The sequence below is a fragment of the Rahnella victoriana genome, from assembly GCF_004330295.1.
Classification (GTDB): Bacteria; Pseudomonadota; Gammaproteobacteria; order Enterobacterales; family Enterobacteriaceae; genus Rahnella; species Rahnella victoriana.
The window spans coordinates 1-103,081 of sequence record NZ_SJOJ01000020.1; the positions used below are offsets into that span (position 1 = coordinate 1).

The following is a 103,081-nucleotide window of genomic DNA, read 5'->3' on the forward strand; positions in this document are numbered from 1 at the left end:
GCTCCCTCCCCTGCGAAGGGGAGGGCTGGGGTGGGGTATTAAGGTAAAAGTGAGTGCTGAAGTGTGCGCGGGTTGGGGTATTGGAGTGGTCTGCTAAACCCCCTCCCTGCCACCCGCTTCGCAGGGGGAGGAGCTGAAAACCCTAAGCTGACTCCCGAATCACCAGCCGGTAACCCATATCGACAATCGGTTCTTCAACCGCGATGCCTTCAATTTTATCCGCCAGCATATCCGCTGCACGGATGCCTAAATCCCATTTTTCGACGCTGACGGTGGTTATCGCCGGGCGGTTATGGGCGGCAAAGTTCAGGTCCGCGAAACCGATCACCGAGAAATCCTCCGGTACGCGCAAACCCTGTGCCTCTGCCTCCATGATCGCGCCCTGTGCCAGCGTGTCGGAACTGCAAATGATGGCGTCGAAAGGTGCGCCGGTGGCAAGCAGTTGCCTGAGGGCGTGGCGTCCGACTTCCATGTTCGCCGGACGGGAGACGATCACTTCTTTAATGTCGTGTCCGGAGATCGTCCGCAATACGCTGATGGCGCCGTTTTTCCGCACCATGGCGCGGCGGTCCGATGCACAGATGAAACCAAAACGCGTAAAGCCTTTATCGCGAAAATAGTCACCGATGGCATTGCCGACTTTTTCGTGTGAGAAACCAATCAGCATATCAATCGGCGTGGGCGTTAAATCCCAGATCTCCACCACCGGAATATTGGCGTTGAGGATGATGCGTTTCAGTTCCGAGGTGTGATGAATCCCGGTCAGCACAATGCCATCGGGGCGGCGGGAAAGCAGGGTGGAGACGATGTCGGTTTCATCTTCCGGCTCATAGCCGACAATGCATAACAGCATGTGATAGCCGCGGGCGGCGAGCTGGTCGCTGATGGCCTGCACGGTATCGACAAACATGTTGTTGTTGATCTGCGGGACCACCACGGCGATGAGTTTGGTGCGGCTGGTTGCCAGTCCGCCTGCCAGCATATTCGGGATATAACCGGTGCTGCTGACCGCTTCCATCACGCGGGCAATGGTGGCCGGACGCACGACTTTGGGATTGTTCAGCGCACGGCTGACGGTCATCGGGGAGAGACCGGCGGCCTGTGCGACATCTTCGAGCGTGGCCGTACGGGAACGGCCTTTATGATTTTTTATTTTAGTATTCAAAACGTTAACCACGGCATTCTGGCGTCATAAGGGGAATGTTTGCGCAAACATTGTTAGTTTCTCATATTGTCCCCTGTCTGGGTAAGTGTAAATGTTAACTTCTTGTTGCGGGGCTCACCTTCGCCACTTATTTATTCGCGCGAATTATTTGCCCAAAACGTGAAGGGAGTCATAGCCAATGGTCAAGGAGAGACGATTTCTATAAGTTCGAAATTATCCTGTCCAAAAGTGTTGCCGTATACTCCTCTCAGGCAGAGACAATGGGTCATCTTCATGTATTTGCTCTGAGCACATTCTCACAGGTGAAGGAACAACCGTTGCCTGAGCTGCAATTTATCGGGATATGAGGGTTTCAACATGGAAAAGAAAGTCATCTATTTGTTTTGTTCCGCCGGAATGTCCACCTCCCTGCTGGTTTCTAAAATGAAAGTGCAGGCTGAGAAATATGAAGTGCCGGTCATTATTGAAGCATTTCCTGAAACACTGGCCGCTGAAAAAGGCGCGGCTGCCGATGTGATCCTGCTGGGGCCGCAAATTGCCTACATGCTGGATGAAATTAAAAAAGTGTTACCGGGCAAACCGGTAGAAGTGATTGATTCTGGCCTGTACGGCAAAATTGATGGACTTGGTGTATTGAAAGCGGCAGTCGCGGCGATCAAAAAAGCAGCAGCGCAGTGAATTAACGTTTAGCGTCAACTTTTGCATTACCCATTTTTTGTATTTTTATGTCAAAGAGAAATCCAGTCAAAGAGCGAATTTCATCCCTGGCCGCCGGAAGGCGGCATTAAAGGAAAATGCCCATGAGCAAAGCTATTGATTCACTTGAAAAGATACTTCTTCCTTTTGCTGTCAGAATAGGCAAACAGCCTCATATTAATGCCATCAAAAATGGCTTTATTAAATTAATGCCGCTGACCCTTGCGGGCGCCATGTTCGTTTTAATTAATAACGTATTCCTGAACTTTGGTGCCGGTTCTTTCTTTTATTCCTTAGGCGTGCGTTTAGATCCGTCTACCATCGAAACCCTCGCGGGTTTAAAAACCATCGGCATCAATGTTTATAACGGTACGCTGGGGATTATGTCGCTGATGGCACCGTTCTTTATCGGCATGGCATTAGCGGAAGAACGTAAAGTCGATTCGCTTTCCGCCGGTTTATTAGCCGTGGCGGCCTTTATGACCGTGACACCATACAGCGTCGGTGAAGCTTATGCGGTTGGCGCAAACTGGCTGGGCGGAGCGAATATTATTTCCGGTATGGTCATCGGTCTGGTGGTCGCGGAGATGTTCACCTTTGTTATCCGCCGGAACTGGGTAATTACCTTGCCCGCCAGCGTGCCTTCTTCTGTTTCCCGTTCCTTCTCGGCATTAATTCCCGGCTTTATTATTCTGTTTATCTTCGGGGTTATTTCCTGGTTACTCGGATTATATGGCCACAACTTCCACCAGATTATTATGGATTCTATTTCCAAACCTCTGGCGGCCATGGGCAGCGTCGTCGGCTGGGCGTATGTGATTTTCAACTCCCTGCTGTGGTTCTTCGGTGTGCACGGTTCTCTGGCGCTGACGGCGCTCGATAACGGCATCATGACGCCGTGGGCGCTGGAAAATATCGCGCTGTATACCGAATACGGTTCAGTCAGTGCAGCGATTGATGCGGGGAAAACCTTCCACTTCTGGGCCAAACCGATGCTGGATTCCTATATCCTGCTGGGCGGTTCCGGTGCGACCCTCGGGCTTATCATCGCCATCTTTATCGCCTCACGCCGTGCCGATCACCGTCAGGTGGCGAAGCTGGCACTGCCGTCTGGCATCTTCCAGATTAACGAACCGATCCTGTTTGGTCTGCCGATTATCATGAACCCGGTGATGTTTATCCCGTTTGTGCTGGTTCAGCCGATTCTGGCGGCGATCACCCTGGCGGCTTACAGCATGGGCATCATCCCGCCGGTCACCAACCTGGCACCCTGGACCATGCCGACCGGCCTCGGTGCGTTCTTTAACAGTAACGGCAGTATTGCGGCACTGCTGGTCGCGTTGTTCAACCTCGGCATCGCCACGCTGGTCTATATGCCATTCGTCATCTTGTCTAACAAGGCGCAGGCGATTATTGAGGAAGAAGAAAGCGAAGAAGATATTGCGGCTGCACTGAAATTCTAATCTGAAATCCGCTGTGGGAAGGGCGAACCTTCCCACGCTGAGCGGCTCATCATGGAGAGATAAAGATGTTTGATTTAGAGAACATTGTTGCGACGGAAGAAGAACTGCAGGGGCTGGAAGAAGTGGTGATGGGGTTAATCATTAACTCCGGCGAAGCCCGCAGCCTGGCGTATGTCGCGCTGAAAAAAGCCAAAGAGGGCGATTTTGAGCAGGCGCGCGCGGTGATGGCGCAGTCCAAAATGGCGCTGAATGAGGCGCATCTGATCCAGACTCAGCTGATCGAAGGCGACGCAGGCGAAGGGAAAACCAAAGTCAGTCTGGTGCTGGTGCACGCGCAGGATCATCTAATGACGTCGATGCTGGCCCGTGAACTGATAGCGGAACTCATTGAGCTTCATGAAAAAATAAAATAACGTAGGAAGCCATGATGCAGCCACCGGTACTGAGTATGGAAATTAAGACAGCGCGCGAAAATCAACTCTTCGACGGTCAGAATTTCCATATGTTTATCTACAACAAGGTAGAGAGCATTTCGGGACTGCATGAACATGATTACTACGAATTTACTGTCGTACTGACGGGCCGGTATTACCAGAGCGTGAACGGTAAACGGGTATTGCTTGAACGCGGCGATTTTGTGTTTATTCCGTTAGGGTCAAACCATCAAAGTTTTTATGAGTTTGGTCCGACGCGCATATTAAATGTCGGGATCAGCAAAGCGTTTTTCGAACAGCATTATTTATCGTTATTGCCTTCACGGTTTGTGGCGTCGCAGGTTTATCAGGTCAAAACGGAATTTCTGACTTATATCGAGTCGGTGATTGCCTCGCTTAATTTCCGCAACGGGGAATTTAACGAGTTTCTGGAAGTGGTGACGTTTTATATTGTGAACCGTCTGCGTCATCACCGCGAAACTGAAGTGACCACTGATATTCCGGGCTGGCTTAAAACCACCGTGGAGAAGATGCACGATAAGGCGCAGTTTGGTGATAAAGCCTTGTCGAATATGGTGGCGCTTTCCGGTAAATCGCAGGAATATCTGACCCGCGCCACGCAACGTCATTACGGCAAAACACCGATGCAAATCATCAATGAAATTCGCATTGATTTTGCCCGCAAACAGCTGGAGATCACCAATTACTCGGTCACGGATATTGCGTTTGATTCCGGATACAGCAGCCCGAGTATGTTTATTAAAAACTTTAAGAAGCTGACTTCTTTTACCCCGAATCATTACCGGAAGAAGTTGTGCAGCATTAATTAACCCGATTTATTCAATTATCTGTTTTTAATTTACAGTGCATTATTATTGCACGGGAGTTCCTATGTCTCAGAAACTGAAAGTCGTTACTATTGGTGGCGGAAGCAGCTACACCCCGGAATTACTTGAAGGCTTTATTAAGCGTTATAACGAATTACCCATCACGGAATTATGGCTGGTGGATGTTGAAGCCGGGAAAGAGAAACAGGACATCATTTTCAATCTTTGCCAGCGCATGGTGGAACGTGCAGGCGTGCCGATTGTGATGCATAAAACGCTGGATCGCCGTGAAGCACTGGCCGGTGCCGATTTTGTCACCACCCAGTTGCGTGTCGGTCAGCTGAAAGCGCGTGAACTGGACGAACGTATTCCGCTCAGCCACGGTTATCTCGGGCAGGAAACCAACGGTGCAGGCGGCCTGTTCAAGGGGCTGCGGACGATCCCGGTGATTTTTGACATCATCAAAGACGTCGAAGAAATCTGCCCGGACGCCTGGGTGATTAACTTCACCAACCCGGCCGGAATGGTGACGGAAGCGGTGTTCCGCCACACCAAATTCAAGAAATTCATCGGCGTGTGCAATATTCCTGTCGGCATGAAAATGTTTATTCAGGATGTGCTGAAACTGACGCCGCAGGACGACTTGTCCATCGACCTGTTTGGTCTGAACCACATGGTCTTCATCAAAGATGTGCTGGTCAACGGTGAATCTCGCTTTGCTGAGCTGCTCGACGGCGTTGCGTCCGGCACCCTGACCGCCGGTTCGGTGAAAAATATCTTTGATCTGCCGTTCAGCGAAGGCCTGATCCGCTCCCTGAATCTGCTGCCGTGCTCCTATCTGCTGTACTACTTTAAGCAGAAAGAGATGCTGGCGATTGAAATGGGTGAGTTCTATAAAGGCGGCGCGCGTGCCACCGTGGTACAGAAAGTCGAAAAACAGCTGTTCGATCTGTATAAAAACCCTGATCTGAACGTCAAACCGAAAGAGCTGGAACTGCGCGGCGGGGCGTATTATTCCGACGCGGCCTGCGAAGTGATCAGCGCGATTTATAACGACAAACAAACCGAGCAGTACGTCAACTTCCCGCACAACGGCCATATTGATAACATTCCGGCGGACTGGGCGGTGGAAATGACCTGTACCATCGGGCGCGACGGCGCGAAACCGCATCCGCGCATCACGCATTTTGACGAAAAAGTGCTGGGCCTGATTTACACCATCAAAGGCTTCGAAGTCGCCGCCAGCGAGGCGGCACTGAGCGGCAAGCTGAATGACGTGCTGCTGGCCATGAATCTCAGCCCGCTGATCCATTCCGATAAAGATGCTGAAATTCTGGCGCGTGAAATGCTGCTGGCGCATGAAAAGTTGCTGCCGAATTTTGCAGAAACCATCGCCACACTGAAATAACCTGATGGCCTTCCCGGTGACGGGAAGGTTTTCACAGGGAGGCTTATGGATAAATTACTGATCGTGAACGCCGATGATTTCGGGCTGTGCAAGGCGCAGAACTACGGGATTATCGAGGCGTTTAACCACGGTGTCGTGACTTCCACCACCGCGATGGTCAACATGGCCGCCGTGGAGCACGCGGCGCTGCTCAGCGCGGCGGCGCCTGAACTGGCGGTGGGCATGCATTTTGTTCTGACGCTCGGTCGCCCGCTGTCGCCGATGCCGGGACTGGTCCGGGACGGTGAACTGGGCAAATGGATCTGGGAAATGGCGGAGCAGGGCACGCTGCTGCTGGATGAAATCGCCCGGGAGCTGCAATGCCAGTTTGACCGTTTCGTGGCGGTGTTTGGCCGCCCGCCGACGCATCTCGACAGCCATCATCACGTGCATATGTTCCCGCAGATTTTCCCCATCGTCGAGGCGTTCGCGAAACAGAAAGGCATCCCGGTGCGTATCGATCGCGATGAAATTCGCAGGGGCGAAATCACGCTGTGCGGCGCGAAAAGTACCGAGGGTTTTGACAGCACGTTTTATGGCGAGGCGATTTCAGAGCAACTGTTTCTGCACACCCTCGACCACGCCACACAGCGCGGTGACCGGACGCTTGAAATCATGACCCATCCGGCGTTTATCGATAACACCCTGCTGGCGAGCAAATACTGCTATCCGCGACTGGCGGAACTGGATGTCCTGACCTCGGCTTCGCTCAAAACGGCGATAGCTGAACGGGGTTTCCGGCTGGGATCGTTTCAGGATTTATAAGTGCCCTAACGTGTGACGGTCTATGCTGCCAATAAAAACAGCGCCGGAATGGCGCTGTTTTGCGTTAACTCGCGTAAACAGGGGGAGAATTTACGACGGTTTCTTTTTCGCTTTAGGCTTCGCCGCCGCCACAACCTTCACGGCTTTGGCCGCAGGGGCTGGCTCTTTGGCACTGGTGGCCTCGATGAATTTATCGTAATACTCACGGGACAACCTGCGGATCGCGCTACCGATGTTGGCATAGTCATATTCATTGAGGTTAGCCAGCGACACGCGCCATGACGGATGCGGTGTACCAAACCCTTTGCCCGGCAGCAGAATAACGCCGGTTTCCTGCGCCAGACGGAACAGCACCTGATTCGGTTTTATTCTTGGCAGCATCCACTTCACGAAGTCGGCACCGTACATCTGGGCCGACAGTTCTTCCATGTCCAGCAGATGGTAGTAGCGTACCGAGTTGTTATCCACGGGCATCGGCAATCCGAGTTCGCGGTACAACGCCTCTTTGCGGCGCAGCACGATGCGCTTCATTTCAGCTTTGTAGGCACCCGGTTCATCCATCAGGCAGAAGAGGGAGAACAGCGTCATCTGCGCCTGCACCGGCGTGGAAAGCCCGGCGGTATGGTTCAGCGCCACGGTACGGCTGTCGGCGACCAGACGGTCAATAAACTTCAGTTTGCGCGGTTCGGTCGTAATCGATGCGTAACGATGGTCCAGCTGTTTTTTCTTGGCTGCAGGCAACGTAGAGATAATTTCATCAATAATATTGTCTTCATGCGTCGCCACCACGCCCATACGCCAGCCCGTTGCACCAAAGTATTTGGAGAACGAATACACCAGAATGGTGTTGTACGGACAGATGGCAAACAGTGACACGAAGTTGTCGGCAAACGTGGCGTAAACGTCATCGGTAAGGATGATCAGATCCGGGCGTTTTTTCACGATTTCTGCAATATAACGCAGGCTCTCGTCATCAATTTTCACCGACGGCGGGTTGCTCGGGTTCACCAGGAAGAACGCTTTCACCTTCGGATCCAGCAGCTTGTCCAGTTCGGCCTTGGTGTACTGCCATTTATTGGATTGCGGCGCATCGATGTGAATGGTCTTCAGGTTGTAATCGCTGAGCTCAGGGATTTCGATATACGGCGTGAAGATCGGCATCCCGAGGGCAATGGTGTCGCCTTCATTGATGACGTGGTTGGCTTTCAGGCTGGCGAACAGATAGGTCATGGCCGCTGTGCCGCCTTCCAGCGCATACATATCGAACTTGCCGACGAACGGATAGTTACCGACCATTTCATTGTGGATGTACTTACCGACAATGACTTCGGTCATCTTCAGCATGCGGTCCGGTACCGGATAGTTACAGCCTAAAATGGCTTCACACATCTCGTAGATGAAATCGCCCGCATCAAGCCCCATCTGGTCGCGTACGTAGGAAACGGCGGCTTCGATAAAGCGCACGCCGGGGACCGTTTCGTGCTGTTTGGCAAATAATTCGAATCTTGCCTCAATGCCTTCGCGTTTCGGGAAGCCGCCGACATGATCCATATACATGTACGAGCGTTCGGCTTCGGTCATCGCGAATAAGCCAAACTGAAAAAAGCCGTGGCGTGGGGTGGTTGCAAGGAAATTGGGATTACCGCGGCCAGCATTCAACATCAACTGATTACTTTGGGCAGCCTGATGCATCAGTGCATCTTTCAGTTCAAACGGGCTTAACAGCGCAAGCTTTTCGGGGTCGTCAAAATTCATGTCACTACTCCTTGCTGTATCATTAAGAATGCAATTTGCCCGCCCGGTTTGCCCGGGACCGGCGATTCACAGGACAGTACTTCGCTATACAAATGCCACGACCAGCGGCCCCAGCAAGGTTAAAAATACGTTGGCCAGTGCATAGGTGATGGCAAACGGAACGGTGGGAATGGTGTTCTCGGCTTTATCCAGCACTTCACCAAATGCCGGGTTGGCGCTGCGTGTCCCGCTGAGCGCACCGGCAAAAATCGCGGTGTTGTTGTAGCGCAGCACATAGCGACCAAACAGCATGGTCAGCACTAACGGCAGGATGGTGACGACGACGCCGATGATCAGGATTTTCAGCCCCTGACTTTCGACGGTTTGCACCGCCTGCAGCCCGGAGGAAATACCGACGACCACCACAAACGCCGCCAGACCTAAGTCTTTCAGGATCTGCACTGCGCCGGATGGCATGTAGCCGAAGGACTGACGACGGGAACGGAACCAGCCAAACAGCAGGCCGGATAACAACGCACCGCCGCCGCTGCCCAGAGTCAGCGGAATGGAGCCGATTTTTGCGGTAAGCATGCCGACCAGTAAGCCGACGACCAGACCCGCGCCCATATACACAAAGTCTGTTTTTGCGCTCGGGACAATGGCGTGACCGGCTTTATCCACGACGCGTTTTACATCATTTTCAGCACCAAACACCGTGACCACGTCTCCCAGCATGATCAGGGTTTCCGCTTCCAGTGGCAGCGCTTTGCCCTGACGGGAAATCTGCGACACGTAAACACCGTGACGCACATCTTTCGCCATAGCCTCACGGATATCACCAAAGGTGCGTTTGTCGAGCGCCTTATTGGTGATGACCACTTCCCGTTTCTGCATGGTGAGTTCCATGCCTTCTTCGTCCTGCAACTCTTTGCCCAGATGCCCGGAAATCGCGACGATGGCAGAGCGACGTCCCACCACCAGCACGATATCGTCGGCCTGCAACGGCATATCCGGCGTGGGTTCCATGATTTGCTTGCCACGTTTCACACGCTCAATAGTGACCGGGATATCGGTAGATTGTTCAAGGGTTTGTATGGTGTCTGCGGTAGTGGACGGCAGTTTAAAAATACGACCCACCAGATCAGGTGCCGCCGCTTCCTGACCCACTCCATAAACGCGAACCCCGGTTTGCAGGGCATTTTCTGCCTTCAGCGCATCTTCTTTGATCGTGCGGCCCATGAATTTCGGCAGCAGGTTCACACACACCAGGATCGCGCCGAACGACCCGAATACATAAGTCACGGCATAACCAATGGCGACGTTGCCTTGCAAACGGGTGACCTCAGCAGGTGCCAGCCCGAGTTTGGCAATGGCATCACCCGCAGTACCGATGATGGCGGATTGTGTCAGCGCACCAGCGGCAACGCCTGCGGCCAGACCTTTGTCCAGATCAAACCATTTCGCTAGCACCACCACGGTGAGCAAACCGGTGATGGCCAGCACTGCCGCCAGAATGATCTCTTTGATGGATTGTTTGCCTAAAGAACGGAAGAAATCCGGTCCGCTCTCATAACCTACGGCGTAGATAAACAGGGCGAACATCACTGATTTCACCCCGTTATCGATTTCGACGCCGACCTGACTGACTAATACCGCCACCAGCAGCGAGCCCGCGACGCCACCCAGCTGAAACTTACCAAACTTGATTTTGCCAATGTAATAGCCCGCCGCGATTGAGAAGAACAACGCTATCTCGGGGGATTTTTGGAACAATTCGTGTAACCAGTTCATGTGCGTACCTCAGTTACAGGGATGAAAAAATGAACGACTAAAGAGGCTGAAGTGAACTGGCCAGCCCGACAATTAACGGCCCCATCAGGGGCAGAACAACGTTGGAAATCGCGTAAGTAATGGTGTAACCCAGCAACGGTGTAGAATTTCCACACGCATTCTGTATGGCGCTCAGTGCGGGCGTGCTGCACTGTTGTCCGGCAATCGCACCCAGTAACACCGGCGCGCGGAGCTTAAGCCAAAAATGACCGACGACCAGCGAGACAGACGCCGGAATAATCGCGATAGCCACGCCGAGCAGGGGCAGCGTGATGCCATATTGCATGATGAGGGAGAGCGCCTGCGGGCCGGATGACAGCCCGACACCGGCGATAAATCCGGCCAGCCCGAGGTCTTTGAGCAACGTCAGGGCATCGGCATTGACCGAATGCAAATCAGCGCGGCGGGCGTGATACCAGCCCATCACCAGTCCGACGATCAGCACACCGCCGCCGGTCCCTGCGGAGAAATCAATGCCGCCAATGTTCAGCTTGAAGCTGCCCAGCCAGGTGCCGAGTGCAATCACCAGACCGACGATGGCCAGATTACTGGCCAGCTTATCGGGCATCATTTTGCCGATTTTGCTCAGAGCCGGCGCCGCAATCGGGGCACGGCCAGGGTTGGCATCATAAATTTGCAGCACGTCATGAACTTGCAGCCGGGTGGCGGGGAGCGCCGGTAACATGGCGTCTCCGCGCAGAACGGCAGCCACATGTACCCCGGTGGGCAATTCCAGTTCGCGCAGTTCACGGTTGGACATCGCGGGTTCGAGCACGATGACATGGTAAGTGTCGAGTGCGGCGGCGATGTTGGTATCGGCGACTTCGGTGCCTAAAATGGCCGCCATTTCAATGACCGTTCCGCGATATCCCACCAGCAGAACCTGATCGCCTCTGCGGAGCCGTAGGGAAGGAGAGAGCGTCAGCGTGCGGCCATGACGCTGAACGCGCACGATGCTGCTTTCCTGCCCCAGCCGTTGCTGGAGTTCTGCGACAGTGTGACCCGCTCCTGCATCAAGCCGGTAGACGCGCCCCACCACGGTAGGTACGGCGGAGATGCCTTCTGTATCGACCTGTCCGCCCATTTCTACCCACAATTTTTCAGCGTCCACGCGCAGATTGGTGCGTAAAAGCAGCGGGAAAATCTGGCTGGTAACGATAACAATGGTGATCAGACCGCAGATATAGGTGATGGAGTAGGCGGTGACCACGTTGCCTTGCAGACGAATAATCTCGCTGGCAGGAAGGTCAAGGCGCGAAATCGCATCGGTTGCGGTACCGACGACCGCAGATTCCGTCGCTGCGCCGGCCATCATGCCCGCTGCCGTGCCCGGGTCCAGATGCATAACGACGGTGGCGGTTAAAACCAGACCGAGCACCACCACCACCTCAATCAGACAAAACAGGCCTAACTGGATATTTTTGGCATTCAGGTTGGCAAAGAATTGCGGACCGCCGCTGTAACCCAGCGCAAAGATGAACAGCATGAAAAATACGTTTTTGATGTCAGTATCGACGGGGATATTGAGCTGACCAATGACTAATGCGGCAATCAATGTTCCGCACACGCCGCCGAGCTGGATCGGCCCCAGACGAATTTGACCAATGGCATAACCCAATGTTAATGCCAGAAAAATCGCCAGGCCGGGCACGGTTTGTAACGTCTGTGTGATGAAACTGATCAGGTTGCCAGACATTGAAAATCCCTGGGTGATGAGTTGATCCAGACTGAAGAAGGCGGTTGAACCTTCCGGTGAAAAAATTGTTAATGAAATGTATTTTCGTTGCCTTAACGAAATATAGCAGAGGTCTGAGTAATAGAAAGAAAGTCGTTAAATCAAATCAGAAGGATGAAATAGGGTTAACTAATGAGAGGGACTTTGAGGGAATTTGCAGTAATTTTTAAAACGCCCGACGTCATATCGGGCGCTAATTTTTAGTCAGTCACTCAGGATCAGAACGAGAAACACGAACACCCTAATGCGCCCCAGAAGGCATTGTCATCGGACACCGGGACATCGGAGCCGCGGGCAATATCATGGCTGTGTTTGTGCACGCCACACGGGCCGACGCACTGATGTCCCTGACGCACTAACCCGACGCGGGCGGCACCCTGTGGCGGCGCGGAGCGGTAATGCCCCGGCACGGTGGTGACCGGCGACCAGTCCGGCAGCACCGGAATAGCAGGCGGTGCCAGCGGCGAGAAACTGCCTGCGGCGTAGACCACTTTGCCATCCACCACGGTCATTACCGATTCGATACCCTTGATCCGTTCTTCCTGCACGCTGAAGAAATCTTCGGACAGCACCGCCAGATCCGCCAGCTGACCGGCTTTGATTTGCCCCTTTTTGCCCTGCTCGCTGGAGAACCAGGAGCTGCCCTGCGTCCACAACATCAGCGCCGTTTCGCGGTCGATACGGGCGTCATCATCGTACATTGCCATACCGCCGACCGTACGGCCGGAAACCAGCCAGTACAGCGCGGTCCACGGGTTGTAACTGGCGACGCGGGTGGCATCCGTACCCAGACCAACCGGCACACCGGCGGACAACATTTTCGCCACCGGCGGCGTATGTTTGGTGGCTTCGATGCCGTAGCGGTCAGCGAAATATTCCCCCTGAAACGCCATGCGATGCTGCACCGCGATACCGCCGCCCAGCGCTTTCACGCGCTCGATATTGCGTTCGGTGATGGTTTCCGCATGGTCAAAGAACCAGTGCAACCCGTTGAACGGAATATCCTGATTCACTTTCTCAAAGACATCCAGCATGCGGCTGATCGACTCGTCATAGGTGGCATGCAGGCGGAACGGCCAGCGGTGTTCCACCAGATGTCGCACCACGCGCTCGAGTTCGACTTCCGTTCCCGGCGGTAAATCCGGACGCGGTTGCAGGAAGTCTTCAAAGTCAGCGGCAGAAAACACCAGCATTTCGCCTGCGCCGTTGTGACGATAAAAATCGGTGCCCTGACCGGGTTTCAGCATGTCGGTCCACAGTTCGAAATCTTCCAGTTCATGCTGCGGACGCTGGGTAAACAGGTTGTAGGCGATACGCACGGTCAGCTGATTTTTCTGATGAAGTTCATCGATGATCTGATAATCCTCAGGATAGTTCTGGAAGCCGCCGCCCGCGTCGATGGCGCTGGTCAGGCCGAGACGGTTCAGTTCGCGCATAAACTGGCGGGTGGAGTTCACCTGCTGTTCCAGCGGCAGTTTCGGGCCTTTCGCCAGCGTGGAGTAGAGAATCATCGCGTTAGGTTTGGCGATCAGCATGCCGGTCGGATTGCCGTTGCTGTCGCGCTGAATTTCACCGCCCGGCGGATTCGGCGTGTCTTTGGTGTAACCGACCACTTTCAGCGCCGCGCGGTTGAGCAGGGCACGATCGTATAAGTGCAGGATAAATACCGGCGTGTCCGGCGCGGCCTGATTAATTTCATCCAGCGTCGGCATACGGCGTTCGGCAAACTGAAACTCTGTCCAGCCCCCCACCACGCGCACCCACTGCGGGCTTGGCGTGCGCAGCGCCTGTTCTTTCAGCATCCGTAAGGCATCGGCCAGCGAAGGGACGCCTTCCCAGCGCAGTTCCAGATTGTAATTCAGACCGCCACGGATCAGATGCAGGTGCGAGTCGTTCAGGCCGGGAATGGCCGTATGACCCTGTAAATCCACCACCTGCGTCTGCGCATCGGCAAACTGCATCACTTCATTTTCAGTACCGACTGCCAGAAATTTGCCGTCTTTGATGGCGACGGCATTGGCCAGTGGTTTTTCTCTGTCAACGGTATGAAATTTACCATTAAGCAGGATCAGGGAAGCAAAACTTGTCATCGGAAAAGCTCCTGTTATTGCGCTGAAACGCGCGTAAGCCATGAATGGAAAACTCGTGTAACGACCGGCATCCAGAGGAAAACCACCAGCCCGACCACGGAGGCGTCATTGAGTAAATGACCGCCTTCGGTGCCTCTGAGCTGTGGCAAAATCTGCCCCCAAAACCAGGGCACAATATGGGTAGAGGGATAAATGACGCCCAATGTCAGCAGATACTGTTTCCAGCGGGCTGGCGGACGGACACTGGCATTGGGCGGGGTGAACCAGAATTCGGCACCGGGGCGCACTTCGGTGTTGTCGTTTTGCAGCAGCAGCGGGCTGACTTCCGCCACCAGCTGTTTGCGCAGGTCCGAGTTATGCCAGGCGTTAAGATTTTCCAGCGTGTCGAAACGCACCAGAATGGTATAGGGATCGCCGCTGCGGCTCGGGCGGATGACGTTGACGCCCAGATGTCCCGGAAACGTACCGGCCTGCGGCATAATTTTATTCAGCCAGGCTTCGTACTCCGCCTCGCTCGCAGGCGCAATTTTATGCGTAATCACAAGCGTGACATGTTGATTGTGGGTCTGGGACGCGGACATACATCACCTCAGCTGATTTAAGAGAAAGATTTATCGAATCAATGAAATGATGTTAGTCGGCGGGTTGAATCAATGATAGGTGAGAATTTTGGCGTTCTTGTTAAGATTTTTTGTTAATCACTCGCCGCCCACGACGCGCAGGCTGCGCTGCTTCAATACGCGGTGCAGATTCGACTCCAGCCAGTCTGCCAGCCCGGCGACCTGATCTTTCACTTCGATGCCCAGCGGCGTCAGGCAGTATTCCACATGCGGTGGCACAACCGGATAAGAACGGCGGTCAATAAACCCGTCTTCTTCCAGTGACTGTAACGTCTGCGCCAGCATCTTTTCACTGACGCCGCCGACCTTACGGCGTAACTCACTGAAACGCAGGGTATCGTCACTGAGGGCGATCAGGATCAGCAAACCCCAGCGGCTGGTGATATGGCGCAGGATCTCACGCGACGGGCAGTTGGGATCCAGCACTTCGCCGCGACGGATTTGCTCGGAAAGGGGTAAACGTCCGGTGGAGGATTCAGCGGGAATTATTTTCATACTAACCTTTTGGTGCGTACTTACGAAAAGTAAGTATATCGCATAGGATGTGTTCACGGCGACGCATTTTGCGCCATTCTGAACATAAACTTTGTATGACAATAAACGTTGTGTTGAACACTTTTGGAGAAATCATATGATCGCCATTACCGGTGCTACCGGCCAGTTAGGCCGCCTTGTTATTGCCGCACTTCTGAAAAAAGTGCCTGCTCATCAGATTATTGCGGCGGTGCGTAATCCGCAAAAAGCGCAGGATCTGGCCGATCTGGGTGTGGATGTGCGTCAGGCCGATTACAGCCAGCCTGCGACGCTGGAAGCCGCCTTCAACGGCGTGGAGAAACTGCTGCTGATTTCTTCCAGTGAAGTGGGGCAGCGTGAAGCGCAGCACAACGCGGTCATTGCGGCGGCGAAACGTGCAGGCGTAACACTTCTGGCGTACACCAGCCTGCTGCATGCAGATAAAAGTCCGCTGGGTCTGGGTGTTGAACACCGCGCGACGGAAAAAGCGTTAAGTGAATCCGGCATTCCTTTTGTGCTGCTGCGTAACGGCTGGTACACCGAAAACTATGCGGCGAGCATCGCCCCTGCCCTGGCGCATAACGCCTTTATCGGTGCGGTCGGCGAAGGAAAAATCTCTTCCGCCGCGCGTCAGGATTACGCTGAGGCAGCCGCGGCGGTGCTGACACAACATGATCAGGCCGGGAAAATTTACGAGCTGGCGGGTGACGAGGCTTATACGCTGACGGAGTTCACGGCGGAAATTGCACGTCAGTCAGGTAAGAAAGTGGATTACATCAATCTGCCGGAAGCGGAGTTCGCTAAAGCGTTGCTCGGTGCCGGTTTACCGGAAGGGCTGGCGACTATGCTGGCGGATTCTGATGCGGGTGCAGAGAAAGGCGGTCTGTTTGATGATTCTCATACATTGAGCAAACTGATTGGTCGCCCGACCACGCCGTTCAAAGACGTGATTGCCGCGACGCTGAAATCGCTTTAACCGCAAGGTGATTGTGCTCCGGCCTGTTAACAATATGATTAACAGGCCGGTAACCTATTTAAATCACATCATCCTGCGTGGAAAGCAACACCAGTTCCAGCAAGTTACGGCAACCCTGCTGATTACTGACATTGGTGTCCTGTTCAAGCTGTCTTACCAGACCTTCAATAATGGCCTTATTGCTCACCGGATAACGGCTGTGTAAAAGCCCTGAGACAAGGGTCCCGAGGATTTCAACTTCACTTAGCGTGGGCGTCTCACGGACTTTGAGATAATCACTGATTTCTGTAACTGTTTGTTCTGCTTCGAGTTGCATGTAGACCTCCTTAAACTGTTCAGCGGTTTTTTTTACCGGCTGAAAAGTGCCTATTGCCAGTCAGAAAAGAGAGTATTGTGAAGTTTTTCTTCACAATGTCCGCCCCGGACTCATCAGATCGTTTCGCGATAAAACCTGAAAACGCCAGCCATGAAAAAAACCTTTGGAAGAAGGGAAATCTACTTTCCTTCCAAAGGTCAGGCTGAATATGCCCGTAAAAGACGGACTAATGATGAAGCAGGGGTCACAGAAAGTTATACAAAGATTGCGAGTATGTACAGGTATGGCAACGAAAAATCTGCATTTCTGTTGCTAGCAATAAGGTGTATAGCACAAAATGTTCATTCTGCGAGCTTCTGATACATTCACGTCATGATTTAGTTCCGCCGGTAATGGTTGCGGAAAGGGCGTTAACGTTCTGTACAAGACCGATCCCGTACGGCAGAATAACCGCCCTTTTTTTGCGTAAACCGGTGCGGATAAGGAGTCTGGCAGTGAAAATCAATGTCATAGGAACCAGCGGGAGCGGGAAATCGACGCTGGCGCGGGCGATTTCTCAGCAGCTGAACATTCCTTATATCGAACTGGATGCGTTGTTCTGGCAACCGGACTGGCAGGGGACGCCGGATGATCAGTTTTTTGCCCGCCTGGAAGCGCGGCTGGCGGGCAGTGAAGGTTGGGTGATTGACGGCAATTACAAACGCACGCAGGCCGTGAAATGGCGCGACATCGACATGATCGTGTGGGTGGATTATTCCTTCGGACGCACGCTGTATCAGGCGGTGAAACGTGCCGCGACGCGGGCGTGGGGGAAACAAGAGATCTGGGCGGGCACCGGAAACCGGGAGACGTTTCGGAAAAGTTTTTTCAGCCGGGAGTCGATCATCCTGTGGACGCTGAAGACATATACGAAGAACCGCTGCCAGTATCAGGCATTGCTTAACGATCCCGCCTGGCAGCATGTGCGTTTTATCCGTCTGCGATCACCCCAGCAGACTCAACTTTTTCTCCGTGACCTGACCCAGCTGTAACACCATCCACGGGCTGAAGGCCCACGGCGTAGCGCGCACACTGCTCAGCAGGTCATCCGGTTTTACCCACTGATAATCCATCACTTCTGTGTCGCGTGGCGCAGGCGTCTGGCGGCTGAAAGCGGCAAAAATCGGGCAAAACTCATTCTCGACAATCCCCGACGCATCGGTCGCACGGTACTGGAATTCGCCAATAAGCGACGTGATCTTTTCTACCGACAGGCCGATTTCATACTGACAGCGGCGGTAGACGGCAGATTGCAGGGATTCGCCGGGCAGCGGATGGCCGCACACGGAGTTGGTCCACACGCCCGGCCAGGCGACTTTGCTCAGGGCGCGGCGTGTGAGCAGGATCTCGCCGCGATCGTTGTGGATATAGCAGGAAAATGCCAGATGCAACGGCGTTTGTGCAGTGTGCACCAGCGCTTTGTCCATGGTACCCGCCGGTTGATTTTTAACATCAAGCAACACGACTTCTTCAATCATAAAAACTCCCGTTAGTCCTCCGTCATTGATTTCAACAGACGCACCAGATGCTGTTGATCGTCAGGAGAAAGTCTTGCCAAAAACTCAGTATCCACCTGCTGCCCGACCGGCTGGGTTTTCGCCACCACGGCTTTACCCTCCGGCGTCAGCGTAATAAAACGGCGGCGTTTATCCGCCGGGTCCGCCTCACGGTTCAACAGCCCGCGCGCTTCCAGACGCGACAGCATTTCTGCCAGCGTCGCTTTGCTGCTGACGGCGACATCCGTGAGTTGTACCTGTTCAATGCCCGGGTTTTCAGCAATTGAGCGCAACACCGCATATTGCGGCTTCGTCAGATCCGGGATGCATTGCTGCCAACGCGCGGTGTGTTGCTGGAATACCTTACGCATTAAGTGAAAGGCTTCCTGTCTCAATTGTGTGCTCATCATCATTTCCCGATTTTCTTATTGGTCTGCCTCTATCTTAGCAATCTCTGAAGCGCGAAGGCGACAAGCCATTGCGGGGTTTTCAAAAGGAGTATAAGGTAAAAGTCATTCGTATACGAACAAACTAAATGAACTGGGAAGGAGAATCGAGATGGCTTTTGATGATCTGCGCAGCTTTATGCGCGCACTGGATGAAAACGGACAACTGCTGAAAATTACCGAACAGGTGAAGGCAGAGCCGGATCTGGCCGCGGCGGCGAACGCCACCGGCCGTATCGGCGAGGGCGCCCCCGCGCTGTATTTCGATAATGTGGAAGGATTTACTGATGCCCGCATTGCGCTTAATACACTGGGTTCGTGGCCCAACCACGCCATTGCAATGGGGCTGCCGCCTTCCACATCGACCAACGAACAGATTGCCGAATATATCCGCCGCTGGGATACCTTTCCGGTGAAACCGGAGCGTCGCGAAAATCCGGGTTGGGCGGAAAATACGGTCGATGGCGAAGACATCAACCTGTTCGACATCCTGCCATTGTTCCGGCTGAACGACGGTGACGGCGGTTTTTATCTCGATAAAGCCTGCGTGGTGTCGCGCGATCCGACCGATCCTGACAGTTTCGATAAGCAGAACGTCGGCATTTACCGCATGGAAGTGAAGGGCAAACGTAAGCTCGGGCTGCAACCGGTGCCAATGCACGACATTGCGCTGCACTTACATAAAGCGGAAGAACGCGGCGAAGATTTGCCGATTGTCATTACGCTCGGCAACGATCCGATCATTACGCTGATGGGCGCAACGCCGCTGAAATATGACCAGTCGGAATATGAAATGGCGGGCGCGCTGCGTCAGGCACCATACCCGATTGCCACTTCGCCGCTGACCGGATTCGACGTGCCGTGGGGCTCAGAAGTGATCCTCGAAGGGGTGATTGAAGGGCGTAAACGTGAAATCGAAGGGCCGTTCGGCGAATTCACCGGACACTATTCCGGTGGCCGTAACATGACGGTGGTGCGCATCGATAAAGTCTCGTACCGCACGAAACCCATCTTTGAATCCCTGTATCTCGGGATGCCGTGGACAGAAATCGATTATCTGATGGGACCGGCCACCTGCGTGCCGCTGTATCAGCAACTGAAGGCGGAATTCCCGGAAGTGCAAGCGGTGAACGCGATGTATACCCACGGCCTGCTGGCGATCATTTCCACTAAAAAACGTTACGGTGGCTTTGCCCGCGCTGTCGGCTTACGGGCCATGACCACGCCGCACGGTCTGGGCTACGTGAAGATGGTGATTATGGTGGATGAGGATGTGGATCCGTTCAATTTGCCGCAGGTGATGTGGGCGCTTTCCGCCAAGGTCAATCCGGCGGGCGACCTGGTCCAGCTGCCGAATATGTCCGTGCTGGAACTGGATCCCGGTTCATCCCCGGCGGGCATCACCGATAAACTGATCATTGACGCCACCACGCCGGTCGCGCCGGATAACCGCGGTCACTACAGCCAGCCGGTACGCGATCTACCGGAAACCAAAGACTGGATCGTGAAACTGAATACCCTGCTGGCAGATCGCAAGATCTGAGCATTCACCGATTGCATTAAGGAGTGATTATGATTTGTCCACGTTGTGCCGATGAGCATATCGAACTGATGGCCGTGTCCCCGGTAAAAGGCGTCTGGACTGTGCATCAGTGCCAGCGTTGTTTATACACCTGGCGTTCCACTGAACCTTTGCGACGCACCAGCCGGGAACATTACCCGGAAGCATTCCGCATGACCCAGGCCGATATTGATAATGCGCCGATGGTACCGTCGATTCCGCTATTACTTAATGATTTATAAGATTTTCTCCTCCCCGCGTGACGTGAAGGGAGATGATCTGGCGGTTTTGTCCTGGACCTCCCCTGCGAAGGAGGCGGGGAGGAGGTTTAACAGACCACACCCACCCTGCGTACACGCTGACTTTTGTTTTTGACCTTAATACCCCACCCCAACCCTCCCCTTCGCAGGGGAGGGCGCGTTTAATTCCCCTCCCCATGTTACCGGTATCACATTAATCAAAAATCATAAGAAATTTATAACATCTCGCAATTGTGACTGCCTTTTAACCATTCTATAACAAGTCCTCGGGCCACGGACGGACTGACTTTTTTGTGTTTAACCCTACAAAAGGCAGGACGAAAAATGACTGCGAAATTATCCGTAAAAGAAAAAATCAGTTACGGTCTGGGGGATATGGCGAGCCATATTGGCCTGGACAATGTGATTATATTTTTGACGTTTTACTACACCGATGTTGTGGGATTACCGGCAGTCTTTGTCGGGACAATGTTTCTTGTTGCACGTGTCGCGGACGCGATTGTTGACCCGGCGATGGGGCTGATCGCTGACCGCACGCAAACGCGGTTTGGTAAATTCCGGCCGTATATTCTCTGGCTTGCATTGCCATTCGGCGCTAGCTGTCTGCTGGTTTACGCGGTGCCGGAATCCCTGACGCTCGGCGGGAAAATGGTGTACGCCAGCGTCACGTATTGCGTGATGATGCTGATGTATACCGCCATCAACATTCCTTATTGCTCGATGGGCGCGATCATCACGCCGGATAATTCACAGCGTATTTCCCTGCAATCCTATCGCTTTTTCCTCGCGACATTGGGCGGCGCGATGTCCACGTTCCTGATGATGCCGCTGGCGGAAATGATGGGCGGCGGAAATAAGCTCGACGGCTATTTTGGCGCGATGGCGATCATGGCGTCGATTGCGGTGGTGATGTTCCTGCTGTGTTTCTTCAACACCAAAGAACGTATCAGCGCGCCGCCGACGCACGAGAATTTCCTCTCCGATCTGCGCGATTTAGTGCGCAACGATCAGTGGCGCGTCGTCGCGGCTCTGATCTTCTTCAACATCTCGTTTGGTGTCGTGCGGCTCGGCGCGATGATGTATTACGTCACCTATTACCTCGGTAACGCCAGCTACTTTATGTGGCTGCTGGCGGCACACATTATCGGTAAAAGCCTCGGCAGTTTGCTGGTCAAACCGCTGACCCGCAACCGCAGCAAGCTGGCGGCGTTCACGCTTTGCGCCATCTTAACCGGTGCGCTGAGCGCAGCGATCTTCTTTGTCCCGGCATGGATTTCCCTGCTGGTCGGCATGACATTGCTGGTCTCTACTTTCTATCAGGTCACCACCACGCTGATGTGGGTGATGATGTCCGACGTGGTGGATTACGGCGAATACAAACAGGGCAAGCGTATGGACGGCACGGTGTTCTCGACCTTGCTGGCGATCCTCAAAATGGGGATGGCGGTGAGCGGGGCGGTGGTCGGCTGGACGCTGGGCATGAGCGGTTATGTGCCGCATGCCGCACAGCAAAATACTGCCGCGATGATGTCAATTATCGCGCTGTTCTCGCTGGTGCCGGGTGTGTTGTCGATGTGCAGCGCGCTGTCGATGCGCTGGTACAAACTGAACGATGCCACCATGGAACAGATCAACCAGTCCAAAATTTCTCAGGATCATGAGCCTGTCCCTCAGGCCACTTTGCATACACAGGAGTCCGCATGAGCGAATTAATCGCCGAAAAAAACCGTATCCTCTGGCATTTCGATCAGCAAACGCTGGTGATCGAACCCTGGGGTGAAAACAGCCTGCGCGTGCGTGCTACCTGCCGGCCGGCGCTGAATGATCATCTGTGGGCGCTGCTGCCTGCGGGCGATCAACCGCAGAGCGACATCAGCCGCGGCACCGAAACACTGAGCATCCGCAACGGCAACATTACGGCGACGGTGAACATCAAAGGCCAACTGGCGTTTTATAACCAGCGCGGTGAGCTGATCCTCGAGGAGTTCTGGCGTCAGCGTTCGACGGTCGGTATCGGCGCGACCGAGAAAAGTCAGGATAAATACATCAGTGCGCTGAAAATGGATGCCCGCGAATTTAAAGCCATTCCCGGTGGTAAACATCAGCTGACGGTGCGGTTTGAATCGCGGCCGGATGAGAAAATCTATGGCATGGGGCAGTACCAGCAAAGCTGTCTGGATCTGAAAGGCTGCACGCTGGAACTGGCGCAGCGTAACTCACAGGCCAGCGTGCCCTTTATGCTTTCAAGCCTCGGTTACGGCATGTTGTGGAACAATCCGGCCATTGGCGAGGCGACCTTCGGCAAGAACATCACCCGCTGGGAAGCGCAGGTCACGGAGCAGATGGATTACTGGATCACCGCCGGAGACACGCCCGCAGACATCATGCATCAGTATGGCCGTGCGACCGGCACCGCGCCGCAAATGCCGGAATACGCCACCGGTTTCTGGCAATGCAAACTCCGTTACCGCACGCAGCAGGAAGTGCTCGAGGTCGCGCGCGAATACAAACGCCGCAATCTGCCGATATCGGTCATTGTCATCGACTTCTTCCACTGGCCGAATCAGGGGACATGGTGTTTTGATCCGGTGGACTGGCCGGATCCGAAAGCCATGGTGGCAGAGCTGAAATCCCTCGGCATCGAAACCATGGTGTCCGTCTGGCCGACGGTAGACAGCCGCACTGACAATTATAAGGAGATGAAATCCAAAGGTTATCTGGTGAATACCGACCGTGGTGTGTCGGTGAATCTGGATTTCCTCGGCAACTGCACCTTCTTTGATGCCACACATCCCGGCGCGCGTCAGTTTGTCTGGGAGAAAGTGAAGCAAAACTATTACGATCTGGGTATCCGTACCTTCTGGCTTGACGAAGCGGAACCGGAATACCGCGCCTATGATTTTGATAATTATCGCTATCACCTCGGGCCGGTGCTGGAAGTCGGCAACATTTATCCGCAGAAATTTGCGCAGGGTTTTTACGACGGTTTACAGCAGCAAGGCGAAAACGAGATCGTGAATCTGGTTCGCTGCGCCTGGGCGGGAAGCCAGCGATATGGTGTGCTGGCCTGGTCGGGCGACATTCACTCTTCCTTCCACGCCCTGCGCAATCAGATTGCTGCGGGTCTGAACATGGGACTGGCGGGCATTCCGTGGTGGACGACGGACATCGGCGGGTTCCAGGGCGGCAATGTTAACGATCCGGCGTTTCAGGAGTTGCTGATCCGCTGGTTCCAGTGGGGCGTATTCTGTCCGGTCATGCGGTTACACGGCTACCGTGAGCCACAGATCCAGCCGCCGGAACCGTGGCGCGATGGCATCGCCCAGTGCAACAGCGGCGCACCGAATGAAGTCTGGAGTTATGGCGAAGAAAATTACCAACTGATGAAAAGCGGATTATTCCTGCGCGAAAAACTGCGTCCGTACATCAGCCGCATCATGCAGGAAGCCCACGAAAAGGGCGATCCGGCCATGCGCACCCTGTTCTATCAATACCCGCAACAGCCGGAAAGCTGGCAGGTGGAAGATCAGTACCTGCTCGGCGCAGATATTCTGGTCGCGCCGGTGCTGCATGCGGGTCAGCGCGAGCGGAAAGTGTGGCTACCGGCAGGAGAAACCTGGGTGGCACTGAATGGCGAACGGTATGAAGGCGGAAGGGCGATTACGGTCGCCGCACCGATGAGTGAAATCCCGGTGTTTGTGCGGGAAGGGGCAGACGTGAAAGGAGAACTTGGTATTTGACGCCCTTCTGAGGTTTCGCTTTTAGCTCCTCCCCTGCGAAGGGGGCTAATCGGGTAGGTTGGTTCTGCTCCTCCCCCTGCGAAGGGGGAGGCGGGGAGGGGGTTTAGCAGACCACTCCCATACTCAAACCCGCGCACACTTCAGCACTCACTTTTGACCTTAATACCCCACCCCAACCCTCCCCTTCGCAGGGGAGGGAGTTAACCCAATCTCCCAGTTTCCAGCCTGTCACTGTGGTTGCTGGAACATAGCCTGCGAGCGGAGCGCGCAGTTTAAGACGTGGAGATTCCAAAGAGGGCTCGTCATAGCCCTCTTTGGTCGGTTTCGGCGGCAATTGCTGAGCAGTCACCGCACGTGAGAAACCGAAACTTCCTCATTCCAGCCTTTACTCCAGCCCCTCCGTGCAACCGCAAATCCAGTTATCACAAAACCGTTATCTCTCCGCGAGGATTCCGTAATCCTTCCTCTTGTAATCTGATGCCATCGACAGCAACCGGAACGGTGGCAATCATGATTAACAGACGTAATTTCCTGCTGGGCAGCGGAGCGGTATCCGCCGTAGCCGTGATGGGGCTGGTTCCGTCACTGTTTTCCCGCCGGGCGGGCGCACAGACGACATCCGAAAAATTTGAAATCACGCTGACTGATGCTCAGTGGCATCAGCGCCTGAGCGAGGATCAGTACCGTATTTTGCGTGAAGCGGGAACGGAGCGGCCTTATTCCAGCCCGCTGAATGCGGAACATCGCCAAGGGGAGTTCGCCTGCGCGGGCTGCAACCTTCCCCTTTTTTCCTCGGCGACCAAATTCGACAGCCATACCGGCTGGCCGAGTTTCTGGCAGCCCTTGGCGGATGCGGCGCTGACCAGCCGGGACACCACGCTTGGGATGGTGCGGGACGAAGTGCATTGCCGTCGCTGCGGGGGGCATCTCGGGCATGTGTTTGATGACGGGCCGAAACCGACCGGTCTGCGCTATTGCATGAACGGGCTGGCGATGACGTTCACTCCGAAAGCTTAATCAGTCAGGACATTCATAATGAAAAATGCATCCAAAAAAGTGCGCAGCTTGCGTAATTACAGCCTGATCGCCGGACTGGTACTGGCTTCGGCCTTTGCCTTTCAAAATAACGCCTGGTCGTGGGGCGGTGGCGCAGAACCCGCGGTGGTGATCGCCGCACCGGCAAAAGATGAACCGGCAGGCACGTCACACAGCGAAACGGCGCTGTTTGCAGGAGGCTGTTTCTGGGGAATTCAGGGCGTGTTCCAGCATGTGAAAGGCGTGACCAGCGCGGTGTCGGGTTATGCAGGCGGGGACGCGCAAACAGCCCGCTACGAGCAGGTCAGCACCGGCGAGACCGGTCATGCAGAATCAGTGAAAGTGACGTTTGACCCGACGCAGGTGACTTACGGCGAGCTGTTGCATATTTTCTTCTCGGTGGGACACAATCCGACGGAGCTGAACCGGCAGGGGCCGGACAGCGGCACGCAATACCGTTCCGCCGTTTTCCCGCTCAGCAGCGCGCAGGCGGAAGTGGCGAAAGCGTACATTGCCCAGCTCAATGCCAGCCACAGCTTCAGTGAGCCGATGGTGACGAAGGTGGAAAACAATGCACACTTTTATCCGGCGGAAGCCTATCACCAGAACTTTTTAAACGATAACCCGGACTATCCGTACATTGTGGTGAACGATCTGCCGAAAATTAACGATCTGAAGCAGCACTTTCCGGCGAATTACCGCGAACAGCCTGTGCTGGTGAAGGAATAACGCACTCAGGATTTCATGCCGTGATGATGTTCATGATGGCTGTCATTGTGCGGCATCGGGTGATGAGGGTGCGGCTGTTCATGACGGGAAGCGTGATGATGATCGTGCGGGCCTGCGATCACACAACCGGTCAGGGAAAATAATAAAGTCGCAGAAAGCATCAGACGTAATAAAGATTTCATGGGTGCAATCCTGAAAAAAGAATAAGGGAGTGCGCATTTCGGAAAGTGAAATGTGCACTCTTGGCAGAACGGAAAAGAATAAATCAGAAGTCCATCTCAGCGCCTAAATAGGCCCCATCGATAATACGTTCGTCAGGATTGCCCGCCGTGCCGTCAAGACCGACATAACGGTAACCCGCTTTCAGTTTTAACGGTTCAACAGGCACCCAGCTAAAACCGGCATCGGCTTCGGTATAAGATTTCACCCGATTGCTTAACGCGTCAGGGGCGGAATAACCTTCTGCATAAAATGCCAGGCTGTCCGTAAATGACACGGTAATACCGCCACCTATCGGGAACGCCACGCCTTCGTTATCAGAGGTGGAGCCTTGCATATACAGCGCTTTTGCGCCGAGATTAATCATCGCCGGTCCCAGCGGAATATTAAAACCGCTGCTGATGCCGCCGATCTGACGACCATTTTGGGTATTCTTCGCCCAGTTGCCCTCAATATATAAACCGGATGTCTGACGGCCCATTCCGACATTCAGTTCGGTGAAATCCGTACCCGCTTTTGCACCGAGTTCCATGGCCTGAGACGGGGCAGAAAACGCCATGAATACCGCGATTGCGCTGCCAGCGACAGCAAGTTTGATTGTGTTTGTCCGCATTGGATTACCTGTTTATGTGTTTAGCCGGGGGCAACCATTACCGGAATTTTCACCAGACCGGCGACCCCTTTTGTCCGGCGTTATAAAACACCCGGACGGCCTTACGCATCAATTTATATGTCAGATGACGCCATAAATAGGTTTTAATTCTGCCATTTAGAATAATAACTGCATGAATGTTTTGATGGCGGCGAAACCATTCAGTACGCCACGCAGACGAATTGCGGCGAATAGGTACTGCTGATCACATAAGTCTGGTCGCGGATCGACTTCACGCCGATGTTTAATGACGCATTATCCCCGGTGGTTTCCAGCCACATCTGATCGAAGTCAGCGTCAGGCGTGGTATCCAGAGGTGACGGTGTCACTTTATCAATGTCGAAATGGAACGTTTTATTATCGACTTTGACACCATGACTGAGATAAACCGTACGTTCCAGATAGGTGTTTCCTTTATCGGATTTCACATAGCCTTCGTACTGAATAATCCCTTTGTCTTTATCGTAAAATTGCAGGCTTTCGATGATGGAAAATACCAGTTGTCCATTTTCAACGTCCATTTTGACGTTGGCGAAGGCTTTGCATTTCAGCGTAGGAATGGCTTTACCTGACGGCAGGAAAATAAAGGCGGCAACAATGACGCCAGCAACAATGACAGCGAGAGCGAGGTGTTTATTCATCTTCATGGCTTAACCCACTTATAGTGGTAAAAATTATCACAGGAAAGAACCTCTTTCTTTTTGCCGACAGAACACAGAGACAATAAGGTTCTGGCATTGTTTTTTGATGAATAAGACCCTTCATTGTTATAAATAATCATGTTGTTTTTTTTACACTGCAGGTTATTCGCTTTAAGGATAAGACCGACCCGCTCCAGCACGGCGGGTTTGTCCTCATCCGGAATATCTTTCAGGTATATCACCTCACACCCGGTATCCGGTTGCTGAATTTCAGTGATGCCGTTATTAGCGTCATAAAATCTCCAGATACCCCAGACCATTCCTGCCAGGATTGCCACGCTCAGTAACAGGAAGGCAATGTGCCGGAAGTAAGAGGCAGCCTGCACGGGGTGATCCGTGACCCCAGGCGTGACCGGTGGCGGTATTTTCTCCGGCGGCGTGTCCGCCAGCGGTTCCACACTGACGGCGGTATTCAGCTTAAAGCCGACTTTGGGCAAGGTGACGATCAGTTCGTGACATTCGAGAAGTGCCAGATTACGCCGCAAAATGCTGACGTACTGGTTAAGGTTGTTGCCGGACGCCTGCAAACCATGCTTATCCCAGACCGTTTCCAGCAGGTATTCCCGCGTCAGGTCACGGCCGCCGGAGGCCAGAAACTCTTCCAGCAGACGTGCCGCCGGAAGGGTCAGTTTTATGACGTCCTGACTGGCAGGATAATGCAGCGTGCCATCATCGGTATTAAATTCTATCGCTTTATCAATAAGATATTTCATCGTGCCCTGATTGAAATGAGTAAAGCCAACCAAAATCCCGTCGGATTTAAAAAAACGCCTCGGATTAATAGTATACAGGCTAAATTCTGCCAACCGAGTCCGCGCCGGGGATAAGTAAAACTCTTAGCCGCACCGGGCAAAAAGCAAATTATTATGTTGTCGAAACGCGCTATTGATAAATAAAAACCTATATATCCCCCCATCGGGTAATTAAATTGTCTGCCACGCGAAAACGCGGTTTCCTGCATGCCTTACTGACTGAGCGGGAGCGGCTTCGTGGACATCACCTTTACTGACTTTCTCATCGGATTTTCCTCTGCCCTGGACTTGTTAAGCCCTGAAAACGGACACCGTGGCGTGCGGCGTGCCTACATCGTGATGAACATTGCCCGTCAGCGTGGCTTCAGCCAGCCTGCGCAACAGCGCCTGTTTATTGCGGCGTTATTGCGCGACCTGGGCCGGGGTGCGCATGCGCCCGCGGATTGCGCGCAACGGCTGGCCGGGATCCCGCTGCTGGCTGACAGCGCCGGGCTGATCGCCGGGAGAGGGCAGCAGCATCCGGAAAGCCGCTTGCTGGATCTGGCGGATAATCTGGATTTGCTCGCCCTGCATGAATTTCCGCGCGGACATTATCCGTCGCAGGCGATCGAAACCCTGTGTGATTCCATCGGCTCACGCTATCTGCTCGACGATGTGCTGGCGTTACGCGAAATCGGGCTGGATCGCGAGTTCTGGACTGAACTGGCCTCCGCCACGCTGATCGACAATCCCTGCGCCTTTGCGCCGTTTCCTCCGCGCGTACTCAGCGATGATGAACTGACACAACTCTCCGCGCTGCTGGCCTGTGTGATTGACCGGCATTGCCGCTCCGCTGAGCAACATTCCGTCATGGTGTCGGCAATCAGCGCCCGGCTGGCGCAACTGTACGGATTTTCCAAAAAAGGCATCGCGCATGTCCGTGTCGCAGGGCTGCTGCATGACTTAGGCAAGCTGGTGGTGCCCGCCGCGCTGCTCACCAAAGCCGAACCGCTGAGCGATTTTGAACGGCGGCAGATCCATATTCACCCGCAGTTCACCTGGAAAATTCTGTCCCGCATCGCCGGTCTGCATGACATCGCGCGGATGGCCAGTTTTCATCATGAACGGCCGGACGGTAAGGGCTATCCTTTCCGTCTGCGCGGAACGCAGCTGGATCTGGGGCCGCGCATTATCTCGGTCGCCGATTGTTACGCGGCGCTGCGGGAATCCCGTTCTTACAAACCGGCCTTCCCGCCGGAAAAATGCCTGAGCATGATGCAGGAGACCGCCGCGCGCGGTGGCCTCGATGCTGACGTGGTCGGCGCGCTGTTCTCGCACCTCATGGCCGAAGCGGACAGTGTCAGCGCATCTCCACTTCCGCAGTAATACTGACCTCAAACTCCCCGGCCTGCGCCTGTTCGCGGGCATCGCGGGTCAGCTCTGCCACATAACCGGTATCATGAAAGCGGGCGTTCGGATCCGCTGCCGACGCACTGAAATCCACATATCTGCCCGCTTCATTTTTCACACTCAGGGCAATGCCCGGCAGACTGGTTTTAATGTGCTGCGCATCCACCCGCTGTCCGCTGAAACTGAAATGGATCGCAATGTTGTCGTAATCTGCGGGATGTTTGCACACCACCGGCAGCTGAAAACCCGCCGCTGAAAGCACCCTGCGTTTACCCAGCGTCGCCTCCGGCAATGTCACCCGCAGATTTTCACGGGTCAGGCTGCACTGACTGACATTAATTTTCAGCGCATTCAGTCCGATCATCAGCGCCGGAGTGCCCTGTCTGCTCAGCGTCAGCAGGGTCGGCAAGGTGTAATCCCCCGCGGCAACCTCGCCGGTTTTATACAGTCTGATGGCGAAATTCCCCCTCTCACTGGCCAGCCTCTCAGCGGAAAGGCTTTTGCCGTTTTGCAGGCAGGTCGCGCCATCTGCGGTACAAAAACTAAAGCCAATGCCCGGAATGCCGGTCTGGTAGATCCCGCGCGGGTTGTCCCATTCAGGCCGGATGACTGACACCTGCAGGTCACCGCCGGAAAGACGGGTCGCGCTGAAGGCGCTGGCGGGCCATGTGGCCAGCAGTGTGCCGTCGGCCTGCATTTGTTTCACCGACAGAGTGCCGCCTTTGAGGAGCAGCAGGTTTCCCGTTGCGGCGTGGGCGACGGAAAGCCCCGTGGTCAGGCAGTAAAAGGGCAGGAAGAACAGGGCGGTACGGCGGGTTATACACATGATAATTTCCACAACGTTGAAGACTCTGAGGGCGGCGAAGGCACCGGGTTTTCCGGTGAGGCAATGTGGCAAAGTACCTGGCCGTGCAGGCGGGCGGTGAGCGGCCAGTGACGGTGAGTGAAATCCGCCAGCAATATCCCGGCAGCGCCGCCGATGCCCATTTCGGTATGGCTGGCGTCCAGAATTTCTGTGCCAAACGGCAAAGGTTTCCGCCGGCTGTCCAGAATTCTGGCGAAGCGGCGGTCATGACGGCTGGCGTTAAATTCCGCCTCGATAATCGCGCCCTGCGTCGGCACGACTTTTTTCACGGTGGCAGGCACATCAATCTGTTTATTGAGGGAATCCGGATCCAGCCCGATATCGTTCGCACGGTAAGGCACGGCATAAGGAATGACGGCATTTCCCCAGCGGTCGGTATACAGATTCTGATTATTTTCAATTTTCAGACCGCCGGTTTGCGGGGTATGGACCAGCACCACGGTATCCCCCAGCGGCTGGCTGAGCGTGATGCCATGATGATGCGCAATCACGCCGCCCTGTAGCCCCAGCATGGTCTGCTGATAGCCCTGACCCTGAGAAAAACCGGCGCTGACGATCCCCGCAGACCCGCTGTAAGCACCGGACATATTTGATGATGTGCTGCCCGCCTGTGACGACATATTGACGTCGTAACTCAGCTGATTGTCGTCAAGAAAGGTGCCGTTCAGGGAGGCCGTTTGCTGGCTGCTGCCGTGCGAACCGGTCAGCGTATTCAGCCCGGCGCGATGATTCTGCGTGGCACCGAGCGGGATCTGCACATTGAAGGTCAGGCTGTTATCGACAATGCCATGCAGGTCCCGCTGGCGGGTGTAGTAAACCTGAAACTGGGATTGCCAGTGGCTCATGCTCAGCCCGGCGCGGGCGCTGTGCTGGTGATTTCCGCTCCAGGTCCGGTCCTGTGTATAACGCAACATCAGGGTCAGCGCGTCAAAACTCTGGTCGAACTGCACGTTGTACTGATCATGATAACGCTGGCCGGTGGCCTGATGTTGCGCCGTGCTGATGGCGTCGCTCACTTCCTGATAATCCGGGCTGTACTTGTGTTTCCAGCTCAGGTTCAGCGTGCTTTGCGTCTGATTAAGCGTACGGACAAACAGCGTTTCCAGCTGCTTTCCCTGCCACGACGCGCTTTCCGGCGCGGTGCGTGCTTCGCTGCGTTTAAGCAATACCGACATGCCGCCAAGCAGTGGCATGTTCGCCGCCAGTCCGCCGCCGCTGTTCTGATAGTGAAATCCGCTACGGGTGGCGAATTGTTGTCCGGCCAGCAACGTGAAGGTGTTACTGAGGCCATAAAAAGCGCTGGCCTGATAGATTTCCGGCATCAGGGATCCGCTGCTGCCGCTGCGATAATGTCCGCCTGAAAGTTCGTAATTAAATACGCCCGGCGGCAACAGTGCGGCGATGGCATTGAACGGCTGCGTGAAATGCTGCGTGCTGCCATCGGTTTCGCTGACCGTGATATCCAGATCGCCGGAACTGCTGGCGCTGTGCAAATCCCGGATCACAAAGGGGCCGGGCGTCACGCGGCGCTGATCGATAACAAAACCGTTCTGGCGGATCACCACCGTGGCGTTGGTTCGTGCGGTGCCGCTGATCGCAGGCATGAAAAAGCGCTGGTTATCAGGACGCATCTCGTCGCTGGAATACAGCGTCATGCCGCGCAGGGAAACCGATGAAAAAATTTTTCCCTGGGTGAAGAAATCCCCCGCGCGGAAGGTACTTTTTAGTCTCGCAATATCGCGGGTGAGATAGCTGGCGCTGCTCTGGTAATGGCCGCTTTCGCCACGCTGATAACGGAAATAACCGTCATTGCGCAGCCGCCAGTCCCCCAGATTCAGGCCATTGCTGAGGGTGGAACTGACGCTGTTTTGCTGGCCCTGACTGCCGGTATTACGTTGCACATTCAGGTTGTAATTGACGCGGGCGGCAGTCAGCCCGGCACGCCAGTTTTCCTGCGGCGCAATGTCACCGGCGTCCTGATTCAGCCGCGCCTGCGGCACGGTCAGGGAAAGCGTTTCGCTGCCGGCGTCGTAACTCACCCCTGCGTGATCGACAAAGGCGCTCAGCGGCTGTAGCCCGTCAGGGGAGTGATCCAGTGTCATGCCCAGACTTTTTAGCGTGGCGGCAGTGAACACCGGCTGCACGGTGCCTTGCACCAGACGGAAAGGTCGGGTGACCTGTCCCACGGTGTCTGCATTGATGCGCAGGGTGACCGGATAATCCCCCGCCAGCATCTGGCTGCCTTTCAGCAAAACCGAGGTGTCGATCCCGCGCAGATTATCCATTTTTTCCATCAGCGACAGATCAAAGTCCTCGCCGGATGCCAGCCCGCAACGGCCTGCGGAAATCAGGAAAAGGATGAGATAACGCGGGGTGAGTTTCATGATAAATGGCGAAAGCCGGGCCTGATGGCCCGGTCACGTCTGACGGTGAAGGGTGAGGTGCGCCAGACGCTATTTCCGCAAGTCTCTTTATATCCGCAGCGGTTATTTATACGTGAAGGCGAAGGTGGCGCTGGACGTGACATTTCCGGCCGTCACGTGGTCTGCCTGTTTCGCGTATTCCACGATAAAATTGATGTTGTCTTCGCCCGCATTGAGACGCGACATGTAATCATCCGCCGGGACTTCAGCGCCGTTAAGCGCCAAAGGCGTCGACTTATTCGCTTCCGTGAACAGCTCGAATCCGACACCTTTTGCACTGTCTTCATCGGTGCTGGTGTTGGACAGCACGGCAGGGCTGGCACCCTCGCTCTGGCCTTCAATGGTTAATCCGATATCGGACGCCGTGGCTTGTGCGGCGCAGTTAACACTGAGCTGGAAGGTTTTCTGCTGATCTGCCGTGGCCTCACCCGTGCCGAGTGCCGAAATTTTTTGCAGATTAATGTCCGGTAATTCAACCGAGTGAGACGTATTGTCGTTGATGGTACAGGTCGGTGCTTTGACCTGCCCGCCGAACTGGATCTCAACGGAGGAGCCTGTGGTATCGGCCATTGCCGTATTCATAAAAGGTAACAACGACAACGCAACCGCACACACGAGCTTATTTTTAGTAAACATCATTTCCTTGCCTTTATTATTTATTCAAACGTTGAGTTAAAACAGGAATAGCCACTTCCCGGAAAAAGAAGTGCTCACTTTAATAACAGCGATGACGTAACACGACGGGCTGTTATAAAGAGACGTGTTGTATTTCTGAGAATCCGCCAAAATCATTAATAATATCGTAATAGACGGTGCGGACTGTTTTTCCGCCGGGGACAGAAATCGTTAAGGTGGAGAAAGGCGCGACCATATTGGCCTTCAGTTCATTGTCGGGATTATTCACCGGACCGTCCCAGACTTTATCGAAGGTAATATGGTAAGGCGTTGGATTGGTGACAATCAGTTTGCCCGGCGTGGCGCGCCACGTCATTTGAGTGAAGCTTTCATGCAGCTCGGGATCAATGCTTTTCGGGCGGTAGAAAATCTTGATGCGGGTTTTAAAAGCCACCACCAGTTGCGGGCCTGTGGCCTTTTGCCGCTGCGGGATCTCCTTGATATTCAGCCACATCATGGTTTCCCGGTCAGCGGGCAGTTTCTCACTGTCGATTTTCTCGATACGTACCGTACTGGTGCTGTTGGCATTCACTTTCGATAATGGCGGATAAACCGTGAAATGTTCTTCCTCCTGCGCGTGCTCATCTTCAATCCATGCCTGCGCCAGAAAATTAAGATTGGTAGGGTTATCCACTTTAACCGATTCCTGTGGATCCGCCTCCGGATATATCACCCGTGTCTCATCAAGAATCAATGACGCCAGACAATAAAAAGGCACCAGATATATCAGGGCGGCAATCGAAATCCTCACAGGCATATTGACGTTCATTATTTTTCCGCTATTCAAAGAAATTTCTTTAAGGAGATTTACATTCTGTTGTGATGATTATAGGTTTCTAACTTAAACGAAATATAAACGGCGAAAAGCGATATTTTGATGTGTTACAGAGATGAAAATAAACGGCAGAGGATGTAAAACGGAGAGGGATATTTTGCAGTCCGGAGGTAAATAATGATGCCGGAGGGTGAAAGGCTGGCGACCGATCCGATCGCCAGCTCAGCGTGCATTTTCAGGTCAACGCAGAGGCGGCGATGTTATTTCGCCAGAAGTTCTTTGCGGACGATTTCTGCGCCGGCACTTAACGCGTCCAGTTTGCCCCTTGCGACGCCACGCGGTAACGGGATCATGCCGCAGTTGGTGCAGGGATAAAGTTTGTCGGCATCGACAAATTGCAGCGCTTTACGCAAAGTCGCGGCCACTTCTTCCGGGGTTTCAATGGTGTTGGTGGCCACGTCAATCGCGCCCACCATCACTTTTTTACCGCGGATCAGTTCCATCAGTTCCATCGGAACATGCGAGTGGTGGCATTCCAGTGAGATGATATCGATATTGGATTTTTGCAGTTTCGGGAAAATCTCTTCGTATTGCCGCCACTCCGTCCCCAGCGTTTTTTTCCAGTCTGTGTTGGCTTTGATGCCATAGCCGTAACAGATATGGACAGCCGTTTCACATTTCAGCCCTTCGATGGCGCGTTCTAAGGTGGCAATGCCCCAGTCGTTCACTTCATCGAAGAACACATTAAAGGCCGGCTCATCAAACTGGATAATATCGACGCCCACCGCCTCTAATTCTCTGGCTTCTTCATTGAGAATTTTAGCGAATTCCCAGGCCAGCTTTTCGCGACTTTTATAGTGGTTATCATAAAGCGTATCGATCATGGTCATTGGCCCCGGCAGAGCCCATTTGATCGGTTGTGTGGTTTGCTGGCGTAAAAATTTAGCATCTTCCACAAACACGGACTTTTTACGACTGACCGGGCCGACGACGGTCGGCACACTGGCGTCGTAGCGATTACGGATCTTCACCGTCTCACGTTTCTCGAAATCAACGCCTTCAAGATGTTCAATAAAGGTGGTGACAAAATGCTGACGCGTTTGCTCGCCGTCACTGACAATATCGATCCCCGCCTGCTGCTGATCTTCCAGACACAAACGCAGGGCGTCCTTTTTACCGTCGATTAATTCCTGATCCTGCAATTTCCACGGCGACCACAGCACCTCTGGTTGTGCCAGCCACGACGGTTTAGGCAGACTGCCCGCCGTTGATGTCGGTAATAACTTTTTCATACACAGGTGACCTTATCTTTTTTATGGTTAATCAGAGAACGGAATGAGCAGACCACTGTTCAAGCACAGTCTGGTAGGGTTTGATGAAGTTTTCTTCCGTAAATTTCCCCTGCTCAATCGCCAGATGACTGCGTTCTTCCCGGTCATAAACAATGCGGGTTAACGAATAATCCTGATAATTCAGGCTCGGCTGATACTGTATTCCGGCGGCGGAATTCGCATTATAAATTTCAGGCCGGTAAATCTTCTGAAACGTCTCCATCGTGCTGATGGTGCTGATTAACTCGAGATTAGTGTAATCGCCGAGTAAATCGCCGGAAAAATAAAACGCCAGAGGCGCAACGCTATTTTCAGGCATGAAATAGCGCGCGCGTAATCCCATTTTCGCGAAATATTCATCCGTCAGGGAGAGTTCATCCTGCTGATATTCAACGCCCAGTACGGGATGTTTATTGCCTGTGCGGTAATAAGTGCTTTTGCTGGAAACACTCAGGCAGATAACAGGAGCCTTCGTAAACTGCTCTTTGTAAATGTATGATTTAACGAAGCATTTGAAGATGTTGCCATGCAGTTCGCCAAAGTTATCCGGCAGGCTGAATTCGGGTTGTTGTTTATTGTGCGCTGGCAGTAAAACGCTGAAGTCATAATCACGCACATAAGAGGAAAAGTTATTTCCCAAAATCCCTTCAAAGCGTTCGTTGGTTTTTTTATCCACGACGGTGGTTTTCAGTATTTCAATCACCGGGAAGCTGTCGGCCTGACCTTCAACATCAATATTCAGCTGAGCAGTAATAATGTCGAGTTCGACAGAATACCGGTCTTTTTTAGGGTTATCCCAATGGGCCAGAGAATTGAAACGATTGTCAATCATCACTAAGGTGTTGCGCAGATTGTCCTGACGTTTTTCACCCCTTGCCAGATTGGCAAAGTTAGTCGTAATACGCGTATTTTCCGAAGGGTTATAATTTTCGTCAAAACGAATGCTCTTAATAGTGAATGTAATTTCTTTTTTCATTTTTATCAGGTGTCCCGGCTGCTGAAAAACCTACATTATTTCAGTAGTCTTCATATTTAAGAGTGAATCGCGATGACTCTTTTATGCCTGAGTCATTGAGTGAAAAAAAGTGATATAAATTCACTGAACATGAACAAAGTTCATGATCCTGTCTGCACGTCACCGGCACACTTCGGCGCTGACCGAAGCTTCCGTTTTTTACCGGTAATAAGCTGAGTGAAATTCATGACGGAGCAGAAAAATGATTGCAGTCCTTTTTGAGGCAGATGCGGTACCCGAAGCGCGTGAGCGGTATCTTGAACTGGCGGCCGAACTGAAGCCGTTGCTGGCGGACACGCCGGGGTTTATTGATATAGAGCGTTTCCAGAGCCTGAGCACGCCCGGAAAAATCCTGTCTTTATCCTGGTGGCAGGATGAGGAGTCGGTGGCTGGCTGGAAACAGAATCTGACGCATCTGGCAGCCCAGAAAGAGGGAAAACAGTCGATTTTTTCCTTCTACAGAATCCGCGTTGCCCGGGTATTTCGGGAATATTCCTCCGACACGTCTTCAGCGAAAGGAGCGCATCAGCATGTATGACATTCACGTTATCCTCGGCAATTGTCCGGGTGCGCTTGGCTCACTGGGACGCGTGCTCGGCCTCAACGGCGTGGGTCTGGAAGGCGGTGGCGTATTTTCCACACCGGAAGCGGCACACGCACATTTTCTGGTGGAAGAGGGCGAGACAGCCCGTCAGGTTCTGACGGAGGCTGGCTTTGAGGTCAGAAAGGTGGCCCGCCCGCTGATAAGAAAATTGCCGCAGAAACGTCCGGGAGAACTCGGTGAAATCGCCCAGACACTCGCCCGGCATGGCATTAATATTCTGGTACAGTACAGCGATCACAGTAACCGTCTCATCCTGCTGACGGATGATGATCTGCGGGCGGCGGAAGTCACTCAACAATGGGCCATACACTCTGAATGAATTTTCTTCAAACCGAATACGACAGTGAGCCGGACGATTCCCTCGAAAAATCCATGTCACTGGTGGCTTCCGCGATATCTGACCCGTCAAGGGTCAGTATTTTGTGTGCTTTGATGGACGGACGTGCGTGGACTGCGACTGAACTCAGTGCGGTGGCAGGCATTGCCGCCTCCACCACCAGCGGTCATCTTACCCGGCTGCTCAGCAACGGGCTGGTGATTTGCCTGACGCAGGGACGCCACCGGTATTACAGCCTGGCTGGCCATCATATCGCCGGACTGCTGGAAAACCTGATGGGCGTTTCCATGCATAATCATGCGGCTTTTGTATCCCGGACGCCGGTGATTCTGCGATATGCGCGGACCTGTTATGACCATCTGGCCGGAGAACTGGCGGTAAAAATCTACGATTTCCTGCTGCATGAAAACTGGCTTGAAGCTGACGGGAATGCGCTGACACCGGCCGGGAAAGAACATTTTCAGCGTCTAGGTGCCGTGCTTGATCCGCGCCCGCGCCGCAAGGCGTGTTGTCCTTGCCTCGACTGGAGCGAAAGGCGTTTCCATTTGGGAGGGGATGCGGGGCAGGCATTAATGACGCTGTTGCTGCAAAAAGAGTGGATATCCCGCACGCCGGGCTTTCGCGAAGTCAGCGTCACCGACAGCGGCAGAGTGGCCATGCGGCGGTTGTTCGGCCTCGATCTGGCCTGATCCCCCTCCTTAACACCCTGTCAGGGATGGGGGATTGTGACGAACTCTACCTTCCTTAAATCGCGGTTTTGGCCCGCTGTTTCACGGCATAAACCAGCACCACGGCGAAACACACCATCGGCAGGGCGTAGGACACGGCGGTGTTGTAGTGATCGGCGATGGCACCCATCAGGTACGGCATCACCGCACCGCCGACGATCGCCATGATCATCACCGAGCTGGCGCGTTTGGTTTGTTTGCCCATGTTCTTGACGCCCATCGCGAAAATGGTCGGGAACATGATCGACATAAAGAAGAAAATCGCCACCAGCGCAATCACCGACACATTGTCGATCCCGGCCACCACCACGCCGCATAGCACGATATTGATGATGGCATAAGCCACCAGCAGCGTCGCGGGGCGGACAAAGCCCATCAGCCAGGTGCTGAAGAAGCGCCCGACCATAAAGCTGATCATGCCGACAGACAGCAGGTACGACGCATTCTGGTTCGACAGCGTATGCCAGTGTTCCGTGGTGTAGTTAATGAAGAATGCGCCGACACCCACCTGCGCCGCCACATAGAAGAACTGCGCGATCACGCCGCCGGTGAAATGACCGTGCTGCCACAATCCTTTCTCCACGCCGCGATCTTCTGCGGTACTTTGCTCACGAATGTCCGGCAGTTTGGTGCGTCCGAACAGGAACGCGATCAGCAACACCAGTACCGCGATGGCGATATAGGTGGTTTTGACCGATGACAGGCCGTCCGCCGTGGTGCCTTGCGTGGCGCTGAAAAACAGCGAACCGCCGATGATCGGACCGACAAACTGGCCTAATCCGTTGAAAGACTGAGAAAGATTCAGACGGCGTTCTGCGCCAGCCGGATCGCCCAGTACGGTGGCGAACGGGTTGGCGGCGGTTTCCAGACAACCCAGACCGAGGGCGATCACGAACAGCGCAAACAGGAACATGGCGAAACTGCCCGCAGACGCAGCGGGAACGAATAACAACGCGCCGAGTGCATACAGGCATAACCCGACGAGGATCCCGGCTTTATAGCCGAACCTGTCCATAAAGAACCCGGCGGGCAGGGCGATGATGAAATAAGCCCCGAAATAGGCGGCCTGTAGCAGACCCGACTGGGCTTTGTTGACGTGTAACACTTCCTGGAAATGCTTATTCAGGACATCCAGCAGCCCGTAGGATAAACCCCACAGGAAAAACAGCGTGGTGACCAGAATGAACGCCAGTCGGAAACCGGACGTCGTTTTGCGCTGCGCATACGCGGGCGCGGCAGTTTTGTCGGCGAGCATAATGTATTCCTCAGTATCTGGTAACGCATGTAGGGGTTCAGCTCAGGTGGCTGATTTTTTATGTCAGATAACGTGAAAAACGGTTTCTCCCTCACAGCAGGGAGTTTTTTTGCTCCTCCCCATTCTCAGGGGTGAGGCAGGTTTTGCTTTGCTCCTCCCCCTGCGAAGGGGGAGGTTGGGAGGGGGTTTAGCAGGCAACGCCAGATCCGGAGTTGCCCTTAATACCCCACCCCAACCCTCCCCTTCGCAGGGGAGGGAGCCGATCGAGCTTTACTCAGATCCTTCCCCAGGGGAGGGAGCTGACCGAGCTTTACTCAGATCCTTCCCCAGGGGAGGGAGCTGACCGAGCTTTACTCAACGCCTTCCGTATGCGGGGGAGCCTGACCGGTCAGCGAAAAAATCTTCTCCATTTCCACCCACTTTTCACCGGCGGGCGTCCAGGGCGTGGGGCGCTGATATTTCCACATCAGGGCTTCCCATTCGCAGACTTTGGGATCCTCCAGACTGCGGCGTTCGAACAGCCCGCTGTCAAAATCTTCCGTGGTTTCCATCACCATCATCAGCCGGTTGCCCAGCCGGTAAATTTCCATCTCTGTGATGCCGTAACGGCGCAGATGTGCGGTAATTTCCGGCCAGATGTTGCGGTGATAACGCTGATATTCTTCGATAAGCGCCGGATCGTCCGCCAGATCCAGCGCCTGACAATAGCGGCGCGTCATGTCAGCGCCCGGTCGAGATGCATATAGCCGCCGTCCACGGTCAGCCACTGGCCGGTGGTGTGCGACGCGCGGGAAGAGAGCAGGAACACCACGGTATTGGCGATTTCCTGCGGCGTGGTCATGCGCTGTCCCAGCGGAATATGCGAAGTGATCTGTTGCAGTTTTTCGTCGGGATGGTCGAAGCTTTTGATCCAGCGTTCGTACAGCGGCGTCATCACTTCTGCCGGGATCACCGCATTCACGCGGATGCCGTCGCCAAGCAGCGCCGCCGCCCATTCGCGGGTCAGCGCCAGAATGCCGCCTTTGGCCGAGGCGTAACCGCTGGTGTTGCCTTGTCCGGTTAACGCGGTTTTCGAACTGATATTGACGATCGCTCCCCGGCTGGCGCGCAGGGCATTGAGGCTCAGGTGCGCCATCAGGTAATAGTGGATCAGGTTTTGCTCGAGGGATTGCACAAAGGCTTCCCGTCCGGCGTCCAGCCCGACGCTGTCGTTGGCACCGGCATTGTTCACCAGCCCGTCGATGCTGCCGTAACGTGTCTGAACCTCGTTCACCGCCGCCTGACAGCTGGCTTCGTCGCGCAGTTCGGTCAGCACAAAACTGGCCTGCGGCGAAAGCTGTTGCAGTTTATGCATCAGTTCATTGGCCGGTTCGGTATTGCTGATGATCACCGGGATCGCGCCTTCTTCCGCCAGCGTCAGCGAAATGGCCGCGCCAATGCCGGACCCGCCGCCGGTCACCATCACCACTTTATTTTGCAGATGCAGATTCATTGCTCGTTCCTGTCGCCGGTTAAGGCTGTAGTCGGTAAACCGTGCAGGCGTTGCCGCCATAAATGGCCGCCTGCTCGTCAGTACTCAGTGCCGCCGTGGCCTGCTGGCATAAATCCCACGGATCTTCATGTTCTCCGGCCAGCAAACACACCGGCCAGTCGGAACCAAACATCAGCCGTCCGGCACCGAAAATCTCCAGCGCGGCGTCGAAATACGGCAGCAGATCATTCAGCGTCATGCCCGCCGGACGTGGTTCGGTCAGCAGCCCGGAGAGTTTGCAAACGACGTGTTGCATTCCCGCCAGCGGCGCAATTTGTTTCGCCCAGTGCGCCGCGCCCCGGCTCAGATCCGGTTTGCCGAAATGATCCAGCACCAGAAAATGCGCATCATGGCGCGCCGCAAACTGCACGGCCTCGCTCAGGTGCCGGTGCGTCACCAGAATTTCGTAGACAGCTTCCTGCCGTTGAACCTGACGGATGCCCGCGTTGATGGCCGGACCGGCCAGCCATTGCGCGGGAGACGCCTCGTCCTGAACCTGATGACGAAAACCGCGCAGCAGCGGATGAGCAAGCGCCTCCAGCTCAGCGGCCAGGGCGGGGGAAGACAAATCCACCCAACCGGTGACCGCGCGGACAAAGTCCGTTTTCTCCGCAAGTTCCAGCAGCCAGCGCGTTTCACTGGCTGAGGAGCAGGCTTGCACCAACACCGTTCCGTGCGTGTCGTGACGTTGTAACGTTGGCCGCAGCGTTTCCGGCAACAAATTCTGCTTCAGAACCGCCATCTCATCGCTGATCCAGCGGTAATCCTGCGGCGTGTAACGCCAGAAATGCTGGTGGCTGTCGATTCGCATCATCGGCATTCTCCCTGCGGCGTTCTCATTAAGCACCGGCGTGATAACGGTATTGCTCAATCGAGGACGGATGCATTTCGATGGAGAATCCCGGTGCCTGCGGCGGCATATAGGCCGCGCCGCGGATGTCACACGGATGCACAAAATGCTCGTGAAGATGGTCAACGTATTCGATGACGCGGCCTTCGTGGGTTCCGGCGATGCACAGATAATCAATCATCGACAGGTGCTGTACGTATTCGCACAACCCGACGCCGCCCGCATGCGGACACACCGGCAGATGGTATTTGGCGGCCATCAGCATCACGGCCAGCACTTCGTTGACGCCGCCCATGCGGCAGGCATCGATCTGCACCACGTCGATGGCTTCGCGCATGATGAACTGTTTAAACATGATGCGGTTCTGGCACATTTCACCGGTGGCGACTTTGACCGGCGCAACAGCCTGACGGATTTTGCGGTGGCCTTCGATATCGTCCGGGCTGGTCGGTTCTTCGATAAACCAGGGACTGGCGAAGGCGAGGGCATTCACCCACGGGATAGCGTCGTTGGTTTCCCATACCTGATTGGCGTCAATCATCAGCTTGCGATCCGGGCCGATAACTTCACGCGCGATGCGCACGCGGCGGATATCGTCTTGCAGATCACGCCCGACTTTCAGTTTCAGGTAGTCAAAACCGGCGTCGACGGCTTCCTGACACAAACGACGCAATTTATCGTCGGGATAACCCAGCCAGCCCGCCGAAGTGGTGTAGCAGGGATAACCTTCCGCCAGCAGTTTCTCCGTGCGCTGCGCCTTGTTATCCGCCCGCTGCTGCAATAAGGTCAGCGCTTCCTGCGGCGTAATGCAGTCGGTGATGTAGCGAAAATCAATGCAGCGCACCAGTTCTTCCGGCGACATGTCGGCGACCAGTTTCCACAGCGGTTTACCGGCGGCTTTACTCCATAAATCCCACACGGCATTGACTACCGCACCGGTCGCCAGATGGATCGCGCCTTTGTCCGGGCCGATCCAGCGCAGCTGACTGTCACTGGTGAAATCGCGCCAGAATTTGCCCATATCGGCGGTGATGCCCGCCAGTTCACGTCCGACAATCAAATGTTCCAGCGCTTTAATGGCTGCACAGCAGATTTCATTGCCGCGCCCGATAGTGAACGTCAGGCCGTGACCTTTAAGCGCCGGATTGTCAGTTTCGAGGATCACATAGGCGGCGGAATAATCCGGATCCGGGTTCATGGCATCCGAGCCATCCAGCGCCAGCGAGGTCGGGAAGCGCACATCTTCCACACGTAAAGCTGTAATCGTTGTCATCGCAAAATTCCTTACGCTGTCACAGGGTTATGCCTGCACCGTCTTCTGACGCTGTTCGCCCAAACCTTCAATTCCGAGGCGCATGACCTGCCCGGCTTTCAGATACACCGGCGGTTTTTGCCCCAGTCCGACACCCGGCGGGGTCCCGGTTGAAATAATGTCGCCCGGTTGCAGGCTCATAAAGCGGCTCAGATAACTGATGATTTCGGGGATCTGGAAAATCATGGTGCGCGTATTGCCGTTCTGATAACGCTTGCCGTCCACTTCCAGCCACAGATTCAGCTGGTGCGGATCGGGGATTTCATCAGCCGTCACCAGCCACGGGCCGGTCGGGCCAAAGGTGTCGCAGCCTTTGCCTTTGTCCCAGGTGCCGCCGCGTTCAATCTGAAATTCACGCTCGGACACATCGTTGATCACGCAGTAACCGGCGACGTGCGACAGCGCATCGGCCTCGCTGATATAGCGCCCGCCAGTGCCGATCACCACGCCGAGTTCCACTTCCCAGTCGGTTTTGACCGAATCACGCGGAATTTCCACATCGTCGTTGGGGCCGACAATCGCGCTGGTCCATTTGCTGAAAATCACCGGCTCTTTCGGGATCTCCGCACCGGTTTCCGCGGCGTGATCGGCATAGTTCAGACCGATACAGATAAATTTGCCGACCTTGCCGACGCAGGCACCGAGACGCGGTTCACCGCTGACCAGCGGCAAACTTTGCGGATCGAGCTGGCGCAATTTATCCAGCGTTTCAGGCTGTAAAAACTCGCCGCTGATGTCTTTGACGTACGCGCTGAGATCGCGCAATTTGCCATTGCTGTCGAGCAGGCCGGGGCGTTCAGAACCGGGGTTGCCGTAACGTAATAATTTCATCGGTCAGTGTCCTTCTGTAAAAGTCAGGTCTGTGAATATCAAATGTCTGGCGCTGCTGGCGCGTCAGTTGCTCCAGCCGCCGTCAATAATCTGAACCGTGCCGGTGGTGTATGAACTGGCATCCGAGGCCAGATACAGCGCCAGCTGGGCGATTTCTTCGGTTTTACCGATACGTCCGATCGGCTGGCGGGCGACAAATGCCGCATAAACTTCGGCTTCACTGCGGCCTTCTGCCTGCGCCTGTGCGGCAATGCGCTGGCGCAGGGACGGCGATTCCACCGTGCCGGGGCAAATGGCGTTGCAGCGGATCCCGCGGGTGACGTAATCCGCCGCGACCGAGCGGGTCAGGCCGATCACCGCCGCTTTTGAGGCGCTGTAAGCAAAGCGGTTCGGCACACCCTTGATGCTGGAAGCGACCGACGACATGTTGATCACCGAGCCGCTGTTGCGCTCGAGCATGGCGGGCAGAAACGCGCGGATCATGCGGAACATCGCGGTGACGTTAAGGTCGAGGGCAAACTGCCATTCGCGTTCGGTGCAGGTCAGAATGTCGCCGCTGTGCACCACGCCCGCACAGTTAAACAGCACATCAATCGCGCCGGTTTCTTCCGCCAGTGCGGCGATGGCCTGCGGATCCGTTACGTCCAGCAGGCGAGGGGTAATGCCCGGAATATCACGCAACGCGTCGATATTGATGTCGGTGGCAATCACCTCTGCACCTTCACGGGCAAACAGCGTCGCGGTAGTAAAACCGATGCCTTGTCCGGCGGCGGTGATCAGCACTTTTTTCCCTGTCAGGTTCATTGTCTTTCCCCGTAAAACGTCACTTTAAAGGACTAATGGTCAGGCCATTGGAGGCGAAAAAAACGCGTTAAAAGCGGTGCAGTTTGCTAAGATGTCCGGCAAGCTGTTTCTTAAAACGCTATTTCGGTTAACCAATTTTTTACATGCATAAAACAAATCAGCAAGATTTTTGTCCGGAAAATGCTAGCTGAATCACTTATTGAGAATTGACCTCAGGTGTCCGATGCCGATAAAGAAATTAGAAAATCCCAGAATATACAGGCAGATAGCTGACCAGCTAAAAACGTTAATTGATAACAAAGAATTTCCGCCCGGCAGCCGTCTTCCTGCCGAACGTGAACTGGCGAGTCAGTTGCAGGTCAGCCGGGCTTCGGTGCGTGAGGCGCTGATTGCGCTGGAAGTGATCGGGCTGGTGGATGTGCGCGTGGGAAATGGTGTGATCGTGCGCCATCCTCCGGCGGTACCGGTCACGCCTTCGCAGGAACCGGTGATGTCGCAGGCAGGGCGTAATCAGTGGGCGGATGTGGACGACGAGCTGAATATCGAGCTGGATTTCACTGCCGAGTTGCCGCCGTTTTCGCTGCTGCAAACCCGGCGTCTGATTGAACCTGAAACCGCCGCGCTGGCAGCAAGAAACGCCACCGACGACGAACTTGCGGCGATCAGGTTGGCATATGAGCAGAATTGTCGCGATAACCGCAACGGCTCAGCCACCCATCCCGGCGACCGGTTATTCCATATCCGCATCGCCCAGGCCAGCGGAAATCCGGCCTATGCTTTTATCATCGCGCACCTGCTCGGCCACCGTTACGGCACCATGTTCCGCAGCCTGCAATTACACTACACGCCGCAGGACATGCCGCACCGTTCTGAGATTGAACATCTGGAAATCCTGACGGCGCTGGAAGCGCGGGACAGCCGCGCGGCGAAGAAAGCCATGAAGGAACATCTGGATGCGGTGATTAAGATTTTCGGCCAGGGGTGAAAAAGGCGCGGCATCTGAACCCGTACTCTATTTCAGTGCCTGCCATGAGCGTTTACCAGACTTCTCTCGCCAGCCGTAAGAAGTTTTCCCCCAGCACATTGCGGATCACTTTTTCGCTGTGTCCTGACTGTAACAAATGGCCGACAACCTCTTCCAGCGCGGAGGGATGCACGTAGCCACCTTCGCCTGAATATTCCTCTGCGGGCCAGTATTCAGGATGTGCCGCCAGAATGTCGCCGGTACTGACATTGCCCACCGGGAAGGCATAATCCAGTGCTATTCCCACGTGGCGGGGACCGGCGAGATGAATCAGATAATCAACATGCCGGGCGAACAGCGCGGCGTCGGGGGCGCTGTCACCCAGGAACTCACCAATCCCGTTCACGCCAATCAGCCCGCCATGGTTCACACACGCCCTGATTTGTTCATCACTGATGTTTCTGCCATGCGTATGCACGGCTTTTGGATTGGAATGGGAAAAAATCACCGGCTTACGGGAGTATTCAATGGCTTCGATGCTGGTCTGAAGACTGCAATGAGAGACATCAACGAACATGCCAACGCGGTTCATTTCATCAATCACTTCTTTGCCGAATGACGTCAAACCTATGTTTTCATCATGGCAGCCGCCACCCGCCAGATTATTGCGGTTATAGGCAAACAGCATCTGTCGTACACCCAGGTGATGATAAAACTCCACCATTTCAACGCGGCCATCCAGCGCGTTCATCCCTTCGATATCAAAGGTGATCGCCAGCTTACCAGAGGCACGGGCGGTGAGAATATCCTCCGGCTGATTCACCAGCAGGTAATCATCAGCATGTTCGAGGATCCAGTGCCGGAATGCCGCCAGATTGCGTACTGTCTGCTCCCACGGCAGGACATCAAAGCCGACATCCACCGACAGGTAATGCACGCCCGCATCCCGCCAGAGTTGTAGATTATTCAGGTCTGCCGCCGGATCGGGCATGAAGCCGGAGTGGCCATCCCAGACCAGCGAGTCGGAAAAAATTGCGCGGGCGCGTCGGGCTATATCGGTCTGGAACATGTGAGTATTTCCTGCAATGACAAGGGGTGTTCGGAAGACGGAACCTTCAGGGCTGATGCCAGCCAGCCGGGTTCGAGCGTCGGTTCCGCCTGCAACAGACGCGCGGTGTAATCATCGAAAGGCGGCGTCAGCACCGTCTCTCGCAAGCCCTTACGCACCAGTTTGCCGCGATGCATGACGGCCACGGAATGGGCAATGCTGCGCACCGTCGCGATGTCGTGAGTGATAAAAAGCAAAGTCAGCCCGGCAGACTGCTGAAGTTGTCTGAACAAGGCCAGTACGCCCTGCGCGACCAGCGGATCCAGCGCAGAGGTAGGTTCATCGCAAATGAGAATGTCCGGTTCCGCTGCCAGCGCCCGCGCAATTGCCACTCGCTGTTTTTGTCCGCCTGAAAGCTGCGAGGGAAAACGGTCGGCCAGCTCCGGCGCCAGTTCTACCTGCTCAAGCAACTGGCTGAGGCGTGCTTTAAGCGCAGCACCGCGCAAACCGCTGCGGCGCATGATATTCCGCCCGACCAGCTCACGTACCCGGTGGCGCGGATTCAGCGCGGTATCCGCGTTCTGATAAATGTACTGGATTTGCCAGCGCTGCTGCGCAGTTCGCCGCTGACAATCAAACGACAGTGCCTTGCCTTCCAGCGTCAGCTCGCCGGATTGCGGCTTTTGCAGTCCGGCCAGCGTGCGGGCCAGGGTGGATTTACCGGAGCCAGACTCGCCGACCAGCACGAAGGTTTGCCCCCGGGGCAGTGTCAGCGAAAGCTGCGAGATAACCGGCTCCCCGTGACCGTATCCGACGGTCAGGTCACGCAGTTCAAGCACCGGCGCATGTTGTTCAGCGACCGGCAGCGGTGCCGGATGTCGGGTATTGAGTAATGCCCGGGTGTAAGGATGTGCGGCTGACCTAAGGATATCGGCAGTGCGGCCATATTCGATCTGTTTACCGTGGCGCAACACCAGCAGGTTGTCGGCAATTTGCGAGACCACGGCAATATCGTGCGAAATATACAGCGCCGCCGTCCGGGTTTGTTTCACCGCGTGGCGGATAGCCGCCAGAACGTCGAGCTGCGTAGTGGCATCCAGCGCGGTGGTCGGCTCATCAAAAACAATCAAATCAGGCGAGGAGCACAGCGCCATGGCGGTCATTGCCCGCTGCAACTGACCACCGGAAACCTGATGAGGATAGCGTCTGGCGAACTGTGCCGGATCTGGCAAACCGAGCAGGGCGAACAGCTGTAACATCTTTTCCTGTGCGGCTTCAGGCGTCAGGACGCCGTGATAACACGCGGCTTCAATTACCTGCGAACCCAGCGGAAATGCCGGATTAAAACCAGCACTGGCCGATTGCGCGACATAACAAACTCGTTTGCCCTGATGTGTCGCCAAACGGCAGGCATCCTGCGGATGATAAGTTTGCCCCTGAAAAGTAATGCTGCCGCTAAGCGGTCGCAGCGCGCCGCGATAATGCCCCATCACCGCGAGTCCCAGAGTGGATTTCCCGGCGCCAGATTCGCCGATTACGCCCAGCACGTCGCCTTTGCGTAATTCAAAAGATACCTTGTCAATCAATACAGTTTGCTGATGTCCCACGCACAGCTGTGCGACTTGTAAGAGTGCCTCTGACATCACTGATCCTCCTGTTGTTGCAGCGTTCTGCTCAGGGCATCGACCAGCAAATTGACGGCAATGACCAGCAACGAAATGGCGATGGCTGGGTAAAAGGCGGCACTGACACCAAACAGAATGCCGTCTTTATTTTCCCGCACGATGGCGCCCCAGTCGGCTGCGGGGGGCTGGATCCCCAGCCCGATGAAAGAGAGTGTCGAGATAAACAGAATGCTGGCGCTGAACTGCATTCCCCATTCCGCCAGCAGCGGAAAGCGGGCGTTAGGCAGCATTTCGCGGATGACCCGGTACGCGTGAGATTCGCCGGCGAGCTTTGCGGCTTCCATGTAATCCGTGGCCAGAATATGCGAGGCAAGACTGTAACCGAGACGATAAACGCGCGTCGCACCGATGGCGGCCAGCACAACGACCAGCGTGCTGTTAGTTTGTGGTAACACCGCCAGCGCCACCAGCGCGATAATCAGCGATGGCAGTGACATAAACAAATCGTTGAGGCGTGACAATACCCCCTCCACCGCGCCTCCCACGCTGACCGCCAGAAAGCTCAGCAGCGTGCCCGCAAGCGTAGCCATTACCGAAATCACAAAAGCAAACGACAAGGTAAGACGCGCGCCAGACAGCAGACGGGAGAACAAATCCCTGCCGAGATTATCGGTGCCCAGCCAGTGGGCGGCACTCATGGGTTGCCAGATTTCACCGCTTATCTGACGGGCATCGTAAGGCGCGATCCACGGTGCGGCCAGCGAGGCGAAGACAAACAGGATCAGCAGAAACGCACCGGTCACGGCGCTCGCTGAGGAGAAAAGTGATTTCATCGCGGGAACCTCAGTCGTGGGTTTGCCGCCATTGCCAGCATATCGACCAGTAAATTAAGCAGAATATACACGGCGGCAAACACCAGCCCGCAGGCCTGCACGACCGGGATGTCGCGTACGGTGACGGCATCCACCATGTATTGCCCGACACCCGGATAGACAAAAATCACTTCGATGATCATCGCACCGACAATCAGCCCGGCCAGATTCATGGCGATCACGGTCAGGACAGGGGAAATGGCATTCGGTGCGGCGTGTCGCCATAAAATTCGCAGCGGCGGTAATCCCTTCAGCCGCGCTGTTTCCATCCACGGCGTACGGGTGACTGACATGAGCGCACTGCGTGCCGATCGCAACATGTTTGCCAGCACGGCAATCGCCAGTGTCAGCACCGGCAGCAACAGGGCGGAAAGACGATCCGGCAGGCTCATGCCGTCATAAATCGTCGAGGGAAACGTCGAGACGCCCACGTGTAACACCAGCACCTGAATCAGCAGATAGCCGATTAAAAATTCCGGCAGTGAGAGAATAATCAGGGATACCAGCGTAATCACCCGGTCGGGCAGACGGTGCAGATAGCGCACGGCGAACAATCCGCCCAGCAACGCGACCGGGACCGCCAGTAACGCGGCGGCACCCGCAAGCCACAGTGAATTGAGTAACCGGTGCCCGAGCTGTGCGCTGACCGGTTGCTGACTGGCCCATGAAAGCCCGAAATCGCCTTTGAAAATCTGTAGCATCCACAGCAGATAACGGGTGACCAGCGGCTTATCCAGCCCGAGACTTTGTCTGATACTGGCAATCGCCTCAGGTGTCGCTGCGCGTCCCAGTGACGCGGCAGCAAAATCACCGGGCAGGGCGTTGACGGCGGCGAAGATCAGCAGCGATACACCCCAGAGTAAAATCACCGCCAGCAGCAGGCGGTGACTTATGGCGCGGGCGAGCGGATGACGGGGCGCCGTGCCGCGCACCCCACGGGCAATAAAACTTTTCATCAGTTGTTCAGCCAGACGCGTGAGATGACGTGACCGTTAGATAAATCGTTGCCGACATCTTCGATATAGCCCTGAAGTTTGTTGCTGCTGGCATTGAGGTAATTATTAAACACCGGAAGCAGGGTGCCGCCTTCATCACGCACAATCAGCGCAATGTCGTGATACAGCGTGCGGCGTTTGGCCTCATCCTCTTCTGCCCGTGCGAGTTTGAGCAGGCTGGCAAATTGCGGATTAGCGAAGTGGGTTTCATTGCTGGCTGAAGACGGGCCCAGTTCAAGCGAATAGATCAGATCCTGGGTTAATCGCGTTCCCCATGACGACACGCAGAACGGTTTATTACGCCAGACATTATTCCAGTAGCCGTCATCAGGCTGGCGGCGGATATCAATTTTGATCCCGGCTTTCTGCGCGCTGAGCTGGAACAGCGTGGCGGCATCGACGGCACCGGGGAAAACCCCTTCAGCGACATCCAGCACATTGGGCCCGCTGTAGCCAGATTTTTTAAAGTGGAATGCGGCCTGATCGGCGTCGTACTGGCGTTGCGGGATTTCGGCCGGGAACAGCGGATACGCATTGTTGACCGGGAAATCATTGCCCAGCGAGCCATAACCGCCCAGCACGCGATCCAGAATTTGCTGGCGATCAATGGCCAGTTTCAGCGCCAGACGCAGGTCGTTATTGTCGAACGGCGGGGTGTTGACCATCATCGGCAATGTGTAATGTCCGCGTCCCGGTGTGTTGTAAATCGTGACCGGACCGCTTTTCAGCAGTGCCACGATTTTCGGGCTCAGCCCGCTGATGAAATGTACTTTTCCGGTAGACAGTGCTGCAACCCGGCTCGATGCGTCGTTAATCGCGATCACTTCTGCACTCGCCACATTGCCCCGGCTGCTGTCCCAGTCATGCGGGTTTTTCTCCAGCTGGGTATAGACGCCAGCCTCGAATTTGACCATGCGGTAAGGCCCGGTGCCGATCCCGGCGTTAGGATTTTCATAGCCGCCACCGGGCTGGATTTGCAGGTTCCACAGCGAAAGTACCAGCGGGAAATCGACATTGCTTTCATTGAGAGTAATGGTGATTTTATCGCCATCACTGGTGACGGTACTGATGGATGACAGATAGGCAATTACGCCGGAACGGAATTTCGGATCACGGTGACGGGAAAGGGTTTTGACGACATCTTCTGCCGTCAGCGCCTGGCCGTTATGGAACTGAACGCCCTTACGCAGGGTAAATATCCAGCGCGATGATTTGTCGGCGCTTTCCCAACTTTCTGCCAGCCCCGGTATCGCTTTGCCGCTGACCGGATCGGTGCGCACCAGCGTATCGCCCCAGGCACAACCTACCACCATCATGTATGAACTGATCCAGCTTGCCGGATCCAACACGTCGGTGGTCGCCGCACCATCAATGCCCAGTTTGAGATGTCCGCCTTTCTTCGGTGTGTTGTCGGCAGCGGCGGCGGGCAGGGTAAAACTGAGCCCGGAAGCGGCGCCGGCGGCCAGAGAATACTTGAGGAAATCGCGACGATTCCAGGAATTTGGCATTTTTATTATCCTTATTTTATAGGCTGATACGGTGTGAATACCCTGCTGCACAGGCGAACCTGATGGTCAGAAATTGCCCCAAAGGGGCGTAATCCTAAGAAATAGGGAAGGGGGTGTCTAATACGTAAATAAGATAAGCGTATGATAAAATTAGAAATAACACAGACAGCGTAGCCGCGGGTGCTACGGCATGCTAGGGTATTTTTTTGCCTGAATTTACCTGCTTATAATGAAAAAAAACCATGATCTGGCTGTTATGCACTGGGGAACGTACCGCGTTGCCACGGCTGACGGTGTTTTAAAATCTGTTGAACCCGTGGAATGGGATCGTAATCCGTCTGAAATCGGACAATCCCTGATGGGTTCAGTCGACGGACCCAGCCGCGTGCGTCGCCCTGCGGTCCGGCTGGGCTATTTACAACACGGTGCGGCCTCGCGTGAAGGACGCGGCAAAGAGCCTTTTGTCGAAGTCAGCTGGGAGACGGCGCTGTCGCTGGTTGCGGCTGAACTCGCACGCGTAAAGGACACCCACGGTAATTCTGCGTTCTATGCCGGGTCTTACGGCTGGTCGAGCGCCGGTCGTTTTCACCATGCGCAAAGCCAGATGCACCGGTTTTTCAATCAGTTTGGCGGCTATACCGGCAGCACAAACACCTACAGTCTGGCGGCGGCGGAGCGTTTATTGCCGCACATTATCGGTGATCTGGATGTGCTGCAAAAACAGCATACTCACTGGTCCGTGCTGGCCGGAAAGTGCGAACTGTTCGTTGCCTTCGGCGGACTGCCGTGGCGCAATGCGCAGGTCAACGGTGGCGGTGCCAACGATCACTCGCTGAAATACTGGTTACAGGAAATGGAGCGAACCGGCACCCGTTTCATCAATGTCAGCCCGGTGAAGAATGATCTCTCGTCGGTGAAAACGGCCGAATGGCTGTCCCTCAAACCGGGCAGCGATACCGCACTGTTGCTGGCGCTCAGTCATGTGCTCGTCGAGGAATCCCGCTATGACGCGGGTTTTGTCGCCAGCCATACCGTCGGCTTCAGTACGTTCAGCGATTATCTGACGGGTGCTCGTGACGGGCAGGCCAAAACACCGCAATGGGCAGAACCGTTGACCGGCATCAGCGCGCAGGCAATCCGCACGCTGGCGCGTGAGATGTCCGAAAAGCACACCATGATTAATATCGCCTGGTCTTTGCAGCGCGCACGACAGGGCGAACAAACTTTCTGGGCGACGGTGGCGCTGGCGTCTTTACTCGGACAGATCGGCACGCCGGGCGGCGGGCTGGGCTTTGCCTACGCGTCTACCAATCTTGCAGGCGCCGATCGCCGCACCTTCTCCGGCCCGCGTTTGCCGATGGGTAAAAATGCGGTTAACGATCACATCCCCGTGGCGCGGCTTTCCGACATGTTGCTCAATCCCGGCGGCGCGTATCAGTTCGATGGCAAAAACTGTCAGTATCCCGATATCCGGCTGGTTTACTGGGCGGGCGGTAACGCGTTTCACCATCATCAGGATATCAACCGGCTGGTGAAAGCCTGGCGTCAGCCCGATACCGTGGTGGTGCATGAACAGTATTGGACGGCGCAGGCTAAGTTCGCCGATATCGTGCTGCCGGTGACAACGTCACTTGAGCGTGAGGATATCGGCAGCGCCAGCAACGATGGTTACATGATTGCCATGCGTCAGCATATTGCACCGGTCGGTGAGGCGCGCAGCGATTACGCGATATTTGCCGCGCTCGCGCAGCAAATGGGCTTTGGCGAGGTCTTCAGCGAAGGGCGCGATGCGGCGGACTGGCTGCGGCATATCTACCAGCTTTCGGTTCCCCGTGCGCAGGCCGATGGCATTGAGCTGCCGGAATTCGATGATTTCTGGCAACAGGGCAAACTGGAATATGCGCGTCCGGAGGCGCCGCAGATCCTGTTCGAAGACTTCCGCCGTGACCCTGAAGGATCGCCGCTGGCTACGCCGTCAGGCAAAATCGAACTGTTTTCACAGACGGTGGCGAATTTTGATTACGAAGAATGTCCCGGTTTCCCGTTCTGGTATGAACAGGACTACCGTGAACAGCAGGCAACCCGTGCCCGCTGGCCGCTGCATTTGCTCTCAAGTCAGCCACGGACGCGGTTGCACAGCCAGTACGATCACGGCAGCGTCAGCCGTAAGACAAAAATCAGCGACCGTGAACCTCTCTGGATACATCCGCAGGATGCCGATGCGCGTGGCATTACTGAGGGCAGTATCGTGCGGGTGTTTAACGATCGTGGCGCAATCCTGGCGGGTGTTCATCTGACCGAGGATCTGCGCCCCGGCGTGGTGCAAATGTCGACCGGTGCCTGGTACGACCCGCAGGATCCGTCGCAACCCGACTCGCTGGATAAACACGGCAACCCGAACGTACTGACGGAAGATCGCGGCAGTTCGCGACTCGGGCAGGGGTGCAGCGCACAAAGCTGCTGGATTGATATCGAACGCTGGAACGCGCCTTTACCCGAGGTTACCGCCTTCCTGCCGCCGGCGTTTGTTGCTGCTGATGACTCAGGCAACTGATGCGGGTGAAGGGAAAATTTAGGCCCCGCCATCCTCCAGCCTGCTGATGTGCAGGCTGAGCCAGGTCAGTTCGTCTTTGGGTAAGGCGATGGCGTATTTTTCATGCACATAATCGCGTATGGAGAGGGAAACCGCCATCGCGCCCGGACGATGGCGCAGCAGTTCCTGATAAAAATCCTCCGTGTCACTGGCCGCGATTTTTCCGCTGAGGATCCTTTCAGCGAAATAACGCACGTGGGTGATGAAACGGTTGTAGTTCACTGAGTCAATATCGAGGATTTTGTTCAGCTTATAGCGGACAATTTCAGCGATGCGGTTTACCAGTTCTACCTGCTGATGGGCGGTGGTGGTGTCGTTGTCACCTGACGCATTAATCAGATGAAAGGCAATATTCACCGCTTCGTCGGCAGGCAGGGAAATATCGAAACGCGCACTGACCATCGCGCTGGCCTGACGAGCAATTTCGTATTCTTTCTGATAATAGCGTTTTATCTCCCAGCCCAGTTTGTTGACAAAACTCTGTTCTTTTTTGCAACGTTCTGCCGCAAAAAACAGGTGTTCCGTGAGGGTGAAAAACAGCGAGGAATGGAGTTTTTTGACATAACTTTGCTGCGCCAGCTGAATAATGTCGTGGGTGACATCAAAAAAGGCCGCAGGAATGGTGGCCGTCAGTGACAGAAAATGTCGCGATTTCAAATCCTGTATCGGTATAAAAACCTTCTCGACGTGCGCAATATCAATCTGCATGCCGGGCTTTGCGTTGAACCCCAGCCCTTTGCCAAACAGCACCATTTCCTCCTGCTCATTTTCAACCAGAAGCATGCTGTTATTGAGCGATTTCTTCACTGTAATCACGGTCTGTTCCTGCGGCTGATTGTCACGATTACGCCATGTCCGCGCCATTTGTCGCGATGACTTTCTGGTACCAGAAAAACGAGTTTTTGCGCAGACGTGCCAGAGAGCCTCCACCTTCATCATCCTGATCGACATAGATAAAACCATAACGCTTGGACATTTGCGAGGTTCCGGCGCTGATGATGTCGATTGACCCCCAGGTCGTAAAGCCCATGACCTCAACACCTTCATCGATGGCGTTTTTTACCTGTTCGAAGTGGGCGCGGAAATAGTCGATACGGTAATCGTCATGAATTTTTCCAGCGACGACCTCGTCTTTCGCCCCGAGGCCACATTCCACGATAAACAGCGGTTTCTGGTAGCGGTCATACAGTTCAAGCAACGAGATTTTCAATCCGACCGGGTCAATCTGCCAGCCCCATTCTGATGCCGGAAGGTAAGGGTTTTTGACGCCAAGAATGGTATTGCCGGGAATACGTTCTGCATCCGGCTGAGTGGATTCGGTCAGCGACATGTAATAGCTGAAAGAAACAAAATCGACGGTGTAAGCGCGCAGTATTTCAGTATCACCGGGTTGCATTTCAATGTGGATCCCGCGGCGTTCGAGGTCACGCGTGATCAGTGGCGGGTAGGCACCAAACACCTGCACGTCCGCGTAGAACATGTTTTCCAGATTCTTTTTCAGCGTGGCTTCTACGTCTTCGGGTTTACAGGTGCGCGGGTAGGTGGTCAGTTTGGTCAGCATGCATCCGACCTGGCTGCAGGGAATGATCGCATGGCAGTCGCGGGTGACCAAAGCCGATGCCACAAACTGATGATGCAAACCCTGATAGATATCCTGTTCCGCGCGGCCTTCCGCACTTTTTTCTTCCCTGATCCCGGCGGTGGTAAAGGGATGACGGCGGATGCTGTCGATTTCGTTAAACGTCAGCCAGTAAACCACCAGGTCTTTGTAACGTTCGAAACACACGCGACAGAAACGCACAAAGGCATCCACCACGTTACGATGTACCCAGCCATTGTATTTTTCGCTCAGCGCCAGTGGCATTTCGTAATGCGACAGTGTGACCAGTGGTTCGATGTTGAGCCTTCTCATCTCGCTGAATAATTCGTGATAAAACGCCAGTCCGGCCTCATTCGGTTCCCTGTCTTCTCCGGTCGGGAAAATTCGCGACCAGGCGATGGACACGCGCAAAACCTTACAGCCCATTTCGGCGAATAAAGCCAGATCCTCTTTATAACGATGGTAGAAATCTATCCCGCGGCGTTTTGGGTACAGCTCGTCGTTTTTCCCCTGAAGTGCATCCGCGATATTTTCATCGGTCAGCGCCATGTGCGCGCTGTAATCTTTGAGCGAGACATTGGGTTTCCAGGTGATGGCATCCGCCACGGAAGGGCCTTTGCCGTCGATATTCCATGCGCCCTCCGCCTGATTGGCGGCGATAGCGCCTCCCCATAAAAAGTCTTTCGGAAACGTTGGTTTACTGGTCATTACACGGACTCCTTTAAAGTCATAACAACGGGGCGATGATTAATCTGTAAGGCGGCGGGTTCCGGTTCTAACGTGAACCGCTCGCTGTTGGTGATCACCATAATGACCACCGGATCAAAACCGGCGCGGGTCAGGGCATCCACATCAAATTCCACCAGGATGTCGCCGACGGACACCCTTTGTCCGGTTTCAACGCGGGGGGTAAATCCCTCGCCGTTCAGTTTGATGGTGTCGATACCGATGTGGAAAATCAGCTCAATGCCACTGTCGCTGAGCATACTGACCGCGTGGCCGGTTTCGAAAACATTCACGATCACGCCACTGGCAGGCGCGCTGAGCACACCTGCCTGGGGAATGATGGCAATACCCTCACCCATGATGCGTTTGGAAAATACATCGTCATTCACCTGCTCAAGCGGGATGACTTTCCCCTCTACCGGCTGCACCAGATCCAGTGAACTGACCATGGCCTCAGCAGGAAGCGGCATACTTTTCTCTTTCCACAGCATCAGCGCACTGACAAAAGAGACGCCAAAAGCAATCACCACGCCGGCGAGGGCATAGACGATATTCATGCTGTTTTCAGGGGAGACAAATATTGAGATGGTCGCTAAACCCGGCCCGACTAGCGCGAAAGCTTGAATGCCCATCCAGCCGACAAAAGCACCGCCGACAAAACTGCCCGCCAGAACGCTGTAGAGCGCCTGCTTGTGTAACAGCGTGACGCCATAAATCGCGGGCTCGGTAATGCCGAACAAGGCGGAAATACCGGCAGAAAACGCAGTGGACTTCATGGCTTTATCTTTACTTTTCAGGGCGATGGCGAAGCAAGTGCCTGATTCGGCAATGTTGTGCGCCAGTGACGCCGGTAAGTAGATGAACTCGCGCCCGAGCTGGCTCATGGAGGAGATGGCATACGGCAGCATCGGTTTATGCATTCCTGCGGCCACCATGAAGGGCAAACCTGCTGCCAGCAACGCCGTCGCGATGAAGCCTAAGTGGCCGTATAACCACAGGATGACTTTGGCCAGACCGGCACCGAGTTCATATCCTAACGGACCGAGCACCAGTAAGGTCAGGGGCACGGTGATCATCAGGGAAAGCATTGGCGAAAGGAAAACGCGCACGGATGACGGCGTATACCGGTTGAAAAGTTTCTCTGTCTGCGCATAAAAAAGTACGCACAAAATGGCCGGAAAAACCTGCGAGGCATAGGGGACGTTCTTCAGATCCAGCGAAAGAAACTGCGCGCCGTCAGCCAGATGTTTTGCCATGCCCGGCAACACCATGACCGATACAGCGGAAACCGCCACAAGAATGTTCACCTTAAGTTTGGTCGCCGTGGTGATCGCCACCAGTATCGGCAGAAAATAGATCGGCGCTGAACCAATATTATCCAGTACTTTCCAGGTCGAACTGCTGCGGCTCAGCCAGCCGAGCGCATCCAGCAGCAATAACAAGGATTTCAGGACGCCGCCTCCGGCAATGGCCGGAACCAGCGGCTGGAAGACGCTGATAATGAAATCCACCACGACGGAGAGCACGCGGGTGTTCTTTGGCTTCGGCTGAGTCTGAACCGGCGACGTCTGGCCGCTGACCAGTTCTTTGACTGCGTCATATACCCGGATTACTTCGCTGCCAATCACCACCTGGCACTGAACATTGAGCCTGACGCCCAGCACGCCGGAAATTTTTTCCAGCGCGGTCTGGTCGGCCTTTTCGTTGTTATAGAGGCTGAGCCGCAGCCGCGTTGAACAATGCTCAACGTGTTCAATATTCTCCACGCCGCCGACCCGCGCCACAATTTCCTGAGCAACTTGCAGATGATTCATAGCCACCATTCCCGGAGCCGAAACAAAAAAAAAGACCTGAAGCCCCATCACCTTACAAAGAAGAGGATGGGGCTTCAGGTCTTGCCTACGCTGGGTAGTAACACGCCTGTGGTCTATTTCTGATTAATTAGGTCCTGAAGTCAATGTAATCATCGGGAAGAAGGCGGTAAGTGTGAGCTCGTTGGCAAAATTTCTGAATCGCCCCTGACTTTTTTAAAGACAAAACCCCAATCAATGAAGTTGCGCGGCGGGCTAAGCGAACAAAACCGAAACTTTCACGAATCCTGTCAACCCATTGACTCCTCAGCATTCGGGAAGAACAGTCCGAAAGTCGTGGTGCCTTGCCCGCTTTCAACCCAGCAGCGGCCCTGGTGCAATTGCATGATGGAGGTGACAATCGACAACCCCAACCCACTCGAGTGGGAAGAGTTTTGGCGGGAAGGGTCAGCACGATAGAAACGGTCGAAAATCCTTTCCTGATCGTGTTTAGGAATCGTTTCGCCTTGGTTGACCACCAGAATATTCATGCCTGCGGCGGCGGGGGAGGCAATGATTTCAATCACGCTGTCTGATGCGGCATGGCGTACGGCGTTGGAAAGCAGATTAGCCAGCGCTCTGCGTAAGAGCATAGCGTCGGCAAACAGGGTGCCCTGGCCGCTGACCTGGATCCGGATATCGCGTTCGGCAGCTAAGTCTTCGAAATAATCACAAATCCGCTTCATATCCTGCGTGGCGTCCAGAACGATGCGCTGAATTTCCTGGTCTGGCTGCTCGGCCTGCGCCAAAAAAAGCATGTTATCAATCATGCGCGACATACGTTGAAGTTCTTCAAAATTAGACCCCAGTAACCGCCGGTAGTACTCATTTTCACGTGGCGCCCCCAGACCTACCTCAGTTTGCCCGAGAAGTATGGTGATCGGCGTACGCAGATCGTGGGCCATGTCGCCACTCACTTGTTTGATTTGTTTAAACCCGCGTTCGAGTCTTTCCAGCATGGCATTTATCTGATCAATCAGGGGATCAAGCTCAGTGGGTGCATCGTCTTTGGCCAGACGCGAGGACAAGGTTCTGGTGCCAATCTTCGCGGTTCTTTCCGCCAGCCTTCGCAAAGGAGAAACCCCCCGGCGGGCAAAAATAAAGGCCAAAACGACCGAAATGGCGGCCATCATCGATGCAAACAGAATGATGTTATCGCGATACACATCCAAAATATGCGTCCGGTCGGTTAACACACGGCTTGAGATAATTTCCAGCGGGGGTAAATCATTGGAAGACTGACTGGTCGCCGCCATAGAAATCATGGGTGTCCCGTCAGACGTTTGCGAATGGTGCACGACATTCAGCGACAGTTTCTGGTTGGCGGAGATCGGCGCGACATCAGGGATCTGGCGTTTGAGAGGATTGACCTCCAGTAAGGTCGGGCCTTGTGTATAACGGATAACCAGCAGGGATTCCGTGTTTCCCAGCATATTCGCGAACAGGTGTGGCTTTTCATGGATAAGCTGACGTGCATCCATATCCCGTAATAAGGTGCTGATCTGGTCCACCCGTGAGACAAGCGCCGCGTCATCACGCAGCGTCAACTGGTGCCGTAACGCATAATAAAGTGCTCCGCCCATGACAGTAAACGCCACAAACGAAAAGGCGGCGAGCAAAACGGCGAGGCGAAACGTGAGGGAAATACGTCTCATGGCTCTTCCTCACAGCGATAACCCACGCCATGAATTGTATGTATTAATTGATTCTGAAACGGCTCATCGATTTTTTGCCTTAATCTTCTGACGGCCACATCCACCACATTGGTGTCGCTGTCAAAATTCATATCCCATACGCGGGAAGCCAAAAAGGTGCGCGACAATACCTGACCGGGATGCTGGAGAAAACACACCAGCAATTTAAATTCTTTGTTGGTCAGGGTGATACGTTTCCCGGCGCGTTCACACCGAAATTTTTCGATATCCACGACCAGATCTGCCAGCGATAAAACATTACCTGATTGCGGCTGGCCCCGGCGAAGGATGATGCGAATGCGGGCCAGCAGTTCAGCATAGGAAAAGGGTTTCACCAGATACTCATCAGCCCCCAACCCCAGGCCACGCAAGCGATCTTCCAGCGCCCCGAGTGCACTGAGAAACAGCACGGGTGTCTGGAGATGAATACGCAGTCGCTCCATCACCGTCCAGCCGTCCATCTCTGGCAGCATCACATCCAGCAGGATCAGGTCGTAAGCATTCTCCCGGGCCATATGAAGGCCATCGATACCGTTAGCGGCCCAGTCGGCGGTGTAACCCGCTTCATTAAGGCCATTTCTCAGGTATTCGGCGGTTTTCTCTTCGTCTTCAATAATGAGGATTTTCAAACAGGATAGAACCTCGGCGTGCAGGAGAAAAGGGCACACGCGGCGCCCATTTCTTCTCATCATGATGATGCGAAATGTTTAATAACCCGGCACGTGCGCGGCTTTCATAATCAGATTTGCCACGGCTTCCGGCTGGGAAATTAACGATACATGACTAGATTTTAGCTCGATCGTCTGCGCGTGCATACGTTTAGCCATGAAGCGCTCGAGATCAGGATTGATGGTGCGGTCTTCCGTCGAGACGGCGTAATACGTTGGCTTAAATTCCCAGGCGGCGACGCTGGTTTTGGCCATCGTGATGGCTTTGCCCATGGGTTGCTGAACGGCGTAGTAAGCTTTGGCTTCTTTCTCAGGCAAATCACCTGCAAAATCATGAACAAAGGCTGATTCCGTTAACGCACCAAAATTGTCATTCCATTTTATGCCCGCAGAAGCGGGCGATGCCGGGAATTTCTTTGTCAGCGCCGGATAGTCTTCACCCGCTGCCGGTGCACGCGCAGCGATATATACCAGGCCTTTCACTTCCGGCTCATTCCCTGCCTGGCTAATCACCATGCCCCCGTAAGAGTGTGCGACCAGAATGACCGGGCCGTTTTGCAGAGCCAGCGCCCGTTTCACCGCCGCAACATCGTTATCCAGTGACGTCGTCGGGTTCTGCACCGCAGTCACATGCAGGCCTTTGGCTTGCAGCAGCGGGATAACCTTAGACCAGCTCGACGCATCCGCAAACAAGCCATGAACCAGCACGATGTTAGTGACTTCCGGTGCATTTGCGACTGGCTTGCTGGTATCAGCCTGAACCGTTGAGATAGTCATCCCGGCAAGAACGAGAGAAGTGATGAGTGACAGATTGCGTAATTTCATAATAAATCCTCAGTGCAGTGTGTGAAGGCAATATATCAATCAGAGGCCAACAAAAGACTGACGAGGAAATGACAAAAAAATGACATACATGCCGGGGAACACGTAGCCACAGAAACCGACTCCCATGCGGCATTCAGAAATCTTTCAGAAAGCTCATCCCCCATGGTGGCCCGTGAAAGTATCAATGCAAAACGAATCATTCTCTTTTAGTCACCCGCCGTATCTTCAACGCTTCATCAACTGTCAGGCACATGCTGCTTGAGTTTGAGCGGTTGCTCAAGTATCTTGCTGGTCTTGAGCAACTGCTCAAAATCTATCTGAGGCACTTTTTTATGTTCGTCAATAATCGCTGGCTGATACTTGCCATCGTCACCAGTACGCTGTTTCTGATCATCATCGATATGACCGTGTTGTACACCGCGTTACCCCGTCTGACACAGGCGCTGGGTGCCACGGCATCGGAAAAACTATGGATAGTGAATGCCTATCCTCTGGTGGTCGCCGGGCTGCTACCGGGCGCGGGAATGCTGAGCGACCGGCTCGGGCATAAGAATCTGTTTATGAGCGGGCTGCCGGTGTTCGCGCTCGCCTCCCTGTGCGCGGCGTTTTCTGCCAGCGCTGAAATGCTGATTGCCTCCCGCGTGTTTCTGGCCATCGGTGCAGCGATGATGATGCCTGCGACGCTGGCGATTGTGCGCCATGTATTTACCGATGAGCGTGAACGCGCGCTGGCGATCGGCATCTGGTCGGCGGTGGCTTCCGGTGCGGCGGCACTCGGGCCGGTGATCGGCGGCGTATTGCTGGAATATTTCTGGTGGGGATCGGTATTCCTGATCAACGTGCCGATCGTGCTGGCGGTTTTCCCGTTCGCGCTGGCGCTGATCCCGCGTGGTAAAGGCAACAAACAGCGCCCGTGTGATTTTATCGGTTCTGCGCTGGTGATGGCGGGGCTGGTCGGCGTGATTTACGCGCTGAAAGAACTTAGCCATATCAATTCCTCATGGCTGGTCATCGTGTCTGCGGCGACGGCGGGCGTGATTTTCCTCAGCTTATTCGCCAGAAGACAACAGCGCGCATTGCAGCCGATGATCGATTTCTCGCTGTTCCGTAACCGGGCGTTTGCCTGCGGTGTCGGTGTTGCTATTACCTCAATGATCGCGCTGATTGGCATCGAACTGGTGCTCAGCCAGCGGTTACAACTGGTGCTTGGCCTGTCGCCGTTTATGGCGGCGATGTTTATCCTGCCGATCCCGGTGGCGTCTGCACTGGCCTCGCCGCTGGCGGGTATGCTGATCCCGCGTGTCGGCGTGCGCAAAATGATGCTTGGCGGCTTTGCGCTGTCGGCACTGGGGATTGTGATGCATGCGCTGGTGTTTGACGTTGGCGTGACGCTGCAACTGATCAGCCTGTTTATCTTAGGTTTCGGGCTGGGAGGGGCCGTGACAGCGGCTTCAACCTCGATCATGCTCAACGCACCGGAAGACAAAGCCGGCATGGTGGCGGCGATCGAAGATGTGTCGTGGGAAATGGGCGGCGTGCTTGGCGTCACCTTGCTGGGCGGTCTGATGACGGCGGTGTACAGCCGCACCCTGGAACTGCCTGCCGCGCTGGTGACCGGCGACGCGGCCTATGACAGTCTCGACGAAGCGCTGGCGATCGCCAGCCATCTCAGCCCGGAACACGCGACAGTTATCACGGATCTCGCCCGCGCGGCGTTCGATCAGGCGTTTATGGCGGTGCTGGTGTCGGCGGCCGCGCTGGTCATAGCGACGGTGATTGTGGTGAAAATCGTCTTGCGTAAGTCGTTGGGCGCACGTCTGCCTTCCTGATAAAATGCGGCCAGGAGCGGTTGCTCGATGCCAGCACAGGATTGATTATGAAAGAAAATCAGGAGGCGTTAAGGGCTAAAATTCTTGACGGTGCCATCAGTCTCTTTATCGAAAAAGGGATTGAAAAAGTGACGACACGCGAGCTGACGGAGCGCGTCGGCATTTCCCGCAGCCATATTTATCATTACTTTCGCGACTGGCAGACCTTATGTATCGAGGCGCTGAAGGAGGTGATGCTGGCTGAGCTGACCGAATTCACCGCTGAAATTGCGCCGCTTCAGCCGCAGGAAAAACTGCACACGCTGGTACGCAATTATTTGCCGGACACGCAGGGCGATATCTGGCAGCTTTACGGCTCACTGTGGCAACTGGCGGCGCATAACGAGGCTTACGCCGGACTGGCGCAACTGATGGTGCACAAGTGGCTGGCACTGCTGGCGGAGATTATCAGTGCGGGGATTGAGTCGGGCGTGTTCAGACCGGCGAATGCGGCACGGGTGACGCGGCAGTTATCTGCCATCATGAATGGCTATTCCGATCAGCTGATCGTCATGCCCTCTGCCGAAACCCGTCAGGAAGCCATGGACGATATTCTCGATTTTATCGGGCGGGTGCTGGAGAAATAAAAAACAGAAGGCCGCCATGATGGCGGCCTTTTCACTTAATGACTTCTCATTCCCGCCGCAAACATCAGCAGATGAAATACCGATGCCACAACAAATAACGCCAGCACGCTGCCGCCCCAGATGACGGCCATCCAGCCGACACGCTTTAAGAACGGGGCTTTAGTGATGTTGCTGTCATCCATTTTTCTGATGAGATTCATAACGAGATTCCTCAGTGATAACCCTGATCCGGTGTGACTTTCCCGCGGAACACGTAGTAGCTCCAGAAGGTATACACCAGAATGATCGGGATAATGAACAGGGCGCCGACCAGAATGAAGCCCTGGCTTTGCGGCGGTGAAGCCGCTTCCCAGATGGAGATGGACGGCGGAATGATGTTCGGCCAGATGCTGATCCCCAGACCGGTATAGCCCAGGAACACCAGCGCCAGTGTCAGCAGGAACGGCGCGTGATGCGCGTTTTTACTGATGGCGCGGTACATCCACGCCGAGACCAGCACCACCAGCACCGGCACCGGCAGGAACCAGTAAAGGTTAGGGCGCGAGAACCAGCGGGTGGCGATGTCGCTGTGGGTCAGCGGCGTCCACAGGCTGACGGCCAGCGTCACCAGCAGGAATACCACCAGCAGCGGTTTGGCGATTTTGTGCATCGCTTCCTGCAATTCGCCTTCGGTTTTCATGATAAGCCAGGTGCAGCCGAGCAGGGCGTAAGCCACTACCAGCGCAAAGCCACAGAACAGGGTGAACGGCGTCAGCCAGTCCAGTGCGCCACCGGCGTACGTGCGGTTCACAACAGGAATGCCGTTGATCACTGCGCCCAGCACCACGCCCTGACAGAAGGTGGCGATAACCGAACCCCAGATGAAGGATTTATCCCACACGTGGCGTTTGGCCGGGCTGGCTTTGAAGCGGAACTCAAACGCCACACCGCGGAAGATCAGACCGAATAACATCAGGGTCAGCGGGATAGTCAGTGCATCCAGGATCACCGAGTACGCCAGCGGGAATGCGCCATACAGCGCCGCACCGCCGAGTACCAGCCAGGTTTCGTTGCCGTCCCAGACCGGCGCAACGGTGTTCATCATCACGTCACGGTCGTGCTCTTTTTTGACCAGCGGGAACAGCAGACCGATACCCAGGTCGAAGCCGTCCATCACCACATACATCATCACGCCGAAGATGATGATCAAAAACCAGATCAGCGGTAAGTCGATACCCATTATCAAGCTCCCTTATTTTCGTCGGTCAGTGATTCTGAAATCGCAGACAGCGGACGCGCAGGCGTGCGGTGCTGGCCGGGACCACCGTGGTCAACGCTTTCACCTTCATGCGCCTGCGGACCCTTGCGGATCAGGCGCATCATGTAGCCGTAACCGACACCAAACACCGAACAGTAAATGACGATGAACAGGATCAGGCTGACGCTCATCTGCAACACGTTATGGTTGGATACCGCGTCTTTGGTGCGCAGCAGGCCATACACCACCCACGGCTGACGCCCCATTTCAGTGGTGATCCAACCCGCCAGCAGGGCCAGCAGACCGGAAGGGCCCATCAGGAAAGCAAAGCGCAGGAACGCTTTCGAGGTATACATTTTGCCGCCACGACGCAGGATCAGGCTCAGCACACCCAGCAAAATCATCAGCATGCCCAGACCGGCCATGATGCGGAAGGTGTAGAAGATCACGGAGGAGTTCGGACGGTCTTCTTTCGGGAAGGATTTCAGCGCCGGGATCTGATGCGTCAGGCTGTGCGTCAGGATCAGGCTGCCCAGATACGGGATTTCAATCGCGTAACGGGTTTCTTCACGGTTCATATCGGGATAGCCGATCAGTACCAGCGGGGACGGTTTGTTGTCTTTATTTTCCCAGTGGCCTTCGATGGCCGCGATTTTAGCCGGCTGATATTTCAGGGTATTCAGGCCGTGGGCATCACCGAGGAATGCCTGAATCGGAGACACGATCAGTGCCATCCACATGGCCATCGACAACATCGTACGGATGGCAGGCGTATCGCGACCGCGCAGTAAATGCCATGCCGCAGCAGAACCGACGAAGAAAGCAGAGGCCAGGAACGCGGCGGTGGTCATGTGCATTAAGCGGAACGGGAAGGACGGGTTGAAGATAATCTTCATCCAGCTGACCGGCACCACCAGATTGTTAACAATCTCGTAGCCCTGCGGGGTCTGCATCCAACTGTTTGAGGCGAGGATCCAGAACGTCGACATCAGCGTGCCGAGGGCCACCATGCAGGTAGAGAAGAAGTGCAGGCCCGGTCCGACGCGGTTCCAGCCGAACAGCATCACGCCGAGGAAACCGGCTTCCAGGAAGAACGCGGTTAACACTTCATACGTCAGCAGCGGGCCGGTAATGCTGCCGGCAAAGGAGGAGAACATGCTCCAGTTGGTGCCGAACTGGTATGCCATCACCAGACCGGAGACCACGCCCATACCGAAGTTCACGGCAAAGATTTTCGACCAGAAATGATACAGGTCGCGGTAAGCCTCTTTCTTCGTTTTCAGCCACATGCCTTCCAGAACAGCCAGAAAACTGGCAAGCCCGATAGTGATTGCGGGAAAAATGATATGAAAAGAGACGGTGAAGGCAAACTGGATCCGGGCCAGTTCTAGCGCATCAAGACCAAACATAACAACCTCTTTTTGTGTGTCAGGTGACCCTTCCAAACAGCAATACCGGTACGGGAACCGGCGATGTCTGACATTCGCAGGTGAAGTCTTGAATGAAAGGGTGGTACAGCTGGGGTTTCGCGAGGAGCCGATTTAACCACATCGTATGAAGGCATTAACAGGGACGGTTCCGTGGGGAAATTAGTCGTTGAAACACTTTCTGTGCGGGTAACACGCAGGGGCGGGAAAACTAAATTCGGGGAAAAGGGAGACGCAGGGCGTTAACCACAAAAAATGAGAGGTCATGTTGTTGCATTGATCTGGATCAAAAAGTTTTGATGTTTTTCAAATGTAATTTCCCTGCATCCGGTAATGACTTGTTGTGTGCAAAATTGGTAACAAGAAAGTTAAATCGTGCCGGGCATCAGCGCATTCTGATTTTTAATGCAATGTAAATTTGTGTCATCGATTTTGGCCGAAAATGCCGCCAGAAGGTAATTCCCGTAACATTATTTTACATTTGTGCTGCACGTTATCCGGATGAATGACAAAAAAAAGACGCCCGAAGGCGTCAGGGTAATAATCCTTCAATCAGTTCAAAAAAGAGCTCTTCGCCAAACGCCCGCTCTTGCGCCGTGAAAGGATTCGCGGGACGCCATGTCCAGTCTCGGTTCTCACCTGCGCGCATAAATAACCGGCACAGAACAGTGACCCGGCCCTGCGTACAAAGGCTGGTTTCCACACAGCCCGTGACGCCTTGTCCGTATAAAAACACCGGAGTGAAGGTCACCTGGCTGTCTTCATAGGTCAGCCGGATACCGGGAACACTGAACGATTTCCCGCCGATCAGGCATTCAATCAGCGAGACGGTGGTGCTTTCGACCCCGATGCCGGTGCCTTCCAGCCATTCTTCCATGTTTTCCTGCAACAGCGCGATCCGCTGCCGGAACCCGGCGATATCCGCCTGTCCTTTATTTTCATATGAGCCAGTGCGGGGCTGGCTGTCCTGTAGTTTTTTCAGGAACCGTTCTTTTGCTGACATACTTCCTCTGTATTTAAGATGGCTGACGTCATCATATTTTCTGATCACGCCGCCATATTCATTGGTCAGTTATCTGCCTGACCGTTTTTACTGGCGGTCGCCGGTAAGGTTTGAGTAAGCAACGCGTAGCGGTTCAGCAACTGCGTAAACTGATTATCAAGTTGCAGCGTCAGTTGTGGCGGAATCGCGGTTTTCTGTTGCTGCAGATCGGCAAGTTTTCGCAAGGATTCTTCCACCGGCGGCGCGCTGTTCAGCGCCTGCTGGATAGCAAATACCGACGACTTCAGCTGTGAGACAGTCATGTATTTACCGCGCTGCTCATCCAGCCCGTTGAGTTTATCCGCCAGTTGTTGCAGCTGGGTATTGGCCTGTTGCCAGCCGCTGAGGTTTTCCAAAGGCACGGCATTGGCGTTCAGTTGCTGCGTCCAGCTTTTCGCCAGCGCGGCGGTTGCCGGATTATCAGGCCATAACATCAGCGCCTGACCGACCAGATGTGACCCGGTATCCTGCGCCCAGCGCGGCGACAAGGTGGCGAGCTGGCGCGTTTGCTGCTGCATTGCGGCCAGATACGCCGGTGCCTCGCGGTGCAGCATCTCAGCCTGCCGGTTCTTCAGCGTTTCCAGCGCCTGTGTGTTCAGCGGTTTGGGCAACACCGGCAGCGTCGCCATCAGCTGCTCACCGGAAGGCGGATGATAAAACGCCCTGATGCCCGCCGAAATCCCGCTACCCAACAGCACCGTCACCACCATCCCGGCGATGAACCCTTTCCATTGCACCGGATGCTTCACCGGCGCGGGTGGCGCAATCGTCACCTGTGGTTCGGCAGGTTCAGCCTGCGCGACATAGACCCACTGCTCGCGGGGTTGCGCGGCCCACTCTTTTTCCGCGTTTTCAGTCGCTGCCGCAGGCAGGACGATCGGCGCATCGCTGGTGGCGTGCATATTTTCCAGCCTCACGGCGGCACCGTGCATAAAACTGCTCAGTGCTTCCAGTTGGCTGACATGCTTCAGCTCCAGACGCTGCAGGACCTCGCACAGCGCATTGATCAGTTTTTCGGCCTGATAGATCTGCGACAGATCGTGATAATCCAGGGTCATGCTGCGCAATGTCTGTTGCAGACGCTGGCTCAGGCCGGAGAGTATTTCCATCCGCGCATGCACCGGCTGCGGCCACAGTCCCGGCCACTGCCGTGAAATCAATGCCTCGAGGATCGCCAGCCCTTCATTTAAACCCGATATCCCCGCTACGCGCGCCCGGGCCTGCGTATACCACGATGCCGTTTGCAGCTCGATACCGTTTTGCTGGAACAGATTCAGACACAGCTGTTCCACTTTTTGCCAGTTAACATCCGGGCGCGCCGGATGGGTTAATTTGCTCAGTTCTTCGCGTAAAACGGCGTAATCAGCCAGCGCACGCGGGTCACCCCCGGTGCGCAACTGGCGTTCAATTGACATGGTTGTTTTCCTTAACTGACGTAATTCTGCTGTTTCATATGGCGCATCAGTACGCGGCCTTCCGGCATAAATTCGGTACCGAATCGCACTAAGCCAAGCTCTTTCAGTTCGGCGTCAATGGCGTATTCAAGATGTCCGGGGCTGGACTGGGGCAATAAAATAACGTGCAGTTTTTGGATGCGTGGCTCGTATTTCAGCAAGGTCTCTGACAAGACATCCAGCAGGGAATGCGCCGTGCCGGGCATCCCTTGCAGGATTTTGCTCATGTCCGGCAGGCCGTAATCCGGCAGATGGCTGAGCGTGCCAGCACGACAGTTGAGAATGCGCTGCATGTTGTCGAGCACGGAGAGGATCACCTGATTCTCTTCGCTGACGTTGTGCAGATCGAGGCCGCCGGCAAAATTGCCGAGCAGCATTTCGTAGAGTGAGGGTTGCGGCATATCACTTGTCCTTCAATGGCAGCAGTGTCATTCCCTGATTATTCAGTTCAATCTGTCGTGCTTTGTCGGGGTCAAGATCGTCGCGGCTGAGAACGATACGCCAGGTATTATTGGTAATATCTGGTGACAGGAACATGCCCGCGACGGCGACATACTGGGCTTTTTCATCGAGAGGGACGTCAACGGTGATTGCAGCACCAGGAAGGATACGGATGTCTTTTTCGCTCACAAGATCAGTTTTGATCGCCTGACTGTCATCAGTAAATAATGACGGATAGTCCGTACCATCAAACACTTTTCGATCTTTTAACTGATAGATGCGAACAACGGTGGAGAGCGGCGCACCCGCAGCATTATTATTGATTGCATCCCTTGCTTTAATATCCAGATGCAACGTTTTCACCTGCTTGTAAAAAATGGATTTGGTTACAGCGACAGTACCGTCGCTGACCTTCTGGGTCAGTCCGCATCCGCTAAGCGTGGAGACCATTGCCAGCATCAGTAATGTAAAACGGGTTTTACCAGCGGTAGTCGCCATATTCATCAGTTTCCCTTCTGTGAAGATTTTCCTGAACGCGCTGATAGCGGCCCAGATTAATAGTGATTATTTCAGTGTTATTTTGCATTGCAGGTGATGTTTTTAGCCTGCGCATAACAGCGGTTCTACCCAGGAGCACACCGGATTTTGCCGGCTGGCAGGAGAGACGCGCATCGGGCAGCAGCGCGCGTGAGACTGACAGTTGCAAACGAACATGCAGTCGCGAGCCCAGATATACCTGCAGTAACGCCAGCAAATCGGTATATAACTGACCGTCTGGCAACCATTCCCGGGCTTCGTCCGGATTGGCCGTTTTCAGTTGCAAGAGAACCTGACAGTTCACATCTACGGTATGGCTGCCCATCACCGGGCTGCTTCCCATATTGATGGGATGGCGTGCGCTCATGGTCAGCCGTTTACGCAAAGGTATACGACAACGGTCATGTGCTATCACAAAAGCTTCGGTATCAGGCGCAAGTAACTGAACCAGTGCAATCATCCCCTCGCTGGTTCGCGTGGGCAAACGCATCATGCTCGTCAGTGCCAGAAAACGGGACACTGGCGTGGCGATATTTTCAGCGCATCCGGCAATCCCGAGACCACACAGGCTCAAAAGATATTGTGATGTCTTATCCTTTCCACCTGGCGTAAAGGTTGCCGGATAAGAATATTTGCGCCAGATCCGGTAGTACTGGGTCGTCAGCCGGTGATTAAAAATATCCAGGAATTCGCTGACCGCCTCGTAGCCATCGCGCCGCTGGGTAATGTCGTCGATGTAAGCCGTAGGGAGCGGCGATTCCACACCGTACAGCCCCATAAACGTCGTGCGGATGGTCGGTGGAAGATGGGGATGTTCGGGCATCTCCACCCGTTTAAATTCGCTGGCCGGAAAACCCATCCCCGGATGCGGACGAAAACGTACCGGATCGTGTCTGACTTGCCATTGACTGCCCAGCGGTGGCGCTTCAGGCTGGCTTTGTTCAAGTAACTGGCAGAAACGATAAAACTGGGTGTAAGGGAGTTTGTCGTGGAGCTGTGCGACTAGCCGGGCAGACGCTGATTGTGATTCTCTTTCCATCGGATACATTTCCCGGCAGGCTGAACAATAAGGGTGAGCTGATTAAATAAGTGGATATCGGCGTAAAGTGCAAAAAAGCGATTGAGCATTTCGCCGAACAAATGGATATCACCTTCGCCGGTAAAGCCGTTGCTATCCAATGTCACTTCAATGTCGATACCTCGCAGCAAAAAGCCTTTTTCAAAACGTTGGATCTGGTGGTGTTCAACACGTTGAATGGCATCAAGGCGACGATTATTCAGCTCATCACGCTGCCAGTTGTAAAGCTCCAGTGTTCCGCGTAATACCTCCGCGCTGCTCATCAGATTGAGATAACTGGAACCCAGATGGCTAAGTACCCGCCACTGAAAATGGTCTTCCGCTGGCGGATAAGACGGCAGGGTCGGTTTACAGAGATTGCGTACGTCTATTTTTGTCTGTAGTACTGCTTCACACCGGTCAAGCAGGGTACTTTGTAACGCTTTTCGAGGCAGTTGACCGTTAGTGCCGGTTATTTTCAGGGATACAGCTTCGCGGGTAAACTCGCGATCAACTTCCCACTGCTGGCCCCCAAGGATCAACCAGGTATCATGCAGCCCGGCCACGCCCCGTTTTACACGGGTGTGATAATAACGTTCCGGCGCATGTCGTCTTTGCATTCCACCACGATGGCGGAAACTGGTGAAGGGAACATAAGTGGCGTCATCAGTTCGTTGCGAGCCTGTCACCGAATCAACGGAGTAGATTTCAGTATGTCCGTCCTGCAAACGACGCGGACGCAGCAGATATTCATTTTCCAGGCCATTGACCACCAGCGGATCGGCTTCCAGCGTGAACAGATTGATCACCGGCACACAGTGCAGTGCTATGGCATCATCAGTCACTGGCAGATCACTTTGCCACTGGCTGTTCATCACGACCTCAATATCAAAGTATGAAATTTTCGGCGGTAACGTCACCTTTTCCAGCCCGTTCAGATGCACGAACATAAATTTTTCGCGGAAAGTGAAATATTCCAGTAACAACTGATAGCCGCTGAACGCACTTTCGCCTTTTGGCCACAGCAAATCTTCATCCGCAAACCCGCCCGGCGAGAACCAGCCATCCAGTTTGATGCGGTCAGCCTGGTTTGGAAGGCGTAGATAAAGTGCAGCCTGACGGCGGGTAAGAGCCAGATGCAGCGCACTGCTGACCGGTGCTTCTCCTGCCAGATAAAAACACAGACGACGCAAATCGACCTGCGACCAGTCAGTCTGTGGGCTGCATGACAGACGCAGGCGCAACACCGAACGCCCATCCGGTTCGGCCGCCATCACCACTTTTGAAACGGCCAGCGGGTTAAGGGTCATGTTGCGCGTGGTGCGATACTGACAGACGGTATTTTTAGGGCCGACAGGGCGGGAATAGATTTCCATTCCCGTGGGCACAGTTTCGGCTATCTTCATCGACGGCACATCCGGACAGAGCGACACAATGGAAAGCGACGGAATGGTGCGCAGATAATGCGGCCATAACATGCTCACCAGTCCTTCGGTGAATTCCGGCAGGTCGTCGTCAATCTTTTCGCGCAGCCGTCCCATGGAGAAGGCGAAGCCTTCAAAAAGACGCTCAACGTAAGGGTCAGGCGTGCCGGGTTTATCCAAATCGAGCATCGCGGCGCGATCAGGATGAGCTTGTGCAAACTCTTTCGCCGCATCGCGCAAATAGCGCAGCTCGGCATCGTAATAACGCAGGGTTTGGTCTTTCATTAAAATATAAATCCTTGAGGAATTTATTTGTTATATCTGAAAATGGGTTGTTTTTTATCGTCACTTAAATAGGTTGTTTTACTGAGGTGATAAATTGCCATCACTTTATTTATTTTCAAACTCCTCATTCCTGTAATTAATCCTTGGTTTACTGCTCTGAATCGCTGATTACTGCATGAGATTACGCTTCACCTACAAAGCGCCAGTCAACGTGCTGGTCCTGATGGAACAGTTTGTCGCTGAGCGGCCAGGGGCGTGAGCGACAAATCTCTACCCGGTCGGTGGGCATAATGTCGCCCTCTCTGAACGCGATGATGGCGTTCTGGCTGAGTCCTTCACGCGGCAGCCATGCAATCTGCCAGTAACCGCTTTTCGGGCAAGGTTCACCGGTTTTACACAGCAGATTTACTGAGGCACTTTTATCAAAATCCGGGGAAGTCGGCAGTGGCCTGCCGGTTTCCGGGTTGAGCTGTTTGTCTTTCGCCAGCTTTTCTATCAGGGCTTCGCTGGGTTTGGCCGGCGGAATGTTCGCTTTGCGATCTTCCAGCCATTTTAGCTTGCCATCCCAGGCGGGGAGTGGCGCTGGTGGGAGAGGGACGATATCGTTGATTTCAGGGACGGTGGGGCTGGCATAGGAGTAGTCGGATAGTATTTTCCAGATTGCTTCATATCGTCTGGCGCGCTCAGGGTCTTTAGGCAAGGCTAGGTAATCAAGTTTATTAGAAGGTTCAGGGCCATTGAATCCACTTTCTAAAAAGCTGGCAGATGTTGAATCACCAGCCTTCACCCCTAGCTGGAATGCCTTGACAGCCTCTCGATATAGATCTTTTACTGCCAGTGCATTACCTAGGTCATTAGCCGCTCCACCATCTCCCTGTTCCGCGGCACAATGAAGCATTTGTCTGGATACATCCGGTGCCATTTGGGCTGGAGATAATTTGTCACCAACATAAGCTTGAGCCTGTGGATTCCCCTCATCGGCAGCTTTGCGGTAGTAACGCAGAGCCAGTTCCAGATCCTGCTTTAAACCGGCTGTGCCGTTCTGCAAATAGATGGCGATAAAATAGTAACCACTGGCAATTTTAGCGTTTATCAACCGCTGGCTAAGGCGAAAACGCTCATCTGCTGAGAGAGAAAACTGCCCACGGATCGAACCATTCTGCAAGTTAATATTGGCTTTAAAATGACCATTTTCAGCTGCAATGCGATATAAACGTTCAGTTTCAGCATCTACAGTTTTATCTTGCTTTAGGAGATTATTTTTTTGTAACCAACGGGCGTATTTAAACAATATATCGGATTCAGCGGGAGCGTCGGGGATAGCTTCATGTTTGCAGGTAAAGGCCAGTTTGGCATTAACGTTAGTGAGTGGATCCATAGCAAAATCCTTTTTTACAGAAGTCGTGGTTTTACCGCCGTCACAGGCCGTCAGAAGAAGACAAGATAACAATAATAATCTGCGCATTAGTCCAGATCCTTTAGAGTAGACTCGTTGTAGCGAAACTTTATCAATGGCGCTGCAGGATTATCTATCCCTGTATCCTGAAGTTTTTTATTTCTATCAAGAAGTTTTTCCCAAGCTTCAAATGCCTTCTCAGGATCATCCTGCGCACCTTGCTTATTTGTATGAAGGTTCCACAATCGCCTGCGCAAGTCTTGCGTCACGCTGGCCCAATCGTGGGCAATATTCATTTCGCTGTCGACCATCATACTGCGAGTGTTGATATTGGCTGAACCATGCGTGGTAAATACGTCGTTAATGATCATTAGTTTGGAGTGGATATAAACTGGCATCCAGTTGTTCGCCGGAGAATCCTTCGCGACCAGTGAGCAAATGTGAATCTTTAGACCAGGGGGATCTACTGGTAAAATTTGGCTGTCTTTAATTTCTTTAACTTTTTCGTTGTATTCAGCCTGTTTCTTGAGCATGTCCTGAATATATTTATTCGTGTCAGTTGGATAATCGCTGCCTCCACCCATATGTTGTTTAATTTGCTCAATTTGCAGCTGTTTAGTCACTTCGGGAATGGTATCTGCCCGTCCAAGACTTTCCAGCATGCGTTGGGTATTCACCGTGCCAGCACCAATACCCTGGTCAGTAACATTGGTGACAACGAATAGGTGTAATGAACCGTGTTCACCGGGATCCCTGCCCCCTTTGCTTTGAACTTCTGCTGCTTTTTTGATGGCCTCTGCCAATGGCGGCCAGCGAAAATATTGGTTCTCTATATATATAAACTGCGTCGCATTATTAACTGTTTTTAAATAGAGTTTTTCTATATCTCGTTTTCCTTCCTGCGCCTGAGTGCGCAATAGTTGCGCCATGATCGGAGTGCCAAATTCTGAACGCTGTTGAAGCTTTTTAGCGACTTCTCTGGCATTACGCATAAGGAGTAAATCTTGTCCCGTTTCCCTCTGCCACGCTGTAGCAAAGTTTTTATGCAAATGCTCCAGAATTGGCCCGGTCACCTGACTGGATATATCTTGTCTTGGCAAATCTCCGCGTGGTCCTGTGTTAGGTGCAACTTTATCTTTGGCAAGACGATTCATAGAAGAGTGGGAGTCCGTGTCCCAATATTCGTCAAGCATGTTATGACCCATTACGAAACCGATGGCATGCTCAGGTAATTCATAGTCAACCAGCACAGTTTTTTGATGGTGAGTGACAGTGCCTGCCATTGTCAGCACTGTGTCAGTGCTTAGATTCTTATCAATGCTTTGATATGTTGATCTGTAGGCCAGTTCTGCACGATCTTTCAGGTTGAATCCACGACTAGCGAATACCGGAGTTTCGGTAAGAATTAAGTTAATACTGTCTTTATCATGCTTAACTTTAGTAAAGCCAACATTCATCCCCGCGGCACTTACCGCTTGTAGTTTGCTCTCGTATGAGTGTTGTCTAAACCATTCGCCATCATAAGCGTATTGTTCCTCAATTGAGGTTTGTCCTGCTCTTGCCTTAATGCTGACAGGACCTTTATTAGGTAAATTCGCTTCGCCAGCAACTCCAGCTGAATTAAAAGGCATTTCCCAGCCAAGGATACGTACCTGCACCTTATTTTTAAGTGCTATTTCGTTAAGTAACTCACCAATGCAGGGTGCCTGACCATCCCGAATAAAGTACATAGAAGGCTGAAAACCCCAGCAGATAATATCGACTGTTTTCTTCGCATTGGCGATGGCTTCATGCACTGCGCGGAAAGCTTCTTCACCATTAACCAGGGGTTTATAGGTCGCGAGAGCAGGAGGATATTCAGTGCCTTCCACAAACCATGGCGGAATGACAGTGCACTGATTGGTATCAACAACAGAAAGGGGAGAAACAATATCATTTTGACTCATCAGTACTCTTCCTTATCACTGGCGCCATCCAGGAGTTCTTTATAAAGATTGCGGTGCTCAGTGTGTGAGGCTGGGGCAGTCGTGGATACCCATACCCTTTAATGCGTGAAGTCATTATGTTCATCCCTGTAATTAATCCTTGGTTTACTGCTCTGAACCGCTGATTGCTGCGTGAGATTACGCTTCACCCACAAAGCGCCAGTCAACGTGCTGGTCCTGATGGAACAGTTTGTCGCTGAGCGGCCAGGGGCGTGAGCGACAAATCTCTACCCGGTCGGTGGGCATAATGTCGCCCTCTCTGAACGCGATGATGGCGTTCTGGCTGAGTCCTTCACGCGGCAGCCATGCAATCTGCCAGTAACCGCTTTTCGGGCAAGGTTCACCGGTTTTACACAGCAGATTTAATGAGGCGCTTTTATCAAAATCCGGTGAAGTCGGCAGTGGCCTGCCGGTTTCCGGGTTGAGCTGTTTGTCTTTCGCCAGCTTTTCTATCAGGGATTCGCTGGGTTTGGCCGGCGGAATGTTCGCTTTGCGATCTTCCACCCATTTTATCTTGCCATCCCAGGCAGGAAGAGGGGTCGGTGGAAGAGGGACGATGTCGTTGATTTCAGGAACGGTGGGGTGGGCGTAGGAATAGCGGCTCAGTATATCGCTTATTATTTCATAACGCCTGGCGCGCTCTGAGTCTTTTTGCTGGCCTAAATAGTAAAGCTTGTCTTTAGAATCAGGTCCACTGAACCCATGTTGTAACGAGTAAGCAGATATATCATCGCCTGCTGCAACGCCTAGCTGGAAAACATTAATGGCTTCATTATAATTGCCACGGTTTTTCAAGTTAATCCCTAAGGCTTTTGCTGCCTCACCCTCACCCTCACCTTGCTCCGCAGCACAGCGGAACATCTGTCGGGAAATATCTGGTGCCACATCTATTGGGGCCAATTTATCGCCGAGATACGCCTGAGCTTGGGGGTTACCTTCATCTGCTGCTTTACGGTAATAACGCAATGCCATCTCGGTATCCTGCCGCAATCCCGCAGCCCCGTTATCCAGATAAATGGCGATAAAGTAGTAGCCTGTTGCCACTTTCGCGTCAATGAGGTTCTGGCTCATACGAATCTGTTCCGCATTGCTGATATCAAACTGCCCGCGCATTGCACCGTTTTGTAGGTTTATGTTGGCTTTAAAGTGGCCGTTCTCAGCAGCAATACGGTACAGCCGTTCGGTTTGCGCTTCTACAGCTTTGTCTTCTTTAAGCTGGTTATTTTTTTGCAGCCAGCGGGCATATTTAAATAGCACATCACTATCGGCAGAACTTGCAGGAATGGTTTCATGCTTGCAGGTAAAGGCCAGATTAGCATTGATGCCGGAAAGCGGATTCAGAGCAGGCTCTTTGCTCGAGACGGACTGAATGCTGCTCTGGTCGCAGGCGGCCAGCAACAGGCAAGAGAGCAACGCCCAGCGGCGAAACTTCGGATTTACATTACCTTTAATACATCGAACCATGATGTTCATCCCTGTTATTAATCCTTGGGTTTACTGCTCTGAATCGCTGATTACTGCGTGAGATTACGCTTCACTTCTCTTTACTAGTATTTCAATATCAATATTCATTTGCCAGACAATCGTTTCTTCTCTAATGCAGTCTGAATTTCTTTGGCTCTCTTTATCGGGAGGAAAGTTATATCCGATACAATTAAAAATTTATTATAAGTAAATGAGGCAACTATATATTGATTAGGGGTCGGTAACGAATAAAACTCTTTTACTCCCCTATAAATAGTCATAACAGTTTTCGCATCTACATAAATCATTGGCAAACCAAAGCGCCCTCGCACCCATTGCTGTGTAATCACTGGTTCCAGACCAAATGGCATTGGATGGGGGAAATGCCAGTCGGTTTTTCCTTCATCCTCCAATGTTATCGTCACTTCAGTAAGATTTTTTACAGCGTTATTAATAAAGGCTAAATATATGCCTTCACGTTTCATATCTAATCTAGCAACATCATCATCGATAGCCCCATATGGTTTTGTTTTATAGGGGATTAAGCCATTTTCATAAATTTCCTGATAGGGGCTGCCTAATTTCTTTACCAGCGCTTCAACATTAATATTCACTTTCCAGACAACCGTTTTCTCTCTAATGCGGCTTGAATCTCTTTAGCCCGCTCTAATGGGTAAAAAGTAACGTTTTCAACAAAGATATTTTTATCATAGGTAAACGAAGCCACTATTTTCTGATTGGGAGCAGGAAGTGGATAAAATTCTTTTATACCGATATAAAATCTCATTACTACTTGAGAACTAACATAAATCATGGGCAACCCAAAACGCTCTCGTACCCACTGCTGAGTCATAACAGGCTTTAAACCAAACGGCATTGGGTTCGGAAATAACCAGTCAGTCTTGCCTCCAACCTCTAATCTTAACGTAACAGCCTTAAGTATTTTTTCTTCATTATTGATAAAAGACAAAAACATCCCTTCTCTTTTCATATCTAAACTTGCTTCATCATCACTAATAGAGCCATATGGTTCTGTTTTGTAAGGAATTAACTCTTTATTATAAATTTCCATATAAGGTTTATTCAAATGTTTGATTAGCTTTTCAACATCAATATTCATTTAATATAATCCCACTTGTCGATTTAGTTCATGTAACATCTGCTGAGAGAGAAAACTGCCCACGAATCGAACCATTCTGCAAGTTAATATTTGCTTTAAAATGACCATTTTCAGCTGCAATGCGATATAAATGTTCAGTTTCAGCATCTACAGTTTTGTCTTGTTTCAGCAGATTATTTTTCTGCAACCAACGGGCGTATTTAAACAATATATTGGTATCGGCAGAGGATTCCGGGATAACTTCGTGCCTGCAGGTAAAGGCCAAATTAGCATTGATGTCGGAAAGCGGATTCAGAGCAGGTTCTTTACTCACGGTGTTCTGAATGCTGCTCTGATCGCAGGCGGTCATTAACAGGCAGGAAAGTATTACCAGATGGGACAGTCGTGGATACCCGTACCTTTTAATGCGTGGAGTCATTATGTTCATCCCTGTTATTCATCCGTGGTTTTTTACTGCTCTGAACCGCTGATTACTGTGTGAGATTACACTTCACCCACAAAGCGCCAGTCAACGTGCTGGTCCTGATGGAACAGTTTGTCGCTGAGCGGCCAGGGGCGTGAGCGATAAAACTCTACCCGGTCGGTGGGCATAATGTCGCCCTCTCTGAACGCGATGATGGCGTTCTGGCTAAGTCCTTCACGCGGCAGCCAGGCAATCTGCCAGTAACCGCTTTTCGGGCAAGGTTCACCGGTTTTACACAGCAGATTTACAGAGGCACTTTTATCAAAATCCGGTGAAGTTGGCAGTGGCCTGCCAGTTTCCGGGTTGAGCTGTTTGTCTTTCGCCAGCTTTTCTATCAGGGCTTCGCTGGGTTTGGCCGGCGGAATATTCGCTTTGCGATCTTCCAGCCATTTTAGCTTGCCATCCCAGGCAGGCAGCGGTGCCGGTGGGAGAGGGACGATATCGTTGATTTCCGGGACGGTAGGGCTGGCGTAGGAGTAGTCGGATAGTATTTTCCAGATTGCTTTATAACGGTGGGAACGCTCCATGTCTTTTGTTTGTCCCATATAGCCAAGCGTATTAGTTGATTGTGGTCCGAGGAATGCATCGCTTAACCAACTTGCAGATGTTTCATCTCCTGCTGCGATACCAAGTTGAAATGCACTAAGCGCATCTGGATATAACCCATCAATTTTAAGATCGATTCCTAGTGCTTGTGCTGCCAAACCATTACCTTGCTCTGCTGCACATCTACGCATTTGTCTAGCAATTTCTGGAGCCATTTTTTCTGGAGCAAGTTGTTTACCTACATATGCCTGTGCCTCAGGATTACCCTCATCAGCCGCTCTACGGTAGTAACGCAAAGCCATTTCTTGATTCTCCTCCAAACCAGCGGCACCATGTTGCAAGTATATGGCCATAAAGTAGTAACCACTGGCTACTTTAGCATCTAACAGTTGTTGACTGAGTCGTAAGCGTTCAGCCGCATTGAGTGCAAACTGTCCGCGAATTGCGCCATTTTGCAGGTTAATATTTGCTTTGTAATGACCACTTTCAGCAGCGATACGGTACAAACGTTCAGTTTCAGCATCTACAGTTTTGTCTTGTTTCAACAGATTATTTTTTTGCAACCAGCGGGCATATTTGAATAATATTTCAATATCAGCAGAAGCTTCGGGAATGATTTCGTGTTTGCAGGTAAAGGCTAGATTGGCATCAATGTCGTTTAAATGGTTCATTGAAACATCCTTGTTAACAGAAATTGGGGTAGTGTTTTCGTCGCAACTGGCTAGCAGCAGGCAGCTTAATAATAACAATCGACGCATCAGTCTTGGTCCTTAAGAGTTGGCTTGTCGTAAAGGAATTTTATCAATGAGGCTTTGGGAGATTGTCTTGCTTTATCTTGGACAGCTTCATTTTCACCTAAAAGTTTCGCCCAAGCATCGAACGCATCAGCAGGATCGTCCTGCATCCCTATTCCATTCGTATGGATTTTCCACAACCGTTGTCGTAAGGCTTTGGTCACGCTGGCCCAGTCATGGGCAATATTCATTTCGCTATCAACCTGCATACTACGGGTGTTGATATTGGCGGAACCATGGGTTGTAAATACATCGTTAATGATCATGAGCTTGGAGTGTACATAGACTGGCATCCAGTTAGCCCCTGGTGAATCAGGGGCGACAAGAGAACAGATATGCACTTTCAGGTTGGGGATGATGACCTGCAAAATTTCACTGTCTCTTATTTTTTGAATTTCTTTTTCAAATTCGTCAAATTTTGCCTGCGCTGCCGGGTCTCGCGGATCATAATAAGCCGGGCGCGGGTCATTAACCCCCTCAACCTGCATTTCTTTTGTCACATTAGGGATGGTATCTGCCCGTCCGAGGCATTCGAGCATACGTTGTGTGTTGACGGTTCCCTGCCCGATGCCTTCATCTGTCACATTGGTAATCACAAATACATATAAATACCCATCTTTTTCGGGAATTCGGCCTGCATCCTTTTGGGCCTGGATGTTGCTTTTAATCGCTTCAGCCAGCGGCGGCCAACGAAAGTACTGGTTTTCGATGTAGATAAACTGTGTCGCGTTATTAACTGTCTTCAGGTAAAGCTTTTCGATATCTCGTTTCCCGTCCTGCGCCTGAGTGCGAAGGAGTTGAGCCATCAGTGGCGTGCCAAAACCAGTTCGCGGCTTAAGTTTATTAGCCACTTCTTTGGCATTGCGTTGCTTTGTTAAATTTTCCCCGGTCTCTTTACACCAAGCTGTGGCGAAGTTTTCATGCAGGTGCTCCAGGATAGGACCTGTCACCTGACTGGAAATATCCTGTCGGGGCAGAAACCCGCGCGGCCCTTCGTTGGGTCCCCAGTGGTCCTGGGCGGAAGGGCGGTGCTTAGACGAATGTTCATCAGTATCCCAGTATTCATCAAGCATGTTATGACCCATGACAAAACCGACAGCATGTTCCGGTAATTCATAGTCAACCAGCACGGTCTTTTGGTGATGTGTTGCGGCCATTGTTAATGCGAAAACTGTGCCCCTGCTGACACTTGTATCGAGAGCCTGTCGGGAAGCCCGAAATGCGATTTCGGCGCGCTCATTGGCATCAAATCCGCGGCCGACGAATATTGGAAACGAATCCTCAGAATTTTTTTTACCAGAACGAAGTGCCTGAGCAGCCATCCCGCCTGAGTACAAGTGTTTCGAGAACCACTTTTTGTCATAAGCATATTGGTCATCTGAAGAAGTTTGCCCGGCCCGATTTTTTAAATTGATAAGGCCATACCCAGGTAAATTGGCCTCTCCGCCGAGGCCTGTTGCATTTAAAAACATCTCCCAGCCTAAAATGCGAACCTGAACTTTGTTCTCTTGCGCCAAATTGATGAGTAACTCACCAATGCAGGGTGCCTGAGCATCCCGAATAAAGTACATGGAGGGTTGAAAACCCCAGCAGATAATATCAACGCTCTTCTTCGCATTGGCGATAGCTTCATGCACTGCGCGGAAAGCTTCTTCACCATTAACCAGGGGTTTATAGGTCGCGAGCGCAGGAGGATATTCAGTGCCTTCCACAAACCACGGCGGAATGACAGTGCACTGATTGGTATCAACAACAGAAAGGGGAGAAACAATATCATTTTGACTCATCAGTACTCTTCCTTATCACTGGCGCCATCCAGGAGTTCTTTATAAAGATTGCGGTGCTCAGTGTGTGAGGCTGGGGCGTTTATATCAGCGGCGGGCTGCGAGGTATGATGATGAAAACCCCGGTTCGCCAGTTCGCCTTGTTCCTGATTGCGATAAGCACTCACTACCGGGATCTGATAGTTAATGCCGTTCGCCATTTCCAGCCGGTAATTTTGGGTTTCTGGCTTGTGCTCAATGTCCACCTTTCCACTTTTGTCCAGCACCCCTTTTTTCACTTCTGCTCCATCGGCATACAACTTGTACGGCATGCCTGCCCAGCTGGTATCCATGGCATTAGGTGCCTGGGGTACGTTGAGTCGCAACGCCTGAGGAGGAATTTCGGCCTCTTCATTATCTGATAGCATTTCAGTGTCAGCAGTCGGAAAGCGAGGAAAGAGTTTATTCAAACTCGCCGGTCCCATCTTCTGCCAGTTGGTCGACTTAAACAGAATGTTTTGCGGATCGGCGATTTCGATATTGCCGTCACTGAGTTTGATGTAACCGCCCCCGCAGGTCAGGATCAGTTCTTTGGCGGCGGTGATCGTGACGGTGCTTTCCGTGCTGGTCACGGTGATGTCGTTTTTGGCCAGCGCCGATAATTCGTCACCCTGAGCCTGAATGTCGACTTTCCCTTTCCCGGCGAAAAGCTTCATGCCTGCTTTTTGAGCAAACAAACTGACGCTTTCACCTGCCGCGACGGTGAAGGATTTACCGCTGCTGATGTCGGTATTGCTGCCGGACATCACGCCGACGCTCTGACTGCCGGAGGCCACGCGCACCGCTTTCGGGCTGACGATACCCATGCCCTGCGGCGCAGACATCAGGATGCCCGCAGCTTTCAGTTTTTCCAGTGAAGCATTCAGCGCTTTCTGGCTGCCGGTGTCACCCGGCGTGGCTTTGGCGATTTCCGCCACCTTCGCCAGACTGCGTGCCAGCGTCAGTGCCTGTTCAAGTTGCGCAATCGCGTCATCCATCTCAAGCTGCTTGCCGCTGGCGGCTGGCTGTTCATCGGCGCTGATGAAAATACCTTTCCCGGCGCGTATTGCGCCCCATTCATCGGTGCGCAGTTCAAAACCTTCACCACGTTGCCCACGGGCCGCGTCCACGTTATGCCCCAGGTTGAGCTGTGTCTTGCTGCCGTACTCCGTGCTGAGCTTGATATGTTCTTCGCCGCGTTTGTCCTCCATCCGCAGCTTATTGTTAGCCGGGGTGCGGATGATGTTACGGGAGTTGTTTTCCTCCGTGACGTGATCGGTATGGCGTGAGTCATGCAGGGCGTGTGCAATATAGGGACGATCCGGATCGCCGTCGTGGAAGGCAATCGCCACTTCCGTCCCCTGTATCAGCGGGAAGTGGATACCGTACTCGTCGCCGCCGTAAGGTTTGGCGAAGCGCACCGGCATACTTTCCTGACCCTGCGCTTTATCATCCTGATCTGCATCGAATCTGACCCGGTAGAGCCCGGATGTATCCTGCCAGGCGTAGATATCATTGGCTTTGGCGCTGGTGACGCGCGCCATGAGGGTGCCGGTGACCACGGGACGCGGCAGCAGAGCAGGGCGCCAGCACAACGTTTCACTGTAAGGTACTGCCATCAGCCGGACTTTCAGGGCATCCTGGCGGCTGCCGCTGAAGTGGGTGTGAATTAACACCACAGGGGATTGCAGTAACTCCGGCAGCGTTGAGGGGATCGCACTGCCGGTAATCGTCAGCACCTGCGCGGGTAGCAGCGTGGCATCGTTACTGAAAAAGGAAAGGGTCGTTTGTTGTGATAAAAAGCGTTCGTGGTCGAGGCGCGCCATAAAGTTGGCAGTTTCAGCCGCCGGGTCGGTTTTGCCGCCCGTTTCCGGATGGCGCGGTTTATAGTGATACACCTCGCCATAGGTGATGCCTTCACCCGCTCCACGCGTCATGTCTGCCCGGGCGGACTGTAAAACCTGCTGCGCCTGACGATGGTTATAATCTTTGCTGGTGACGCCAGCCTGCACCACGCTGTGCTGAATATTTACCCCCCAGACAGAATCCGCACCGCTGTCGCTCATCCCGGACGGGCTATTCAGCGGCAGGTTTTTCCCGAACTGATAAGCACTTTGTTTATCAGCAAAGTGGATAACTTCGGTCTGCACATCGGGTTGCAGGGAGAAGAAATAAAATATTCCCAGTTCAGAAAGCAGGCGCTCGATAAAGGCCAGATCACTTTCCTGATACTGGTTAATCTGTTCACGTTTCGGATAGGTCTGTTTCAGCGAAAACACATATTCCCAGCCTTTGAGACCGTGTTCGGTCAGCACCTGTTCAACCACGTCTGGGACGGATTTGTTCACAAAGAAGCGGTGCGTACGAAACTGATTAGCGAGCAGTGCCAGAAAGGGCTCGAGCGTGACCTGATATTGCACCTGATCCGCTGAGCCTGCTATCCGGCGAAAATCCGTGATCACACCATGGACGATTTTTTGTGCAGACAGACTTTCCAGCGGACCGGTGCCCATGGTGAACGTCGCGGGCTGGCGGAGTAGCTGACGTGGGTCGATATCTTTTTCCGTACTGGTAAAGGTGAGGGTGTAGCGATAAAGCTGGCTCATGCCTTCGTTGCCGGTGAAACTCTCCATATCCAGCACGGCCTGACAGGAAGGTACAGTCAGGTGATACCGGTTCAGGGTTGTTTTCGAGAGCGACAGCAGGTCTTGTGCAATATCCATGATGCGGGTATCTCCTTATATTCTGTTAGCCACACAGCACTGCAGCACGTGCCGGGTCGAGGGCGATAAGTCCGGCGAGCAGATGTTCCATTTCAACGTGCAGGCGGGATTTATCAGTGTCTGCGCGGCTGGCTTTCATGCGCAGCAGTTTCAGGCGTCGGGCTTTCACTTCAAACAACAGTTCCGGCTCCCACTGCGTGAGAGTGAGTGTCGAGCCGTTGCCGTCCAGTTCACCCAGCAGGTGCAGCGCCATGTCATTTTTGCCGTATTGTTCGGCAACGCGCGCCATGAGCAGGCGCAAAAGCCATTGATGGCGCGGCGTACGGGTACCGGGACGGTTTTGCAACCAGTTGAGTGCCGCTTCCACGCCGCCACTGTCAGCCTGCGCCAGCGCTTCGGGTTCCAGCTGCAGGATATCGTCATCACCCGCCGTCGTTGCTGATGCAGAAGGTTCATTGCCCCAGTTGCCGGTTGACGTCATCACCTGCTGGTTAATCCAGTTGAGCGTGACCTCATCGGCGAAGGGTGTGCCATCATCAAATGCCAGCCCTTCAAGACCGGGTAAACGAGTGAGTAATCCGTTCAGATCCTGCTTAATGATATCAGCCCAGGTTTCATAGGGTGCGCCCGCTTTGGCAAGCGCCTGATGGATGTACCATTGCAGATCCAGCCAGAGATGATTTACCCCCAGAGCAAACAGACTGTCGGTTTGCTCCAGCAGCTCCAGCCAGCTCTGCTGCAGATAAAGTCGCTTGAGCAGGGCGCGGTGTTCGGGTTTCGGCGGCGACAAGCGCGTCCGCCCGTCGGCAGCCAGCGGAGGTAATTCATGCAGGGTATCCAGCCGGATGCTTTTAATCAGATGATGACCGGATAGCCAGCCGGAGGGTTGATCACGCAGGTATTTCGCCAGCAGTTTTGCCTGGTCGAGCAGGTCGCGTCCTGAAGTCACCGGTTTAAGTGTCGGGGAATCAGCAGACGTGTTTGACGTGTGGCCGGTTGATGCAGCGCTGCTGTTTTGCGGGATAACCGCATCAAAGCCACCGGACTGCGCAAGCCTGTTTTCCAGCGCACCATAAAGCACTCCAAACTGCGGACGGGTGGCGGGTTCCCATGAATTTAATCCCTGTTCGATGAGCGACAGTGCACCGACGATGCGTGAAAAATCATTCTTGTCCACTTCCGGGAACAGCGACAGACTGTCCAGGACACGTGAGGCTGCCAGCCACTCCAGCGCGGCTTTCCGGCTGGTAGACCGCAACGGATGCAGGGTTTCACCAAAGCGTGTAATTAGCCCGGCCAGCAAAGAAAGACCGTCGGCCAGACCGGTTTCACCGTCGCGATGCAGGCGCGCCCAGATGTAATAGGTGGCAACCCGGACATCCTTACAGTGCCCGATGAGCAGGTTCTCGGCCAATTCACAGGTCAGGGACGTATCCGCGCCGGAGAGTTTGTTAACCTCTTCGCGCATTTGCTGGAAGTTGTCGTCATAGCCGGGGTCTTCTCCGGCAGGCATGTCCTGCGTAACCGGCTGTAGCCAGTTATCCCAAAGCGAGGCTTGCTGTTGTGCCTGTTCCAGCAGAGACGCAGGTTCTGCAGAACACGCGTTCTGCAGTGTGTTTAATGTGGCCATTACGGCTCCTCAGCGATAGCGTCAGGATCAAAAGGTTTTTCTGCAGGTACAAGCGGTACGGCCTGAATCTGGAAAATTTGCGCGGGGAGGGTGAAATCACGCAGTCTCAGTAAAGCCAGAGGGCCTTCACCCGCTTCGGTGCGCAGGGTGTAATTCAGCAGTCTGCTGTCCGGTGCTTTCCAGGTGATGTTAAAGCTGCTGCTCACGCCCTGATATGGCGTAACAGAGGCTTTATCGAGCAGACGTATCAGCCCCCAGGCTCCCGGCAAATCGGCAAACTGGCGTGTCCCCGCCTGAGTACTGATCCAGCTCAGGCTGGCGCCCGGCGCTTCGGTATCATTAGGCCAGGTGAAGCGTTTCCATGTCGGCAGCTGGTTGTAATAGCTGAGCTTCTGGCTGTCGATCACCAGATCTGTTTGCATGACATCTTTAGCCGTGCCCGGACGCAGCTCAAAATGCATGCCCGCTTCTCCGTTGGTGAAAACCACATCAGAGAGGTAACTCAGGGTATCCATGGCTTTGAGGAATTGCGGGCTGAAGGTCAGTCCTTGCGCATTGATACTGTCAGGTACCCAGTGACTGCCTTCTTTATGCAGAACGCCGTTCAGACGAGTTTGCAGGAAACGGGCGATGCGACCGCTGTCGCTGTTGAGATAGCGGGCCATCAGCGGCAGTGACACTTCGCTGCTGGTATTTTTTAACGGATAACGGCCACCGAATGCGCTGTTCCAGTCATCGACAATCGCCGTCTGCCATTGCACATTCAGGCTCTCGGCGGCAGGAGCCAGCACCTGCTGCCATGCCTGTTCCATCGGCTGAACAAAAATTGTCTGCCCGAATCCGCTCCATTCCTGACCCAGACTCGCCGCCACCAGACTGCCGTAATCACGGGTTTCAGTCAGATCCACCGCTTTGCCCTGAAATACCGTTTGAGCGAGTGTTTGGGTCATAGCCTGCGGATCGGCGGCATTGACAACCTGCTGGAGTTTCAGACGCACCTGTGTAACCCGTGTCAGGAAAGTCTGCAGACTGAGGCTGGTATTACTTTGCCCACTGCTTTTGTTGTCCATCAGTGCCAGTACCGGACCAAATGTCGCATCCAGCGGACCACGGGCACCGGTTTGCTGGTCAATCGCCGGTTGTTCTTCGCGGTTTAAAAGATTTTTGGCAGATTTCACCAGCGAGTCAGAGAGCGCTTCTCCGCTCTGACCGGTTTTACCTTGTATGCTCAGGGTATTCATCAGCGCCACCAGCGGCGACTGACGTACGTCCGCCATCAGGGTCAGTTGATCGATAGCATCTGACAGGGTTTGTGCCTGTTGCCAGTGCAGGCTGTTTAAAAATTCCAGCCAACTTGAGGAGAAGTCTGCGAAATAACGTTCTTTCAGGCGTGCTTGCAACGCTTCCGGTGAGTCCTGCTGCAACACTGCAGTTTTGTTATCACTCAGCACCCAGTCCATTTCTTCACGCCGGCCGTTAACCACTTTCTCAATCGCCGGTTTGACAGACTCATCCCAGGCTTTCCGGGTGAACATGCCAGGCACCACGGCATCGGTGGTAAAAATCCTGTCAGTATCGGTATCACCCGTCATATCGGACAGGGTCATATCTGCATACTGGTGTGCGACCTGACGAAGCATCTTCTGATACAACGAAGATTCACTATTACGTGCACCCATCAGGCGGACGAGTAACGTTCGAACCTGACTGACCAGATTTTCGTCAACAGAAAGCTGCCATTCAGGATGGCGGGAAAGGTTACGGGCATAAAAATCCAACAGCACAGGCCCCTCCCCCTGCCATACACCATCGGGCACATCTTTACGCTGTGACCAGTCACTCAGCAGTGTTCTGCTAAACCAGGTGGCGTCCATTTTCTCAGGACGTGATAGCATCAGATAGAGTTTTAGCTGATCGTAAGCGGGCTTTACCATTGCATCCCGATGCGGATCGCCCGGAGGAAGCCCTGCGAAGGTGGTGAGACGGTCTTCCAGGTGCTGAGCGGCCGCGTCACGCAACAGTGGCATTGCACTGGCGGCATACTGAGGCCAAAGTGCAGTCAGCAAAGGGTCAGTCTGATTCAGTCCAAAACGGCTGTACCACGGGGCATGCTGCTGGCGATACTGAAGCTTACCGAGCGTATTTTGCAGTTCGCGTTGGGCTTTGAGTCGCACGGGAAGCACTTGCTTCACATCCGCAGCCTGTTTCACCTGTGCTTCGCTGGTATTTATTGTCTGGCGGTTAACCAGGAAGGACATGACCATTCCTGCACCCCATAACACCATCACACCTGCGGCAATTGCGCCGAACGTTTTGCCCCAGGCAAACCCGAGTTTCTTGGCCGACAACCCTGCGGGTAATGACGGCAGCGAATTAAGCAGAACATCCCAGCGATTATCCTTACCCCAGCGATGTTTGACGGTGCGCTGAGCATTCACCGACACCGGGCTGAACATGATGCCAGCAAGGGGAGAAGGGCGGTAAGGACTTAGTAAGGCGGCCAGAGGTTCAGCAATAAAGTCCGGTTTATGTGCCAGTTGGTCAGCAAGTTGCAACAGGAACAAACTCTGTGTGCTGACGCTGATTTGCTGCGTACCTTGTTCGATCAACATTGGCACCAGCGCGGTAAGTTGTGTTCGCAGTTCATCGGGTTTGCAGGCAGCAGGCAGCAGGCAGCCGACGGGTTGCGTAATGCGATCTTTATTATCATCGTCTGCCGGATGCAGCGACCATACATAGAGCGGCAGCCGCCATCCCAGCAGGTCAAACCGAACGGTAAAGGCCTTCGCGGCGCTGTCCATCATGTCGGCAGTGAGAGGTGTCTGAGTCTGCAACTGACCGTTCGCGGTATGTTGCGCCAGTGCAGATGTCACCCAAATCACGCCATCCAGCGGGCGACGGCGCAGATTGCGCAATGCGTTAAGCCACGCGTTGTCGGCCTGTGCGCCCAAATCTCCCCCCCACAACAACAGGGTACCGCTATCTTCCTGCCAGTATTGCGATGTCAGACCGGGCGTCAGACGCTCAACGTCGGCAGCGCTGCCGGTGAGCAGCAGAATGCGGACTTTGCGTGGCCAGAAACGGCCGTAGGTCTGGCGCAGGGCTTCGCGCAGTTCTGTTACCGTGACGTGGCGTGGCGCAGTTTGTACCAGGCGCTCTTCGCTTCCCGGCAGTATGTTCTGCTGCTTTTCTTCTTCGCGATGCATGAGTTGTCGCACCAGTCGCAGCAGTGCAGGGCCAAAACGCAGCGCTGCACCCAGTACGCAGATCATAAGGAAGGCTCCGGCTTTTTTGCCCGTGGTATCGAGGCCGAAGAAATCACCGTGATGCCATATAGCCCATCCAATGAGGCTAAGCAAAGCCAATAGCAGAACCGTCAGGCCCCCAAAACGCCAGAGCCTACTTAATACGCTCATCCCCACTCCCTGATGCGATGGTGTAAACAAAATTTTCTGCTCCTGTTGTGGATAACGCTAACCAAGATTGTTGTCCGATATGAACAAAATCAGCCCCCAGCGCGAGGGTAAACCATGGGGAGAATGGCCCCTGAATGCCGCAATATGTTTCGATAGTCAGAATATTTTCGGCCTCCCATCGAGTACCCAGCGCATTTCCGATGGTGATAAGTGCGGCTGAAGACTGAGTCCATTTTTGATGGTCGGCAAGGACGCTGAGTGTCTGGCAGGCCTGTGTTTGTGTTGTAAGAAGTAATGTCAGCTCTTTGTTGAGATTACCCACATCCAGTGGCATAGGCCGCAGTACGCGCACGATGTGAGGTAAAGCATGTTTTTGCGCGACATCATCACTGGTGAACAACAATGCGGCCATACCGTCGGAATAATGAGTATTCCCGTGCATCTGTATCACCAAAATCAACTGGACTGTAGATTCCGGTTGTCCGAGCCTTTCATCAAGTGAACGGAATGAAAGCTGATCGGTGATATTCAGCGATGCAGGACGAAGGTTTTCAGGCGCACGGGTCTGCCAGCACTCATCAAACAGTGCGAATAATTTCTGCCTGCCTGATTCAGGTTCATCAGTTAAGACCGTGACCTGAAGTGCTAACTCAGGGGGGAGTATCCGCAGGGCACTCTGAATACCTTCCAGCAACGTATTAATGACCGACTTGTTATCTTTCAAATAATCAATGTGGCGAACCAGCCCTTGCTGCTGTGGTAACCCTCTGAGGTTTTGCTTTAATAATGCCGCTGAAATTCTGTCCGGCAGCATTACGCAACTTGCTGAGAGCGAGATATAACGTTCGGCCCATGCGGTCCATTGTTGCTGAGCGTGTTCAGCCTCACGCTGGAAGAACTGGAAACGCTCCATTTCGCGGCCATAAAGATAACCACAGGTACTGAAAGTCAGTATCCAGAGCACTATGGGTATCAGCGCGAATAACCAGATATTTATGGCTTTCAGTGCACTGAATGTTCCTGATGCATGTAAAACAAATAACAACACACCGGCAATTACCGCCAGCACACCACTGGTTAACCAGCCACCGGAAGAGGGAGGTGAGGGTTGTTCAGTCGTAAAGGGTTTTTGACGTTCCCAGCCCATGACTTATCCTATTGCGCAATCCGGTGCACCGGAGATGACCTGACAACCGCAAAGGCATTTGCAGCCATCCACTACAATGGCTTTACCGTCTGACGTCCATTCGGGTGAACCTTCGACAATGGGGTTAACACCGTGGAAGGGGACAGGGCAACTCACTTTGTCACCGATTAACGCGACAGGTTTTCCGTTTACAATCATGGTTGAAGAGGCTGAAATAACAGAACCACCGTGTGTGGTTTTATCGCCGAGTAATACGAAGCCTTTTGGCATGAGAATTCCTTTTATTTGATGTTTGATAATATTGATATAGGGAGGTGATGAATCAATGCGATTTATTTATTTGTAATTCTCTGCATTGTATAAGGCCACTCCTTCGCATTAATTGTTAGCGATACTTTTCTGGTAAGGATTGGGCGTTAATTACGCATCGGAAAGTTTCTCCAGGGGAGAAACCACGTTTAGCAATCTTATAAGGGTCATTTTCTGTATCGGCAGCTGCTGCTTTCTCAAAGTCCCCATTATATTTATCCCACAGGTCTGGAGGAAAATCCTTTAAAAGTGGTTCTTTGCCCATTCTAAACATTGTCGTTGCTGTCGGCGCAGCATCATCTGAGCGACTGTCTTCTGCAGGCATTCCCCTGAGCGACTTTTCTGTACCGTCTGTAGGTCCGGTTGGATTGTTTTGTTCACTATGCTGATAATAGGTTTTATTGTACCAGTCACGCATCCATTCCTGACCATTAGTCCCCATATCAAATAGCCCTAATGGGGAAGCGGGATATTGGCCAACTGGTAGAAGTCCTGCTCCTAAACCAGAAAAGTTTTTTTGCTGCTGGTAAGAAGGGGCGTTAATACCTACCTTAAAATGACCATCATTAGTTCCATAATGAACATCCTGGCCACGATTGCGGGCTGCATATTCCCACTGTGCTTCAGTCGGTAAATCGAATGGTAATCCCGTTTTCTCACCAAGCCATTTGCAATAATCTTTGCTCAGTTGCCAGTTTGCTGTCGCTGGATTATTACTATTTCTGAGTTTTGGATATAACTTCAGTAAACTTTTATCTATTTTTAAGCTGGCTAAGTCTTTATTACTTGTATAGAGGTCATAGTCTTTGTAGGTGACTTTATATTTCGCTATGTAAAAACTATCTACGGTGACTGTGTGTACAGAAAAACTGGCACCTTCATTGGCAAAGGTACAAGGTTGCCCATATTTTTTAAGGCAAATATCACCCATTTCAAAGGTGCCTCCCTGGATAAATGCCATATTCTTTATGATGTCTTTGGGGTTTGGCTCTTTCTGTTCACAACCAGCAATAAGAAATAAACTCAGGGGGATTATTATTATTTTTCTGTAGGGCATGAGACGCATTCCTTCGCATTAATTGTTAGCGATATTTTTCTGGTAAGGATTGGGCGTTAATTACGCAGCGGAAAGTCACATCAGGATAGAAGCCTCGTTCAGCGATTTTATACGGGTCAGTTTCTTTATCTGCAGCAATTGCTTTGTCGAAATTACCGTGATATTTGTCCCATAACCCAGGCGGGTTATCTTTCATAAGCGGTTCTCTTCCCGTTCTAAACATCGTAGTTGCTGTTGGAGTTGCATCATCTGATTTGCTGTCAGCAATTGGCATGCCTCTTAATGATTTCATCGAACCTTCAACTGGACCAACTGGATTTTTTACAGGGCTGTGCTGATAATAATTCTGACTATACCAGTCCCGCATCCACTCCTGTCCATCACCAGCCATATCATACAAACCAAGCTGATTTGCCGGGAATTGACCTACCGGGTATAAGCCTTGTGCAAATCCAGTGTATTTTTTTTGTTGTTCGTACGAGGGGACATTTACTCCTAAGATGAAATGACCATCATTTGTCCCGTAATGGACATCTTTGCCTCTATTTCGCGCAGCATATTCCCATTGCGCTTCAGTTGGTAAATCAAATGGTAATCCCGACTCTTTTGCAAGCCAATGACAATAGTCTGCGCTTAACTGCCAGTTTGCTGTAGCTGGGAAATTTTCGCCGCGCAGTTTAGGATATTTCTCCAACCAATCTTCATCAATTTTCAACATGGGGAGGTTTCTGGTTTTTGTATAAAAATCATAATTTTTATACGTTACTTTGTATTTTGAAATATAGAATCCATCAAGTGTGACAGTATGAACTGGAAAGCTCGCATTTTCGTTGGCAAAGGTACAAGGTTGCCCATATTTTTTAAGGCAAATATCACCCATTTCAAAGGTGCCTCCCTGGATAAATATCATATTCTTTATGGTTTCTTTGAGGAATTGCTCTTTCTGTTCACAACCAGCAATAAGAAATAAACTCAGGGGGATTATTATTATTTTTCTGTAGGGCATGAGACGTATTCCTTCGCATTAATAGTTAGCGATATTTTTCTGGTAAGGATTGGGTGTTAATTACGCAGCGGAAAGTGATAGTTGGGACAAAACCTCTAAAAGCAATCTTCTGAGGGTTAGTTTCAGGATCTAAAGAAAGCAATTTTTCTGGTTCACCGTTTGATTTTTCAAGAATATCTAAAGAGACTCTTTTTAAGAGTGGTTCTTTGCCTGTTCTAAACATTGTTGTGGCAGTAGGCGTCGCGTCGTCCTGAAGACTATCCCCAGCAGGAAAACCTCTGAGTGATTTTTCAGTACCGCTATCAGGGCCAATTGGATTATGGCTAGGGCTTTGCTGGTAATAATTACTACTGAACCAATCTCGCATCCATTCCTGTCCATTCCCTGCCATATCATATAACCCCAGAGGGTTTGGCGGAAATTTGCCCACTGGATACAGCCCAGCTGAAAAACCTGCATATTGTTTAATCTGAGCATAGGTGGGAACAGTCACACCTTGGGTGAAATGCCCATCTTTTGTTCCATATTGAATATCCAGTCCACGATTTCTCGCTGCATATTCCCACTGTGCTTCTGTTGGCAAATCAAAAGGTAATCCACTTTTGTTTGCAAGCCACTGGCAGTAATCTTTACTTAACTGCCAGTTGGCCGTCGCTGGAAATTCGTCATTTCTTAATTTAGGGTATCGTTTAAGAAAACCTTCTGCGATTTTTAGTTTAGGTAGTCCGCTCTCGCTTGAATACAAGTCATACTCTTTATAAGTAATTTTATACTTACCCATATAAAAACTATCTAAAGTAACGGAATGTATTGGTATACTTGCATTATTTTTTGAAATAGCACAGCGTGCACCATATTTTTCCAAACAGAAATCGCCCATTTCGAAAGTGCCGCCTTTGACAAAGACCATATTACTCATTGTGTTTTTTAGAGTATCTTCTCGCTGATCGCAGCCATTGATTAATAACATGATTAAAAATAATAATAAATTTTTTTTATATGAAATCATCATAACTCCTTATTTAAACTATAGCTTGGTTAGGATAGTAGATTTTGTTAATGGAATCCTTTATTAAAATATAATCTCTTGTATCATTGGCGATAAAAGGAAATCCTGCCATAGGAAGATCACTCAATGAAGAAAATAAAGCTTCAAAAGCTTCACCAAAACCATCGCTGATCAACGTTAATTTTCCTGAAATTACTACGGAACTATCTCCAAAGTACATTTGTATTGCCAATTGTTTTTGCTTAACCTTCCAATCGGGATACTTTTTTTTGCCTAAACTAAGTGAACAATGCTGGAGAACATTTTCATACTCAGATTTAGATTGTACCCAACGTAAGATATTCATAACACCTTGCTTCAATTTAACCCTATTCCCGCCCCACATATCCGCCAACGCATCCACAAAATCTCCCTCTGTTAAAATCGCAAGCATGTTACCTTTAACTTCAGGTGTAGAATAACGAGCGATATCATTATTTGTAGTTATTTTTTCGATAAATTCAAATCTTTTTTGTTTGTCATCTAAGTAACTGTCCAAAGCATCATCTAAACTTGATATGGTTTGATAAATAATTTTAGTTTGATTGATACTTCCAAGGATTACTAGTGAATTTAACTTCACGATAAAGTCAAATGCTAATGGGGAAATTATTATTGCTAATTTCTGATAGTCTGCATCTCGTAATAGATAATAAACATATTTTAGAAAATCAAACAGCAATCCAGCATCTACTTCAAAATCAATGCCACCGCTTGCACCTACACCCCAACATAATCCAGCATGGCAGGCGATATAAAGTTTTCCATCTGATAACTTAATTTCGAACGTCGCTTCAAAACCTGCACCATTTAGGTACGATACGCTTTCACTGATCTTAGCAATCGCTTTATAATCCTCTTCTTTTGTCGAGGACATCGTTTCAGGCTCTTTCCACATAATAGCACCTGACACCTCGCCTTTTGCTTCGACGCCGGCAAAAGCACGAATACCGCCTTTGACTTCTGACTTTTCAGTAACTTTGGTTAAACTGATTTTTCTTTCGCCAGGTGGCGGAGTGGGTTGGTAGTCTGAACCACTGCCTCTTATACCGGCTGTCTCGTCCCCATCGGGTTTTTTATTTATTGTTATGCCTAATTCCGCAGTTAAGGATGCACCCACACTACTGGTGGCGACTACTTCCAGATCCAGTCGAAAATATCCCAGTACACATTCACCACCGCCACGCTTTGGCACTGAAGGTAACCAGCCTAAACGGTGGGGGAACATCACTTTAAAGTTCGCTTTGCCTTCCCAGATGGCGAATTCAGCACTGCCACTGACTTTAGCTTGAGCCTCCATATTGACAGGGTCAAATTCCAGATTAGCACCGACACCGGCGGTATATCTTAAAAGTTGAGCACCGGCGGAAGCATCGAAATGATCAGATCCCGATTGATCTTTCTCATCATGCAACTGTGCTTTAGCTGCTTTGTTCCATTTATCCGACCAGGCGAATAATGAGCCAGTGTGGTCGGCAGGATCGACAATATCCCAGTCTTTTTTGATTTTAATGCTGACGTCTTTAAGCTGATTATGCAGTTCTTCTTTATCAATTTTTCCATTTTTGATAAAGCTGCCTTTGCCGCTTTCTGCCTGTTCCGGAATGTAAGGTTCCCATCTTTTACTGTTCAGACTAGGGCGAACATAAATAACCTTCCCTTTGCCGCCTGATTTACGGATGGGCAATACTTCGATTAATTTCTCAGTGTTATTGCCAATCTCACTCAGTGAATGAGGTTTATCTTCAGTATCGTCAGAAGCCTGCATGGGTTCAAGGAAGTTCAGGCCACTTTTCAGATTTTTATTTGCATCAAATAGAGTCTGTTCAAGCTGGCTGTATTTCGAACTAAGTGCCGGATCTTTTGGTGCAGTCAGGCATTGTCCCTGAATATCGGCGAAGGCTTTTGCTGCACTTATTTGTTTCTCAACGAGTCCCTGAAGGCGGTTGTTTTCATCTTCAATTGAAGTGGCTGTTTCACCATCAACGACGTAATAGTAACCGGTCGAAAGCTCGAAATAGATGACGCCTTTATCTTTGGACTTGATGTGTGCGTCTGTGCCTGTTCCCTGTGCTTTGGTCTGAGCTTCGGCAATGGGTTTGTTTGAATCAGTCATGTCAACTCCCTGTTAGTCATCTTCCGTGTAGAGCTTTATGCTGCCCGGTGTTGCGCCGTATACTGTTGTTGTCTTCCCTTCAGCATCCGTTCTGCCCTGTATCTCTTCGCCTTCGGCGGTGATTAATTTATACAGATAGTCCGGGCGGGGCTTACCGGTTTTTTCATCTTTAATCACAAAGAACTCATTGAAGCCTTTGGGAAACTCAACCGGTTGTGAATGTAAACTTGCGGCCCCTAATTTTTGTACGTTTGCAGCCTTGAGCAGAATATTTCCCGGAGCACCCAGTTCAATATTTCCGCCGCTGATTTTGATATACGCACCGGCGCAGGTTAGAACGAGTTCGGAAGAGGCCGTAACGGTGACTTTTCCTTCCGCACTGGTCAGTTGAACATCTTTTTTTGCCAGTGCTTCAAGGTTGTCGTCCTGCGCCTGTATTTCCACTTTCCCTTTAGCTGCAAACATTTTCATGCCCTGTTTGGCGGCAAACAGGCTGACCTTTTCACCTGCAGCGACAGTGAAGTTTTTCATCGCGCTGATATCTGTATTTTGCTGCGACATAATGCCCACGCTTTCACTTCCTGATGCCAGTCGTACCGCTTTCGGGCTACTTATACTGATACCTTGTGGTGCATTGAGTAAAATACCGGGCTGAACCAGGTTGCTGAGCGACGTGGTCAGCATCTCTTGTGAATCAGTATCTGAGGGGGTTGCAGTGGCAATTTCGGCTGCCTGAGACATACTCTTCGCCAGCGACAGGGCATTTTCAAGTTGTGCAATGGCAGCGGCCATATCCAGCATCGGAACGCTGACACCGGCCTGGTCTGCACTAATAAATAAACCCTTCCCGCCGCGTATCGCCCCCCATTTATCGGTTCTCAGCTCAAACCCTTCACCGCGTTGTGTTTTGTTTGCATCGACGTTATGCCCAAGGTTCAGCTGGGTTTTGCCGCCGTATTCCGTACTGAGTTTTATATGCTCTTCGCCGCGTTTATCTTCCATACGCAGCTTATTATTTGCCGGGGTACGGATAACGTTGCGGGTATTATTGGCTTCTGTCACATGATCGACATGGCGCGAGTCGTGCAGGGCATGGGCGATATAAGGGCGGTCGGGATCACCGTCATGAAACGCGATCGCCACTTCGGTACCCTGAATCAGTGGGAAGTGGATACCGTACACATCGCCGCCATAAGGTTTGGCAAGACGAACAGGCATGCTTTCCTGACCTTGCACTTTATCATCCTGGTCAGCATCGAATTTAACACGGTATAAACCGGACGCATCCTGCCAGGCGTAGATATCGTTGGTTTTCGCGCTGGTGACGCGTGCCATCATCGTGCCGCTGACTTTTGGGCGCGGCTTAAGAGCAGGGCGCCAGCACAGGGTTTCGCTAAAGGGAATAGCTATCCACTGTGCGACGAATGCATCTTTCCGGCTGGCACTGACATTGATGCCCGTAATCACCACGCCATTTGCCGCGGCGGCGGGCAATGTCGGCACAAGCGCGAGCTCGGTGATCGTTAAAATCTGGCCGGGGCTGAGGTGGGCATCGTTCGCCATGCCTATGATACGCGCCTGCTTTGACAAGAATCGCTCGTGGTCAAGGCGGGCGTGAAAGTTGGCGGTTTCTGCCGCCGGGTCGCTTTTAGCCCCGGTATCCAGATTCCGGGGCTTGTAGTGATAGACTTCACCATAGGTCACGCCGTCACCGTCACCGCGCGTCACATCGGCTTTGGCCGATTGCAAAACTTTCTGCGCTTCACGGTAGTTGTAGTCTTTGGCGGTGACGCTGGCCTCAACCACGTTGTGCAGTACATTGAGGTCCCATACCGACTCAACGCCGCTGTCACTCATACCGGACGGGTGGCTCAGCGGGAGGGTCTTACCAAACGCGTAGGCGCTTTGCCTATCGGCAAAATGCACGACTTCAGTTTGCGTATCGGCCTGCAGGCTGAAGAAATAGAAGATCCCGACTTCGGAAAGCAGGCGTTGGATAAATGCCAGATCACTCTCCTTGTACTGGTTTATCTGTTCGCGTTTTGGGTAAGTCTGTTTCAGTGCAAACTCATATTCCCAGTCCTTAAAACCATGTTCTTCCAGGATTTGCGTCACGACATCCTGCACGGATTTATTGACGAAGAAACGGTGCGTGCGGAACTGTTTATCCAACAGGGCGAGAGAAGGTTCCAGCGTTAACCGGTATTTTGTCTCGTCGGCTGAGCTTGAAATCCGGCTAAAATCGGTAACCACGCCGTGAACAACTTTCTGATCAACCAAGCCTTGCAGCGATCCGGTTCCCATGGTCAGGCTGGCGGATTTGAGCACGAACTGGGTTGCATCCAGATTTTTATCTGCACTGGTGAACAAGATGTCGTATTGGTACGTCTTACTGAGTCTCTCATTACCATTGAAGTCTTCCACATCCAGTGATGAAGAGCAGGAGGGAATATCAAGACGGTACCGGTTCAGTGAACCCGCGACTGCTGACGCAGCGTTGTACAACGTGTCAGTCATGCTCATAGCTTTGCTCCGTGGTATTAACCATTTTTGTGTCACATTACTGATCATCAGCAATGACAGCAAAATTGCAGTGGCCGCCTCGTTTTACGGTTTACCCGTTTCACTGTACGGTCTCAGAATTTCCCTATCTGTAAGCGAAATGCTGTGAATATGCCGCTGTGAAATCCCTAAACCCGCCACCATTTTTCTGGTCTTATCCGGATGCTGAGGCGAGGTTAAAACATATTCAACGATGAACTCCCCTTGATCGGGGAAGGTGTAAAAAGAGGGGGGGACACACAGCTTCCCATCTGTCACTCTGAGAGCAGGGGCCAATATGATGTTCTGCTCTTTGTAAGGTGTACCCCTGGGATTGATCGCGATATCCGCTGGCTGGTAATCTCCGGCATCCTGAACTTCAAAACACACATTATCCGCCATCATAATGACAGTGGCTTCTTCGTCAGGCGTGAGTCGATCTCCTGAACCCGGGCACCCAGTGAGTGCCAGTAAGCAGGTCAGAGACAGAAGTGCGGGTCGCAGACCGCTGATATTTTTTGTTATTACCATGGGAATCCCCTCAGCGCTTCTTTAAACTTTAGTTACACTGCGGACTCAGTGATATCGCCATCAAGAGTGACATCGCCGTCATTCCTCAGGGTGAGCCATTTGCGATACCCAATGGCCTGCAGCGAGAAATTATCCGCAATAATCTGCGCCTGTTTCTACAGGGGATAATCGCTTAACAGGAGTTCTGTATTTGTGTACCTGTAACAGATCAGTTAGCTCATTTCATAGTTCATCGTATTCGCGCTTTGTTAAAGGTACGTCATAGGGCATTTTGTCATGCATCTCAAATCCTATTACAAAATTCCTTGGGTGATTATTTTTATTTTGAGAGCGAAGAACTACTTGGATAATAAAAGGGTCCAAGGAGTTAACTGGAAATTCATAAAATGACGGAGGAATACAGAATTTTCCGTTAACTATATTCAGCTTTGGGCTTTTCGTGAATTTACGATCCTTCGGAGGCGTATTTCTTAGATTAATAGCGATAAAAACAGGTTGGTAATCTTTTTCATCAGCTATGTGAAAACATATAGAATCATCGCTTGCATAAGTTTTTGCCGTTTCGGATGGGTAATATTTCATCCCTCCCCATGGACACCCTGTGAGCATAAGGAGGCATAAACAGAGCCAAAGATACATTTTCATTCTCTTCACCATGGGAACCCCCTTAGTGCGTTTCTATACAGATCCTTTATCACAATTTCCGACGTGTCCCCGTCTAAAGAAACTATCTCCCAGCCCCATAACTGGCTCCATGAACTATAGCCATAAGTTTGGAGTATGAAATTATCTGCAATTATCTGAGCTTGCTGCTCCATAGGGTATTCGCTTAAGAGACGACCATCCAGTGTATAGCGGTAGCTGACCAGCCAACTTACTAATCCCCTACCAATAACATTCATTCCTTTTGTTCGTTGCCAGACATGACTCATTTCATGGATAAACAAATGTTGCAAGTTATCTGTTGATTTAGAAAAATCATCTCTATGTTGATTACGGAAATAGATCTCCCCGTTTGGGGTCATTGCTGTATCTTCATTCTGCAAATTGAATGGCAGATAACTGTCTTTATGGATCCACACGGTGCCGTAATCGATGGAGGATCCAAACACCGTTTTCGCCAGCGCGATTTCTCCGGGAGTCAGCAAGCGGATCCCGCCTTCTTTTAATATTTTGTCTGATTCATCTGCCATCTGAAATCTCCTTTATCAATCATCAAATTCCAGTGTGATCCCTTCTTCCTCATCCCAGCCCAGTGCCGTGGTGCGCTGCCAAGCGTTGCAACAGTTGCTGGCTCAGCACCGGCAGGATCTGCTGATTGAGCAGGCTGTCGATTTGCGCGCACCGGTATCCGGCAGGCGGCGACCAGCGTGTCGTACAGACTTTCTTCGATGGAGCAGGTCAGGCCATAGTGCTTGTTCAGACGTTTCGCGACTTGTGCCAGTTTCATCTCAACAATGGTGCGCAGTGCAACGGCGTTCAGCGGACGATAAATCAGTATCTGGAAGCGGGCGAGCTGGAAATGATTAATGCTATTTTCGTAAGCTTAATATTATACCAACCAGTCTTGTTTAAAGTTCGGATTTTTATATTTTATGTGATATTAATAGTAATCATCCCATTTTTGATAAATATGGGGGAATGCATATCGGTAGATTAAATACCCAATGATAATTAATAAAACAGAACATCCACCCCAGCAGAACCTATATTCGCTATCTGTAATAAAGAAAAACCATGCGCAAAGAATCGCTCCAACAATAACCATTGTTGAACCTATCGCGCAAGCAACTTTATAAATGAAAGTGACTGCCATTCTTCTTATGTTCATAGCCTTTCCAGAAAGTAATCGCAAACTTTTTTAAACTGCTCCGGATTTTTTTTATCGATCTCACAAGCCTTCTCAAAAGGTCTTACTGTATCTTCAAAAATGAAGTAAAGGAGATCTAAATCGCCCATTTTTTGAAGTTTGTAGTAGATTTTTGGGTTCCGTTCTCTTAAGTATCTTGATGTATAGATTGCTCTAGATTCTTCTGCTCCAACGGAGAGAATCAATCCCACACCCGCTCCTGCCATGATTGAACTTACTGCACGAGTAGCAAGTGCTGCTCCTAAATTAATACTTGTCAATTGAGAAAAAAGAATTTTCCCGACAGAATTTCCACCTATTTTTTAGAACATTTTCAATGTCGATTCGAGAGGCGAAATGATCCATGAACAGATTTACTGCCTTTTCAATGTTATCTTTGTTTATTTTTTTGATTTAATGAGTCGAGTTATTCTTACTTTATCGTCGAAGTTTTCGCTTCTATTCTCTGCATCCATGAAGTCGACACCTAAATAATAAAAGCTTACTGGCAGGGAGATAAAACCTTTTGCAACAGCACCCCAAAATCCATGGCTATCTACATTGATAGCATCAAGCATGTCGCGTGCAATCTCTTTTGCACCTTCCATAACGATTTTTCCCTTTTATTGTCTTGAGATATCTTACATTGGATTATCGTGCGCACTTTAAAATATTCATACTTTACTTAGTGAGATCCAGGGTCTCAGTATTACTTTTCTTCAGCATGTTTACTGTACATCTGTGCTTTTAAAATTTTAGTGTAATAATATTTAAATTAATATGAATTGATGAAGTTTGCCGAATAAACATCTCTTTTGCCATTAACTGTATTTATAACTGAGAAG

92 protein-coding genes and 1 pseudogene are annotated in these 103,081 nt (G+C 52.6%); 22 read left to right on the plus strand and 71 right to left on the minus strand.

Features of this window, described 5'->3' with window-relative positions; translation table 11 throughout:
- Nucleotides 1–142: 142 nt before the first annotated feature.
- Entirely contained in the window at nt 143–1,177 is a 1,035-nt protein-coding gene (locus EYY67_RS16805) for a LacI family DNA-binding transcriptional regulator (RefSeq protein ID WP_131693918.1), read from the minus strand.
- A 345-nt stretch (nt 1,178–1,522) separates the two neighbouring features.
- Between EYY67_RS16805 and EYY67_RS16810 the strand changes: the two genes are divergently transcribed.
- The 6 genes from EYY67_RS16810 (at nt 1,523) to chbG (ending at nt 6,797) form a co-directional block, all read left to right on the plus strand.
- Nucleotides 1,523–1,843, plus strand: a complete 321-nt coding sequence (locus tag EYY67_RS16810) for a PTS sugar transporter subunit IIB (RefSeq protein ID WP_095925347.1) — start codon at nt 1,523–1,525, stop codon at nt 1,841–1,843.
- Between the two features lie 122 nt (nt 1,844–1,965).
- The gene (gene chbC / locus EYY67_RS16815) at nt 1,966–3,324 is read left to right on the plus strand and encodes a PTS N,N'-diacetylchitobiose transporter subunit IIC (protein ID WP_095925346.1); all 1,359 of its coding nucleotides are present in this window, start codon (nt 1,966–1,968) and stop codon (nt 3,322–3,324) included.
- 65 nt (nt 3,325–3,389) lie between these two features.
- The gene (gene chbA / locus EYY67_RS16820) at nt 3,390–3,737 is read left to right on the plus strand and encodes a PTS N,N'-diacetylchitobiose transporter subunit IIA (RefSeq protein ID WP_095925345.1); all 348 of its coding nucleotides are present in this window, start codon (nt 3,390–3,392) and stop codon (nt 3,735–3,737) included.
- 11 nt (nt 3,738–3,748) lie between these two features.
- Nucleotides 3,749–4,588 (plus strand): transcriptional regulator ChbR, encoded by an 840-nt coding sequence (gene chbR / locus EYY67_RS16825; protein WP_095925344.1) that lies wholly within the window; start codon nt 3,749–3,751, stop codon nt 4,586–4,588.
- A gap of 61 nt (nt 4,589–4,649) precedes the next feature.
- Nucleotides 4,650–5,993 carry a 6-phospho-beta-glucosidase gene (locus EYY67_RS16830; RefSeq protein WP_095925343.1) on the plus strand — a complete coding sequence of 448 codons (1,344 nt, stop codon included), beginning with the start codon at nt 4,650–4,652 and terminating at the stop codon, nt 5,991–5,993.
- Between the two features lie 45 nt (nt 5,994–6,038).
- Nucleotides 6,039–6,797: a chitin disaccharide deacetylase gene (chbG, locus tag EYY67_RS16835; protein WP_131693919.1), complete on the plus strand. Its 759-nt coding sequence runs from the start codon at nt 6,039–6,041 to the stop codon at nt 6,795–6,797.
- 90 nt (nt 6,798–6,887) lie between these two features.
- On the opposite strand, the gene EYY67_RS16840 is transcribed toward chbG, so the two are convergent.
- From EYY67_RS16840 to EYY67_RS16865, 6 genes are all read right to left on the minus strand, one after another.
- A complete protein-coding gene (locus EYY67_RS16840; protein ID WP_131693920.1) occupies nt 6,888–8,552 on the minus strand; it encodes a bifunctional aspartate transaminase/aspartate 4-decarboxylase in 1,665 nt (554 codons plus the stop codon).
- A gap of 84 nt (nt 8,553–8,636) precedes the next feature.
- Nucleotides 8,637–10,322: an aspartate-alanine antiporter gene (aspT, locus tag EYY67_RS16845; RefSeq protein ID WP_095925340.1), complete on the minus strand. Its 1,686-nt coding sequence runs from the start codon at nt 10,320–10,322 to the stop codon at nt 8,637–8,639.
- Between the two features lie 37 nt (nt 10,323–10,359).
- On the minus strand, nt 10,360–12,057 hold the full coding sequence (aspT, locus tag EYY67_RS16850) for an aspartate-alanine antiporter (protein ID WP_095925339.1): 1,698 nt from the start codon (nt 12,055–12,057) through the stop codon (nt 10,360–10,362).
- 257 nt (nt 12,058–12,314) lie between these two features.
- The gene (locus tag EYY67_RS16855; RefSeq protein ID WP_131693921.1) at nt 12,315–14,186 is read right to left on the minus strand and encodes an amidohydrolase; all 1,872 of its coding nucleotides are present in this window, start codon (nt 14,184–14,186) and stop codon (nt 12,315–12,317) included.
- Nucleotides 14,187–14,200: 14 nt separating this feature from the next.
- Complete coding sequence (locus EYY67_RS16860; RefSeq protein WP_095925337.1) at nt 14,201–14,767, minus strand: antibiotic biosynthesis monooxygenase; 567 nt, start codon at nt 14,765–14,767, stop codon at nt 14,201–14,203.
- Nucleotides 14,768–14,884: 117 nt separating this feature from the next.
- Nucleotides 14,885–15,301, minus strand: coding sequence for a winged helix-turn-helix transcriptional regulator (locus EYY67_RS16865; protein WP_095925336.1), 417 nt, complete (start codon nt 15,299–15,301; stop codon nt 14,885–14,887).
- Nucleotides 15,302–15,437: 136 nt separating this feature from the next.
- On the opposite strand from EYY67_RS16865, the gene EYY67_RS16870 reads away from it, so the two are divergent.
- Nucleotides 15,438–16,295: an SDR family oxidoreductase gene (locus EYY67_RS16870; protein WP_131693922.1), complete on the plus strand. Its 858-nt coding sequence runs from the start codon at nt 15,438–15,440 to the stop codon at nt 16,293–16,295.
- Between the two features lie 58 nt (nt 16,296–16,353).
- On the opposite strand, the gene EYY67_RS16875 is transcribed toward EYY67_RS16870, so the two are convergent.
- A complete protein-coding gene (locus EYY67_RS16875; protein WP_095925334.1) occupies nt 16,354–16,611 on the minus strand; it encodes a biofilm/acid-resistance regulator YmgB/AriR in 258 nt (85 codons plus the stop codon).
- A 494-nt stretch (nt 16,612–17,105) separates the two neighbouring features.
- On the opposite strand from EYY67_RS16875, the gene EYY67_RS16880 reads away from it, so the two are divergent.
- On the plus strand, nt 17,106–17,642 hold the full coding sequence (locus EYY67_RS16880; RefSeq protein WP_131693923.1) for an AAA family ATPase: 537 nt from the start codon (nt 17,106–17,108) through the stop codon (nt 17,640–17,642).
- On the opposite strand, the gene idi is transcribed toward EYY67_RS16880, so the two are convergent.
- Both idi and EYY67_RS16890 read right to left on the minus strand, forming a co-directional pair.
- Nucleotides 17,595–18,128: an isopentenyl-diphosphate Delta-isomerase gene (idi, locus tag EYY67_RS16885; protein ID WP_131693924.1), complete on the minus strand. Its 534-nt coding sequence runs from the start codon at nt 18,126–18,128 to the stop codon at nt 17,595–17,597. The two genes, EYY67_RS16880 and idi, sit on opposite strands and share 48 nt — an antisense overlap.
- A gap of 11 nt (nt 18,129–18,139) precedes the next feature.
- Complete coding sequence (locus tag EYY67_RS16890) at nt 18,140–18,553, minus strand: MarR family winged helix-turn-helix transcriptional regulator (RefSeq protein WP_095925829.1); 414 nt, start codon at nt 18,551–18,553, stop codon at nt 18,140–18,142.
- Between the two features lie 151 nt (nt 18,554–18,704).
- On the opposite strand from EYY67_RS16890, the gene EYY67_RS16895 reads away from it, so the two are divergent.
- The 6 genes from EYY67_RS16895 to msrA all read left to right on the plus strand — a co-directional run bounded on the left by EYY67_RS16895 (nt 18,705) and on the right by msrA (nt 25,917).
- Nucleotides 18,705–20,135, plus strand: coding sequence for a non-oxidative hydroxyarylic acid decarboxylases subunit C (locus tag EYY67_RS16895; protein ID WP_131693925.1), 1,431 nt, complete (start codon nt 18,705–18,707; stop codon nt 20,133–20,135).
- A gap of 29 nt (nt 20,136–20,164) precedes the next feature.
- The gene (locus EYY67_RS16900) at nt 20,165–20,395 is read left to right on the plus strand and encodes a non-oxidative hydroxyarylic acid decarboxylases subunit D (RefSeq protein ID WP_095925330.1); all 231 of its coding nucleotides are present in this window, start codon (nt 20,165–20,167) and stop codon (nt 20,393–20,395) included.
- A 342-nt stretch (nt 20,396–20,737) separates the two neighbouring features.
- Nucleotides 20,738–22,117 (plus strand): glycoside-pentoside-hexuronide (GPH):cation symporter, encoded by a 1,380-nt coding sequence (locus EYY67_RS16905; RefSeq protein WP_095925329.1) that lies wholly within the window; start codon nt 20,738–20,740, stop codon nt 22,115–22,117.
- The gene (locus EYY67_RS16910; protein WP_131693926.1) at nt 22,114–24,153 is read left to right on the plus strand and encodes a glycoside hydrolase family 31 protein; all 2,040 of its coding nucleotides are present in this window, start codon (nt 22,114–22,116) and stop codon (nt 24,151–24,153) included. Before EYY67_RS16905 ends, EYY67_RS16910 begins: the two co-directional genes overlap by 4 nt.
- 510 nt (nt 24,154–24,663) lie before the next feature.
- The gene (gene msrB, locus EYY67_RS16915) at nt 24,664–25,170 is read left to right on the plus strand and encodes a peptide-methionine (R)-S-oxide reductase MsrB (RefSeq protein WP_131693927.1); all 507 of its coding nucleotides are present in this window, start codon (nt 24,664–24,666) and stop codon (nt 25,168–25,170) included.
- Between the two features lie 18 nt (nt 25,171–25,188).
- Nucleotides 25,189–25,917 (plus strand): peptide-methionine (S)-S-oxide reductase MsrA, encoded by a 729-nt coding sequence (gene msrA / locus EYY67_RS16920; protein ID WP_131693928.1) that lies wholly within the window; start codon nt 25,189–25,191, stop codon nt 25,915–25,917.
- A 5-nt stretch (nt 25,918–25,922) separates the two neighbouring features.
- Here msrA and EYY67_RS24520 read toward each other — a convergent pair whose 3' ends face one another.
- The 4 genes from EYY67_RS24520 to EYY67_RS16935 all read right to left on the minus strand — a co-directional run bounded on the left by EYY67_RS24520 (nt 25,923) and on the right by EYY67_RS16935 (nt 28,202).
- Nucleotides 25,923–26,099 (minus strand): lipoprotein, encoded by a 177-nt coding sequence (locus EYY67_RS24520; protein WP_165497969.1) that lies wholly within the window; start codon nt 26,097–26,099, stop codon nt 25,923–25,925.
- Between the two features lie 83 nt (nt 26,100–26,182).
- Nucleotides 26,183–26,749, minus strand: a complete 567-nt coding sequence (locus EYY67_RS16925; RefSeq protein ID WP_095925324.1) for a YfaZ family outer membrane protein — start codon at nt 26,747–26,749, stop codon at nt 26,183–26,185.
- A 200-nt stretch (nt 26,750–26,949) separates the two neighbouring features.
- On the minus strand, nt 26,950–27,435 hold the full coding sequence (locus EYY67_RS16930) for a FidL-like protein (RefSeq protein WP_131693929.1): 486 nt from the start codon (nt 27,433–27,435) through the stop codon (nt 26,950–26,952).
- Nucleotides 27,432–28,202, minus strand: a complete 771-nt coding sequence (locus EYY67_RS16935; protein WP_131693930.1) for a winged helix-turn-helix domain-containing protein — start codon at nt 28,200–28,202, stop codon at nt 27,432–27,434. Before EYY67_RS16935 ends, EYY67_RS16930 begins: the two co-directional genes overlap by 4 nt.
- Before the next feature lie 276 nt (nt 28,203–28,478).
- On the opposite strand from EYY67_RS16935, the gene EYY67_RS16940 reads away from it, so the two are divergent.
- Nucleotides 28,479–29,606, plus strand: coding sequence for an HD-GYP domain-containing protein (locus EYY67_RS16940; RefSeq protein WP_131693931.1), 1,128 nt, complete (start codon nt 28,479–28,481; stop codon nt 29,604–29,606).
- Here EYY67_RS16940 and EYY67_RS16945 read toward each other — a convergent pair.
- From EYY67_RS16945 to EYY67_RS16970, 6 genes are all read right to left on the minus strand, one after another.
- Nucleotides 29,581–30,456, minus strand: coding sequence for a hypothetical protein (locus EYY67_RS16945; RefSeq protein ID WP_131693932.1), 876 nt, complete (start codon nt 30,454–30,456; stop codon nt 29,581–29,583). The genes EYY67_RS16940 and EYY67_RS16945 overlap by 26 nt on opposite strands.
- Complete coding sequence (locus EYY67_RS16950; protein WP_131693933.1) at nt 30,447–32,879, minus strand: fimbria/pilus outer membrane usher protein; 2,433 nt, start codon at nt 32,877–32,879, stop codon at nt 30,447–30,449. The genes EYY67_RS16945 and EYY67_RS16950 overlap by 10 nt, the downstream gene beginning before the upstream one ends.
- Nucleotides 32,880–32,981: 102 nt before the next feature.
- Complete coding sequence (locus EYY67_RS16955) at nt 32,982–33,488, minus strand: fimbrial protein (protein WP_165497970.1); 507 nt, start codon at nt 33,486–33,488, stop codon at nt 32,982–32,984.
- Nucleotides 33,489–33,666: 178 nt separating this feature from the next.
- On the minus strand, nt 33,667–34,350 hold the full coding sequence (locus tag EYY67_RS16960; RefSeq protein ID WP_165497971.1) for a fimbrial biogenesis chaperone: 684 nt from the start codon (nt 34,348–34,350) through the stop codon (nt 33,667–33,669).
- A 278-nt stretch (nt 34,351–34,628) separates the two neighbouring features.
- Entirely contained in the window at nt 34,629–35,660 is a 1,032-nt protein-coding gene (locus tag EYY67_RS16965; protein WP_095925321.1) for a methionine synthase, read from the minus strand.
- A 31-nt stretch (nt 35,661–35,691) separates the two neighbouring features.
- On the minus strand, nt 35,692–36,675 hold the full coding sequence (locus EYY67_RS16970) for a DUF1852 domain-containing protein (RefSeq protein WP_131693936.1): 984 nt from the start codon (nt 36,673–36,675) through the stop codon (nt 35,692–35,694).
- Between the two features lie 241 nt (nt 36,676–36,916).
- Between EYY67_RS16970 and EYY67_RS16975 the strand changes: the two genes are divergently transcribed.
- From EYY67_RS16975 to EYY67_RS16985, 3 genes are read left to right on the plus strand one after another with little or no spacing between them, the layout of a single operon-like run.
- Nucleotides 36,917–37,252 carry an antibiotic biosynthesis monooxygenase family protein gene (locus EYY67_RS16975; RefSeq protein WP_131693937.1) on the plus strand — a complete coding sequence of 112 codons (336 nt, stop codon included), beginning with the start codon at nt 36,917–36,919 and terminating at the stop codon, nt 37,250–37,252.
- Nucleotides 37,245–37,637 (plus strand): amino acid-binding protein, encoded by a 393-nt coding sequence (locus tag EYY67_RS16980; RefSeq protein ID WP_131693938.1) that lies wholly within the window; start codon nt 37,245–37,247, stop codon nt 37,635–37,637. Before EYY67_RS16975 ends, EYY67_RS16980 begins: the two co-directional genes overlap by 8 nt.
- Nucleotides 37,634–38,344: an ArsR/SmtB family transcription factor gene (locus tag EYY67_RS16985; protein ID WP_131693939.1), complete on the plus strand. Its 711-nt coding sequence runs from the start codon at nt 37,634–37,636 to the stop codon at nt 38,342–38,344. The genes EYY67_RS16980 and EYY67_RS16985 overlap by 4 nt, the downstream gene beginning before the upstream one ends.
- A 55-nt stretch (nt 38,345–38,399) precedes the next feature.
- On the opposite strand, the gene fucP is transcribed toward EYY67_RS16985, so the two are convergent.
- The 7 genes from fucP to EYY67_RS17020 form a co-directional block, all read right to left on the minus strand.
- Complete coding sequence (gene fucP / locus EYY67_RS16990; protein WP_095925316.1) at nt 38,400–39,638, minus strand: L-fucose:H+ symporter permease; 1,239 nt, start codon at nt 39,636–39,638, stop codon at nt 38,400–38,402.
- Between the two features lie 350 nt (nt 39,639–39,988).
- Nucleotides 39,989–40,357, minus strand: a complete 369-nt coding sequence (locus EYY67_RS16995) for an L-rhamnose mutarotase (protein ID WP_095925315.1) — start codon at nt 40,355–40,357, stop codon at nt 39,989–39,991.
- Nucleotides 40,354–41,130 carry an L-fucose dehydrogenase gene (locus EYY67_RS17000; RefSeq protein WP_131693940.1) on the minus strand — a complete coding sequence of 259 codons (777 nt, stop codon included), beginning with the start codon at nt 41,128–41,130 and terminating at the stop codon, nt 40,354–40,356. Before EYY67_RS17000 ends, EYY67_RS16995 begins: the two co-directional genes overlap by 4 nt.
- A 19-nt stretch (nt 41,131–41,149) precedes the next feature.
- On the minus strand, nt 41,150–41,983 hold the full coding sequence (locus tag EYY67_RS17005) for an amidohydrolase family protein (protein ID WP_131693941.1): 834 nt from the start codon (nt 41,981–41,983) through the stop codon (nt 41,150–41,152).
- Nucleotides 41,984–42,008: 25 nt separating this feature from the next.
- Nucleotides 42,009–43,292, minus strand: coding sequence for an L-fuconate dehydratase (locus tag EYY67_RS17010; protein WP_131693942.1), 1,284 nt, complete (start codon nt 43,290–43,292; stop codon nt 42,009–42,011).
- Nucleotides 43,293–43,319: 27 nt separating this feature from the next.
- Nucleotides 43,320–44,162, minus strand: a complete 843-nt coding sequence (locus EYY67_RS17015) for a fumarylacetoacetate hydrolase family protein (RefSeq protein ID WP_131693943.1) — start codon at nt 44,160–44,162, stop codon at nt 43,320–43,322.
- 63 nt (nt 44,163–44,225) lie between these two features.
- Complete coding sequence (locus EYY67_RS17020) at nt 44,226–44,966, minus strand: SDR family oxidoreductase (protein ID WP_095925310.1); 741 nt, start codon at nt 44,964–44,966, stop codon at nt 44,226–44,228.
- A 223-nt stretch (nt 44,967–45,189) separates the two neighbouring features.
- Between EYY67_RS17020 and EYY67_RS17025 the strand changes: the two genes are divergently transcribed.
- Nucleotides 45,190–45,951 (plus strand): FadR/GntR family transcriptional regulator, encoded by a 762-nt coding sequence (locus EYY67_RS17025; RefSeq protein WP_095925309.1) that lies wholly within the window; start codon nt 45,190–45,192, stop codon nt 45,949–45,951.
- A gap of 52 nt (nt 45,952–46,003) precedes the next feature.
- Here EYY67_RS17025 and EYY67_RS17030 read toward each other — a convergent pair whose 3' ends face one another.
- From EYY67_RS17030 to EYY67_RS17050, 5 genes are read right to left on the minus strand one after another with little or no spacing between them, the layout of a single operon-like run.
- Entirely contained in the window at nt 46,004–46,999 is a 996-nt protein-coding gene (locus tag EYY67_RS17030) for a dipeptidase (RefSeq protein ID WP_131693944.1), read from the minus strand.
- Entirely contained in the window at nt 46,981–48,621 is a 1,641-nt protein-coding gene (locus EYY67_RS17035) for an ABC transporter ATP-binding protein (RefSeq protein WP_131693945.1), read from the minus strand. The genes EYY67_RS17030 and EYY67_RS17035 overlap by 19 nt, the downstream gene beginning before the upstream one ends.
- Complete coding sequence (locus EYY67_RS17040; RefSeq protein ID WP_095925306.1) at nt 48,621–49,436, minus strand: ABC transporter permease; 816 nt, start codon at nt 49,434–49,436, stop codon at nt 48,621–48,623. Before EYY67_RS17040 ends, EYY67_RS17035 begins: the two co-directional genes overlap by 1 nt.
- Nucleotides 49,433–50,431 (minus strand): ABC transporter permease, encoded by a 999-nt coding sequence (locus tag EYY67_RS17045; protein ID WP_095925305.1) that lies wholly within the window; start codon nt 50,429–50,431, stop codon nt 49,433–49,435. Before EYY67_RS17045 ends, EYY67_RS17040 begins: the two co-directional genes overlap by 4 nt.
- Nucleotides 50,431–51,978 (minus strand): ABC transporter substrate-binding protein, encoded by a 1,548-nt coding sequence (locus tag EYY67_RS17050; protein WP_131693946.1) that lies wholly within the window; start codon nt 51,976–51,978, stop codon nt 50,431–50,433. Before EYY67_RS17050 ends, EYY67_RS17045 begins: the two co-directional genes overlap by 1 nt.
- Before the next feature lie 229 nt (nt 51,979–52,207).
- On the opposite strand from EYY67_RS17050, the gene EYY67_RS17055 reads away from it, so the two are divergent.
- A complete protein-coding gene (locus EYY67_RS17055) occupies nt 52,208–54,532 on the plus strand; it encodes a molybdopterin-dependent oxidoreductase (RefSeq protein WP_131693947.1) in 2,325 nt (774 codons plus the stop codon).
- Between the two features lie 18 nt (nt 54,533–54,550).
- On the opposite strand, the gene EYY67_RS17060 is transcribed toward EYY67_RS17055, so the two are convergent.
- From EYY67_RS17060 to EYY67_RS17085, 6 genes are all read right to left on the minus strand, one after another.
- Nucleotides 54,551–55,387, minus strand: a complete 837-nt coding sequence (locus EYY67_RS17060; protein WP_131693978.1) for a PRD domain-containing protein — start codon at nt 55,385–55,387, stop codon at nt 54,551–54,553.
- Nucleotides 55,388–55,415: 28 nt separating this feature from the next.
- Nucleotides 55,416–56,879, minus strand: a complete 1,464-nt coding sequence (locus tag EYY67_RS17065) for a glycoside hydrolase family 1 protein (RefSeq protein WP_131693948.1) — start codon at nt 56,877–56,879, stop codon at nt 55,416–55,418.
- Nucleotides 56,879–58,711, minus strand: a complete 1,833-nt coding sequence (locus tag EYY67_RS17070) for a beta-glucoside-specific PTS transporter subunit IIABC (RefSeq protein WP_131693949.1) — start codon at nt 58,709–58,711, stop codon at nt 56,879–56,881. Before EYY67_RS17070 ends, EYY67_RS17065 begins: the two co-directional genes overlap by 1 nt.
- 287 nt (nt 58,712–58,998) lie before the next feature.
- A complete protein-coding gene (locus EYY67_RS17075) occupies nt 58,999–60,402 on the minus strand; it encodes a heavy metal sensor histidine kinase (protein ID WP_131693950.1) in 1,404 nt (467 codons plus the stop codon).
- Nucleotides 60,399–61,070 carry a heavy metal response regulator transcription factor gene (locus EYY67_RS17080; protein ID WP_095925300.1) on the minus strand — a complete coding sequence of 224 codons (672 nt, stop codon included), beginning with the start codon at nt 61,068–61,070 and terminating at the stop codon, nt 60,399–60,401. Before EYY67_RS17080 ends, EYY67_RS17075 begins: the two co-directional genes overlap by 4 nt.
- Nucleotides 61,071–61,148: 78 nt before the next feature.
- Entirely contained in the window at nt 61,149–61,934 is a 786-nt protein-coding gene (locus tag EYY67_RS17085) for an alpha/beta fold hydrolase (protein WP_131693951.1), read from the minus strand.
- Nucleotides 61,935–62,266: 332 nt separating this feature from the next.
- Here EYY67_RS17085 and EYY67_RS17090 point away from each other — a divergent pair, with 332 nt between their 5' ends.
- Both EYY67_RS17090 and EYY67_RS17095 read left to right on the plus strand, forming a co-directional pair.
- The gene (locus EYY67_RS17090) at nt 62,267–63,763 is read left to right on the plus strand and encodes an MFS transporter (protein ID WP_131693952.1); all 1,497 of its coding nucleotides are present in this window, start codon (nt 62,267–62,269) and stop codon (nt 63,761–63,763) included.
- A gap of 47 nt (nt 63,764–63,810) precedes the next feature.
- Nucleotides 63,811–64,389, plus strand: coding sequence for a TetR/AcrR family transcriptional regulator (locus EYY67_RS17095; protein WP_095925807.1), 579 nt, complete (start codon nt 63,811–63,813; stop codon nt 64,387–64,389).
- Between the two features lie 35 nt (nt 64,390–64,424).
- Here the strand turns inward: EYY67_RS17095 and EYY67_RS17100 are convergent, their stop codons facing one another.
- From EYY67_RS17100 to EYY67_RS24745, 33 genes and pseudogenes are all read right to left on the minus strand, one after another.
- Nucleotides 64,425–64,589, minus strand: coding sequence for a DUF2474 domain-containing protein (locus EYY67_RS17100; RefSeq protein ID WP_013577857.1), 165 nt, complete (start codon nt 64,587–64,589; stop codon nt 64,425–64,427).
- Nucleotides 64,590–64,600: 11 nt separating this feature from the next.
- Entirely contained in the window at nt 64,601–65,608 is a 1,008-nt protein-coding gene (cydB, locus tag EYY67_RS17105; protein ID WP_131693953.1) for a cytochrome d ubiquinol oxidase subunit II, read from the minus strand.
- 2 nt (nt 65,609–65,610) lie between these two features.
- On the minus strand, nt 65,611–67,035 hold the full coding sequence (locus EYY67_RS17110; RefSeq protein ID WP_095925805.1) for a cytochrome ubiquinol oxidase subunit I: 1,425 nt from the start codon (nt 67,033–67,035) through the stop codon (nt 65,611–65,613).
- Between the two features lie 550 nt (nt 67,036–67,585).
- Complete coding sequence (locus tag EYY67_RS17115; protein ID WP_131693954.1) at nt 67,586–68,056, minus strand: hypothetical protein; 471 nt, start codon at nt 68,054–68,056, stop codon at nt 67,586–67,588.
- A 65-nt stretch (nt 68,057–68,121) separates the two neighbouring features.
- Entirely contained in the window at nt 68,122–69,510 is a 1,389-nt protein-coding gene (locus EYY67_RS17120) for a VasL domain-containing protein (protein ID WP_131693955.1), read from the minus strand.
- A gap of 11 nt (nt 69,511–69,521) precedes the next feature.
- Entirely contained in the window at nt 69,522–69,950 is a 429-nt protein-coding gene (gene tssE / locus EYY67_RS17125; protein WP_131693956.1) for a type VI secretion system baseplate subunit TssE, read from the minus strand.
- 1 nt (nt 69,951) lies between these two features.
- Nucleotides 69,952–70,488, minus strand: coding sequence for a type VI secretion system lipoprotein TssJ (tssJ, locus tag EYY67_RS17130; RefSeq protein WP_278248214.1), 537 nt, complete (start codon nt 70,486–70,488; stop codon nt 69,952–69,954).
- Nucleotides 70,469–71,566, minus strand: coding sequence for a type VI secretion system baseplate subunit TssG (gene tssG / locus EYY67_RS17135; protein ID WP_131693957.1), 1,098 nt, complete (start codon nt 71,564–71,566; stop codon nt 70,469–70,471). The genes tssJ and tssG overlap by 20 nt, the downstream gene beginning before the upstream one ends.
- Entirely contained in the window at nt 71,530–73,293 is a 1,764-nt protein-coding gene (tssF, locus tag EYY67_RS17140) for a type VI secretion system baseplate subunit TssF (RefSeq protein ID WP_131693958.1), read from the minus strand. Before tssF ends, tssG begins: the two co-directional genes overlap by 37 nt.
- A gap of 181 nt (nt 73,294–73,474) precedes the next feature.
- The gene (locus tag EYY67_RS17145; protein WP_131693959.1) at nt 73,475–74,758 is read right to left on the minus strand and encodes an SEL1-like repeat protein; all 1,284 of its coding nucleotides are present in this window, start codon (nt 74,756–74,758) and stop codon (nt 73,475–73,477) included.
- A complete protein-coding gene (locus tag EYY67_RS17150; protein ID WP_131693960.1) occupies nt 74,758–76,635 on the minus strand; it encodes a phospholipase D-like domain-containing protein in 1,878 nt (625 codons plus the stop codon). Before EYY67_RS17150 ends, EYY67_RS17145 begins: the two co-directional genes overlap by 1 nt.
- A 177-nt stretch (nt 76,636–76,812) precedes the next feature.
- Nucleotides 76,813–78,147, minus strand: coding sequence for an SEL1-like repeat protein (locus tag EYY67_RS17155; RefSeq protein WP_242675606.1), 1,335 nt, complete (start codon nt 78,145–78,147; stop codon nt 76,813–76,815).
- A gap of 95 nt (nt 78,148–78,242) precedes the next feature.
- Entirely contained in the window at nt 78,243–78,752 is a 510-nt protein-coding gene (locus EYY67_RS17160; protein ID WP_131693961.1) for a DUF6392 family protein, read from the minus strand.
- Nucleotides 78,749–79,258 carry a DUF6392 family protein gene (locus EYY67_RS17165; protein WP_131693962.1) on the minus strand — a complete coding sequence of 170 codons (510 nt, stop codon included), beginning with the start codon at nt 79,256–79,258 and terminating at the stop codon, nt 78,749–78,751. The genes EYY67_RS17160 and EYY67_RS17165 overlap by 4 nt, the downstream gene beginning before the upstream one ends.
- A gap of 28 nt (nt 79,259–79,286) precedes the next feature.
- Entirely contained in the window at nt 79,287–79,676 is a 390-nt protein-coding gene (locus EYY67_RS17170) for a hypothetical protein (protein ID WP_131693963.1), read from the minus strand.
- 65 nt (nt 79,677–79,741) lie between these two features.
- The gene (locus tag EYY67_RS17175) at nt 79,742–81,025 is read right to left on the minus strand and encodes an SEL1-like repeat protein (protein ID WP_131693964.1); all 1,284 of its coding nucleotides are present in this window, start codon (nt 81,023–81,025) and stop codon (nt 79,742–79,744) included.
- The gene (locus EYY67_RS17180) at nt 81,025–82,848 is read right to left on the minus strand and encodes a phospholipase D-like domain-containing protein (protein WP_131693965.1); all 1,824 of its coding nucleotides are present in this window, start codon (nt 82,846–82,848) and stop codon (nt 81,025–81,027) included. Before EYY67_RS17180 ends, EYY67_RS17175 begins: the two co-directional genes overlap by 1 nt.
- Nucleotides 82,848–85,586 (minus strand): type VI secretion system Vgr family protein, encoded by a 2,739-nt coding sequence (locus EYY67_RS17185; RefSeq protein WP_131693966.1) that lies wholly within the window; start codon nt 85,584–85,586, stop codon nt 82,848–82,850. The genes EYY67_RS17180 and EYY67_RS17185 overlap by 1 nt, the downstream gene beginning before the upstream one ends.
- 25 nt (nt 85,587–85,611) lie before the next feature.
- Nucleotides 85,612–87,216, minus strand: coding sequence for a type VI secretion system protein TssA (gene tssA / locus EYY67_RS17190; RefSeq protein WP_131693967.1), 1,605 nt, complete (start codon nt 87,214–87,216; stop codon nt 85,612–85,614).
- Complete coding sequence (locus tag EYY67_RS17195; protein ID WP_131693968.1) at nt 87,216–90,632, minus strand: ImcF-related family protein; 3,417 nt, start codon at nt 90,630–90,632, stop codon at nt 87,216–87,218. Before EYY67_RS17195 ends, tssA begins: the two co-directional genes overlap by 1 nt.
- Nucleotides 90,616–91,779 (minus strand): type VI secretion protein, encoded by a 1,164-nt coding sequence (locus EYY67_RS17200; protein ID WP_131693969.1) that lies wholly within the window; start codon nt 91,777–91,779, stop codon nt 90,616–90,618. The genes EYY67_RS17195 and EYY67_RS17200 overlap by 17 nt, the downstream gene beginning before the upstream one ends.
- A gap of 3 nt (nt 91,780–91,782) precedes the next feature.
- Nucleotides 91,783–92,049 (minus strand): PAAR domain-containing protein, encoded by a 267-nt coding sequence (locus tag EYY67_RS17205; protein ID WP_072012254.1) that lies wholly within the window; start codon nt 92,047–92,049, stop codon nt 91,783–91,785.
- A 115-nt stretch (nt 92,050–92,164) separates the two neighbouring features.
- Complete coding sequence (locus tag EYY67_RS17210) at nt 92,165–93,145, minus strand: formylglycine-generating enzyme family protein (protein ID WP_165497973.1); 981 nt, start codon at nt 93,143–93,145, stop codon at nt 92,165–92,167.
- A 25-nt stretch (nt 93,146–93,170) separates the two neighbouring features.
- Nucleotides 93,171–94,151 carry a formylglycine-generating enzyme family protein gene (locus EYY67_RS17215; RefSeq protein WP_131693971.1) on the minus strand — a complete coding sequence of 327 codons (981 nt, stop codon included), beginning with the start codon at nt 94,149–94,151 and terminating at the stop codon, nt 93,171–93,173.
- Between the two features lie 25 nt (nt 94,152–94,176).
- On the minus strand, nt 94,177–95,163 hold the full coding sequence (locus tag EYY67_RS17220; protein WP_131693972.1) for a formylglycine-generating enzyme family protein: 987 nt from the start codon (nt 95,161–95,163) through the stop codon (nt 94,177–94,179).
- A gap of 10 nt (nt 95,164–95,173) precedes the next feature.
- On the minus strand, nt 95,174–97,315 hold the full coding sequence (locus EYY67_RS17225) for a hypothetical protein (RefSeq protein WP_131693973.1): 2,142 nt from the start codon (nt 97,313–97,315) through the stop codon (nt 95,174–95,176).
- Between the two features lie 12 nt (nt 97,316–97,327).
- The gene (locus tag EYY67_RS17230; protein ID WP_131693974.1) at nt 97,328–99,838 is read right to left on the minus strand and encodes a type VI secretion system Vgr family protein; all 2,511 of its coding nucleotides are present in this window, start codon (nt 99,836–99,838) and stop codon (nt 97,328–97,330) included.
- Nucleotides 99,839–99,922: 84 nt separating this feature from the next.
- Complete coding sequence (locus tag EYY67_RS17235; protein WP_242675607.1) at nt 99,923–100,387, minus strand: putative T6SS immunity periplasmic lipoprotein; 465 nt, start codon at nt 100,385–100,387, stop codon at nt 99,923–99,925.
- 222 nt (nt 100,388–100,609) lie between these two features.
- Complete coding sequence (locus EYY67_RS17240) at nt 100,610–101,044, minus strand: putative T6SS immunity periplasmic lipoprotein (protein WP_341352859.1); 435 nt, start codon at nt 101,042–101,044, stop codon at nt 100,610–100,612.
- Nucleotides 101,038–101,580 carry a type IV secretion protein Rhs gene (locus EYY67_RS17245; RefSeq protein WP_131693976.1) on the minus strand — a complete coding sequence of 181 codons (543 nt, stop codon included), beginning with the start codon at nt 101,578–101,580 and terminating at the stop codon, nt 101,038–101,040. The genes EYY67_RS17240 and EYY67_RS17245 overlap by 7 nt, the downstream gene beginning before the upstream one ends.
- 15 nt (nt 101,581–101,595) lie before the next feature.
- Nucleotides 101,596–101,915 (minus strand): annotated as a pseudogene (locus tag EYY67_RS17250) (type VI secretion system ATPase TssH); the annotation flags it as partial.
- Between the two features lie 299 nt (nt 101,916–102,214).
- Nucleotides 102,215–102,448: a hypothetical protein gene (locus tag EYY67_RS24740; RefSeq protein WP_242675608.1), complete on the minus strand. Its 234-nt coding sequence runs from the start codon at nt 102,446–102,448 to the stop codon at nt 102,215–102,217.
- Between the two features lie 189 nt (nt 102,449–102,637).
- Nucleotides 102,638–102,844, minus strand: a complete 207-nt coding sequence (locus EYY67_RS24745; protein WP_242675609.1) for a hypothetical protein — start codon at nt 102,842–102,844, stop codon at nt 102,638–102,640.
- Nucleotides 102,845–103,081: the final 237 nt, after the last annotated feature.

What these genes read in the sequence shown, in the direction of transcription:
- EYY67_RS16810 (WP_095925347.1), top strand. Translation starts at nt 1,523, where the DNA reads ATGGAAAAGAAAGTCATCTATTTGTTTTGTTCCGCCGGAATGTCCACC.
- chbC (WP_095925346.1), top strand. Translation starts at nt 1,966, where the DNA reads ATGAGCAAAGCTATTGATTCACTTGAAAAGATACTTCTTCCTTTTGCT.
- chbA (WP_095925345.1), top strand. Translation starts at nt 3,390, where the DNA reads ATGTTTGATTTAGAGAACATTGTTGCGACGGAAGAAGAACTGCAGGGG.
- chbR (WP_095925344.1), top strand. Translation starts at nt 3,749, where the DNA reads ATGATGCAGCCACCGGTACTGAGTATGGAAATTAAGACAGCGCGCGAA.
- EYY67_RS16830 (WP_095925343.1), top strand. Translation starts at nt 4,650, where the DNA reads ATGTCTCAGAAACTGAAAGTCGTTACTATTGGTGGCGGAAGCAGCTAC.
- chbG (WP_131693919.1), top strand. Translation starts at nt 6,039, where the DNA reads ATGGATAAATTACTGATCGTGAACGCCGATGATTTCGGGCTGTGCAAG.
- EYY67_RS16840 (WP_131693920.1), bottom strand. Translation starts at nt 8,552, where the DNA reads ATGAATTTTGACGACCCCGAAAAGCTTGCGCTGTTAAGCCCGTTTGAA.
- aspT (WP_095925340.1), bottom strand. Translation starts at nt 10,322, where the DNA reads ATGAACTGGTTACACGAATTGTTCCAAAAATCCCCCGAGATAGCGTTG.
- aspT (WP_095925339.1), bottom strand. Translation starts at nt 12,057, where the DNA reads ATGTCTGGCAACCTGATCAGTTTCATCACACAGACGTTACAAACCGTG.
- EYY67_RS16855 (WP_131693921.1), bottom strand. Translation starts at nt 14,186, where the DNA reads ATGACAAGTTTTGCTTCCCTGATCCTGCTTAATGGTAAATTTCATACC.
- EYY67_RS16860 (WP_095925337.1), bottom strand. Translation starts at nt 14,767, where the DNA reads ATGTCCGCGTCCCAGACCCACAATCAACATGTCACGCTTGTGATTACG.
- EYY67_RS16865 (WP_095925336.1), bottom strand. Translation starts at nt 15,301, where the DNA reads ATGAAAATAATTCCCGCTGAATCCTCCACCGGACGTTTACCCCTTTCC.
- EYY67_RS16870 (WP_131693922.1), top strand. Translation starts at nt 15,438, where the DNA reads ATGATCGCCATTACCGGTGCTACCGGCCAGTTAGGCCGCCTTGTTATT.
- EYY67_RS16875 (WP_095925334.1), bottom strand. Translation starts at nt 16,611, where the DNA reads ATGCAACTCGAAGCAGAACAAACAGTTACAGAAATCAGTGATTATCTC.
- idi (WP_131693924.1), bottom strand. Translation starts at nt 18,128, where the DNA reads ATGATTGAAGAAGTCGTGTTGCTTGATGTTAAAAATCAACCGGCGGGT.
- EYY67_RS16890 (WP_095925829.1), bottom strand. Translation starts at nt 18,553, where the DNA reads ATGAGCACACAATTGAGACAGGAAGCCTTTCACTTAATGCGTAAGGTA.
- EYY67_RS16895 (WP_131693925.1), top strand. Translation starts at nt 18,705, where the DNA reads ATGGCTTTTGATGATCTGCGCAGCTTTATGCGCGCACTGGATGAAAAC.
- EYY67_RS16900 (WP_095925330.1), top strand. Translation starts at nt 20,165, where the DNA reads ATGATTTGTCCACGTTGTGCCGATGAGCATATCGAACTGATGGCCGTG.
- EYY67_RS16905 (WP_095925329.1), top strand. Translation starts at nt 20,738, where the DNA reads ATGACTGCGAAATTATCCGTAAAAGAAAAAATCAGTTACGGTCTGGGG.
- EYY67_RS16910 (WP_131693926.1), top strand. Translation starts at nt 22,114, where the DNA reads ATGAGCGAATTAATCGCCGAAAAAAACCGTATCCTCTGGCATTTCGAT.
- msrB (WP_131693927.1), top strand. Translation starts at nt 24,664, where the DNA reads ATGATTAACAGACGTAATTTCCTGCTGGGCAGCGGAGCGGTATCCGCC.
- msrA (WP_131693928.1), top strand. Translation starts at nt 25,189, where the DNA reads ATGAAAAATGCATCCAAAAAAGTGCGCAGCTTGCGTAATTACAGCCTG.
- EYY67_RS24520 (WP_165497969.1), bottom strand. Translation starts at nt 26,099, where the DNA reads ATGAAATCTTTATTACGTCTGATGCTTTCTGCGACTTTATTATTTTCC.
- EYY67_RS16925 (WP_095925324.1), bottom strand. Translation starts at nt 26,749, where the DNA reads ATGCGGACAAACACAATCAAACTTGCTGTCGCTGGCAGCGCAATCGCG.
- EYY67_RS16930 (WP_131693929.1), bottom strand. Translation starts at nt 27,435, where the DNA reads ATGAAGATGAATAAACACCTCGCTCTCGCTGTCATTGTTGCTGGCGTC.
- EYY67_RS16935 (WP_131693930.1), bottom strand. Translation starts at nt 28,202, where the DNA reads ATGAAATATCTTATTGATAAAGCGATAGAATTTAATACCGATGATGGC.
- EYY67_RS16945 (WP_131693932.1), bottom strand. Translation starts at nt 30,456, where the DNA reads ATGTGTATAACCCGCCGTACCGCCCTGTTCTTCCTGCCCTTTTACTGC.
- EYY67_RS16950 (WP_131693933.1), bottom strand. Translation starts at nt 32,879, where the DNA reads ATGAAACTCACCCCGCGTTATCTCATCCTTTTCCTGATTTCCGCAGGC.
- EYY67_RS16955 (WP_165497970.1), bottom strand. Translation starts at nt 33,488, where the DNA reads ATGGCCGATACCACAGGCTCCTCCGTTGAGATCCAGTTCGGCGGGCAG.
- EYY67_RS16960 (WP_165497971.1), bottom strand. Translation starts at nt 34,350, where the DNA reads ATGCCTGTGAGGATTTCGATTGCCGCCCTGATATATCTGGTGCCTTTT.
- EYY67_RS16965 (WP_095925321.1), bottom strand. Translation starts at nt 35,660, where the DNA reads ATGAAAAAGTTATTACCGACATCAACGGCGGGCAGTCTGCCTAAACCG.
- EYY67_RS16970 (WP_131693936.1), bottom strand. Translation starts at nt 36,675, where the DNA reads ATGAAAAAAGAAATTACATTCACTATTAAGAGCATTCGTTTTGACGAA.
- EYY67_RS16975 (WP_131693937.1), top strand. Translation starts at nt 36,917, where the DNA reads ATGATTGCAGTCCTTTTTGAGGCAGATGCGGTACCCGAAGCGCGTGAG.
- EYY67_RS16980 (WP_131693938.1), top strand. Translation starts at nt 37,245, where the DNA reads ATGTATGACATTCACGTTATCCTCGGCAATTGTCCGGGTGCGCTTGGC.
- EYY67_RS16985 (WP_131693939.1), top strand. Translation starts at nt 37,634, where the DNA reads ATGAATTTTCTTCAAACCGAATACGACAGTGAGCCGGACGATTCCCTC.
- fucP (WP_095925316.1), bottom strand. Translation starts at nt 39,638, where the DNA reads ATGCTCGCCGACAAAACTGCCGCGCCCGCGTATGCGCAGCGCAAAACG.
- EYY67_RS16995 (WP_095925315.1), bottom strand. Translation starts at nt 40,357, where the DNA reads ATGACGCGCCGCTATTGTCAGGCGCTGGATCTGGCGGACGATCCGGCG.
- EYY67_RS17000 (WP_131693940.1), bottom strand. Translation starts at nt 41,130, where the DNA reads ATGAATCTGCATCTGCAAAATAAAGTGGTGATGGTGACCGGCGGCGGG.
- EYY67_RS17005 (WP_131693941.1), bottom strand. Translation starts at nt 41,983, where the DNA reads ATGATGCGAATCGACAGCCACCAGCATTTCTGGCGTTACACGCCGCAG.
- EYY67_RS17010 (WP_131693942.1), bottom strand. Translation starts at nt 43,292, where the DNA reads ATGACAACGATTACAGCTTTACGTGTGGAAGATGTGCGCTTCCCGACC.
- EYY67_RS17015 (WP_131693943.1), bottom strand. Translation starts at nt 44,162, where the DNA reads ATGAAATTATTACGTTACGGCAACCCCGGTTCTGAACGCCCCGGCCTG.
- EYY67_RS17020 (WP_095925310.1), bottom strand. Translation starts at nt 44,966, where the DNA reads ATGAACCTGACAGGGAAAAAAGTGCTGATCACCGCCGCCGGACAAGGC.
- EYY67_RS17025 (WP_095925309.1), top strand. Translation starts at nt 45,190, where the DNA reads ATGCCGATAAAGAAATTAGAAAATCCCAGAATATACAGGCAGATAGCT.
- EYY67_RS17030 (WP_131693944.1), bottom strand. Translation starts at nt 46,999, where the DNA reads ATGTTCCAGACCGATATAGCCCGACGCGCCCGCGCAATTTTTTCCGAC.
- EYY67_RS17035 (WP_131693945.1), bottom strand. Translation starts at nt 48,621, where the DNA reads ATGTCAGAGGCACTCTTACAAGTCGCACAGCTGTGCGTGGGACATCAG.
- EYY67_RS17040 (WP_095925306.1), bottom strand. Translation starts at nt 49,436, where the DNA reads ATGAAATCACTTTTCTCCTCAGCGAGCGCCGTGACCGGTGCGTTTCTG.
- EYY67_RS17045 (WP_095925305.1), bottom strand. Translation starts at nt 50,431, where the DNA reads ATGAAAAGTTTTATTGCCCGTGGGGTGCGCGGCACGGCGCCCCGTCAT.
- EYY67_RS17050 (WP_131693946.1), bottom strand. Translation starts at nt 51,978, where the DNA reads ATGCCAAATTCCTGGAATCGTCGCGATTTCCTCAAGTATTCTCTGGCC.
- EYY67_RS17055 (WP_131693947.1), top strand. Translation starts at nt 52,208, where the DNA reads ATGAAAAAAAACCATGATCTGGCTGTTATGCACTGGGGAACGTACCGC.
- EYY67_RS17065 (WP_131693948.1), bottom strand. Translation starts at nt 56,879, where the DNA reads ATGACCAGTAAACCAACGTTTCCGAAAGACTTTTTATGGGGAGGCGCT.
- EYY67_RS17070 (WP_131693949.1), bottom strand. Translation starts at nt 58,711, where the DNA reads ATGAATCATCTGCAAGTTGCTCAGGAAATTGTGGCGCGGGTCGGCGGC.
- EYY67_RS17075 (WP_131693950.1), bottom strand. Translation starts at nt 60,402, where the DNA reads ATGAGACGTATTTCCCTCACGTTTCGCCTCGCCGTTTTGCTCGCCGCC.
- EYY67_RS17085 (WP_131693951.1), bottom strand. Translation starts at nt 61,934, where the DNA reads ATGAAATTACGCAATCTGTCACTCATCACTTCTCTCGTTCTTGCCGGG.
- EYY67_RS17090 (WP_131693952.1), top strand. Translation starts at nt 62,267, where the DNA reads ATGTTCGTCAATAATCGCTGGCTGATACTTGCCATCGTCACCAGTACG.
- EYY67_RS17095 (WP_095925807.1), top strand. Translation starts at nt 63,811, where the DNA reads ATGAAAGAAAATCAGGAGGCGTTAAGGGCTAAAATTCTTGACGGTGCC.
- EYY67_RS17100 (WP_013577857.1), bottom strand. Translation starts at nt 64,589, where the DNA reads ATGAATCTCATCAGAAAAATGGATGACAGCAACATCACTAAAGCCCCG.
- cydB (WP_131693953.1), bottom strand. Translation starts at nt 65,608, where the DNA reads ATGGGTATCGACTTACCGCTGATCTGGTTTTTGATCATCATCTTCGGC.
- EYY67_RS17110 (WP_095925805.1), bottom strand. Translation starts at nt 67,035, where the DNA reads ATGTTTGGTCTTGATGCGCTAGAACTGGCCCGGATCCAGTTTGCCTTC.
- EYY67_RS17115 (WP_131693954.1), bottom strand. Translation starts at nt 68,056, where the DNA reads ATGTCAGCAAAAGAACGGTTCCTGAAAAAACTACAGGACAGCCAGCCC.
- EYY67_RS17120 (WP_131693955.1), bottom strand. Translation starts at nt 69,510, where the DNA reads ATGTCAATTGAACGCCAGTTGCGCACCGGGGGTGACCCGCGTGCGCTG.
- tssE (WP_131693956.1), bottom strand. Translation starts at nt 69,950, where the DNA reads ATGCCGCAACCCTCACTCTACGAAATGCTGCTCGGCAATTTTGCCGGC.
- tssJ (WP_278248214.1), bottom strand. Translation starts at nt 70,488, where the DNA reads ATGGCGACTACCGCTGGTAAAACCCGTTTTACATTACTGATGCTGGCA.
- tssG (WP_131693957.1), bottom strand. Translation starts at nt 71,566, where the DNA reads ATGGAAAGAGAATCACAATCAGCGTCTGCCCGGCTAGTCGCACAGCTC.
- tssF (WP_131693958.1), bottom strand. Translation starts at nt 73,293, where the DNA reads ATGAAAGACCAAACCCTGCGTTATTACGATGCCGAGCTGCGCTATTTG.
- EYY67_RS17145 (WP_131693959.1), bottom strand. Translation starts at nt 74,758, where the DNA reads ATGCGCAGATTATTATTGTTATCTTGTCTTCTTCTGACGGCCTGTGAC.
- EYY67_RS17150 (WP_131693960.1), bottom strand. Translation starts at nt 76,635, where the DNA reads ATGAGTCAAAATGATATTGTTTCTCCCCTTTCTGTTGTTGATACCAAT.
- EYY67_RS17155 (WP_242675606.1), bottom strand. Translation starts at nt 78,147, where the DNA reads ATGAACATCATGGTTCGATGTATTAAAGGTAATGTAAATCCGAAGTTT.
- EYY67_RS17165 (WP_131693962.1), bottom strand. Translation starts at nt 79,258, where the DNA reads ATGAATATTGATGTTGAAAAGCTAATCAAACATTTGAATAAACCTTAT.
- EYY67_RS17170 (WP_131693963.1), bottom strand. Translation starts at nt 79,676, where the DNA reads ATGACTCCACGCATTAAAAGGTACGGGTATCCACGACTGTCCCATCTG.
- EYY67_RS17175 (WP_131693964.1), bottom strand. Translation starts at nt 81,025, where the DNA reads ATGCGTCGATTGTTATTATTAAGCTGCCTGCTGCTAGCCAGTTGCGAC.
- EYY67_RS17180 (WP_131693965.1), bottom strand. Translation starts at nt 82,848, where the DNA reads ATGAGTCAAAATGATATTGTTTCTCCCCTTTCTGTTGTTGATACCAAT.
- EYY67_RS17185 (WP_131693966.1), bottom strand. Translation starts at nt 85,586, where the DNA reads ATGGATATTGCACAAGACCTGCTGTCGCTCTCGAAAACAACCCTGAAC.
- tssA (WP_131693967.1), bottom strand. Translation starts at nt 87,216, where the DNA reads ATGGCCACATTAAACACACTGCAGAACGCGTGTTCTGCAGAACCTGCG.
- EYY67_RS17195 (WP_131693968.1), bottom strand. Translation starts at nt 90,632, where the DNA reads ATGAGCGTATTAAGTAGGCTCTGGCGTTTTGGGGGCCTGACGGTTCTG.
- EYY67_RS17200 (WP_131693969.1), bottom strand. Translation starts at nt 91,779, where the DNA reads ATGGGCTGGGAACGTCAAAAACCCTTTACGACTGAACAACCCTCACCT.
- EYY67_RS17205 (WP_072012254.1), bottom strand. Translation starts at nt 92,049, where the DNA reads ATGCCAAAAGGCTTCGTATTACTCGGCGATAAAACCACACACGGTGGT.
- EYY67_RS17210 (WP_165497973.1), bottom strand. Translation starts at nt 93,145, where the DNA reads ATGCCCTACAGAAAAATAATAATAATCCCCCTGAGTTTATTTCTTATT.
- EYY67_RS17215 (WP_131693971.1), bottom strand. Translation starts at nt 94,151, where the DNA reads ATGCCCTACAGAAAAATAATAATAATCCCCCTGAGTTTATTTCTTATT.
- EYY67_RS17220 (WP_131693972.1), bottom strand. Translation starts at nt 95,163, where the DNA reads ATGATGATTTCATATAAAAAAAATTTATTATTATTTTTAATCATGTTA.
- EYY67_RS17225 (WP_131693973.1), bottom strand. Translation starts at nt 97,315, where the DNA reads ATGACTGATTCAAACAAACCCATTGCCGAAGCTCAGACCAAAGCACAG.
- EYY67_RS17230 (WP_131693974.1), bottom strand. Translation starts at nt 99,838, where the DNA reads ATGAGCATGACTGACACGTTGTACAACGCTGCGTCAGCAGTCGCGGGT.
- EYY67_RS17235 (WP_242675607.1), bottom strand. Translation starts at nt 100,387, where the DNA reads ATGGTAATAACAAAAAATATCAGCGGTCTGCGACCCGCACTTCTGTCT.
- EYY67_RS17240 (WP_341352859.1), bottom strand. Translation starts at nt 101,044, where the DNA reads ATGGTGAAGAGAATGAAAATGTATCTTTGGCTCTGTTTATGCCTCCTT.
- EYY67_RS17245 (WP_131693976.1), bottom strand. Translation starts at nt 101,580, where the DNA reads ATGGCAGATGAATCAGACAAAATATTAAAAGAAGGCGGGATCCGCTTG.
- EYY67_RS24745 (WP_242675609.1), bottom strand. Translation starts at nt 102,844, where the DNA reads ATGGAAGGTGCAAAAGAGATTGCACGCGACATGCTTGATGCTATCAAT.